General features: G+C 72.2%; 104 protein-coding genes and 1 pseudogene (1 of these 105 only partly in view). 51 read left to right on the forward strand and 54 right to left on the reverse strand.

What is annotated here, in order from left to right; translation table 11 throughout:
• Positions 1–275: 275 nt before the first annotated feature.
• From ACWD0F_RS36105 to ACWD0F_RS36140, 8 genes are all read right to left on the reverse strand, one after another.
• Positions 276–1154: a hypothetical protein gene (locus ACWD0F_RS36105; protein ID WP_449884064.1), complete on the reverse strand. Its 879-nt coding sequence runs from the start codon at positions 1152–1154 to the stop codon at positions 276–278.
• 496 nt (positions 1155–1650) lie between these two features.
• The gene (locus ACWD0F_RS36110) at positions 1651–2115 is read right to left on the reverse strand and encodes a DsbA family oxidoreductase (RefSeq protein ID WP_449884067.1); all 465 of its coding nucleotides are present in this window, start codon (positions 2113–2115) and stop codon (positions 1651–1653) included.
• A gap of 195 nt (positions 2116–2310) precedes the next feature.
• A complete protein-coding gene (locus tag ACWD0F_RS36115) occupies positions 2311–2754 on the reverse strand; it encodes a GNAT family N-acetyltransferase (RefSeq protein WP_449884069.1) in 444 nt (147 codons plus the stop codon).
• 69 nt (positions 2755–2823) lie between these two features.
• The gene (locus ACWD0F_RS36120) at positions 2824–3372 is read right to left on the reverse strand and encodes a chromate transporter (RefSeq protein ID WP_449884433.1); all 549 of its coding nucleotides are present in this window, start codon (positions 3370–3372) and stop codon (positions 2824–2826) included.
• 19 nt (positions 3373–3391) lie between these two features.
• Positions 3392–3787: a VOC family protein gene (locus tag ACWD0F_RS36125; RefSeq protein ID WP_449884072.1), complete on the reverse strand. Its 396-nt coding sequence runs from the start codon at positions 3785–3787 to the stop codon at positions 3392–3394.
• A complete protein-coding gene (locus ACWD0F_RS36130; RefSeq protein ID WP_449884074.1) occupies positions 3784–4650 on the reverse strand; it encodes an arsenate reductase/protein-tyrosine-phosphatase family protein in 867 nt (288 codons plus the stop codon). Before ACWD0F_RS36130 ends, ACWD0F_RS36125 begins: the two co-directional genes overlap by 4 nt.
• 74 nt (positions 4651–4724) lie before the next feature.
• Positions 4725–5381 carry a response regulator gene (locus ACWD0F_RS36135; protein ID WP_449884077.1) on the reverse strand — a complete coding sequence of 219 codons (657 nt, stop codon included), beginning with the start codon at positions 5379–5381 and terminating at the stop codon, positions 4725–4727.
• The gene (locus ACWD0F_RS36140; RefSeq protein ID WP_449884080.1) at positions 5378–6505 is read right to left on the reverse strand and encodes a sensor histidine kinase; all 1128 of its coding nucleotides are present in this window, start codon (positions 6503–6505) and stop codon (positions 5378–5380) included. The genes ACWD0F_RS36135 and ACWD0F_RS36140 overlap by 4 nt, the downstream gene beginning before the upstream one ends.
• Positions 6506–6720: 215 nt before the next feature.
• Here ACWD0F_RS36140 and ACWD0F_RS36145 point away from each other — a divergent pair, with 215 nt between their 5' ends.
• Positions 6721–7143 (forward strand): DUF6223 family protein, encoded by a 423-nt coding sequence (locus tag ACWD0F_RS36145; protein WP_449884083.1) that lies wholly within the window; start codon positions 6721–6723, stop codon positions 7141–7143.
• A gap of 86 nt (positions 7144–7229) precedes the next feature.
• On the opposite strand, the gene ACWD0F_RS36150 is transcribed toward ACWD0F_RS36145, so the two are convergent.
• The 4 genes from ACWD0F_RS36150 to ACWD0F_RS36165 form a co-directional block, all read right to left on the reverse strand.
• Positions 7230–8654, reverse strand: a complete 1425-nt coding sequence (locus ACWD0F_RS36150; protein ID WP_449884086.1) for an arabinose isomerase — start codon at positions 8652–8654, stop codon at positions 7230–7232.
• A gap of 13 nt (positions 8655–8667) precedes the next feature.
• Positions 8668–9525 (reverse strand): discoidin domain-containing protein, encoded by an 858-nt coding sequence (locus tag ACWD0F_RS36155; protein WP_449884088.1) that lies wholly within the window; start codon positions 9523–9525, stop codon positions 8668–8670.
• 12 nt (positions 9526–9537) lie between these two features.
• Positions 9538–11106, reverse strand: coding sequence for an alkaline phosphatase D family protein (locus tag ACWD0F_RS36160; RefSeq protein WP_449884091.1), 1569 nt, complete (start codon positions 11104–11106; stop codon positions 9538–9540).
• A 94-nt stretch (positions 11107–11200) separates the two neighbouring features.
• Positions 11201–11986, reverse strand: coding sequence for a DeoR/GlpR family DNA-binding transcription regulator (locus ACWD0F_RS36165; RefSeq protein WP_449884093.1), 786 nt, complete (start codon positions 11984–11986; stop codon positions 11201–11203).
• A gap of 303 nt (positions 11987–12289) precedes the next feature.
• Between ACWD0F_RS36165 and ACWD0F_RS36170 the strand changes: the two genes are divergently transcribed.
• From ACWD0F_RS36170 to ACWD0F_RS36185, 4 genes are read left to right on the forward strand one after another with little or no spacing between them, the layout of a single operon-like run.
• Positions 12290–13597, forward strand: coding sequence for an extracellular solute-binding protein (locus ACWD0F_RS36170; protein ID WP_449884095.1), 1308 nt, complete (start codon positions 12290–12292; stop codon positions 13595–13597).
• Entirely contained in the window at positions 13594–14505 is a 912-nt protein-coding gene (locus tag ACWD0F_RS36175) for a carbohydrate ABC transporter permease (protein WP_449884098.1), read from the forward strand. The genes ACWD0F_RS36170 and ACWD0F_RS36175 overlap by 4 nt, the downstream gene beginning before the upstream one ends.
• Positions 14502–15314, forward strand: coding sequence for a carbohydrate ABC transporter permease (locus ACWD0F_RS36180; RefSeq protein WP_449884101.1), 813 nt, complete (start codon positions 14502–14504; stop codon positions 15312–15314). Before ACWD0F_RS36175 ends, ACWD0F_RS36180 begins: the two co-directional genes overlap by 4 nt.
• A complete protein-coding gene (locus ACWD0F_RS36185; protein ID WP_449884104.1) occupies positions 15311–18733 on the forward strand; it encodes a hypothetical protein in 3423 nt (1140 codons plus the stop codon). Before ACWD0F_RS36180 ends, ACWD0F_RS36185 begins: the two co-directional genes overlap by 4 nt.
• Here ACWD0F_RS36185 and ACWD0F_RS36190 read toward each other — a convergent pair.
• A complete protein-coding gene (locus tag ACWD0F_RS36190; protein ID WP_449884106.1) occupies positions 18718–19083 on the reverse strand; it encodes a winged helix-turn-helix transcriptional regulator in 366 nt (121 codons plus the stop codon). The two genes, ACWD0F_RS36185 and ACWD0F_RS36190, sit on opposite strands and share 16 nt — an antisense overlap.
• Positions 19084–19204: 121 nt before the next feature.
• Between ACWD0F_RS36190 and ACWD0F_RS36195 the strand changes: the two genes are divergently transcribed.
• Genes ACWD0F_RS36195 through ACWD0F_RS36205 form a run of 3 tightly spaced genes read left to right on the forward strand, consistent with a single transcriptional unit; the run spans position 19205 to position 21314 of the window.
• Complete coding sequence (locus tag ACWD0F_RS36195; protein ID WP_449884109.1) at positions 19205–20023, forward strand: NAD(P)H-binding protein; 819 nt, start codon at positions 19205–19207, stop codon at positions 20021–20023.
• The gene (locus ACWD0F_RS36200; RefSeq protein ID WP_449884111.1) at positions 20020–20433 is read left to right on the forward strand and encodes a pyridoxamine 5'-phosphate oxidase family protein; all 414 of its coding nucleotides are present in this window, start codon (positions 20020–20022) and stop codon (positions 20431–20433) included. The genes ACWD0F_RS36195 and ACWD0F_RS36200 overlap by 4 nt, the downstream gene beginning before the upstream one ends.
• Positions 20434–20444: 11 nt before the next feature.
• The gene (locus ACWD0F_RS36205) at positions 20445–21314 is read left to right on the forward strand and encodes a haloalkane dehalogenase (protein ID WP_449884114.1); all 870 of its coding nucleotides are present in this window, start codon (positions 20445–20447) and stop codon (positions 21312–21314) included.
• Between the two features lie 51 nt (positions 21315–21365).
• Here ACWD0F_RS36205 and ACWD0F_RS36210 read toward each other — a convergent pair whose 3' ends face one another.
• The gene (locus ACWD0F_RS36210; protein ID WP_449884117.1) at positions 21366–22436 is read right to left on the reverse strand and encodes a Zn-dependent alcohol dehydrogenase; all 1071 of its coding nucleotides are present in this window, start codon (positions 22434–22436) and stop codon (positions 21366–21368) included.
• Between the two features lie 15 nt (positions 22437–22451).
• Positions 22452–23873 carry an aldehyde dehydrogenase family protein gene (locus tag ACWD0F_RS36215; RefSeq protein WP_449884120.1) on the reverse strand — a complete coding sequence of 474 codons (1422 nt, stop codon included), beginning with the start codon at positions 23871–23873 and terminating at the stop codon, positions 22452–22454.
• A 171-nt stretch (positions 23874–24044) separates the two neighbouring features.
• On the opposite strand from ACWD0F_RS36215, the gene ACWD0F_RS36220 reads away from it, so the two are divergent.
• The gene (locus ACWD0F_RS36220) at positions 24045–24698 is read left to right on the forward strand and encodes a PHP-associated domain-containing protein (RefSeq protein ID WP_449884123.1); all 654 of its coding nucleotides are present in this window, start codon (positions 24045–24047) and stop codon (positions 24696–24698) included.
• Here the strand turns inward: ACWD0F_RS36220 and ACWD0F_RS36225 are convergent.
• Both ACWD0F_RS36225 and ACWD0F_RS36230 read right to left on the reverse strand, forming a co-directional pair.
• The gene (locus ACWD0F_RS36225) at positions 24695–25912 is read right to left on the reverse strand and encodes a cytochrome P450 family protein (protein ID WP_449884126.1); all 1218 of its coding nucleotides are present in this window, start codon (positions 25910–25912) and stop codon (positions 24695–24697) included. The two genes, ACWD0F_RS36220 and ACWD0F_RS36225, sit on opposite strands and share 4 nt — an antisense overlap.
• A 22-nt stretch (positions 25913–25934) precedes the next feature.
• A complete protein-coding gene (locus ACWD0F_RS36230; RefSeq protein ID WP_449884129.1) occupies positions 25935–26624 on the reverse strand; it encodes a TetR/AcrR family transcriptional regulator in 690 nt (229 codons plus the stop codon).
• A gap of 147 nt (positions 26625–26771) precedes the next feature.
• Between ACWD0F_RS36230 and ACWD0F_RS36235 the strand changes: the two genes are divergently transcribed.
• Positions 26772–27233 (forward strand): MarR family winged helix-turn-helix transcriptional regulator, encoded by a 462-nt coding sequence (locus ACWD0F_RS36235; protein ID WP_449884131.1) that lies wholly within the window; start codon positions 26772–26774, stop codon positions 27231–27233.
• A gap of 246 nt (positions 27234–27479) precedes the next feature.
• Here ACWD0F_RS36235 and ACWD0F_RS36240 read toward each other — a convergent pair whose 3' ends face one another.
• From ACWD0F_RS36240 to ACWD0F_RS36270, 7 genes are all read right to left on the reverse strand, one after another.
• Positions 27480–28136: a MarC family protein gene (locus tag ACWD0F_RS36240; RefSeq protein WP_449884134.1), complete on the reverse strand. Its 657-nt coding sequence runs from the start codon at positions 28134–28136 to the stop codon at positions 27480–27482.
• Positions 28137–28265: 129 nt separating this feature from the next.
• Positions 28266–29561 (reverse strand): threonine/serine ThrE exporter family protein, encoded by a 1296-nt coding sequence (locus ACWD0F_RS36245; protein WP_449884137.1) that lies wholly within the window; start codon positions 29559–29561, stop codon positions 28266–28268.
• A gap of 21 nt (positions 29562–29582) precedes the next feature.
• Positions 29583–30842, reverse strand: coding sequence for an arginine deiminase (locus ACWD0F_RS36250; RefSeq protein ID WP_449884140.1), 1260 nt, complete (start codon positions 30840–30842; stop codon positions 29583–29585).
• A 95-nt stretch (positions 30843–30937) separates the two neighbouring features.
• Positions 30938–31729 carry a hypothetical protein gene (locus tag ACWD0F_RS36255; RefSeq protein WP_449884142.1) on the reverse strand — a complete coding sequence of 264 codons (792 nt, stop codon included), beginning with the start codon at positions 31727–31729 and terminating at the stop codon, positions 30938–30940.
• A 90-nt stretch (positions 31730–31819) separates the two neighbouring features.
• Positions 31820–32632: a dihydropteroate synthase gene (gene folP / locus ACWD0F_RS36260; RefSeq protein WP_449884436.1), complete on the reverse strand. Its 813-nt coding sequence runs from the start codon at positions 32630–32632 to the stop codon at positions 31820–31822.
• Positions 32633–32897: 265 nt separating this feature from the next.
• Entirely contained in the window at positions 32898–34343 is a 1446-nt protein-coding gene (locus ACWD0F_RS36265) for an MFS transporter (protein WP_449884145.1), read from the reverse strand.
• Positions 34344–34486: 143 nt separating this feature from the next.
• Positions 34487–35524, reverse strand: a complete 1038-nt coding sequence (locus tag ACWD0F_RS36270; RefSeq protein ID WP_449884148.1) for a MarR family transcriptional regulator — start codon at positions 35522–35524, stop codon at positions 34487–34489.
• Between the two features lie 398 nt (positions 35525–35922).
• On the opposite strand from ACWD0F_RS36270, the gene ACWD0F_RS36275 reads away from it, so the two are divergent.
• From ACWD0F_RS36275 to ACWD0F_RS36285, 3 genes are all read left to right on the forward strand, one after another.
• Positions 35923–37392, forward strand: a complete 1470-nt coding sequence (locus ACWD0F_RS36275; protein WP_449884150.1) for an SDR family oxidoreductase — start codon at positions 35923–35925, stop codon at positions 37390–37392.
• Positions 37393–37443: 51 nt separating this feature from the next.
• The gene (locus tag ACWD0F_RS36280) at positions 37444–37854 is read left to right on the forward strand and encodes a hypothetical protein (RefSeq protein ID WP_449884153.1); all 411 of its coding nucleotides are present in this window, start codon (positions 37444–37446) and stop codon (positions 37852–37854) included.
• 410 nt (positions 37855–38264) lie between these two features.
• A complete protein-coding gene (locus tag ACWD0F_RS36285) occupies positions 38265–39284 on the forward strand; it encodes an amino acid--tRNA ligase-related protein (RefSeq protein ID WP_449884156.1) in 1020 nt (339 codons plus the stop codon).
• Between the two features lie 23 nt (positions 39285–39307).
• On the opposite strand, the gene ACWD0F_RS36290 is transcribed toward ACWD0F_RS36285, so the two are convergent.
• On the reverse strand, positions 39308–39709 hold the full coding sequence (locus ACWD0F_RS36290; protein ID WP_449884158.1) for a nuclear transport factor 2 family protein: 402 nt from the start codon (positions 39707–39709) through the stop codon (positions 39308–39310).
• Positions 39710–39973: 264 nt separating this feature from the next.
• Here ACWD0F_RS36290 and ACWD0F_RS36295 point away from each other — a divergent pair.
• From ACWD0F_RS36295 to ACWD0F_RS36320, 6 genes and pseudogenes are all read left to right on the forward strand, one after another.
• Positions 39974–40126, forward strand: a pseudogene (locus ACWD0F_RS36295) (SbtR family transcriptional regulator); the annotation flags it as partial.
• A gap of 280 nt (positions 40127–40406) precedes the next feature.
• Positions 40407–41270 carry a shikimate dehydrogenase gene (locus ACWD0F_RS36300; RefSeq protein WP_449884160.1) on the forward strand — a complete coding sequence of 288 codons (864 nt, stop codon included), beginning with the start codon at positions 40407–40409 and terminating at the stop codon, positions 41268–41270.
• A gap of 9 nt (positions 41271–41279) precedes the next feature.
• Entirely contained in the window at positions 41280–43034 is a 1755-nt protein-coding gene (locus ACWD0F_RS36305; protein WP_449884163.1) for a bifunctional sugar phosphate isomerase/epimerase/4-hydroxyphenylpyruvate dioxygenase family protein, read from the forward strand.
• Between the two features lie 9 nt (positions 43035–43043).
• Positions 43044–43688, forward strand: a complete 645-nt coding sequence (locus tag ACWD0F_RS36310) for a TetR family transcriptional regulator (protein WP_449884167.1) — start codon at positions 43044–43046, stop codon at positions 43686–43688.
• Positions 43689–43797: 109 nt separating this feature from the next.
• Entirely contained in the window at positions 43798–45105 is a 1308-nt protein-coding gene (locus ACWD0F_RS36315) for an MFS transporter (protein WP_449884170.1), read from the forward strand.
• Positions 45102–45878: an N-acyl homoserine lactonase family protein gene (locus tag ACWD0F_RS36320; RefSeq protein ID WP_449884173.1), complete on the forward strand. Its 777-nt coding sequence runs from the start codon at positions 45102–45104 to the stop codon at positions 45876–45878. The genes ACWD0F_RS36315 and ACWD0F_RS36320 overlap by 4 nt, the downstream gene beginning before the upstream one ends.
• Here the strand turns inward: ACWD0F_RS36320 and ACWD0F_RS36325 are convergent.
• Positions 45875–47947 carry an outer membrane protein assembly factor BamB family protein gene (locus ACWD0F_RS36325; RefSeq protein WP_449884176.1) on the reverse strand — a complete coding sequence of 691 codons (2073 nt, stop codon included), beginning with the start codon at positions 47945–47947 and terminating at the stop codon, positions 45875–45877. The two genes, ACWD0F_RS36320 and ACWD0F_RS36325, sit on opposite strands and share 4 nt — an antisense overlap.
• 212 nt (positions 47948–48159) lie before the next feature.
• On the opposite strand from ACWD0F_RS36325, the gene ACWD0F_RS36330 reads away from it, so the two are divergent.
• The 3 genes from ACWD0F_RS36330 (at position 48160) to ACWD0F_RS36340 (ending at position 50175) form a co-directional block, all read left to right on the forward strand.
• Complete coding sequence (locus ACWD0F_RS36330) at positions 48160–48603, forward strand: DUF2637 domain-containing protein (RefSeq protein WP_449884179.1); 444 nt, start codon at positions 48160–48162, stop codon at positions 48601–48603.
• A gap of 365 nt (positions 48604–48968) precedes the next feature.
• The gene (locus tag ACWD0F_RS36335; RefSeq protein ID WP_449884181.1) at positions 48969–49565 is read left to right on the forward strand and encodes a DUF6230 family protein; all 597 of its coding nucleotides are present in this window, start codon (positions 48969–48971) and stop codon (positions 49563–49565) included.
• Between the two features lie 64 nt (positions 49566–49629).
• Entirely contained in the window at positions 49630–50175 is a 546-nt protein-coding gene (locus tag ACWD0F_RS36340) for a DUF6114 domain-containing protein (protein ID WP_449884184.1), read from the forward strand.
• Between the two features lie 156 nt (positions 50176–50331).
• On the opposite strand, the gene ACWD0F_RS36345 is transcribed toward ACWD0F_RS36340, so the two are convergent.
• Positions 50332–52128, reverse strand: a complete 1797-nt coding sequence (locus tag ACWD0F_RS36345) for an alkyl/aryl-sulfatase (RefSeq protein WP_449884186.1) — start codon at positions 52126–52128, stop codon at positions 50332–50334.
• An 843-nt stretch (positions 52129–52971) separates the two neighbouring features.
• On the opposite strand from ACWD0F_RS36345, the gene ACWD0F_RS36350 reads away from it, so the two are divergent.
• Both ACWD0F_RS36350 and ACWD0F_RS36355 read left to right on the forward strand, forming a co-directional pair.
• On the forward strand, positions 52972–54597 hold the full coding sequence (locus tag ACWD0F_RS36350) for a SulP family inorganic anion transporter (RefSeq protein WP_449884189.1): 1626 nt from the start codon (positions 52972–52974) through the stop codon (positions 54595–54597).
• A complete protein-coding gene (locus ACWD0F_RS36355; RefSeq protein ID WP_449884191.1) occupies positions 54590–55264 on the forward strand; it encodes a GAP family protein in 675 nt (224 codons plus the stop codon). Before ACWD0F_RS36350 ends, ACWD0F_RS36355 begins: the two co-directional genes overlap by 8 nt.
• Before the next feature lie 254 nt (positions 55265–55518).
• Here ACWD0F_RS36355 and ACWD0F_RS36360 read toward each other — a convergent pair whose 3' ends face one another.
• From ACWD0F_RS36360 to ACWD0F_RS36385, 6 genes are all read right to left on the reverse strand, one after another.
• Positions 55519–56220, reverse strand: coding sequence for an ABC transporter ATP-binding protein (locus tag ACWD0F_RS36360; protein WP_449884193.1), 702 nt, complete (start codon positions 56218–56220; stop codon positions 55519–55521).
• Positions 56217–58001, reverse strand: a complete 1785-nt coding sequence (locus tag ACWD0F_RS36365) for a branched-chain amino acid ABC transporter ATP-binding protein/permease (RefSeq protein ID WP_449884196.1) — start codon at positions 57999–58001, stop codon at positions 56217–56219. The genes ACWD0F_RS36360 and ACWD0F_RS36365 overlap by 4 nt, the downstream gene beginning before the upstream one ends.
• Complete coding sequence (locus ACWD0F_RS36370) at positions 57998–58867, reverse strand: branched-chain amino acid ABC transporter permease (RefSeq protein WP_449884199.1); 870 nt, start codon at positions 58865–58867, stop codon at positions 57998–58000. The genes ACWD0F_RS36365 and ACWD0F_RS36370 overlap by 4 nt, the downstream gene beginning before the upstream one ends.
• A 1-nt stretch (position 58868) precedes the next feature.
• Positions 58869–60011 carry an ABC transporter substrate-binding protein gene (locus ACWD0F_RS36375; protein WP_449884202.1) on the reverse strand — a complete coding sequence of 381 codons (1143 nt, stop codon included), beginning with the start codon at positions 60009–60011 and terminating at the stop codon, positions 58869–58871.
• A gap of 99 nt (positions 60012–60110) precedes the next feature.
• Positions 60111–61826, reverse strand: a complete 1716-nt coding sequence (locus ACWD0F_RS36380; RefSeq protein WP_449884204.1) for a thiamine pyrophosphate-binding protein — start codon at positions 61824–61826, stop codon at positions 60111–60113.
• Positions 61823–63271: an aldehyde dehydrogenase family protein gene (locus tag ACWD0F_RS36385; RefSeq protein ID WP_449884207.1), complete on the reverse strand. Its 1449-nt coding sequence runs from the start codon at positions 63269–63271 to the stop codon at positions 61823–61825. Before ACWD0F_RS36385 ends, ACWD0F_RS36380 begins: the two co-directional genes overlap by 4 nt.
• Positions 63272–63513: 242 nt before the next feature.
• Between ACWD0F_RS36385 and ACWD0F_RS36390 the strand changes: the two genes are divergently transcribed.
• The 7 genes from ACWD0F_RS36390 (at position 63514) to ACWD0F_RS36420 (ending at position 70805) form a co-directional block, all read left to right on the forward strand.
• Positions 63514–64269, forward strand: coding sequence for an IclR family transcriptional regulator (locus ACWD0F_RS36390; RefSeq protein ID WP_449884210.1), 756 nt, complete (start codon positions 63514–63516; stop codon positions 64267–64269).
• Between the two features lie 15 nt (positions 64270–64284).
• Positions 64285–65442 carry a CaiB/BaiF CoA transferase family protein gene (locus tag ACWD0F_RS36395; protein WP_449884214.1) on the forward strand — a complete coding sequence of 386 codons (1158 nt, stop codon included), beginning with the start codon at positions 64285–64287 and terminating at the stop codon, positions 65440–65442.
• The gene (locus ACWD0F_RS36400) at positions 65439–66179 is read left to right on the forward strand and encodes a citryl-CoA lyase (RefSeq protein ID WP_449884217.1); all 741 of its coding nucleotides are present in this window, start codon (positions 65439–65441) and stop codon (positions 66177–66179) included. The genes ACWD0F_RS36395 and ACWD0F_RS36400 overlap by 4 nt, the downstream gene beginning before the upstream one ends.
• A 159-nt stretch (positions 66180–66338) precedes the next feature.
• Positions 66339–67289, forward strand: a complete 951-nt coding sequence (locus ACWD0F_RS36405; protein WP_449884220.1) for a ThuA domain-containing protein — start codon at positions 66339–66341, stop codon at positions 67287–67289.
• Positions 67290–67345: 56 nt separating this feature from the next.
• The gene (locus tag ACWD0F_RS36410; RefSeq protein WP_449884223.1) at positions 67346–68116 is read left to right on the forward strand and encodes a carotenoid biosynthesis protein; all 771 of its coding nucleotides are present in this window, start codon (positions 67346–67348) and stop codon (positions 68114–68116) included.
• Positions 68104–69558 carry a phytoene desaturase family protein gene (locus ACWD0F_RS36415; RefSeq protein ID WP_449884226.1) on the forward strand — a complete coding sequence of 485 codons (1455 nt, stop codon included), beginning with the start codon at positions 68104–68106 and terminating at the stop codon, positions 69556–69558. Before ACWD0F_RS36410 ends, ACWD0F_RS36415 begins: the two co-directional genes overlap by 13 nt.
• Positions 69555–70805: a glycosyltransferase gene (locus ACWD0F_RS36420; protein ID WP_449884229.1), complete on the forward strand. Its 1251-nt coding sequence runs from the start codon at positions 69555–69557 to the stop codon at positions 70803–70805. The genes ACWD0F_RS36415 and ACWD0F_RS36420 overlap by 4 nt, the downstream gene beginning before the upstream one ends.
• Here the strand turns inward: ACWD0F_RS36420 and ACWD0F_RS36425 are convergent.
• A complete protein-coding gene (locus ACWD0F_RS36425; protein ID WP_449884232.1) occupies positions 70756–71370 on the reverse strand; it encodes a glycerol-3-phosphate acyltransferase in 615 nt (204 codons plus the stop codon). The two genes, ACWD0F_RS36420 and ACWD0F_RS36425, sit on opposite strands and share 50 nt — an antisense overlap.
• 22 nt (positions 71371–71392) lie before the next feature.
• On the opposite strand from ACWD0F_RS36425, the gene ACWD0F_RS36430 reads away from it, so the two are divergent.
• Positions 71393–72031 carry a spheroidene monooxygenase gene (locus ACWD0F_RS36430; protein WP_449884235.1) on the forward strand — a complete coding sequence of 213 codons (639 nt, stop codon included), beginning with the start codon at positions 71393–71395 and terminating at the stop codon, positions 72029–72031.
• Between the two features lie 8 nt (positions 72032–72039).
• Here ACWD0F_RS36430 and plsX read toward each other — a convergent pair whose 3' ends face one another.
• The 4 genes from plsX to ACWD0F_RS36450 form a co-directional block, all read right to left on the reverse strand.
• Complete coding sequence (gene plsX, locus ACWD0F_RS36435; RefSeq protein WP_449884238.1) at positions 72040–73095, reverse strand: phosphate acyltransferase PlsX; 1056 nt, start codon at positions 73093–73095, stop codon at positions 72040–72042.
• Entirely contained in the window at positions 73092–73991 is a 900-nt protein-coding gene (locus tag ACWD0F_RS36440; protein ID WP_449884241.1) for a phytoene/squalene synthase family protein, read from the reverse strand. The genes plsX and ACWD0F_RS36440 overlap by 4 nt, the downstream gene beginning before the upstream one ends.
• A complete protein-coding gene (locus tag ACWD0F_RS36445; RefSeq protein ID WP_449884244.1) occupies positions 73988–75454 on the reverse strand; it encodes a phytoene desaturase family protein in 1467 nt (488 codons plus the stop codon). The genes ACWD0F_RS36440 and ACWD0F_RS36445 overlap by 4 nt, the downstream gene beginning before the upstream one ends.
• A 76-nt stretch (positions 75455–75530) precedes the next feature.
• The gene (locus ACWD0F_RS36450) at positions 75531–76589 is read right to left on the reverse strand and encodes a polyprenyl synthetase family protein (protein ID WP_449884247.1); all 1059 of its coding nucleotides are present in this window, start codon (positions 76587–76589) and stop codon (positions 75531–75533) included.
• Between the two features lie 138 nt (positions 76590–76727).
• On the opposite strand from ACWD0F_RS36450, the gene ACWD0F_RS36455 reads away from it, so the two are divergent.
• The 4 genes from ACWD0F_RS36455 (at position 76728) to ACWD0F_RS36470 (ending at position 80606) form a co-directional block, all read left to right on the forward strand.
• Positions 76728–77699 carry a MerR family transcriptional regulator gene (locus ACWD0F_RS36455; protein WP_449884251.1) on the forward strand — a complete coding sequence of 324 codons (972 nt, stop codon included), beginning with the start codon at positions 76728–76730 and terminating at the stop codon, positions 77697–77699.
• Between the two features lie 93 nt (positions 77700–77792).
• Positions 77793–78320, forward strand: a complete 528-nt coding sequence (locus ACWD0F_RS36460) for an RNA polymerase sigma factor (protein WP_449884254.1) — start codon at positions 77793–77795, stop codon at positions 78318–78320.
• Positions 78321–78401: 81 nt separating this feature from the next.
• The gene (locus tag ACWD0F_RS36465) at positions 78402–79850 is read left to right on the forward strand and encodes a hypothetical protein (protein WP_449884257.1); all 1449 of its coding nucleotides are present in this window, start codon (positions 78402–78404) and stop codon (positions 79848–79850) included.
• 144 nt (positions 79851–79994) lie between these two features.
• Positions 79995–80606, forward strand: a complete 612-nt coding sequence (locus tag ACWD0F_RS36470; protein WP_449884260.1) for a class I SAM-dependent methyltransferase — start codon at positions 79995–79997, stop codon at positions 80604–80606.
• 93 nt (positions 80607–80699) lie between these two features.
• Here ACWD0F_RS36470 and ACWD0F_RS36475 read toward each other — a convergent pair whose 3' ends face one another.
• Genes ACWD0F_RS36475 through ACWD0F_RS36490 form a run of 4 tightly spaced genes read right to left on the reverse strand, consistent with a single transcriptional unit; the run spans position 80700 to position 86335 of the window.
• Positions 80700–83270: a family 78 glycoside hydrolase catalytic domain gene (locus ACWD0F_RS36475; protein WP_449884263.1), complete on the reverse strand. Its 2571-nt coding sequence runs from the start codon at positions 83268–83270 to the stop codon at positions 80700–80702.
• A gap of 13 nt (positions 83271–83283) precedes the next feature.
• Entirely contained in the window at positions 83284–84111 is an 828-nt protein-coding gene (locus tag ACWD0F_RS36480; protein WP_449884267.1) for a carbohydrate ABC transporter permease, read from the reverse strand.
• A complete protein-coding gene (locus ACWD0F_RS36485; RefSeq protein WP_449884270.1) occupies positions 84108–85040 on the reverse strand; it encodes a carbohydrate ABC transporter permease in 933 nt (310 codons plus the stop codon). The genes ACWD0F_RS36480 and ACWD0F_RS36485 overlap by 4 nt, the downstream gene beginning before the upstream one ends.
• Positions 85034–86335: an ABC transporter substrate-binding protein gene (locus ACWD0F_RS36490; protein ID WP_449884273.1), complete on the reverse strand. Its 1302-nt coding sequence runs from the start codon at positions 86333–86335 to the stop codon at positions 85034–85036. The genes ACWD0F_RS36485 and ACWD0F_RS36490 overlap by 7 nt, the downstream gene beginning before the upstream one ends.
• A 214-nt stretch (positions 86336–86549) precedes the next feature.
• Here ACWD0F_RS36490 and ACWD0F_RS36495 point away from each other — a divergent pair, with 214 nt between their 5' ends.
• The gene (locus ACWD0F_RS36495) at positions 86550–87644 is read left to right on the forward strand and encodes a LacI family DNA-binding transcriptional regulator (RefSeq protein WP_449884276.1); all 1095 of its coding nucleotides are present in this window, start codon (positions 86550–86552) and stop codon (positions 87642–87644) included.
• On the opposite strand, the gene sigJ is transcribed toward ACWD0F_RS36495, so the two are convergent.
• On the reverse strand, positions 87641–88522 hold the full coding sequence (gene sigJ, locus ACWD0F_RS36500) for an RNA polymerase sigma factor SigJ (RefSeq protein ID WP_449884438.1): 882 nt from the start codon (positions 88520–88522) through the stop codon (positions 87641–87643). The two genes, ACWD0F_RS36495 and sigJ, sit on opposite strands and share 4 nt — an antisense overlap.
• A gap of 203 nt (positions 88523–88725) precedes the next feature.
• Here sigJ and ACWD0F_RS36505 point away from each other — a divergent pair, with 203 nt between their 5' ends.
• A complete protein-coding gene (locus tag ACWD0F_RS36505) occupies positions 88726–89253 on the forward strand; it encodes a hypothetical protein (RefSeq protein ID WP_449884279.1) in 528 nt (175 codons plus the stop codon).
• 295 nt (positions 89254–89548) lie between these two features.
• Here ACWD0F_RS36505 and ACWD0F_RS36510 read toward each other — a convergent pair whose 3' ends face one another.
• Genes ACWD0F_RS36510 through ACWD0F_RS36520 form a run of 3 tightly spaced genes read right to left on the reverse strand, consistent with a single transcriptional unit; the run spans position 89549 to position 92128 of the window.
• Positions 89549–90697 carry an NAD(P)/FAD-dependent oxidoreductase gene (locus ACWD0F_RS36510; RefSeq protein ID WP_449884282.1) on the reverse strand — a complete coding sequence of 383 codons (1149 nt, stop codon included), beginning with the start codon at positions 90695–90697 and terminating at the stop codon, positions 89549–89551.
• Positions 90694–90894 (reverse strand): ferredoxin, encoded by a 201-nt coding sequence (locus ACWD0F_RS36515; RefSeq protein ID WP_449884285.1) that lies wholly within the window; start codon positions 90892–90894, stop codon positions 90694–90696. The genes ACWD0F_RS36510 and ACWD0F_RS36515 overlap by 4 nt, the downstream gene beginning before the upstream one ends.
• A 34-nt stretch (positions 90895–90928) precedes the next feature.
• A complete protein-coding gene (locus tag ACWD0F_RS36520) occupies positions 90929–92128 on the reverse strand; it encodes a cytochrome P450 (protein WP_449884288.1) in 1200 nt (399 codons plus the stop codon).
• A gap of 144 nt (positions 92129–92272) precedes the next feature.
• Here ACWD0F_RS36520 and ACWD0F_RS36525 point away from each other — a divergent pair, with 144 nt between their 5' ends.
• Positions 92273–92827 carry a TetR/AcrR family transcriptional regulator gene (locus tag ACWD0F_RS36525; RefSeq protein ID WP_449884291.1) on the forward strand — a complete coding sequence of 185 codons (555 nt, stop codon included), beginning with the start codon at positions 92273–92275 and terminating at the stop codon, positions 92825–92827.
• Between the two features lie 73 nt (positions 92828–92900).
• Here the strand turns inward: ACWD0F_RS36525 and ACWD0F_RS36530 are convergent, their stop codons facing one another.
• Genes ACWD0F_RS36530 through ACWD0F_RS36540 form a run of 3 tightly spaced genes read right to left on the reverse strand, consistent with a single transcriptional unit; the run spans position 92901 to position 95059 of the window.
• Positions 92901–93095, reverse strand: a complete 195-nt coding sequence (locus ACWD0F_RS36530; RefSeq protein ID WP_449884294.1) for a ferredoxin — start codon at positions 93093–93095, stop codon at positions 92901–92903.
• Positions 93096–93122: 27 nt separating this feature from the next.
• Positions 93123–94337 carry a cytochrome P450 gene (locus tag ACWD0F_RS36535; protein ID WP_449884297.1) on the reverse strand — a complete coding sequence of 405 codons (1215 nt, stop codon included), beginning with the start codon at positions 94335–94337 and terminating at the stop codon, positions 93123–93125.
• Positions 94334–95059: a TetR/AcrR family transcriptional regulator gene (locus tag ACWD0F_RS36540; protein WP_449884300.1), complete on the reverse strand. Its 726-nt coding sequence runs from the start codon at positions 95057–95059 to the stop codon at positions 94334–94336. Before ACWD0F_RS36540 ends, ACWD0F_RS36535 begins: the two co-directional genes overlap by 4 nt.
• A 286-nt stretch (positions 95060–95345) precedes the next feature.
• Here ACWD0F_RS36540 and ACWD0F_RS36545 point away from each other — a divergent pair, with 286 nt between their 5' ends.
• Both ACWD0F_RS36545 and ACWD0F_RS36550 read left to right on the forward strand, forming a co-directional pair.
• On the forward strand, positions 95346–95978 hold the full coding sequence (locus ACWD0F_RS36545; protein ID WP_449884303.1) for an RNA polymerase sigma factor: 633 nt from the start codon (positions 95346–95348) through the stop codon (positions 95976–95978).
• A 77-nt stretch (positions 95979–96055) separates the two neighbouring features.
• Positions 96056–96295, forward strand: coding sequence for an anti-sigma factor family protein (locus ACWD0F_RS36550; protein WP_449884306.1), 240 nt, complete (start codon positions 96056–96058; stop codon positions 96293–96295).
• A 58-nt stretch (positions 96296–96353) separates the two neighbouring features.
• Here the strand turns inward: ACWD0F_RS36550 and ACWD0F_RS36555 are convergent, their stop codons facing one another.
• Positions 96354–96560, reverse strand: coding sequence for an anti-sigma factor family protein (locus ACWD0F_RS36555; protein WP_449884309.1), 207 nt, complete (start codon positions 96558–96560; stop codon positions 96354–96356).
• Between the two features lie 143 nt (positions 96561–96703).
• Between ACWD0F_RS36555 and egtA the strand changes: the two genes are divergently transcribed.
• From egtA to egtE, 5 genes are all read left to right on the forward strand, one after another.
• Positions 96704–98005, forward strand: coding sequence for an ergothioneine biosynthesis glutamate--cysteine ligase EgtA (gene egtA / locus ACWD0F_RS36560; protein ID WP_449884312.1), 1302 nt, complete (start codon positions 96704–96706; stop codon positions 98003–98005).
• Positions 98002–99294: an ergothioneine biosynthesis protein EgtB gene (gene egtB, locus ACWD0F_RS36565; RefSeq protein WP_449884315.1), complete on the forward strand. Its 1293-nt coding sequence runs from the start codon at positions 98002–98004 to the stop codon at positions 99292–99294. Before egtA ends, egtB begins: the two co-directional genes overlap by 4 nt.
• Position 99295: 1 nt before the next feature.
• Positions 99296–100003, forward strand: a complete 708-nt coding sequence (egtC, locus tag ACWD0F_RS36570) for an ergothioneine biosynthesis protein EgtC (protein WP_449884318.1) — start codon at positions 99296–99298, stop codon at positions 100001–100003.
• 19 nt (positions 100004–100022) lie between these two features.
• Positions 100023–101003 carry an L-histidine N(alpha)-methyltransferase gene (gene egtD, locus ACWD0F_RS36575; RefSeq protein WP_449884321.1) on the forward strand — a complete coding sequence of 327 codons (981 nt, stop codon included), beginning with the start codon at positions 100023–100025 and terminating at the stop codon, positions 101001–101003.
• Between the two features lie 131 nt (positions 101004–101134).
• Positions 101135–102406, forward strand: coding sequence for an ergothioneine biosynthesis PLP-dependent enzyme EgtE (gene egtE / locus ACWD0F_RS36580; protein ID WP_449884324.1), 1272 nt, complete (start codon positions 101135–101137; stop codon positions 102404–102406).
• A gap of 81 nt (positions 102407–102487) precedes the next feature.
• Here egtE and ACWD0F_RS36585 read toward each other — a convergent pair whose 3' ends face one another.
• Positions 102488–102766, reverse strand: a complete 279-nt coding sequence (locus ACWD0F_RS36585) for a hypothetical protein (protein WP_449884327.1) — start codon at positions 102764–102766, stop codon at positions 102488–102490.
• 219 nt (positions 102767–102985) lie between these two features.
• Between ACWD0F_RS36585 and ACWD0F_RS36590 the strand changes: the two genes are divergently transcribed.
• Both ACWD0F_RS36590 and ACWD0F_RS36595 read left to right on the forward strand, forming a co-directional pair.
• Positions 102986–104767, forward strand: coding sequence for a cytochrome c oxidase assembly protein (locus ACWD0F_RS36590; protein ID WP_449884330.1), 1782 nt, complete (start codon positions 102986–102988; stop codon positions 104765–104767).
• Positions 104768–104834: 67 nt separating this feature from the next.
• Positions 104835–105653 (forward strand): NAD-dependent epimerase/dehydratase family protein, encoded by an 819-nt coding sequence (locus ACWD0F_RS36595; protein WP_449884333.1) that lies wholly within the window; start codon positions 104835–104837, stop codon positions 105651–105653.
• A gap of 62 nt (positions 105654–105715) precedes the next feature.
• Here the strand turns inward: ACWD0F_RS36595 and ACWD0F_RS36600 are convergent, their stop codons facing one another.
• Positions 105716–107137 carry an FAD-dependent oxidoreductase gene (locus tag ACWD0F_RS36600; protein ID WP_449884441.1) on the reverse strand — a complete coding sequence of 474 codons (1422 nt, stop codon included), beginning with the start codon at positions 107135–107137 and terminating at the stop codon, positions 105716–105718.
• Positions 107138–107194: 57 nt separating this feature from the next.
• Positions 107195–108805 (reverse strand): FAD-binding oxidoreductase, encoded by a 1611-nt coding sequence (locus tag ACWD0F_RS36605; protein ID WP_449884336.1) that lies wholly within the window; start codon positions 108803–108805, stop codon positions 107195–107197.
• A 205-nt stretch (positions 108806–109010) separates the two neighbouring features.
• Between ACWD0F_RS36605 and ACWD0F_RS36610 the strand changes: the two genes are divergently transcribed.
• Positions 109011–110051, forward strand: coding sequence for a lytic polysaccharide monooxygenase auxiliary activity family 9 protein (locus tag ACWD0F_RS36610; RefSeq protein ID WP_449884339.1), 1041 nt, complete (start codon positions 109011–109013; stop codon positions 110049–110051).
• A gap of 67 nt (positions 110052–110118) precedes the next feature.
• On the opposite strand, the gene ACWD0F_RS36615 is transcribed toward ACWD0F_RS36610, so the two are convergent.
• The gene (locus ACWD0F_RS36615) at positions 110119–110370 is read right to left on the reverse strand and encodes a LysR family transcriptional regulator (protein ID WP_449884342.1); all 252 of its coding nucleotides are present in this window, start codon (positions 110368–110370) and stop codon (positions 110119–110121) included.
• A 261-nt stretch (positions 110371–110631) separates the two neighbouring features.
• Here ACWD0F_RS36615 and ACWD0F_RS36620 point away from each other — a divergent pair, with 261 nt between their 5' ends.
• Both ACWD0F_RS36620 and ACWD0F_RS36625 read left to right on the forward strand, forming a co-directional pair.
• Positions 110632–110991 (forward strand): hypothetical protein, encoded by a 360-nt coding sequence (locus tag ACWD0F_RS36620; RefSeq protein WP_449884345.1) that lies wholly within the window; start codon positions 110632–110634, stop codon positions 110989–110991.
• Between the two features lie 83 nt (positions 110992–111074).
• Positions 111075–111849 carry the 5' portion of a Tm-1-like ATP-binding domain-containing protein gene (locus tag ACWD0F_RS36625; protein WP_449884348.1) on the forward strand. 467 nt of this gene lie beyond the right edge of the window, so 775 of the gene's 1242 nt are visible here — the first part of the coding sequence; the start codon lies at positions 111075–111077; its stop codon lies beyond the right edge, outside the window.

Here is a 111849-nt window from a genome sequence, read left to right on the forward strand (position 1 = left end):
ACCCAGGATCTACCCCGACAGACCCAGGTGGCCCTGGGTCGTCCCAGGCATGCCCAGGCACACCTACTTCAGGGAAGTGCGGCTGGAGTACTAATCACACCGGGTGCCGCCGGACAGTGGCCGGACACCGAACGCCCGGCCCGGGGACAAGGTCACCCTCCGGATCACCGACCCGCCGGCAGGCCGGCCGCGCGAGTCCGGCGGCCCGGTGCGGCGTTGAGACGGATGCGGGCGGGTAATGGAGCCGTCCAGGGTCCCGGCGGCACCGGCCGCCGCTAGGACGTCGGCGGCCGGGGCGTCGCGCCTGACATGCGACGTTCGAGCGCGCAGAGCAGGCCGGCGGGATGGCGCGGCCAGCTCGGTCCTGCCGCGCAGAGACCGCTCTGCCCGGCTTGGGGGTCGCGGGCGGCCGGTGAGACGGCGGGTTGCGCCCCGTGCGACGAGGGGGACACGCCTGTTTCCTCCGGGGTCGCCTTGGGGGACGGAGTCGCGGAGCTCTCAGGCGCGCCCGTTTCAGCCGATGTCGGCGTCGGGGTGGGGGTCGGCGGGGGAGTGGTCCTGGCAGCCGGTGAGCCTGCGGGCGTGGGTGAGGCGGCCTGGCCGGACGGCGCCGTTCCGACGGCCGGCCGCCGGAAGGGCGCCTGCGCCGCGGCGGGCTCGACGTGCCTGTCCTTCCTGGCCCGCGTCTTCTCTGGCGCGGCCCGCTTCAGGCTCCTGCCCGTGACCTGGTCGGCCACGGTCTGGTCGACGATCACCTGGTAGGTCAGGATGCCGCTCATGCTGACGGTGAACGCCAGCGCGGCGGCCACACTCAGCTTGGCCCACGGCAGCCCCCGCCGGAACGGCCGCGCCGGTGCGCCGGCCGGCATCCTGGGCCCTGCGTCGGCTGCGCCCGGACGGCCGCGCCGGGCGATGGTCGTGTGCTGCTTCACCTTGGCGCTGGTGCGCCTGAGGTAGTGCGTGTAGATGTCGGTGGCCACCGTGGTGGCGAAGCTCATCACGGCGGCGCCGATCACCGTGCCCGCCACACCGAGGTAGGAGGCCGCGACCGCGGCGGTGATCGCGGCGAGCGCGCTCCCCGCGATCTGCGGCACGCTCAGCGTCAGTCTCCGCGGCGCACCGCGCGTCTTCCGGATCCGGTCCCTCTTGGTCATGGTGGTGGCGCATGGCTTTCTTGTGCATGGGCGCGCGGGCGCCGTCGGTGTGTCGTTGGGCTGCGGCCTGCGGCGGAGCAGGCGATCGGGCTGCGATCTGCTGAGCAGAGATCGGGTACGGCCTGCTGAGCAGGGATCGGACGGCCTGCGGGGCAGGTGATGGGTCGTGAACGGATGCCGGTCGTGGCAGAACACGCTCACGACAGATGGGCGGTGTGGGTGGTGGCGCAGAGGGGAGCACCACTGTCGCGCGCCGGAGCCGAGGGAGCCAATGCGACACACGGCACCATGTCGGACCGTGACGCCACCCTTGCCCTTTAATGGCGACTTCCCGGGCGTGTCGCGCGCCCGGTTGAGATGACAGAGCAGGGCGTGCACGGCCGGTGACATGGTCGTTGTCCATAGCTGGCGGGCATGGCGGCCATGGTCGGGACAGGCCGGTGGATGGTGTCACCTCTGCGGACTCACCCGGTGATGCTGCTCGTTCTGCGACGACCTATCCTCCGGCGATCGCCGAGTCCCGCCACCCCTGACGGAGCGGGTCGGTGAACACTTCGACCGGCTGGGCGCCGGCCACGGCGAAGCGCCCCCCGAAGGCGAAGGTGGGCACGCCGCTGACGCCGAGCTCGCGGGCCAGGTCCTCGTCGGCGCGTACGGCGTCGGCGCAGGCGGTGCCCTTCAGCATCGACAGGACCTCGTCGGAGTCCAGGCCGTTCTCGCCGGCGATGCGCGCCAGCGCCGCAAGGTCGGAGAGGATCACGCCCTCGGCGGTGTAGGCGTGCATCAGCGCCTCGCGCACCTGCTCACCCCGGCCGTTGCGCTCGGCGTGGTGCATCAGGCGGTGGGCGTCGAAGCTGTTCACCGGGCGGGCCAGGTCCAGCCGGTAGGTCAGGCCCGACTCGGCGGCGAGGTCGCTCACCTGGCCGATGCGCTGTCTGGACTGCTCGGCGGTGCCGCCCACGTTGCGGCGGTGGCGCTCAGGCAGGGTCAGGTCCGCCTCGGTTCCTCACCGTACGGCTGACCGCCGCGCAGCAGGCCGGGGACATCGCCCCCGATCGTGACCCGCGTACCTGAGTCGCCGGCCTGCTGGCGCTCGCCAACGGCCTGACCTCCAGCGTCCTCGGCCGGCAGCGCAGCCACGAGGCCGCCACCAAGATCATCTAATATCGCCTGGATCGCCTGTTCGGGCCGGAAGCGGCTTGACCCAGCGGGACCACTGCGGTTGAGGGGCGTAGCCGGCGGCCTTCCAGGCCGAGTGGGCGAGTGTGTTGTCGTGCAGGACCATGGCATCGGCCCGGAAGGCGCCGAAGCCGGTGAAGCGGGCCTCTGCCTTCGCCAGCAGCGCGGTGGCGATACCCTTGCGGCGATGGGACGGGTTGACGGCAAGGCGGTACAGGTGGGCTCGCCAGCCGTCCCAGCCGACGATGACGGTCCCCGTGATCTCGCCGCCGCACTCCGCTATCAGCAAGGCCTCGGGGTCGCGGTCCAACAGCGCGGCTATCGCGCCGGTCGAGTCGTGCCGGTCGGTGCCCTCGGCGGCCAGCCGCCAGAACTCCAGCACAGCGTCCACGTCATCCCGGGTGCCGATTCTGATCTTCATCGCGGATCCCTGCATGGACAACGAATCTACTACGCAGGGCCATGTGGACCGTCTCCCACCTTGCCGGGTTCAGGTGAGCAGGCTGTGGAGCAGTCCGCCGGCGGTGAGCCAGGCGTTGTTGATCCTGGTCCTCCACAGCAGTCCCAGGGCGATGACGGCGATGGCCGTGGTCAGCGGGGTCGGGGAAGACGGGGGAGCCGCCGAGCATGAGCAGCAGGGCGCCGAGCGCCCTCGCAGGCCGGCGCCCTGGCGCGGCGGGCGGCGCAGCAGGCCGGACAGGGCATGGGCGATGATCGCGATCACCACCGGGACGATGCCGTACAGCAGGCCCTCGGCCGCGGGCGTGCTGCCGTAGGTGACGTACGCCCACGCCGGCGCGGTGACGATGAGTGCGGCCGGGAGGATGAAGCACACCCCGGCGGCCAGCAGACCGCGCCGGCGGGCGCGGTCGAAGCCCAGGTGGATGGCCAGTTCGGTGGAGTTGGGGCCGGGGATCAGGTTGGTGGCGCCCATCAGGTCAAGGAAGCGGGCGTCGCCGACCCAGCCGCGGCGGCGTACCAGCTCGTCGTACTCTCCTGCCCTCCTGACACGCGGCCTCGGTCCGGAAAGGGGCCGCAGATCCCCGGGGGCTACCTGATCAGGTCCGGGCCGGAGCGTGCGCGGGCTCGAACAGCTCGATGAGGTTGCCGGCGGGGTCGGTGAGCAGGATCTGGCGTCCGCCGGGACCGGCGACCACGTCGCTGGAGAAGGACGACAGCCCGGCGCTGCGGAGCCGGTGGATCTCCGCGTCGAGGTCACCGACGATGAGGTGGATGCGGTTGCGCCCGGCGGTGGTGCCCTGAGGGGTGGCGCGGGCGCCGGAGCTGGCCGGTCCGGACAGCAGCAGCCGCAGCGGCCCGCGGATCACGTCGGCGAAGGCGGGCGCGGCGTTGACGCGCAGGGTGAAGCCGAGATGGGTGGTGTAGAAGTCGACGGCGGCGGCCACGTCGTCGACGAGATAGCGGACGCCGGCGAGCTGGTCGGGTGTGGTCATGGCGGGACCTCCTGTGGCGTGAGGACAGGCAGCAGGTAGCGGATGCGGGTGTCGATCTCTTCCACGGTGCGGGCGAAGGCGGGGTGGCCGCCCCCCTCGGTGTGGCCGGCCGGGTCGGGGATGCTCCAGTGCAGACGCCGGGGATGGCCGGCGAAGTCGGGGCGGACCTCGCGTACCTTGTCGCACAGGCTGATCACGTAGTCGAACCGGCGGCCGGCCACGGCGTCCAGGTGCCGCGGACGGCGGCCCGCCAGGTCGATGCCGTAGCGCTCGCGCAGGATCCGTACGGCCTGCGGATGGAGCTCCTGCCGGGGGTGACTGCCTGCGCTGGTCACCTCGACGTGGCCGCCGCCGCGCCGGCGGAGCAAAGCCTCGGCGATCGGTGAGCGGGCGCTGTTGCCCGTGCAGGTGAACAACACGACGGGCCCCCGCCCGGACGCCGGTGTGAACGGCGGCGGCGGCGGAAGGGCCGGGTCGAGGTGGGGTGCGGGATGCGGGGCCGGGTCGGAGTGGGGTGTGGGGTGCGGGGCCGGGTCGGGGCGGAACGCGGGGTGCGGGGCGGCCGGGTCGGGGCGGAGTGCGGGGTGCAGGGCGGCGCCGGCGGCGGCCAGTGCGTGGGCGCAGCCTTCCAGGTCCAGGTGGTAGTAGCTGTCGCGGGCGTCGAAGGTACTGCGGCGCGCGGTGACCAGCCCGCCGCTCCGCAGCAGCCGCAGGTGGTAGGAGACGAGGTTCTGCGGCTGGCCGACCAGTGCCACCAGCTCCCGAACGCGATAGTCGCTCGCGGCCAGCTCGGTCAGCAGCCGCCACCGCAAGGGGTGGGCGGCCAGTCGCAGGAAGGCCGGGGCGACGGCAGCCGAGGACACAACGCGATAATACATCAAATAGGTTTGATGTATTAGCCTTCGGCGATGGACCAACCGGGAACGTCAAGGGGATGTCAGGAGCCGCCCGGGGTCACCAGGCCGGATTCGTAGGCGAGGACCACGAGCTGGGCGCGGTCGCGGGCGCCGAGCTTGGCCATGGCCCGGTTGACGTGGGTTTTCGCGGTCAACGGGCTGATCACCATGCGGCCGGCGATCTGGTCGTTGGACAGGCCGTGCGCGACCAGGGCGACGGCCTCGCGTTCGCGGTGGGTCAGCTCTCTCAGCCCGGTGCCGGTGGTGAGCGGCTGAGTGACGTACCGGTTGATCAACCTGCGGGTGATGGACGGGGCGAGCAGCGCGTCACCGCGCGCGGCCACCCGTACGGCGTGCAGGAAGTCTTCGGGCACGATGTCTTTGACGAGGAAGCCGGCCGCGCCGGCGCGCAGCGCGTTGAAGACGTATTCGTCCATGCCGTAGTTGGTCAGGATGACGACGTGCACCCCGGCCAGGGCCGGGTCCGCGGCGATGCGCCGGGTGACCTCGATGCCGTCCACGACCGGCATCTGGATGTCGATGAGAGCGACGTCGGGCAGATGCTGCCTGGCCAGAGCCAGGCCCCGCAGCCCGTCGCCGGCCTCGGCCACCACCTCGATGTCGTCTTCGAGGTCGAGCAGCGCGCGGAATCCGCTGCGCAGGAGCGGCTGGTCGTCGACCAGCAGGACCCGGATCACGGCGTCCGGTCCACCGGGAGTTCGGCCTCGACGGTGAAGCCGCCCTCGCCGCGCGGCTCCGCGCGCAGGCGACCGCCGAGGGCGGTGACGCGTTCGCGCATCCCGAGCAGCCCGACGCCGGGCACCGGGACGGTGTCCGGTACGGCCGTGCCGTCGTCATCGACGCGTATCACGAGGGCGCCGGGACGGTAGGCGATCAGGACCGACGCGGTCGTGGCGGCGGCGTGCCGGGCGATGTTGGTGAGCGACTCCTGAACGATCCGGTAGACGGTCCGGCTCACCGCGGCCGGCACGTCGTGCCGTTGCCCCTCGAACGTCAGCGTCGCGTCCAGACCGATGGCACTGGCCCGGTCCACCAGCTCCGCGACGTGGTCGAGCCCACGCGGCGGGGCCGGGTCGTCATCGCGCAGCGCCTCCAGGGTCGCGCGTAACTCCCGGGTCGCCTCACGTCCGGCCTCCTGGATCGCCAGCAGGGCCTCCGGCACCTGTTCGCCACGCCTGCGGGCCACGTGCACGGCGACCTCGGCCTGCACCTTGATGATCGAGATCTGGTGGGTGAGCGAATCGTGCAGCTCCCGCGCGATCCGCAGCCGCTCCTCGTCGGCGCGGCGCCGCGCGCTCTCCTCGCGGGTGCGCTCGGCTTCCGCCGCCCGCCGCTCGGCCTGCCGCAGCGCCTCACCCGCCGCGCCGGCCGCGATCAGCCAGGCCAGCTCAAGGGCGCCGCGGGCCTGCGCGAACGCCTCGCCCGTGTCGTGCAGGCCCGAGGCCAGGGCCGCGAAAGGGAGCGCGGCCAGCATGATCACGCTCACCGCCACCGTGATGACGCGGTGTCCCGCCCGTACGGCGGCGTACACCGCGAACAGGTACGCGACGGCGGGCACGTCCGAACCGGCCGCCTGATACCCCACCGCGCACAGCCCGGTGACGGCCAGGACGGGAACCGGAGCCCGGCGGCGCGCGGCCAGCACCAGGCCGCCGGCCGTCAGCAGCGCGAGGGCGAACAGGTCGAGGTAGGTGGCGGACCGTTGCCCGGACAGCCCGGTGGTCAGCAGCGCCGCCGCCACGCCGACGGCTATCGCCCAGTCGGTGACACCGGCCCGGAGACCGAACCGTCGTGTCCTCATGCGCGCACCCTAACCGGATGTTCGCGCGGGCGACTCCTGCGCACGGATGAGCGGCCGGCTACCGCACCCGCGGTACCCGCCCGGATTCTGCGGCATGCGCGGTAGCCGGGTGCGGCGGCGATGGCAGTGCGAATTGCCCGCGTCCGCCGGACGACCGAGGGTGGGTCCGGCGGACAGGATGAGGCGATGTCCCGTCGTAGGAGAAGGAGCACCTCATGTCCGTCCGCCCCCTGCTCGCCGCTGCGGCTGCCGCCCTGATCGTGGTCTCCGGGCTCGCCGCGCCGGCGGCCGCGCACGTCCTGGCCGAGCCGGACCCCGTCAGCGCCTACGGCTTGACCGCCGGGCGTCTCTGGTCCGTGGTGGCCGCGCTGCTGGGGCTGGCCGGCGCGGTCGTCGGCGGGCTGGCCCTGGCCCGCTCCGCCGGCCGCATCGGCGCCGGCACCGGAAGGAGAGGAGCCGTCGTGGCCCTGGTGTCGGGGCTGGCCGGCGCGGTCGTCGGCGGGCTGGTCGTGGCCGCCGCCGAGGGTGGCCCCGGCACCGGCTACGGCATAGTCGGAGGCTATGTGGCCCTGGTGATCGGGCTGATCGCCATGGTCATCGGCGGGCTGGTCCTGGCCCGATCCCGCCGCACCGGCTGACCCGGACGCGGACCGAGCGCCTGGCGGAAGGCGCGGCGCGAACGCCGCGACCATCCTCGGCGGCGGCCACGCCGGAGCCAGGGGCGCTAGGGCTGGACGTGCGTGACCTCCACGCCCAGCAGGTCGGCGGTCGCGCGCAGGTCGGCCGCGCGGTGGCCGGTGCCGAGCGCCCAGTGGTGCGAGATGCCGGTGGCGCTCCAGGCGTCGGTCCACTCGCCCGGGTCGCAGCCGAAGTCCACCCGCGAGGTGGTGTTGCCGATCCGCAGCAGCGGCCCCTCCACGACCTCGCCCTCCGACACGACGAACCCGTACCGGCCGTCACGCGCCTGCCGCAGCCCGAACGCCGTGACCGGGCCCCGCTTGACGTCGAACTCGACCGACACCCCCCACCCGCGCTTGCCGTGATAGACGCCGAGCCCGCGCAGCAGCGGCTTGCGCGCGCTGATGGCGAGGTGGGCGGGGCCGTCGTGGCCCATCTCGACGTGGCCGCGGCGGAAGTCGAGCGCCTGCAACTCGGTGAAGGAACCGCCCGCGCCGAGGCGGTCCATGACGAGCATGGCCAGGCTGGTGCGCAGCTCGTACTCGCCGGCGGCCGGGATGCCGCGGGCGGTGAGCAGGGACGCGCCGAGGATCATGCCCGCGCCGAGCCGCTCGTGGATCTCGCCGTCCAGCCCGCGATGGTAGTACGCGAGGCTGTCCAGCTCGAACTCCTCGACCAGCCGGTCCAGGCCGGCCGACACGCGGGCCGCCCAGGCCAGGTCCTCCTCGTTGACCGTGTCGGCCAGCTCGAACACCTCGCGCGCCAGCTCGACCCGCTCGGCGGCCTCGGCGTCGGTGACCTTCTCCACGCGCACCCGCAGGTCGTCGAACTCCAGCACCTCCACGTGGCCGCCGAAGTTCGCGCTGACCAGCGTGAGGTCGGTGGCCACGTCCAGCATGCCGGGATAGAGGTGGCCCATCAGGCCGTGCCGGCCCCGGCGCAGGGCGGCGCGCACGCCCGCCGCCCGCACCCAGCCGCCGATCTTCCGCCACGCCCGCTCGTCCTCCAGGTAGCCCGAGACCGAGCGGAACGGGATGCCGAGGCGGGTGAACGTGTTGGCCATCTCCGGCAGCGGGCACGCGCCGCAGTAGGCCAGCCACTGGCCGGTGTCGAAGGTGGCGTGGTCCATCGACTCCGTCGGCTGCAGGTTGATCAGCAACACGGGTGCGCCGCTGCGCTGCGCGATCGGCGCGAGCATGGTCGCCGTCATGTACGTCGTCAGGAACCCGACGATCAGATCACAACCGGCGGCCCGCAACTTCTCGGCCGCCGCGGCGCCCTCCTGGGCGTCGGAGATGAATCCGACGTCCACGATCTCCGCGTCGAGCCCTCGCATCCGCTCGGACACCCGGTCGGCTGAGCGCTGGAGCTGGGGGAGCAGGCCGGGGAACTGCGGCCAGTACGCCCCGAGCCCGCCGGCGACCAGCCCCACCTTGACCCGGGGCGGCGTGATGCGAGTGAGCGTGCTCAATTGCTTTTCCCTTCTATGAGCGGACTTCGACCTCGATGATGCGGGTGTAGTCGTTGGCGCCGTTCGAGGCCAGCGCGACGATGCGGACGGCGTCCGCGGTGACCGGCGCGAAGTCCGAGCGGACGTTGCCCGCGGTGTTGCCGCGCACCTGCGCGACCGTTTGCCACTGGCCGCCCACCTGCGCCTGGACGTCCCAGTCGCGCAGCCCGGCCGACGAGGCGGGATAGCGCTCGGTGTCCATGGTGTACAGGTCCACCCGCGACACCTGCTTGGCCTCGCCCAGCGCGACGGCCACGGTGTCCGGCCAGGTCTTGGAGGTGGCGTCGTTCCAGCCGTTGCCGCCGGCCCAGCCGTTGGAGGAGCGGTCGCCGTCGGCGATGCTGCAGGCCGGGTAGTTGGCGTTGACGTGCTGGGAGGAGGCGGTGACCGGGCGGCGCAGCGCGAGGTTGCCGCCGTTGTCGAGCCGGTCGACGGACACGACGTCGACCGGCACGGCCAGCGTCGCGGCGGGGGTGCGCAGGCGCAGGCCGTACTCGCCTTCCGCGGTGCCGGGTGGCACGGCGACCAGCAGTTTCGCGCCGAGCCGGTAGCCGGGCGGCAGGTAGCTGGACACCATCGGGCGGGAGGCGGTCAGCGGCTGGTCGACCTCCACCTGCATGGTGGCGTACTGGGCCTTCCCGGTGTCGTTGCGCATGCCGACGATGATCTTGGCGGGGCAGGCGGGGTCCACCCCGAGCGGGGCGACGAGCCGGTCGGCGCCGGCCACCGGGACGGGCGCGCCCTTGGCGGGCGCCGCCGAGGCGGGGTTCCAGGCGGCGGCGGTGGTGGTGAGCGTGGCGGCGAGGGCGAGCGCTGCGGTGAGATGACGCATGATCATGCCTTCCTAGAGCGCGTGCAGGCCGGGGGCGCCGTCGAGGGTGACCAGACTGGCCCTGGTGGAGACCGGCGCGCCGGGCCGGTCCACGTAGGGGACGACCTTGAAGTCGGCCCGCCACTGGCTCCTGGTGATCTCGCAGGAGACGTAGCCGCGCTGGTAGCTGGAGAACTTCAGGTGCGGGTTGGTCGCGTCGCTGCCGCCGGGCGGCACCCCCGTGTTGGGGTTGCCGTTGCCGCCGCTGCTGACGGAGGTGCCGACGAGCTCGACGCCGATCGTGGGCGAGGCCGGGTCGTCGAAGTTCGTCTTCAGCTCGCCGGCCAGGTTGTAGTGGATGTCGCCGGTCAGCACCACCGGGTTGCTCACCTCGCGCTCGACCATGCCGTTCAGCAGGCGGTCCTTGGCGGCCTTGTAGCCGTCCCAGAGGTCCATGCTGAGCCGCTGCGCGGGGCCGGGATCGTAGTCGAGCTGGATCATGGCGACCTGCTGGGCGAGCACGTTCCACTTGGCGCGGGACGCGCCCAGGCCGTCGAGCAGCCACTTCTCCTGCTCGGCGCCGAGCATCTGCCGGGCGGGATCGAGGCGGTCGGCGCAGTCCACCTGCTGGCCGTCGCCGCAGACCTGGTCGTCGCGGTACTGCCGGGCGTCGAGCACGCTGAACTCGGCGAGGTCGCCGAAGGCGAACCTGCGGTAGATGCGCGCGTCCGGGCCTTCCACGGCCGGCACCCGGACGGGCATGTTCTCCCAGAAGGCGCGGAAGGCGTTGGCGCGGATGACCATGTAGTCCTGCTCGGTCACGTCGCCGCCCGGGCCGTACGAGCCCGCCCAGTTGTCCAGCACCTCGTGGTCGTCCCAGGTGACGATCCACGGCGCCCGGTGGTGCGCGGCCTGCAGGTCGGGGTCGCTCTTGTAGAGGCCGTACTGGATGCGGTAGCGGTCGAGGGTGTCGCACTGCACGCGGAACTGCTCGGGCACGGGCGTGTTGCGCAGGCCGCCCGTCGGCACGATGCCGTACTCGTAGATGTAGTCCCCGAGGTGGAAGACCACGTCGGGCTCCTCCTCGGCGAGGTGGCGGTAGGCGCTGTAGTAGCCCTCCTGCCACAGTGCGCAGGAGGCGAAGGCCATGCGCAGCGAGTCGGGGCTGCTGTCGAAGGCGGGCGCGGTCTTGGTGCGGCCGACCGGGCTGATCTGGCCGCCGGTGCGGAAGCGGTAGAAGTATTCGCGGCCCGGCCGCAGGCCCTTGGCGTCCACGTGGACGGAGTGGCCGTACTCGGGGGTGGCCCAGGCGGAGCCGTGCCGGGTGCGCCGGGTGAACGCCTCGTCCTCGGCGATCTCCCAGTCAACCTTGATCTTGTTGTACGGCAGTCCGCCGAGCGGCTCCAGCGGCGCGACCGCCAGCCGCGTCCATAAAATCACCCGGTCGGGCAGCGGATCGCCGGAGGCGACGCCGAGCTGGAAGGGGTAGTCGCCTTTCACACTGGCCTGGGCGGTCCGCGGATCAGCCAGGCCGGTGGTGAAGGCCAAGGTGAGCGCGGCGCTGCCGAACCCGAGGAAGGATCGGCGCGTGGGAGGGTGCATGCTGCGTCCTCAGCTTGGGGGCGAGAGCCCTCACTTTGTAGCAAGCGGACGAGCTTCTTAACAAGATGGAAGTTACAAATAACGCAAATCCGCGTTACAACTGGGCGACCTGAACGTTGTCATGGTGGTCGCGGAGCCGCTGCAGCAGATCGGCCGGGGCGTTGGCGTCCACCACGATCACGTCGAAGTCGTCGATCGGAGCCACCCGGTGCAGCGCCACCCTGGCCAGCTTGGAGCCGTCCACGGCCAGGATCCGCAGTGCTCCGGACCGTAACATCGCCCGCTTGACCAGCACGATCTCCTGCTCCTGATGAAAGGCGTAGGTGTCGGAGATGGCCGAGGTCGAGACCACGACCACGTCCGTGCTCACCGCCTCCACCGCGTCGACGCAGCCCAGCCCGAGGAAGGAGTCGTGGGTGGCGTGATATTCGCCGCCCAGGGCGATGAGCCTGATGTCGGAGCGGCCGGCCAGCAGCCTGATCGCCTCCAGGAAATTGGTCACCACGGTCATCGGGGCCATCTCGATCAGGTGCCTGGCCACGGCCAGCGCGGTCGTCGAGTCGTCGAGCATGACCGAGCTGCCCGGCTCGATCAGCCCCGCCACCGTGCGCGCGATGGCGTCCTTCTCCGCCGTGTGGGCCTTGAGCCGGTAGGCGATGTTGCTCTCCCACACGTTGCTGGCCTGGGCGGTGGCGCCGCCGCGGACCTTGCGCACCATGCCCTGACGCTCCAGCTCGTCGAGGTCGCGGTGGACGGTCATCACACTCACGCCGAAGCTCTCGGCGAGCTCGCTCACGGAGGCGGAGCCCTGGCGCACGATGTGCTCGGCCATGCCGTGCCATCGCGCCGACCTGCTGGTGGTGGGCTGGGGGGCGTTCACGCTGGGTCTCCACCCTTTCGCAGAGTTGGGCACCCTACTCTTGACACCCAACTTGGGGGACTCATACTCTCCCGACATCCATCAGTTTTAACAGGTGTGGCTGTTAATTTAACAATCTCGTCATTGGAGGTGGGGTATGGGATCCGTCCGGTCGCACGACCTGCGCCGCGCTCTTCGCCCTGCCCCGCTCGCCACCTCCCGGCCCGTGGAGCGCCTTCGCGGGCTCCCCGGCCGCTTTCGCAGCACCATCATTAAAACGTTCGCATTGATCTATCGGGGGATAGCCATCCTAGGAGAAACAGCATGACCGACCTGCTGCGCAACGCCAAAGTGAGCCGCGGCCAGTTCCTGCGGATGATGGGCGGCCTGGCCGTGGCCGCGGCCGCCACCGCCTGCTCCACCAGGCCCGAGACGACCGCCACCACGGGTGGCGGCGGCAAGGCCGCGACCGAGCTGAAGTTCATCGGCGTGGCCGACCAGAAGCTGCCGATGGACGAGCTGCTGGCCGCCTACCAGAAGGTCAAGCCCGCGGTGCGGATCAACGCGTCCTACGCGCCCACCGATCAGGTGCAGACCTCCGTGCGCACCCAGATCGGCGGCGGCAACGCCCCCGACCTGCACGTGGTGTACCCGGGCAACGGCAGCGCGATGTCCATGTCGCAGATCGCCAAGGCCGGGCTGCTGGCGGACCTGTCGGCCCAGCCCTGGGCGCAGACCATTCCCGAGGGGTTCAAGCCCGCCTACCAGCTCGACGGCAAGACGTACATGTACTCCGCCGGCTCGACGGTCATCGGCGCCATCTACAACAAGAAGGTCTTCGAGAAGGCGGGCATCGAGGCGCCGCCGACCACGTGGACCGAGTTCCTCGCGGTCTGCGACAAGCTGAAGAAGTCCGGCGTCGTGCCGATCGCCCTGGGCGCCCAGACGCCGTGGGTCACCCAGCTCATCACGTACGCGCTGGTGCCCTCGACCGTCTACGTCAAGGACCCGACCTTCGACGACAAGCAGCTCGCCGGGCAGACCAGCTTCGCCCAGTCCGGCTGGCGCCAGGCCATGGAGATGTACCTGGAGCTGCAGAAGCGCGGCTTCTTCAACGACAAGCCGAACGGCACCACGTTCGAGCAGCAGACCTCGATGGTGGCCACCGGCAAGGCCGCCATGGCCGTCCAGGTGTCGGCCGTCCTGCCGGACTTCCGCAAGGCCTCCTCCTCGCCCGACGACCTGTCGATGTTCCCCGTGCCCGGCGCCGACGACGCCGCCTCGGTGTGGATCCCGGCCGGTGTGGTCGTCGGGCTCGGCGCCGGCGCCAAGGGCAAGAACGCCGAGGAGGCCAAGGCGTTCGTCGAGTTCCTCGGCAAGCAGGAGAACATCAACTCCTGGGCCAAGGCCATCGCCGCCATCCCGCTCACGCAGGACGCCTCCTCCACGATCGACCCCGCCGTGCAGTCGTTCCTCCCGTTCACCAAGGACCGGGCGGTGCCGTTCATGGACCAGAAGTGGCCCAACGCCGAGGTGCAGCCCGTGCACCTCGCGGTGATCCAGGAGTTGCTGGCCGGCACGTCCACGATCGACGACGCGCTGAAGAAGATGGACGAGGCATACCAGAAGTGACCCCTCTGACCGTTTCCCGACGCCGGCCCGTCAGGGCCGGCCGGCGGCGTTTCAACGCCGTCACCCCGCCCTGGTTGTTCGCCGCGCCCGCGCTGGTGGTGTACGCGCTGGTGGTGCTCTATCCGGCCATCAGCGGCGTGTTCTACGCGTTCACCGACTGGAGCGGGATCGGCGAGGACATGTCCTTCGTGGGCCTGGCCAACTTCCGCACCCTGTTCGGCGACGACCAGGCCATGGGCTCGATCGGCAACACGCTGCTGCTCACCGTGGCGACCGTGGTCGTCCAGAACGGCGTCGGCCTGCTGCTGGCCCTCGGGGTGAACGCGAAGCTGAAGAGCCGGGCGCTGCTCCGCGTGGTCTTCTTCGCGCCGGTGGTGGTCAGCCCGGTCATGGTCGCGTTCCTGTGGAAGTACATCTACAACCCCGACCCGTCCTCGGGGCTGAACGGCCTGCTCGGCCTGGAGGTGGACTGGCTCGGCGACCCGTCGGTGGCGCTGTGGTCGATCGCCGGCATGGTCGTCTGGCAGTACGCCGGATACTCCATGGTCATCTTCCTGGCCGGGCTCGAAGGGGTGCCCAAGGAGCTGCACGAGGCCGCCATGATCGACGGCGCGGGCACCTGGCAGCGCTTCCGCTACGTCACCTGGCCGCTGCTCGCCCCCGCCGTCACCATCAACCTGATGCTCTCCACGATCGGCGGGCTCAAGCTCTTCGACCAGATCTTCGCCGCCACGAACGGCGGCCCCGGCTACGCCACGGAGACCCTGTCCACAGTGCTCTACAAGCAGGCGTTCGTGTTCGGCAAGTACGGCTACAGCACCGCCATCGCCCTGGTGCTCGCGCTCTTCGTGGCCGCCGTCTCCCTCGTCCAGGTCTACTACCTGCGCAGCCGGGAGGTGACCGCGTGAAGAAGACCTTCCTGCTGGAAATCGTCATGGTGGCGGTGGCGGTGGCGTTCCTGTTCCCCGTCTACACCCTGATCACGCTCTCGCTGAAGGACCCGGGGCAGATCAGCCAGTCGCCGCTGGCCCTGCCCAGTCCGCCCACGTTCGACAACTTCGGCAACGCCTGGACGGCCGCGGCGCTCGGCCCGTCCCTGATCAACAGCACGGTGATCACCGTGGTCAGCCTGGTCGCGCTGATCGCGCTCGGCTCGTTCGCCGCCTACTTCCTGGCCCGGGTGCAGACCCGCCTCGGCTACGGCCTGTACGTGCTGTTCCTGCTGGGCATCGTGCTGCCGTTCCAGCTCGGCATGATCCCGCTCTTCGAGCTGGTGACCGACCTCGGGCTGATCGGCACGCACGCCGGCATGATCCTCTTCTACACCGGCATCCAGCTCCCGTTCACCGTCTTCCTCTACACCGGCTTCATCCGGGCGCTGCCCCAGGACTACGCCAGCGCCGCCCAGATCGACGGCGCCTCGCATCTGATCGCCTTCACCCGCGTCGTCTTCCCGCTGCTGCGGCCCATCACCGGCACGGTGCTGATCCTCAACGCCGTCTTCATCTGGAACGACTTCTTCACCCCGCTGGTCTACCTCGGCGGCTCCGGCTTCGAGACCGTCCCGGTCAGCGTCTTCGCCTACGTCGGGCAGTACGTCTCCCAGCACGGCCTCGTCTTCGCCGGTCTGGTCCTGGGCGCGCTGCCGATCGTGCTGGTCTTCCTGGTGCTGCAGCGCTACGTCATCAAGGGCTTCGCGAGCGGGCTCAAGGGATGAACGTCCTCGACCTGCTCAAGGAGCCGCCCCCGGAGTACTCCCCGGCGGCCATCTGGTGGTGGAGCGGCGAGCCGCTGCGCCGGGACCGGCTGCGCTGGCAGATGGAACGCCTGGTCGCCGGCGGCGTGCGCAACCTCGTCATCCTGAACCTCGCGCCCTCGGGGCCGATGTACGGCGCCGACGCCGACGACCCGCCGTTCCTGTCCGAGGCGTGGTGGGAGCTGCTCGACGGCGTGTGCGCCGACGCCTTCGAGCTGGGCGCCCACCTGTGGTTCTACGACCAGCTCGGCTTCTCCGGCGCCGACCTGCAGGCGCGCCTGGTGGTGGAGCGGCCGGAGTTCGCCGGCCAGTGGCTGGCCGCCGACGGGACGCTCTCCTCGCGCGGCTTCGACTACCTGTCGGCCGAGGCGTGCGCGGTGCTGCTCGACCGGGTGCACGGCGAGTTCGAGCGGCGGGTGGGGCACTGGTTCGGCCGGGTGATCGCCGGGTCGTTCCAGGACGAGCTGCCCACCCTGCCCACCTGGTCCGCCCGCTTCGCCGAGGAGCACCTGGCCAGGCGCGGCGAGCCGTTCTCGCTGGAGGCGCCGGACTGGCAGGCGTACCAAAGGACCCGGGCCGAGCTGGCCGAGGAGGCGTTCTTCCGGCCGCTGGCGCGCTGGCACGAGCGGCACGGCCTGATCAACGGCTGCGACCAGCAGGACCCCGCCCGCGCCGGGCACCCGGTCGAAGGCGTGCAGCTCTACGCCGACTACGCGCGCACGCACCGCTGGTTCACCGCGCCGGGGTCGGACCATCACGGCGACGCCCGCCTGCACGCCTCGCTGGCCCACCTGTACGGCCGGCCGCGCACGTGGATCGAGGCCTTCCACTCCAGCGGCTGGGGCGGCACCCTGGAGGAGACCTTCGACTGGCTGCTGCCCTGGCTCCGCGCCGGGGCGACGCTCTACAACCCGCACGCCGTCTACTACACGACCAGGCGCGGCTGGTGGGAGTGGGCGCCGCCGTCCACGGACTGGCGCCAGCCGTACTGGCGGCACCACCGCGTCTTCGCCGACGCCGTCACCCGGCTGTGCGCCGTGCTCTCCCAGGGCCGCCACGCCTGCGACGTCGCCGTCCTGCTGCCCACCGCCACCGCCCAGGCGGGCACCGGCCTGGACGGGGTGGACGCGCGCGCCACGCGGGCGCAGGAGGTCTACCGCGAGATCGTCGGCGACATGGCGTGGTTCGCCACCGTGCCCGGCGCGCTCGACCGGCTCTGCCTGGACGCCGACGTGATCGACGACGACTCCGTGCGGCGCGCGGCCGTCGCGGACGGGCGGCTGACGGTCTCCACCGAGGCCTACCGCGCGATCATCCTGCCCGCCGTCACCGACGTCGACGAGGACGTGGCCGCCCGGCTCGGCGCGTTCGCCGCGGACGGCGGATTGCTCGTCGCCGTCGGCGCGGTCCCCGACGCGCTGCGCGGCCTGGCCCGCCACGTCGAATCCGCCGCCGGTCTCGGCGAGGCGCTGGCCGATCTGCCCCGGCGGGTCGAGGCGCCGGTGCCCGCGCTGGTGCGCGAGGCCGGGGACACCACGCTGCTCTTCCTGACCGCGGCCTCCCCCATGGCGAGCAGGATCGGCGTCGGGCGGCCCGAGGAGCGCGGCGTGGACCTCGGCTGGCTGGACGCCGACATCGACTTCGACCCCGCCAGGTACGCCCGCGACATGCGGATCACCGTCAGAGGCGTCTCCGGCACGCCACTGCTGGCCCGCCTCTTCGACGGCGGCGAGCCGCGGGCGTTGCCGCACACGCGTGACGGCGACACCGTCGAGGTCGTGGTGCCGTTCGACGACGGGCCGGCCGCGCTGCTGGTGTTCGACGGCACCCCGGCCGAGCCCGAGCCGCCGCGGCCCGCGTACCCCGCCGGGATCGACCTCGGGGACACGTGGGACGTCGAGCTGGTCCCCACCCTGGACGACACCTGGTCCGACTTCGGGAGCGTCGCGGACGTCGAATGCTGGACGTTGCGGACGCCGGACGGGGAGCCGGTGGACGTGACGTTCGGGCCGCGAGGAGAGCAGCGGGCCGGCGACGGCCCGTGGACGCCCTCGGTCTGGTCGGACTCCCGTGGCCTGCGCAAGGACCCGGTCCACCGCGACACGCTCGGGCCCAAGGGGCACGTGCCGGCCGAGTTCCTGGCGTTCGGCCGGATCCCGGCGGGCGGCGAGGCCCGCTTCCGCGCCCTGGTGACCGTGCCGCCCGGCCAGGACGCCTGGCTGGCCGTCGGAGCCGGGGCGGCGAAGACGGTGTGGCTCGACGGCGTCGAGCAGGCGCTCGACGACGCCGGTTACGCGGCCGTCGGCCGCGCGCCCGTCGCGCCCGGCGAGCACCTGCTCGAACTGCTGCTCGTGCCGGATGAGGAGCTCGACCTGCGGGCCTACGCCTGCCTGGTGGCCGACCCGGCCGACGGCGTCCGCCCCGAGTGGATCGCCGGGTCCCCGCTGGAGACCACCGTCCTCGCGGCGGAGCCGCATGAGCTGCTCCAGGTGGCCTCGACGGCCTCGTGCCGGGTGCTCGTCAACGGCGAGGAGGTGGGCAGGCAGGGCGGCTTCGACCCGTACGCCGAGGCGGACATCCCCCGGGTGCGCCGCTACGAGGTGGCCCCTCTGCTGCGCCCGGGCGAGAACACGATCAGGATCGAGACCGGCGGCTGGGTGCTGGTGGACGGCCTGGCCGTCTCCGGGCCCGGCTGGTCGCCCCGGCCCCAGGTGCGCCGCCGTCAGCACGGCGACCCGCCCGCCCTGTACCTGCGGCCCCGCCCGCATCCGCTGCCGGGGGCGGACTGGCTCGACGGCCGGCCGGTCGCGCTGCCCGCGACCTTCGCGGTGCCCGGCGCCCGCCCGCGGACCGAGCGTTTCCTGCTGGATCCGCCTCCCGGCGCAACCGGCATCGAGGTGCACGCGACCGGCTCCGCCGAGGTGCGCGCCGAGCTCGGGGAGGGCGGCGCCGAGGTGTGCGTGACGACGGTGCCGGGCGCGCAGGGGGGAGCGGCGTTCGCCGGGCCCGTCCGGTTCACCTGCGGGCCCGGCCGGATGCGGCTCGGGGACTGGGAGGAGCGCGGCCTGGCCGGCTACAGCGGCGGCGTGCGCTACCGCACCACCGTCACGGCCGGCGCCGGGCCGGGCCTGCTCGACCTGGGCCGGGTCAGGGGCACGGCGGAGGTGACGGTGAACGGGCGGGCGTGCGGCATCCGGGTGTGCTCACCGTACGCGTTCGACGTCGAGCTGGACGAGGGCGCCAACACGGTGGAGATCCTCGTGCTCGGGACGCTCGGGCCCTATCTCGACGAGGTCAGCCCGACGCACTTCGTCTTCCCCGGCCAGCGCCGCACCGGCCTGTTCGGCCCCGTCCTGCTGCGCGCTCAGACGTTGTCGTAGTGCTCCCTGGCCCGCTCGACCTTGCCGAGATTCGCCTGTGACCACAGCGCGAGCGTGGCGAACAGCGGCGCCAGGGTCAGCCCGAGCTCGCTGATCTCATACTCCACGCGGGGCGGCACCTCCGGATGGTAGGTGCGCACGACGAGGCCGTCGCGCTCCAGCTGCCGCAGCCGCTGGGTCAGCACCTTGGGCGTGATCGTCTGGATGCGGCGCTCCAGCTCCACGAAGCGCTGGCGGCCGAACTCGTTGAGCGTCCACAGGATCGGCGTCGTCCACCGGCTGAACACGATGTCGACGACCGGGGCGATCGGGCAGGCCAGCACGGAATCTGCGGGTGCGGTGTCGGTCAACGGGATCCCCTCGGGTAGTCACTTTCCCCTAGGTACCTACTATATCCACGGTGCTAGCTTCTTCGAGTGCAGGGAACGCGAACGGCGTGACCTGGTGAAACTCGATTATTGGAGCTATCTCGTGATTGTCGTGACTGGAGCCAGCGGAAACGTCGGAAGCTCGCTCGTGCGGGTGCTCGCCGAGGCGGGCGAGCGCGTGACGGGTGTGTCCCGGAGCCCGTGGGACGGCGCGCCCGCCGGGGTGCGGCACCGGCAGGCCGACCTGGGCGACGTGCGCAGCCTCGAACCCGTGCTCGAAGGCGCCGCCGCGCTGTTCCTGCTCGTGGCGGGAGACGACCCGCAGGGCGTGCTCGGCGCGGCCAAGGCGGCCGGTGTGCGCAAGGTGGTGCTGGTCTCCTCCGTCGGGGCGGGGACGCGCCCGGAGATGTACGCCCATCCCCGGCTGTTCGAGGAGGCCGTGCGCGGGTCGGAGCTGGAGTGGACGATCCTGCGCTCGGGCGGCCTCGACTCCAACGCCTTCCGCTGGGCGGGGTCGATCAGGGCCGAGGGCAGCGCCGCCGCGCCGTTCGCCGACGTCGCGCTGCCGACCGTGGACCCCGCCGACGTCGCCGACGTGGCGGCGGCCGTCCTGGTGGGGGAGGGGCACGGCGGCCGGACGTACGAGCTGACCGGGCCCGCGCCGGTCTCGCCGCGCGAGCAGGTGGGCGCCATCGCCGGCGCGCTCGGGACGCCGGTGCGGTTCGTGGAGCAGAGCCGGGCCGAGGCGCGGGCGCAGATGATGACCTTCATGCCGGAGCCGGTGGTGGACGCCACCCTCGGGGTGCTGGGCGAGCCGTCGCCGGGGGAGCTGCGGGTGAGCCCCGATGTCGAAGAGGTCCTCGGCCGCGCCCCGCGCACCTTCGCCGAGTGGGCGGCCCGCAACGCCCCCGCCTTCCGATGAGCCCCCGGCCGCCGCAGGCCAGGCGGCCGATGGCCGCCGCGCAGGCCGCGTTCCTGGTGGAGCCGCACGTCGCCACCCTCACCACGGTGCGGCCCGACGGCTCCCTGCACGTGGTGGCCGTGCGCTTCACCTGGGACGCCCGCGCGGGCCTGGCCCGCGTGCTGACCGTCGCCTCCTCCCGCAAGGCCCGCAACCTGGCCGGGCGCTCCGGCGCCCGCGCGGCCCTGTGCCAGGTGGACGGCTTCCGCTGGATCACCCTCGAAGGCACCGCCACGGTGCACGACGACCCGGCCAGGGTCGCCGAAGGCGCGCGCCGGTACGCCGGACGCTACTCATCCCCGCCGCCCGCCCCGCCGGGACGGGTCGTGATCGAGATCGACGTGGATCACGTCATGAGCCTCAACAACTGAAAGGCACGAGCATGCCCATCGAGCGGATCCTCGACTCCACGATGTCCTACCGGGAGAGCGGCACGGGAGTGCCCATGGTCTTCCTGCACGGCAACCCCACCTCCTCCCACCTGTGGCGCCACGTCATCCCGGCCGTGGGTGACGTCGCCCGCCGTCTGGCGCCCGACCTGATCGGCATGGGCGAGTCCGGCAAGCCCGACATCGCCTACTCCTTCGACGACCACGCCCGCTACCTCGACACCTGGTTCGACGCGCTCGGCCTGGACGACGTCGTCCTGGTCGGGCACGACTGGGGCGGCGCGCTCGCCTTCGACTGGGCCGCCCGTCACCCGGACCGGGTGCGCGGCATCGCCTTCACCGAGACGATCGTCAAGCCGATGACGTGGGAGGAGTTCCCCGAGGGCGGCCGGGAGCTCTTCCGCGCCATCAAGACCGAGGGCGTGGGCGAGTCGATGATGCTCGACGACAACCTCTTCCTGGAGGGCGGGTTCGCGGGATCGGTCGCCCTGCCGGTGGCGGACGGCGATCTCGACGTCTACCGCAAGCCGTACCCGACCAGGGAGAGCCGGCTGCCGCTGCTGCGGTGGGCGCGCATGATGCCCCTGGACGGGGAGCCCGCCGACGTGGTGGCCAGGGTCGAGGCGTACGACCGGTGGCTCGCCGCCAGCCCGGAGGTGCCCAAGCTGCTCATCACGTTCGAGCCGGGGCCGGGCGCGATGATGGGCGAGGACATGTACGCCTGGTGCGCGCGGACCATGGCCGCGCTGGAGATCGACCACCGGCCCGTGGCCGCCGGCCACCACGGGCCCGAGGACCGGCCCGAGGAGATCGCGGAGGCCGTCACCTCCTGGGCCGCCCGGCACGGCTTGCTGACGAGCTGACCGGCTTCCCCGGGACGGGGATGACGCGGGACGGATATGACGCGGGCCCCGCTAGAACGTGACCAGCGAGCGGATCACCTCGCCCGCTCCCATCGCCGCGAACGCGGTCCCGACCTCGTCCAGCGTGATCCGCCGGCTGATCAGCCCCTCCAGGTCGAGCCGCCCCGCCCGCCACAACCGCAGCAGCCGCCCGAAGTCGGTGCGCACGTCGCCGGAGCCGTACAGGCAGCCGAGCAGGCGCCGCTCCGTCGCGAACAGCTCGCCGGCGCTGAAGGAGACCAGGTCGTCGAAGCCGCCGGCGCCCACCACGACGGTCGTGCCACCGCGGCGGGTGGCCTGCCAGGCCTGTTTGATCGTCGCCGACCGGCCCACCACCTCGAAGGCGTAGTCGAACCCGCGTCCCTCGGTCAGCTCCCGCACCGCGTCGGACAGCCCGTCCGGCGTGGTCACGTGGGTGGCGCCGAACCCGCGCGCGATCTCCAGTTTCTCGGCGAAGGGATCGACGGCCAGCACGGGGGCGGCCGCGGCCAGCCTGGCGCCCTGGACGACGTTCAGCCCGACCCCGCCGCAGCCGATCACCAGGACCGACGACCCCGGCCGGACGCGGGCCGTGTTGACGACCGCGCCGACGCCCGTCAGCACCGCGCAGCCGAGCACCGCGGCCACCTCGAACGGCACGTCGTCGGGGACCGGGACCACGGCCCGCGCGTCCACCACGGTCTCCTCGGCGAAGCAGCCCACGCCGAGCGCGGCGTGCGCCGGTTCGCCGCCGACACTGAGCGGTGGCGGCCCGGCCGGGCGGACGCTGACGCACAGGTTCGGCTGGCCGCCCAGGCAGAAGAAGCAGTTCGCGCACGGCGGGATCCAGGAGAGGATCACGCGCGTGCCCGGTGGCGGGCCGGCCACGCCGGGGCCGAGCTCGGCCACCTCGCCCGCGCCCTCGTGCCCCGGCACCAGCGGCAGCTTCGCGGGCAGCGTGCCGTCGCACATGGACAGGTCGGAGTGGCACACCCCGGCGGCGCGCAGCCGCACGCGTATCTCTCCCGGGCCGGGCCGCCGCACCGCCAGCTCGTCGCTGACCTCCACGGGCTTGCCGACCTCACGCAGAATGACGCCTCTCATGGATCTTCCCCCGGTTCAGAGCTGCACGGACGTGGTGGTGAGGAACTCCTCCAGGCCGAAGCGGCCGTACTCGCGGCCGTACCCCGACTGCTTGAAGCCGCCGAACGGGGCCAGGTCGTTGTGCGCGCCGTCGTTGACGCGGATCTGCCCGGCCCGCAGGCGCCTGGCCACCCGGTGGGCGCGCTCCGGGTCCGCGGCCCGCACGCCCGCCGCCAGCCCGTACGGCGTGCCGTTGGCGATCCGGACCGCCTCGTCCTCCCCGGAGTAGGGCAGGATCACCAGGACCGGTCCGAAGATCTCCTCCTGCGCGATCCTGGACTCGGGCGTGACCCCGCTGAGCACGGTCGGCCGCACGTAGAAGCCGGTCGTCAGCCCGTCGGGCGCGTCGGGGCCGCCGGTGAGGGTCGTCGCCCCGTCGCCGGCCGCGGCCCGCAGCAGCTCGCGCACCCGCTCCCGCTGCGCGTCCGAGACCAGCGGCCCGAGCCGGGTGCCCGGGTCGCGCGGATCGCCCGGCTGGTACGCCCGCGCCTCCTCCGCCGCGATCCGCTCGGCGTCCGCCAGGCGCTCCCGGGGGACCAGCAGCCTGGTCAGCGCCGAGCAGGTCTGGCCGGAGTTCAGGAAGGACGCTCCCACGCCCTTGCGCACGGCGTCCTCGAACCGGTCGTCGTCCAGGTCGTCGAGCAGCACGTTCGGCGACTTGCCGCCCAGTTCGAGCGCGGTGCGCTTGACGCCCGCCGCGGCCAGCTCGGCGACCCGCCGCCCCGCGCGGGTGGACCCGGTGAACGACACCATGTCGACCAGCGGATGCGCGGCCAGCGCCTCCCCGGCCTCCGGCCCGGTGCCGGAGACCAGGTTGAACACCCCGCGCGGCAGCCCCGCCTCGTGCAGCACGTCGGCGAGCACGAACGCGTTCAGCGGCGTGACCTCGCTCGGCTTCAGCACCACCGTGCAGCCGGCGGTCAGCGCCGGGGCGACCTTGGCCGCGATCTGGTGCAGCGGATAGTTCCAGGGGGTGATCGCGCCGACGACGCCGATCGGGTCCCGGTACACGACCGAGCCGCCGATCCGCTCCTCGAACGCGATCCCGGCCGCCACCTCGGGCATCGAGGCGAACGTCCGGATCGGCGACCCCACCTGGATGAGCCGGGTCAGCGGCAGCGGCATGCCGAGCTCGTCCGCGATCGTGTCCGCCAGTTCTTCGGCCCGCGCCTTCAGTGCCCCGGCGACGGCCGCGCAGAGCGCGGCGCGCTCGGCGACGGGCGTGGCCGACCAGGCGGGCAGCGCGGCGGCCGCCGCCTCCACGGCCCGCGCCACGTCCTTGGCCCCGCTCCGCGGCACCTCGGCGAAGACCTCTTCGGAGGCGGGGTTCACCACCGGTATCGCCGGGCCGCCGCTCGCGGGCGTCCACTCGCCATCGACATAGATCCGGTGCGGCATTGACTCACCTCGGGGGTAGGAACATGATTCTAGATTCGGATTCTAAAAGAAATTAGATCATGTTCGCCGGAGGATTGTGAAGGCCGGACGGGCCGAGCTCGACGGGCCCGGCCGGCAGGGTGCAGACTGCCCGCACCGCGTCAGATCCGCCGGCCTGGGAGGTGCGCCGAGGTGACTCCGGACACGGCCCGGCCCGTCCGGCCCGGATGGGTGCGGGTCGACTGTCACGTGCACACCGTCGCCTCCGGCGACGCCGTCACGACGCTCGACGAGCTGGCCGAGCGGGTGGCGGCGCACCGGATCGACGTCGTGTGCCTCACCGACCACCACCACCTGGCGGGCACCGCGGACGAGCTCTCCCGCGCCGTCGGCGCCAGGGTCGTGCCCGGCGAGGAGATCCGGACCGGCTCCGGCGAGCTGATCGGCCTCTTCCTCACCGAACGGGTGCCGTACGTGCTGCGCGCGGGCGAGGTGGTCGAGCGGATCCGACGGCAGGGCGGGATCGTGTGCGCGCCGCATCCCTGCGACCCGCTCCGCAACGGGGTGGGCGCCGTCCTCGGCGACATGTGCGCGGCCGGGCAGATCGACGCGGTCGAGGTGTTCAACGCCAAGGTCGCCGACCAGGAGCACAACCGGGCGGCGCGGCGGATCGCGCGGGCGTACGGGCTGCCGGGGACGGTGGGCTCGGACGCGCACGACCCGGCGGGGGTCGGTGCCGCCTATCTGGAAATGCCGGACTTCGACGGTCCGGAGTCCTTCCTGCGGGCCCTCCACCAGGCCGAGCACTACGGCGAATACCGGCCCCACGCGCTCCGCTTCGCTTAGGACAGCCGGACGGGGAGCCTGGCCAGGCGCCAGGACATCGGCATGTACTGCCGCTCCGGCTCACCGGCCAGGGCGAGGCCGGGGAAACGGCGGAACAGCGCGCCGAACGCGATCTCCGCCTCGTTGCGCGCCAGCGCCGCGCCCAGGCAGTAGTGCAGCCCGTGCCCGAAGCCCACGTGCACCTCGCGCCGGGAGTCCTGCTCACGGGTCAGGTCGAGCCGATCGGCGTCGTCGAATCGGCGCGGGTCGTAGTTGGCGCTCACCAGGATGGCCATCACGCCCTCGCCCTTCCTGACCGTCTGCCCGTCGATCTCGACGTCCTCGGTCGCGTACCGCATCCGGGTGCCGTGCACCGGCCCGCACCAGCGCATCAGCTCGTGCACGGCGCGCGGCCAGAGCTCCGGCTCCTTCTTCACCAGGTCGAGCTGGTCGGGGTGGCTGAGCAGCGCCAGGGCGCCGTTGCCGATCAGGTGCGCGGTCGTCTCGTGCCCGGCCAGGATCAGGGTGAGGATCATGGTGATCAGCTCACTGTCGCTGAGCCGGTCGCCGTCCTCGTCGTGGGCCCGGATCAGCGCCGACAGCAGGTCGCCGCCCGGCTCCGCGCGCCGCCGTTCGATCAGGTCCTGGGACAGCTCGACCATGGTCCGCAGCGGGGTGTTCATCGCGCCGGGGGTGAGGGTCATCATGGTTCGCCCCTGCTCGCGCCAGCGGGGACGGTCCGCCTCGGGCACGCCGACCAGCTCGCAGATGACCGTGATCGGCAGCGGGTAGGCGAAGCTCTCGATCAGGTCGGTCTCGCCGTCCATCCGGTCGAGCAGCGACTCGGTGATCTCGGCCATGCGGGGGCGCAGGTCGAGCACCCGGCGGGCGGTGAACTCGCGGGAGACCAGGCGGCGCAGCCGGAGGTGGTCGGGGCCGTCCACGTCGAGGATGCTGTCCAGGATGTACGGGGCCAGCTCCGGCGCGACGCCCCTGGCCTCGATGAGCTGCTCGCGGATGTTGCCCACGTCCATCCCGGGCACGCTCGCCGGATTGTTGACGAACCGGGTGTCGCCGAGCATGTTCCGCACGTCCTCGTAGCGGGTGATCAGCCACAGCGGTGTGGCGTCAGCGGAGAAGGCGGCTCTGACCAGCGGCCCCTCCTCCCGGATCCGGGCGAAGCCGCCGAAGGGGTCCTGCATGAGGGCCGGGTCCATCAGGTTGACGGCGTTCATGATTTCTCCACTCAGGTGAGATTCAGGCGAGTTTCTGCCGGCTGATCTCCTCGATCAGCAGGTCGCGCAGGTGCCGGTAGAGGCCGAGCACCTGGGGCACGGCGCGGCCCGCGCGCGCGGCCGCGTCCGGGGTTTCGAAGGCCGCCCTGACGGTGTACGCCAGCAGGTCCGCTCTGGCCTCGCGCGACATCTCGGCCTCCGGCCGGTACGCGTCGGCGGCCAGGAATCCGGTGAGGATCGCGGTGAAGGCGTGCACGCGCTCATCGGCCGCCAGATCGTCGCGGACGATGCCGTGTTCGCGCAGGACCTCCAGGCAGTCGGAGATCGTCTGCGCGCGCGCCTTCATGAGCGGGCCCACGTGGTCGGCGCCGCTGCGGGTCAGCGCGCCGAGCGTCTCGGCGTCCCCGGTGACGATCACGTGGATGATCGGGTCCTCGTGCATCCACAGGTAGGCCAGCCTGGCCAGCTCGCTCGGGAGCACGTGCGCCGGATCGGCTTCGAACGCGGCCAGGAACCGCTCGGCCAGCCGCGCCTGCTCGCGCATCACCACGGTCAGGAACAACACTTCCTTGGTGGTGAAGTGCAGGTAGACCGTGCCCTTGCCGACCCCGGCGCGGCGCGCGACGTCCTCGATCGTCACCCGCCGGTATCCCCACGCGACCAGCAGCTCGCCGGCGGCGTCCAGGATGCGGCCGGCCCGCTCATCGATCATCCACAGCTCCTCCGTGACCGCTTGACCGGATTCGCTGATCCGGTCAACGAGTCAAAGCTACGCCTGCGCGGACCCGGGCGCGAGGGGTTTTGCATGGATAAATAGGTATTTTGACATACCTATGTTGTCATAGCTATTGTGGAGGTCATGCCCTCAGCCACCCCTGCGCCTCACCTGGTGTCACGACTCGGCGCTCTCCTTCCCCGCCTGCAGCGGGCCGTGGAGCGGCGGGTCCACCTCGGCTTCCCGCATCCCACGCTGCCCGAGGGGCAGCTCGCGCTGCTGCGGCTGGTGAAGGAGCGTCCGGGGATCACCGTGCGTGAGGCGGCCGGCGAGCTGCTGATGAAACCCAACAACGTCAGCGCGCTGGTGACGCAGCTCGCCGGCCAGGGGGAGCTGCGGCGGGTGCCCGACCCGGCGGACCGCCGGGTCGCCCACCTGCACACCACGGAGGAGGCCGACCGGCGCTTCGCGATCGCGGAGGCCCTGACCTCGAAGGTCCTCGGCGACGGCCTCAGCGGCCTGAGCGACGCGGAGGTCGCGGCCATCGGGCAGGCCCTGCCTGCCCTCGACGCCCTGCTCCGCAGGGTGCATCCCGCCGCCGGATGACGCGTCCGGCGGCTGTCAGCTCGTGAGAGCCGTACGCAAGAACAAGGAACCACCCCTTCATGACATCTCCCTCCGTGGACCGTCACCATGCTCCCTCCACGGACGGCGCGCCACCCGCGCGCGCCGCGGTGGTGGGCGTGCGACGGGGCCGGACACCGGTCGACGCGCCTGCCGGGCACTGACCCCACGCGGCCGGTCCGACGGGGCCGGGTTGACGCGCGGCCGCGATGGCGGGGTTGGGCAGGGTCAGCCTTGGAGGCGGTTGACGACGAGGTCGGTGAAGCCGTTCGCCAGGAGGATGACGGCGATGGCGGTGAGCAGGATGCCGGCGATGCGGTCGAGGAGCATGGCCGCCTTCAGCGATATGCGCCGTTGCACGTGACCGGAGGCGTACATGGTGATGCCCGTGACGAGGGCGAAACAGAGCGCGGCCACCGACAGGAACGCTTTGTCCTTCAGGGCGGGGGCTCCGGCGGAGGCGGCGACGGCGAAGGCGAAGGTGGTCCCGCCGACGGTGAGCGGAAAGGTCACCGGCGTGAACAGCACCGCTTTCACGTTCTCCGGCGTGGCCGCCGGCGGCTCTTCGCCGGCCGGTTCTTTGTCGAGTTCTTCGACGATGCCCGCCTTGCCCAGCATCAGGGGGATCGCGGCGAAGGCCAGCGCGATGCCTCCGGTGGCGGTGAGCGCGGCGGTGCTGATGCCGAGAAGCTCCAGGAGCGGCTCGCCGACCCAGAGCGCGAGGAGCACGAACACGAAGACATTGATCGCCAGGCCCACGGCCAGGCGCCGGACCTGCCCATGGTCGAAGGGCCGCACGATCGGCAGGTAGGAGGCGAGCGCCGCGACCGGACTGTAGAGGCCGAACAGGGCCAGGAACAGCAGCAGCGCCGGATGGCCGCTCATCGGATGCCCTCATGCCGGACGATGCCGTTCAGGTCCATCATGTCTCCTTGAACCTCCAGATCGGCACTTATCGTATTTACTCAGCTACCCACTGTGATCGACGGTGAACCATACGGAGCCGGCGGAAGATCAGTAACCCCTGGTACGGCGGGCGGCCGGGCGGATCCGGCGCGCCACATCGCTACTACGCAGAGCACGCAGCACGTCGATCCCCAGGATCACGCCCGCGCCGATGCCCACAGCCGCCGACAACGCCTCGACCAGAAAGCGTGCGCCGCCCTGCACGTCGCCCAGGCTCAGCTTCAGCATCCCGCGATACAGCACCGAGCCCGGCAGCAGCGGCCCGATCGCCGGGATCACGAACACCATCGGCGGCACCCGCACCCGGTGCGCGTACGCCGAGCCCAGCAGCCCGATCACCGCGGCGGACGCCGTCGTGGCCAGCACCGCCGGCAGCGCCAGCCAGGACAGGCAGACGTACACGCTCCAGATCGCGATGCCGCCGAGCGCCGCGGGCGGCACATGCCGGGGTGGCACCCGCAGCGCCACCGCGAACGTCAGCCCCAGCCCGAGCGCCCCGAGCAGTTGCGGCGCCGCCAGTGCCAGCGGCGCCGCGGGCGCGTCGTCCACGGTGATCGGCACCCCCGCCTTGACGGCGACGGCCAGCATGGTGCCGATCCCGGAGATGACCGCCGCCACGATGAAGACCACCTCCGACAGCCGGGCGGTGGCGGTGACGTACTCGCCCGCGATGCCGTCCTGCACGCAGGCGACCAGCGGCCGGCCGGGCAGCAGCGCGATCACCGAGCCCACGACGACCGCCGACGCCTGCACGGGCAGCTCCCGCCAGATCATGAACACCGCGGCCAACGTGCCGACGGACGACGCCACGGCCAGCTGGAAGAACTCCGCCACCCCACGCCTGGCCAGCCAGGCCCCGGCCCGGTCGCCGAGCACGGTCGCCACGAACGCGGCCAGCGCCACCACCGGGCCGCCGCCGCTCAACGTCGCCGCCGAGGTCGAGACCAGGGCGATCGCGATGACCACCACCCAGCCCGGATAGACCCGGGGCCGGCCGCTCAGCTCGCGCAGGCGCCGTTGCGCCGTGGCCAGCGGCAACTTCCGGCCGGTGATCTCGTCCACCAGCACGTGCAGCGTGATCAGCCGGTCGAAGTCGGGCTCGCGCCTGCGCACCCGCCGCTCGGCCGTGACCGGCAGGCGGCCGTCGTCCGGGACGAGGGACAATGTCAGCGCCGACAGGTTCACATCCGCCTCGATGCGGCGCAGGCCGTACGTCCGCGTGATCGCCAGCATCGCGGCCGTGACCCTTTCGGTCCCTTCTCCGTTGGCGAGCAGCAACTCTCCCACCCGCAGCGCCAGGCTCACGGCGCGGTTGGCGTCGGCGTCGGAGACGGTCTCGCTCATCTCCTCGACCGGCCGCTGTGCTCAGACGGCGTCACGTTCGACGGGACAGGTCATGCACCTGGCGCCACCGCGGCCCTTGCCCAGCTCGTAGCCCTCGATCTCCAGCACCTCGACGCCGTGCTCGCGCAGCTTGCGGTTGGTGAAGACGTTCTTGTGATAGCCGATCACCACTCCGGGGGCCAGCGCGAAGAAGTTGTTGCCCGAGTCCCACTGCTCGCGGGTCATCTGGTAGTCGTCGCCGCCGGTCGGGATGACCTCCAGGCGGGTCAGGCCGAGCGCGTTCTGCAACGCGCCGACGAAGCTCGCTTCGCGGTGCGCCTCCACCGTCCCCTCCTTGTCGCCGGGCCGCAGCGAATAGGTGGTGGCGGTGTCCAGGAACGGCGGGTAGGCCGTGGCCTTGTCGACGTCCAGGAACGTGAAGACCGTGTCCAGGTGCATGTAGGAGCGGCTCTTGGGCACATGGACCGCGATCATCCGCTCCGCCGCGCCCGCCGCGAACATCGACATCGCGATGTGCTCGATGGTGCGGGCGTTGGTGCGCTCGCTCATCCCGATCACCACCGTGCCGTTCCCGATGGGCATCATGTCGCCGCCTTCCATGGCGGCCATGCCGTAGGACTCCTCGTTGAAACGCTCGTCCTCGCCGGCGTACGGATACCAGTACGCGAACTCCTCGTGGGCGAACATCGGATGGTAGTGGTAGATGACCGACTGGTTGATCGTCTCCAGCAGGCGGGCGTGGTAGAGCATGGGGTTCAGCGAGACTCCGCCGTACAGCCAGGCCGACGGGTCACGCTGGTAGAGCGAGTTGGGCAGCGGCGGCAAGATGAACTCGCGCGGGCTCGCCGAGGCCGCGACCAGCGAGTGACCGTCCAGGTCGGCGACGCCGAACTCGTCCTTGGTCAGCCCGCCGATCAGGTGCGTGGCCAGCTTCTCGCCGCTCCAACCGGCCAGCGTCTCGCGGACGACGTCGACCATCGCCGGGCCGACGGTCAGGTGCGTGACGGTCTGCTCGATGGCGTGCTGCTTGGCCTCGAAGCCCGCGTCCAGCGCCTGGGCCAGCAACTGCTGGTGGTAGAGCACCTCGACACCGCGCTCGCGCATCACCGCGACGAAGGCGTCGTGCTCGAGTTGCGCCTGCTCGACCCAGAGAATGTCGTCGAACAGCAGCTCTTCCATGTTCTTGGGAGTGAGCCGGTGGAAGCTGAGCTCGGGCCTGTGCACGATGACCTTCCGCAGCGTGCCGACCTCGGAATGAACTCCCAGCATCTGTTCGGTCATCGCCTATCCCCTTTTTTCAGCGCAGAGCCGCATCATTCCTCTGGGGGCCGGCTTCAATCCGGGCTTGGCGAAGCTTTACCGCAACCAGGACAACCTCAAGGCTGCACCGCATGCGGGGGCTCCACGGAGGCCGTGTGTGACCCTGGCAGCCAGGTGATCACCCAGTAGGCGACGCCGAACGGGTCGTCCTCGTACAGGGTGCGCGGGTGCCAGCGGGTGTCGTCGCAGGCGCCGGCCATGACCTGCCAGGCGGGGCGGCCCGCGACCAGCAGGGCGTCGCAGGTGCCCGGGTCGAGGGCGCGCAGGCGGGGGAGGTTCGCGGTGCCGAGGGCCGTGGCGATCTCGGCGTCCAGCACGGCCGCCCGGGGGTCGACGTAGCCCGGTGCCTTCTCGCCGCGGCGGGCGCTGCCGTCCGCGATCACCAGCAGCCCGCTCCTGGCCGGCCCCCCGGCCAGCCGGCGCCCCAGCTCCAGGCACCGATCCGGCGCAGCATCGGCGGCGACCCCCTGCAGCCGCCATGGCACCACTGGCCCCGGCTCCTGCGGGCTCGCCGGCGCTGGGGGGCTCAGGTGCCGCGGGTCCTTCGGTGGCGTACGGCCGGTCAGCAGGGACCGGCCGACGGCGAGCGGGACGGGCAGCGCGTCTCGGGCGGGGCTGCGGTGGGGGGAAGGGGCGAGGCGGCCCGCGGGATCGGGGGCGTCCACGGGGTAGACGGCGGTGCGGGGCGCGGCGCCGACCACGACGAGCTCGTCGAGCTCCTGGTCCAGAAGGCACGCCACCGCGCGCGCCGCCGCCGCCCGGAGCTCGCCGACCTCGGCCACGAGGCGGCCGGTGAGACCGGGCAGCAACAGAGGCGTCTGCGGCACGCAGGCCACCGCCGCGATCATGCGGGTCCTCGAAGGGCGCGCCGGACGCGGGCGGCTGCCGCGATCACGACAGTTCTCGAAGGGCGCGCCGGACGCGGGCTGCCGCCGCGATCACGCGAGTCCTCGCAGGGCGCGCGCCGGGGGGCGGAGGCCGCGGAGCACCGCGATCATGTCGAGGGCCTGGCGCGTTTCGGCGACGTTGTGGGCGCGGAACACCCGCACCCCCTGCCAGGCGCACAGCGCCGTGGCCGCGAGCGTGCCCGCCAGCCGCTCGTCCACGGGCAACCCGAGCGACTCGCCCACGAAGTCCTTGTTCGACAACGACACCAGCACCGGCCACCCGGTCGCCACCAGCTCGCCGATCCGGCGGGTCACCTCCAGCGAGTGCCAGGTGTTCTTGCCGAAGTCGTGGGCCGGGTCGATGAGGATCCGCTCGCGCGGCACACCCAGGGACACCGCCCGCTCGGCCAGCGCCGTCGTGCGCGCGATCACGTCGGCGACCACGTCGTCGTACTCGACACGATGCGGCCGGGTTCGGGGCACCAGCCCGCCGGCGTGTGTGCAGACCAGCGCGGCGCCGTACTCGGCGGCGACCCCGGCCAGCAGCGGGTCGGCGCCGCCCCAGGAGTCGTTGAGCAGGTCGGCCCCGGCCTCGCACACCTCGCGGCCCACCTCGTGCCGCCAGGTGTCGACGCTGATGATCAGCCCGGGGTGGTGCTCGCGCACCTCGGCGACGAACGCCGCCGTGCGCTTGATCTCCTCGCGGACGTCCACGACGTCACCGGGCCCGGCCTTGACGCCGCCGATGTCGACGATGTCGGCGCCCGCGGCGACCACCTGGTCCACCCGCCGCAGTGCCTCCTGCCGGGCGAACGTCGCCCCCCGGTCGTAGAAGGAGTCGGGGGTGCGGTTGACGATCGCCATGACCAGCGGCGCCCCGTCGAACGCCCGCCCGCCCAAGACGAGAGGCGCCGGCGGGTCGTCCCGCGCGCCTGAAGCGGCAGGCGTCGGTAAGCCGTCCCGTCCGCCTAAGGCGACAGGCGCGGGCGGGCCGCCGCGCTCGCCGCCGGGGTTCACGTGTTCCGATCGCGCGGCCGGCCGGCGCCATGCGGGTTCGTCGGACGCCGCAGTCACGAATAGCACGATACTCCACCGCAACGGAAGCCAGGCTGATCTTGTGGCGCCGCCTTCACCGCTGCGACGCGGCGAGGCTGCCTCCAGGCGCGTCCTGCTCGGCCCGTCGGCCGGTCGAACCCGGCGGGAGGGCCGCCGTGACGGCCGCCGCGACGAGCGCCGCGCCGCAGGCGATCAGCATGCCGGTACGGAATCCGGCCTCGGACGGCAGCGTGTGCCCGCCCAGCCGGATGGTGAGCTGCGACAGGACGACGCCGACCACCGCAGCCGACACCGTGGTGCCGATGGACCGCATCAGCGTGTTGAAGCTGTTGGCCGCGGCCGTCTCCGACCGGGGCACCGCGTCCATGATCAGAGCGGGCATCGCGCCGTAGGCGAGGGCGACGCCGATGCCGCAGACGCAGGTGACGATCAGCAGGCCCCAGGTCGAGCCCAGCAGCGCCATCGAGGAGCCGTACCCGAGCGCCATCACCAGACTGCCCGCGATCAGCGTGACCTTGGGACCGCGGGCCGCCGACAGCCGGGCGCCCAGGGGCGAGACCGCCATCATCATCAGGCCGGAGGGGGCCATCCACAGGCCGGCGGCCAGCATCGACTGGCCCAGGCCGTATCCGGTGGCCGCGGGGAGCTGCAGGATCTGCGTCACGATGAGCGCCTGGGCGTACATGGAGAAGCCGACCACGATGGAGGCCAGATTGGTCAGCAGCACCTGGCGGCGTACGGTGATGCGCAGGTCCACCAGCGGCTCCCTGACGCGCAGCTCCCAGAAGCCCCAGGCGACGAGGACGACCACCGCGGTGACCAGCAGCCCGAGCGTGGTGCCGCTCGACCAGCCCCAGTCGCCGCCCTTGGACACGCCCAGCAGCAGGCACACCAGCGCGACGCCCAGACCGGCGGCGCCGGCGAAGTCCAGCCGCCCGGATCCCCGGCCGGGCGTGACCGGCACCAGCAGCCGGATCAGCGCCGCGACCAGCACGCTCAGCACGGCCGTGGCCCAGAAGAGCACCCGCCAGCTCGCGTACTCGGCGACCGCCGCCGCGATGGGCAGCCCGAGCGCGCCGCCGATGCCCATGGACGAGCTCATCAGCGCGATCGACGGCCCCAGCCGATCGGGCGGCAGCAGGTCACGCAGGGCGCTGATGCCGAGCGGGATCAGGCCCATCCCCATGCCCTGCAGCCCCCGTCCGATGATCATGGGAGTGAGAGAGCCGGCCAGCGCGCACACCACGCAGCCCAGGATCAGGGGCACCGAGCACACGAGCATCATGCGGCGTTTGCCGTACAGGTCGCCTAACCGGCCGGTGACGGGCGTGGTGACCGCGCCCGCCAGCAGGGTGGCGGTGATCACCCACGACGCGTTGGACGCGGTGGTGTGCAGCAGCATCGGCAGCTCGCCGATCAGCGGCACCACGAGGGTCTGCGTGAGCGAGGCGACGATGCCGGCCACCGCCATCACGGTGACGATCCCGCTGCGACGGGTGGTGGACGTGGATGCCCCCACGTGGTTCTCCTCTGCTTCGGCGCCAAGATCGATGTGCACCATACACATCATGTGTTACGTGCACCATTCAGGTAGAGGGCACATGTTCGATGGATACGGCGAGGACTTGGAGGTGTTCCGAGCCGGCTGCCGGTCGCGCGGCTCTAACGGTGGTGATCGAGGAGGTCGCCCCGGTCGTCGGAGCGCGGGGTCTGGTGGCGGATCAGACCGGCGCCCAGGGGGCTGATCCGGTGGATGACCATGTTGGTGTGGCGGGTGCTGATGATCAGGCCGGTGCGGTCCAGCACCTGGGCGTGCGCGCTGGCCGAGGAGAGTGAGGACCCGGTCGCGCGGGCGAGCTCGCTGGTGGTGCAGCCGTCGGTGGCGGCGATGTGGCGCAGGATGCGGGCCCTGGTGGCGCCGAGCAGGTCGGGCAGGGCGTCACTGGGGCCGGGACCGGGTGCCGGGGTACGGCGCGGGGCGGGGAAGATCAGGACGGGCGGCAGGGCGGGGTCGGCCAGGGCGACCGGGGTGTAGCGGCAGAAATAGGAGGGGATGAGGGTCAGGCCGCGGCCGTGCAGCTGGATCTCGTACCGGCCGTCGGCGTAGTCGATCTCCAGGACCGGGGGCCGCCAGCGCGTACGCGGGCCCAGGGCGGCGAGCATGGCCTCCACGCCGTGGTCGGTCAGCAGGCGGGCGAGGCGGGCACGTTCGCCTCCCAGCGCGTGTTCCATCCTGGTGCGGTGGGCGGCGAACGCGGTCTGGCAGTAACGGGCGGCCAGATCGGCCAGGCCGGCGATGGCCCGCCGGTCGCCGCGGGCGAGACCGTCGAGACTGCCGGGCAGGGGAGTGTGCCGGCGCAGCAGATCGACCTCGTGGCGTACGCGCGACGGCGGGGTGTCGGCCAGCGCGTCGATGCCGTTCTGCCGTCCGGTCTGGGCCTCGTGGGGGGTCAGGAAGTCGGGGAAGTAGGCCTTGATCGGCATCATCGGCGCCAGCGTCTGACGTACCGGCTGCAGCAGGCCCGACTCGGCCAGGTCGGCGCGGGCCTGCCGCCGCCAGCCGGCCAGGCCGGCGCCGCCGGGTCTCTGCAGGACGTGCAGGCTCATCGCCATTTCCCACAACTCGTCGACACGCGAGGCGATGCGGACGCGGGCCAGGTCCTCACCGGTGAAGACGATCCTCAAAGTTCCCCCGAGCATGCTGAGCATGGTGGACGGCGCGGATTACAGAACGATCAACGAGCGGTCGACGGCGCCGGTTGCGGAGCCTGTGACCTGGGTGTTCCGGCTCAGCCTGAAACAGGGTGACGGGAGCGGGCGTCCCGTTGTGAACTGGCCTGGACCGATCGCCGGCAACGGTGGGTCGTTCCCGCCTGCGGATTCCCGGGCCGTCTTCATCAAGGTCGGGAAGCCGCCCCGCGCAGGGGCCGGGGCCTGATGTGCGGGAACATGAGCGGCCCCGCCCCGGGTGCTGTCCGGGACGGGGTTCGCCGCTCAAAGGCAACGCGCTCACCTTCGGCGATCAATCTTTGTGTTGGATTCCGGTTGCCCGCGATTCCAGACGGAACGTCATAAGAGCGGCACCGGAAGGAGCGGACATGACACGTTGCCTGGTCACGGGGGCGACCGGCTACATCGGCGGACGGCTGGTCCCCGCGCTGCTGGCGGCCGGTCACGAGGTGCGTTGCATGGCCCGCGCGCCCGGCAGGCTGCGGGACCTGCCGTGGGTGGCGCGCACGGAGGTCGTCGAGGCGGACGCCACCGACGCCGGCCGGACGCGGGCCGCCCTTGAGGGCGTCGAGGTGGCCTACTACCTGATCCACACGATGGGCGCCTCCGGGCAGTTCGCCGCGAACGACCGCAGGGCCGCCGAGACGTTCGCGGCGGCGGCCGAGCAGGCGGGTGTGCGCCGTATCGTCTACCTGGGCGGTCTGGTCCCGGACGAGCGGCTCTCCCCGCATCTGCGGTCGCGGGCCGACGTGGGTGAGATCTTCCTGCGGTCGGGCGTCCCGGCGGTGGTGCTGCGCGCCGGGGTGATCATCGGCTCGGGCTCGGCCTCGTTCGAGATGTTGCGCCACCTGACCGAGCGGCTGCCGGTCATGACGACGCCGCGCTGGGTGCGCAGCCGCACGCAGCCCATCGCCGTACGCGACGTGCTGCGTTACCTCGCCGCCTGGGCGAGCGTGCCCGGCGAGGTGAACCGCGGCTTCGACATCGGCGGCCCCGACGTGCTCACCTACGGCGACATGATGCACGGCTACGCCTCCGTGGCCGGCCTGCCCGGCCGCGTGATCATCCCGGTGCGCGTGCTCACGCCGCGGTTGTCCAGCCTGTGGGTGGGCCTGGTCACCCCGGTTCCCTCCGGCATCGCGCGCCCGCTGGTCGAGTCGCTGCGCAACGAGGCCGTCTGCGGCGAGCACGACATCGCCCGCTACGTGCCCGACCCCGAGGACGGCCTGATCGGCTTCCGCGAGGCCGTGTCCCTGGCGCTGAAGAAGATCAAGGAGGCCGACGTCGCCACGCGCTGGTCCTCGGCGTCCACGCCCGGCGCGCCGAGCGATCCGCTGCCGACCGACCCCGGCTGGGCGGGCGGCAGCCTCTACGTCGACCGCCGCGCCATCCGGGTGGACGCCGGCCCCGAGGCGCTGTGGCGGGTCATCGAGGGGATCGGCGGCGCCAACGGCTGGTACTCCCTGCCGGGCGCCTGGTGGTTGCGCGGCCTGCTGGACCGGCTGGTCGGCGGCGTCGGCCTGCGCAGGGGGCGGCGCGACGCGAGCCGGCTGCGGGTCGGCGACGCCATCGACTTCTGGCGGGTGGAGGAGGTGCTGCCCGGCCGCCTGCTGCGGCTGCGCGCCGAGATGCGGCTTCCTGGACTGGCGTGGCTGGAGCTGAGCGTGGCCGAGTCCGGCGGGCACACCGTCTACCGCCAGCGGGCCATCTTCCATCCGCGCGGGCTGCTCGGCCACCTCTACTGGTGGGCGATCTCGCCGTTCCACGGCCTGATCTTCGGGAACATGCCGGTCAACGTGGCCGCGGCGGCGGCCCGGCAGACGTCTAAGTCTGGATAAAGCCTGATGGCGGGCGGTGTGCGGGCCGGGGCCCGGGGTAGCCGTGGCCTCGTGAGTCGTGACGGTGAATCGCAGCGGTTCGGCTTCGCCTTCGAGGACCGGTACCGCCCGCTGCTCGCCGTGCTGGGCATCCGCCCGGACACGTGTGAGCTGGTGCTGACCGATGAGTTGCTGCGGGTGCGCTTCGGGCCGTGGCTGGTGTTGTCGCCGCGCGGCAACGTGGCCGAAGCCGAGGTGTCCGGCCCGTACTCGCCGCTGAAGGCGATCGGGGTACGCATCTCGCCGGCCGATCGGGGGCTGACCTTCGGCAGCAGCACGGAGAAGGGCGTGTGCGTACGGTTCCGGCGGCCGGTGTCCGGCAGCGAACCCCTGGGCCTGCTGCGCCATCCCGCGCTGACGGTCACGGTGGACGACCCGGCCGGCCTGGCCGGGTCGCTGACAAGGGCGCCGGGCCAGTCGTAGTGCGTGGCCGGCGTCAGGCGGCCGGAGCTGGACCCGGAGACCGTCAACCGGCACGGTGGTGGTTGCGGCCTCGGCCATCCGGTCGCGGGCCAAGGGCGCGCGTCTCCTCGTCACCCTGCTCCGCGAGCCGCGCCGCCGGGGCGAAGATCGTTCACTAGGACGACCCGGCCCGGCGCGGTCGTGGCCGCCGCCCTGGAGGTCATGGGCAGGTGCGGTGAGCAGTGCGGACCCCTAGCCGCCCCCTGTTGAGTCCCGCTTCATTGACACTCCAGGAAGGCGCTCCCTAGCCTCGAAGCAGGACCTCCCCGCACTCCCGAACCGCCGTGAAGGTGCGGTTCTCATCAGGTCGAGGACGACCGCGGCCTGGGCGCCGCGGGCCTGTACGAGCCGACCACGAAGGAGCAGCGGATATGAGTGCGGTAGTCGTTGAACCGGCCGCGTCACTCGACGACAGATTCCTGCGCGTCGTCGACGACCCCTGGTACACGCTGCTCGTGGAGATCCAGGACCTCGTCACGAGAAGCACGGTCGACTTCTTCGGCGGCGCCGGCCTGCGCAACCTCCATGTGCCGATCACCACCCATTCCATCTCCAGCCCGATGGGCCCGGGCAGTGACTCCCTGCCGGTCGAGGTCGACCTGTTCGACGTGCGCACCCACCTCGCCGACTCGATGCGGTTCACCCTCGAATACGGGTGCCGGCTCAACCCGGCGGGCGCCTACTGCCTCATGCCGAGCTTCCGCGGCGAGCGGGCCGACGACTCCCACCTGTGCCAGTTCTTCCACAGCGAGGCCGAGATCCCCGGCGGGATCGACGACGCCATGGGCCTGGCCGAGCGCTACCTGAGGGTGATGACCGCGCGGATCTTCGACGAGGCCGGCGACGGGATCGCCCGGCTGCTCGGCGGCGACGTCAGCCACATCACCGGCCTCCTGGACTCCGGCGGCATCCCGCGGATCACCATGGACGAGGCCGTGGCCATGGTCGGCGCCGACGACGGTCACCTGGTCGAGCGCCGTGCGCCGGGTTTCCACGTGCTCACCAGGGCGGGCGAGCACATGCTGATGGACCGCTTCGGCGGCTTCTGCTGGGTCGTCGAGCCCGACCACCTGTCCGTCCCCTTCTACGAGGCCTACACCGGAGCCGACGGCCGCAAGGCGCGCGCCGCCGACCTGCTGTTCGGGCTGGGGGAGACGGTCGGCCTGGGCGAGCGGCACGCCGGGGCGGACGACGTGCGTGACGCCCTCGACCGCCACGGCGTCGACGCCCGGCCGTACGAGTGGTACATCCGGATGCGCGAACGGTTCCCGATGCGGACCTCCGGGTTCGGCCTCGGCGTCGAGCGCTACGTCTGCTGGCTGATGAAGCACGGCGACATCCGCGACTGCCAGCTCCTGGAGCGCTACAACGGCACCGTCACGGTCCCCTGACCGCCGCATCTCTCAGATCGCCGTCATCGACGCCAGAAGGCATCATGAGCGTGCTGGTCGGCCACGTATTCCCAGCGTTCTGTGACCAACCCTCGCTCGAAGCGGTAGACGTTGAAGTTGTCCATCCTGACACGCTCTCCGCGACGCTCCGCCGTCCAGCGGTGGAGGGTGATCGCATAGGAGTCGTTGGCCTCTACAGACAGCAGCCGGGTCTGAAAGGTGCCGCTCGTTTCCGCGAGCACGAGTCGGCCAAGCCTGATGATCGCGTCCTTGCCACGATGCTCACCTGCCACAATGCTGTCACCGCCAATGTGAAAAACGGCGTCGTCGGTGATCAGGCCGAGATAACCATGAAGATCGCCATCATCGCTCAGATCGTAGAGGCGGCGAGCGAGCACAGCGTTTGGGTGTAAATCTTGCCCCATGGGGCAACCATGCCACATCGACCTGACGAGATTGCCTACATCTTGGTCATGAACGCAGGATCCTGCCGATGACCTTCTGATCAAGCGGGCTTCTGGGCGGTGGCGTACTTCTCCGCGCCCTCCCGCCCCAGCCAGGTGCGGAAGTCCAGCAACCCGGGGTGCCGCCCACGGCCTGGCCGCCTCCCTCATGGCGGCGATGGGGACGGGGGAGGACTCATGGTGCCGTGACGCCGTCACCGCTTCCGCGTCCGCCTTGCTCGCCCGGGGCAGCAGAGGGGCGACATCCGCGCGGACGTCACGGTGCGGCAATCGCTGCAGTTCGTCAACGCCATCGCGCTGGCCACGGAGCCGGACGGGAATGAGCAAGCCGGCCGCCTCGTCGATCTCCTGCTCGACGGGCTACGGCCCGCCCGTTAAGGGACGGCTGAGGATCAAATCTGGGACAGAGCGCCAGAAAACAGATAGACATTGTAAAGGCGGCCGCCTGGTGCGCGCCCGAACGGCCGCCTTCGTCATAGCCTGCAGGCTGCTAGGGGCGTCAGCCGATCATGATGCTTTTGGCACCTTTCTGCCGCACGAGCAGGACCGGCCAGGTGGCCGGCCGTCCGTCCGAGGCGACCGCGGCTTGACCCCACCTCGTGGTGATCGGGAGAACTTCCGTCTAGCAAACGAACGTACTAGTTCGTACATTTAGACCATGCTGTCCCGCGAAACGATGACCTCGTTCCTGGTCGGGCTGATCGGCTCGGGCATCGGCCCGTCCTTCAGCCCGCCGCTGCACGAGCGCGAGGCCGCCCACCACGGCCTTTCCTACGTCTACCGGCTGCTCGACACCGACCGTCTGGGCGGCGATGTGGGGGAGCTGGTCCGCACGGCCCGCCGCTTCGGCTATGACGGGCTCAACATCACCCACCCCTGCAAGCAGGCCGTCATCCCGCATCTGGACGAGTTGTCGCCGGACGCCGCCACGCTCGGCGCGGTCAACACGGTCGTCTTCGACGGCAAGCGCGCCATCGGCCACAACACCGACTGGACGGGCTTCGCGGAGTCGTTCGCCCGCGGCCTGCCCGGCGCGCCCGTCCGGCGCGTCGTCCAGCTCGGCGCCGGCGGGGCGGGCGCCGCGGTCGCGCACGCGCTGCTCACCCTGGGCGCCGGCCGCATCACCATCGTCGACGCCGATCCGGACCGGGCCGCCGGCCTGGCCGCCGAGCTGGCCGGGCGCTTCGGCGCCGATCGGGCCCGCCCCGCCACCGGCGATCACCTGCCCGAGCTGCTGGCCCGTGCCGACGGGCTGGTCCACGCCACGCCCACCGGCATGGCGCATCATCCGGGGTTGCCGCTGCCCGCCGAGCTGCTGCACCCGGGCCTGTGGGTGGCCGACATCGTCTACCGGCCGGTCGAGACGGAGCTGCTGAAACAGGCCACCAAGGCAGGCTGCCGGGTGCTGGACGGGACCGGCATGGTGGTCTTCCAGGCGGTGCACTGCCTGCGCCTGTTCACCGGCCGCGAGCCTGACACCGAGCGGATGTTCGCCCATCTGGCCGAGCTGATCACCGACTGAGGAGGAGTCTTGCGCAAATCCATCGCCACCGTGTCGGTCAGCGGCACGCTGACGGAGAAGCTGGAGTCGATCGCCGCCGCCGGGTTCGACGGAGTGGAGATCTTCGACAACGACCTGATCGTCTGCCCGCTGCCCCCTGAGGAGATCCGGGCCCGTGCCGCCGATCTCGGGCTGGGCATCGACCTCTACCAGCCCTTCCGCGACTTCGAGGCGGTGCCCGCCGAGGCGCTGGCCCGGAATCTGCGCAGGGCCGAGCACAAGTTCCGCGTGATGGAGCGGCTCGGCGCGGACCTGCTGCTGGTCTGCTCGAACGTCTCGCCCGCCGCGATCGGCGACGACGAGCTGGCCGCCGAGCAGCTCCGGCTGCTGGCCGAGCGGGCCGCCGAGCACGGCGTCCGCATCGCGTACGAGGCGCTGGCCTGGGGCCGGCACGTCAACGAGTATCTGCACGCCTGGCGCATCGTGCGCATGGCCGACCATCCGAACCTGGGCACCTGCCTGGACAGCTTCCACATCCTCTCGCGCGGCTCGGACCCGATCGGCATCGAGGCCATTCCCGGCGAGAAGATCTTCTTCCTCCAGCTCGCCGACGCGCCGCTGCTGGCCATGGACGTGCTGCAGTGGAGCCGCCACTACCGCTGCTTCCCCGGCCAGGGCACCTTCGACCTCACCGGGCTGACCGAGCACGTGCTGAACGCCGGATACACCGGCCCGCTGTCGCTGGAGGTGTTCAACGACGTCTTCCGCCAGGCCGACGTGGAGCGCACCGCGGTGGACGGCATGCGCTCGCTCATCGCCCTGGAGCAGAACCTGGGCCATGTGGCGCACCCCGCCGTCCCCACCGGTTTCGCCTTCGCCGAACTGGCCGACACCGGCTCGCTGGGCGCGGTGCTGGGCGCGCTGGGCTTCGCCCGCGCGGGCGAACACCCCACCAAACCGGTCGAGCTGTGGGCGCAGGGCGGAGCCCGGCTACTGCTCAACACCACCGGCACCGACCCCGCGCTGATCGCCATCGGGCTGGAGAGCCCCGACCCCGGCGGCTCGGTCAAGCACGCCGAGTCGCTGCTGTCGCCCGTGCTGCCGCGCGAGCGCGCGCCGAAGGAGGCCCCGCTGGCGGCCGTCGCGGCCCCGGACGGCACCGAGATCTTCTTCTGCGACACGGCCTGGCTCGCCGACTTCGGCCCGATCGTGGCGGTGCCCGGCGCGATCACCCGCATCGACCACGTGGCGCTCACCCAGCCCTCGCACTACTTCGACGAGGCCGCGCTGTTCTACCGCACCGTCCTCGGGCTGCGCCCGCAGGAGAGCCTCGAACTGCCCGACCCCTACGGCCTGTTGCGCAGCAAGGCGATGTCCACGCCCCCGGGGCCCCCGGGGCCCCCGGGCTCCGGCGACGCCCAGGTGCGCATGGTGCTCAACGTCGCCCGGGTCGGCGCGGGCGACGTCCCCTGGCAGCACGTCGCGCTGGCCTGCGACGACGTTCTGGCCGTCGCCCGCAGGCTGCGGGAGGAGCAGCCGGAGCTGCTGCTGCCGATCCCGGCCAACTACTACGACGACCTGGAGGCCCGCCATCACGTCAGCCCCGAACTGCGGCGGCTGGGGGTGCTGTACGACCGGGACGAGCACGGCGAGTTCCTGCACCTGTACACCGTCACGGTGGGCCGCGTCTTCTTCGAGATCGTCCAGCGCGTCGGCGCCTATCAGGGATACGGAGCGGGAAACGCACCCATCCGGCTCGCGGTGCAACATTCCGGCGGTCACTAAGATGGGCGAATGACCTCTCAGCCTGCCGCCGCGGAACGTGTGCGAGACGCCGACCGCACCAAGGCGGAGATTCTCGAGGTCGCTCAGCAGGAGTTTGCGCGCAACGGCTACACCGGTGCGCGGGTGGACGAGATCGCCGCCCGCATGCGCACCACCAAGCGCATGATCTACTACTACTTCGGCAGCAAGGAGCGGCTCTACATCGCCGTCCTGGAGCAGGCCTACGCCCAGGTCCGCTCGATGGAGCGGCTGATCGACGTGCAGCACCTGGCGCCCGTCGAGGCCATCCGCACGCTGGCCGAGCTCACCTTCGACCACCATGACGCGCACCGCGACTTCATCAAGCTCGTCGCGATCGAGAACATCCACCAGGCCGAGCACATCCGCAAGTCGGAGGCGCTGGCCAACCTCGGCACGCCCGTGCTCGACCTCATCGCGGTCATCCTGGAGGCCGGCACGGCGAGCGGCGACTTCGTCGCCGAGGCCGACGCGGTCGACGTGCACATGCTGATCAGCTCGTTCTGCGTCTTCCGGGTGGCCAACCAGCACACCTTCGGCGCCCTGTTCGGGCGGGACATGACCGCGCCCGAGCACCGGTCCAGGCTCCGCCGGATGGTGGGGGACATGGTGGTGGGCTACCTGCGAGGGCGCTGACCAGCCCCGCGAGTGGTGATCCGGCCGGAACACCCTTGTAATGTACGAACCAGTGAGTTAGTTTCCTGCCACTGCGTTTTTCCCCCAATCGCAGCGTAAGGAGCATCTCGTGACGGAGCAGGGCAAACCTCGTAAAGCAGCCGTTGCCGCCTGGATCGGCAGCGCGCTGGAGTATTACGACTTCTTCATCTACGGCACCGCGGCCGCGCTGGTCTTCAACAAGATCTTCTTCCCGGCCGCCTCGCCCGCGACGGGCACGCTGCTCGCGCTGGCCACCTTCGGCGTGGGCTATCTCGCCAGGCCCGTCGGCGCCTTCGTGATGGGGCACATCGGTGACAGGTTCGGCCGCAAGCGGGTCCTGGTCACCACGTTGCTGCTGATGGGCGGCTCCACGTTCCTGGTCGGCTGCCTGCCCACCTACGACGAGGTCGGCGTGCTCGCGCCGGTGCTGCTCGTGCTGCTGCGCCTGCTCCAGGGTTTCTCCGTCTCCGGTGAGCAGGCGGGCGCCAACTCCATGACGCTCGAACACGCCCCCGAGGGCCGGCGCGCCTATTACACCAGCTTCACGCTGAACGGCACCCAGGCCGGCCAGATCATCGCCACCGCGATCTTCCTGCCGATCGCCGCCCTGCCCGAGGAGCAGCTCCTGAGCTGGGGCTGGCGGGTGCCGTTCTGGCTGAGCGTCGTGGTCGCCGTGGTCGGTGTGATCATCCGGCGTACGCTGGAGGAGACCCCCGCCTTCGAGCGCGAGGTCGCCACCAACTCGGTCGCCAAGATGCCGCTCGCGGTGCTCTTCCACGACCACTGGCGCGACGTGCTGCGCGTGGTCGTGGCCGCGGTCATCGCCTCGGTCAGCACGATCTTCACCGTGCACGCCCTGTCCTACGCGGTCAACACGATGCACCTGGAGCGGGGGCCCATGCTCTGGGTGGGCGTGCTGGCCAACGTCGCCGCGGTGATCACGATCCCGCTGTGGGGCCGGCTGTCGGACCGGGTCGGGCGCAAGCCGGTCTTCATCGGCGGCTCGCTCGGCTGCGCGGTGCTGATGTTCGCCTACCTGTGGTCGATCTCCGCCGGCAGCTTCGCCCTGATCTTCGTGGTGGGCATCCTGATGTTCGGCGTCGTGCACAGCGCCACCAGCGCGGTCTGGCCGTCGTTCTACGGCGAGATGTTCACCACCCGGGTACGCCTGTCCGGCATGGCGATCGGCACCCAGATCGGCTTCGCCATCGCCGGGTTCGCCCCCTCCGTCGCCACCGCCGTGGCCGGCACCGGCCAGGGGAGCTGGCTCGGCGTCTCGATCATCACGGCGGTGCTCTGCCTGGTCAACGTGGCCGCCGTGGCGACCGCCAGGGAGACCTACCGCGTCCCCACCGACCAGCTCGGCCTCAAGGGCGCCGGAACGGTGCGCGTGTGAGCGACTTCCGCGTCTACGCCCTCCGCTACGCCCGGCGCGACGCCCGCCGCGGCGAGCACTTCCACGGCTACGAGGCTGGCGGGGAGGGCTCCCACCCGACCTCCTACTACGTCTGGCTGGCCGTCTCCGACGAGCACACCGTCGTCGTCGACACCGGCATCAGCCGCGCGCGGGCCGCGCGGGCCGAGGGCATCGACTACCTGCGCTCGCCCGTGGAGGCCCTGGCGGGCCTGGGCGTCGAGGCCGCGTCCGTCGGCCACGTGGTGCTGACCCACCTGCACTACGACCACACCGGCACCGTCAGCGAGTTCCCCGAGGCGCGTTACGTCGTGCAGCGGGCCGAGCTCGACTACTGGACCGGCCCCTGGGCGGAGCGCATCGCCAGGGAGCGCTGGCTGCTGAACGACGACGACCTCGCCCACCTGCTGGCCGCCCGCGAGGACGGCCGGGTGACGGTGGCCGACGGCGACGCCGTCGTCGTTCCCGGCCTGAGCGTGCACCTGGTCGGCGGCCACACCGCGGGCATGCAGGTGGTGCGGGTCCGCACCGCCCGCGGCGACGTGGTGCTGGCCTCCGACGCCAGCCACTTCTACGAGAACATCGAGAGCGACCGCCCGTTCCCGATCCTGCACAGCATGACCGGCATGTACGGCGCCTTCGACCGCATCAAGGAGCTGGCCGGCGGCCCCCATCTGGTGGTCGCCGGCCACGACCCGCTGGTGCTGGAGCGTTTCCCGCTGCTGGAGCCCGACGTCGCGGTGATCGCCGGCTAGGCGGGCAGGACCTCGATCTTGCCGGTCGGGCGGGGGCTGAAGCTGTCGTTGAAGAAGTACTCGCCCGGCTTGGTGAAGGTGTACTGGAACGACTCGCCCGGCTTGAGCCGCACGTCGAACAGGCCCTCGAAGAACTGGGTGGCGCCGTGGACGTTGACGTTGTCCGCGGGGTTGACGAAGGTGACCGTGGTCCCCACCGGCACCCGCAGGTGGGTGGGCGCCATGCCGTTCACGGCCGTGGACTCCACGGTGCCCACCTGCCCGCCCTCGTAGGTGCGGGCCAGCACCACGGTGTTGCCGACCGCGCCGCCGTCCACGGGGCCGCCCGAGACCGGCCGCCGGATGACGGGCGGGGGCGGGGTGGCCGCCGGGGGGACGGAGCCGCCGAGTTTGAAGGCCCACAGGTGGTCGCCCCGGGCGGCGGAGTTGCCGTACGGGATGCTGGTGCCGCCCGCGTAGACGGCGACGTACTGCTCGCCGTCGATCTCGTAGGAGATCGGGCTGCTGCTGACGGCGGCGCCGGTCTGCCAGCGCCACAACTCGCGGCCGTCGCGGGCGTCGAGGCAGAGCAGGTGGCCGTCCGGCTGGCCGATGAAGAGCAGGTCCGTGGCGGTGGTGAGGATGCCGTTGCCGTGGGCCAGCGAGTACGGCAGGTTCCGCTTCCACCGGACCCGGTTGGTGCCGGGGTCCACGGCCACGACGCCGCCGGTCATGTACTCGCCGGGCGGGCGCAGCCCGTTGGCCGACTCGGTGAGGGAGTGGGCGGCGGCGACGTATCCGAAGCCCGTGTAGACCAGGCCGGTGTTGTGGCTGAAGGACTGGTGGTTCCAGTCGGCACCGCCGCCGTGGCCGGGGATGGTCAGGACGGGCACGTCCCAGTGCGGGGTGTACAGCGACCCGATCCGGTAGTTCGGGACGGCCCGGTGCGGCGCGCCGGGGATCTCGGTGCCGAGCGGCTGCCACAGCGGCGTCTGCTCGGTCCAGCCGCCCTGACGCGGGAAGGGCTGGGTCGGCCAGGTCTTCTGCCGGGGCTCCTGCGGCACGGGCCGCTCGTCGATGCCCAGCGGCGCGGAGCCGTCGGCCCGGTCGAGGATGTAGTACATGCCGGTCTTGCTGCCGTAGACGACGAGCTTGCGCAGGCGGCCGTGGACGCGGGCGTCGACCAGGACGGGCGCCATCACGTTGTCCATGTCCCAGATGTCGTGGTGGATGGACTGGAAGTGCCAGCGGTAGGCGCCGCTCTTCAGGTCCATGGCCACGATCGAGTTGGCGAACAGGTTCTGGCCGCCGCGCTCGGAGCCGTCCTGCGAGGAGCGCCCGCCCCGCGCGTTGCCGAACGTCCAGTAGACCAGCCCCAGGTCGGGGTCGATGGCGCAGTGCATCCACGGGGTCGCGCCCCCGTTCTGCCAGGAGTCGCCCTCCCAGGTGTCGTTGCCGAACTCGCCGGGCCCCGGCGTGCCCCAGAAGTGCCACACCAGGTCGCCGGTGCCGGCGTCGAAGGCCAGCGCCGAGCCGCGCGGGCCGTCGTTGGTGCCGCAGTAGAGCAGGCCGTCGTGGTAGATCACGGCGACCTTCTCCAGGTTGCCGTAGCCGTTGTGCTGCCGCTCCCAGATGACCTGGCCGGTGCGCTGGTCGAGGGCGATCAGCCAGTTGTCGTTGGCGCAGGTGTAGACGCGGCCGCCGCCGATGCCCACCCCGCGCCGGGTGACGGCGCCGCGGGTCTGCTCGTACTTCCACAGGGTCGCGCCGGTACGGCCGTCCACGGCGACGACGTTGCCCAGCGCCGACTCGATGTACAGGACGCCGTTCACGGCCACCGCGGTGCTCTGGCTGTTGCCCGCCATGAGCCCGCCCTCGATGTTGTTGACCCAGGCGGCTCGCAACCGCCTGATGTTGCCGCGGTGCAGGTCTCCCAGGCGGCTGTGGTTCTGGTTGGCCAGGTTGCCGCCGATCTTGGGGAAGTCCCTGTCGCCGCGGTGCGTGGTGGTGGTGGTGGCGGCGGCCGTTCCGGGCCGCGCCAGCACGGCGGCGGCAGCGGCGCCCAGGAGTAACTCTCGTCGACGGACCATGGCCATCTCCTCAAAAGTCCACTAGGTGGATGAATAGATCCGGCTGATGGACGCACGATAGATCGCGCCCAAAGGGCCGGTCAATATGGAGCGGAAGGTCCACCTAGTGGACGTGTCGGAAGAGGGGCACAGGCGATGCGTACATGCCGTTCAGCGCCTCCACCGCGCTTGTTCTCCCTGGTCGGGAGGGCTGAACAGCCGTAGAGCCGAATATGGGGTCGTGCGCCGCATCCAGCGCTCGACGATCACGGGGGTTCTTCTTCTCGCGGGGCATCGCGGCGGTCGTGTCGTTCCGCCACATGCACGAGCGCTGTCTCCGGCACGGCGAGGATCACCTGGCGGCGGTTCTCATCCCGCTCGCAGTTGACGGTGCGATCGTCGTCGCCTCGATGTCCGTCCTGCTGGCCAGCCGATGTGGTTCTCGCGGCGGTTTTCTGGCATGGACCATGTTGATGGCCGGCAGCCTGGCCAGCTTCCTTCGGGCCGGGTCATCGCTGAGCAGTTCGTGCCGCGGCGGCCGCCGACCTTGCCTTGTTTGCGGGCGGTCTCCCGGCCGTTCTTGGTCTTGCGGACTCCGGCCGCTGTGCAACGTCGGCGCTGCGTTCTCCATAGGCGCGCCGGGTGTGCGTGGAGCGGCCGGTGCTGGCCGGCGATGACCGGATCCATCCCGCCACCCTCCCGGATCCGCCAGGTTGCCAGATAACCGGGAAACGAAGCTCCCACGCCAGACGGCGGACGCCCAGCTCGCACCTGGACAACGACCGCCATCTTGCCGGATAACGCAGATCATCTTGAGAACTGATCGTGGCCTGCCCAGCTTGCGACCGGTGCCCGAGAGAGGCCCTTTCTGGTTATCGGCAAATTTGTCCAGACGCAGGCCATAAGCGCCGCTGCGTCCGGCGTGTAAGTCGACGAGCAGGGTGAACGTCCCGCATGCTCGGCGATAGACCGGACTGTGACCGTCTATGACTCACTGTAAGTTCGCTGGCTTGTCCGGGGCCGGCGTGAAGTGGAGCGCATCATGGCCGAGCAGGGACGCGTGCGATGGAAGCGCTTCGGCCTGATCCTCGTTCCTGTCGCGGTGATGACGTCGCTGCTGGTCGGGGCCACGGCTCAAGGAGTCATCGGCGCCACGTTCGTGGTGTCCGGCAGCAGCTTCAAACTGTTCGCCGCCGAGTTGCGCGGCCAGGGCTTCTCCCTGGCCAGCGACGTGGACCGGACCAGGAAGGACCGGCTCATCCCCGTCATTGTGGCGGGCATCCGGCGGGCCGCGATCACCGAGCTGTGCTCGAGCGCGCTGGTGAAGACACCCGTGGGCACGATCACGATCCGGCTCACCGGCGGCCGGGGCGGCAACGAGGTGATCATCGACGACCTGGTGATCGATGTGGCGGTGGGACAGACCGCCGCCTCCATTCGCGACCTTGAGCTGGGCCGTGACGCCAGCACCTTGGACGAGGTACCCGGTGGCAGGGGGCCGGCCGGCACCTTCGGCGGGCAGGCCAGAGCGGTCACCTTGCACAATGTCAGGCTGGGCGCGTGGGCCGTCACGGCCGCGACGTTCAGCCTGCCTGACCTCGGTCTCAACGTGATGCGCGGCGAGCACGAGTGCTACTGAGGCGGACCTGGCCCGGCCTGGCGGACGGCAGGCGGGCACTGCGCGAGACGAAGGGCGGAAAATCGTGAAGTCGTGGCGGCGTTCCCGGCCGTTCTGGGGCGGGCTGTTGATCGTGGTGGCGGGGATGGAGCTGCTGTCCATCCCGCTCGCGATCGACGCGCTGGCCGTGGCCGTCATGTTCGGCACGGTAGGAGCCGGTTACCTCCTCGCCCTCGTCTTGATCATCGCGGGGGTTCTGGTCTGGCTGCAGCCCGGCCAGCGGGTATTCCTCGGCCTGATCGCGGTGCTGTTGTCCCTGGCGTCCTTCGTCTACTCCAATCTGGGCGGTTTCCTGGTCGGCATGGTCTTGGGGCTGCTGGGGGGCATGCTGGCCGTGGCCTGGACCCCTGACAGCCGGCCCGCCAACCGCTTCGACACCCTTACTGTCGTGAGCGCGCTGAGGGCCGCCCGAAGGGTCGCTTCGCGCGTGCAGGTGCCGCGCTGGGCGACGGCCGCCGCGCTGGGGCGGCACTGCCGGCGGCTGGTGTCCGCACGGCGAGCCTGGGCTGGGACCGACGTGCCGCCGGCGTACGTGAGTTCCGTTGCGAAGCTGAAGGAGCCGACGGGATAAGGCGTGGTGGTGCTCGTCCAGTAGGTGAAGTGAGTCTGCGACATTGTCTCGCGTCCTCCCTGATCAAGGGGGGGGGTAAGTCAGTCACCCGCCGCGGGCTCGGCCAGGGGCCCGTGTCCTTGATACGTCAGGGCCTGCGAGCGCGGCCTGCTCGCCTCAGGGCGTCACGATGGCGAACGCGGGGTCCGGGTTCTCCAGGACCGACGTCAGGCGGCTCAGCGCGTTCATGTCGCCCTCGTGCTCGATGCCGTCGGCTGACTTGCTGGTGAGCAGGCCGAGCAGTTGCTGCTTGGTGAGCGTGAGCGTCAGGTCGACCGGCTGCTGTGGCGGGTCGGCCTGGTGGATGAGCGCGCCGTTGGACAGCGTGGTGCGGTGGCGCTGGTTCAGATCGGTCAGTCGCCAGTCGATGGCCAGGCTCTCGCTCCATGCCTTGGGGCCGTCGACGCGGATGGCCAGGGAGTCGAAGATCTGCTCAACCGCCAGGGCCTCGATCATTTCCGGCGAGGTCGTGTCGAGGTTGGCGGGGACGACGTCGCCGGTCAGCTCCAGCGCGCCGACCAGGTAGAAGTTGCGCCAGGTGCCGTTCTCGGCGCCGTGGCCGAGGCGGGTGTAGACCTCGGCGAGCATCGAGCGCGCCTGGCTGTCGTGCTCGTAGGCGAAGACGGCGTGGTTGAGCAGCGAGGCGGCGAAACGCAGGTCGCCGTCGTCGATGTAGCGGCGGGCGAAGGCGAGGACGCCGTCGCGTCCGCCCATGCACTCGATGTAGCGGCGCGCCTGTTCGATGGGCGGATGCTCCCACAGGTGGGCCGGGTTGCCGTCGAACCAGCCCAGGTAGCGCTGGTAGATGGCCTTGACGTTGTGGCTGACCGAGCCGTAGTAGCCGTGGGTGTGCCACGCCTGCTCCAGGGCGGGCGGCATCCGCATCGTCTCGGCGATCTCGGTGCCCGTCATGCCCTTGTTCATCATCCGCAGCGTCTGGTCGTGCATGTAGGCGTACATGTCGCGCTGCTGCGACAGGAAGGTGACGATGTTCCGGCTGCCCCAGGTGGGCCAGTGGTGTGAGGCGAAGACGACGTCGGCCTGGTCGGCGAACAGGGTGATCGCCTCGGTCAGGTAGCGCGACCAGATGCGGGTGTCGCGGACCAGCGCTCCGCGCAGGGTGAGGATGTTGTGCTGGTTGTGCGTGGCGTTCTCGGCCATGCACAGTGCCCGGCGGTCGGGGATGAGGAAGTTCATCTCCGCAGGGGCCTCGGTGTCGGGGGTGAGCTGGAAGATGATTCGTACGCCGTCGATCGTCTCCTCCTGCCCCGTGTGCGTGATGTCCTTGCTCGGCGGGATGAGGGAGATCGTCCCGGTCGAAGTGGTCATGCCCAGCCCGCAGCCGATCTGCCCTTCCGGCGAGCGGGACAGAGCCGGGCCGTACATGTAGGTGGCGCGGCGGTTCATCGCGGTGCCGGCGTAGACGTTCTCCGAGACCGCGTGTTCCAGGAACCCGGCGGGCGCCAGGATCGGCACGCCGCCGTCGGTGACGCCGCGCACCCCGCCGAAGTGGTCGGCGTGGGAGTGGGTGTAGATCACCGCGACGACCGGGCGGTCGCCTCGCTGGTCGCGGTAGAGCTTCAGCCCCGCCGCCGCGCACTCGACCGACAGCAGCGGGTCGATCACGATGACACCCGTCTCACCCTCGATCAGAGTCATGTTCGACAGGTCCAGGCCGCGTATCTGATAGATGCCGCCGCTCACCTCATACAGGCCCTGCTTGACGCACAGCTGCCCCTGCCGCCACAGGCTGGGATGCGCGCTGTCCGGGCACTCCTGCTCCAGGAATCGGTAGGAGTCGCTGTCCCACACGACGCGGCCGTCCGACTTCACCACTGCGGGGCTCAGCGCGGCTACGAAGCCGCGGTCGGCGGCCTCGAAGTCGGTGCGGTCATGAAAGGGAAGGTCTGCCATGGGACGGTGCTGCCCTCGCCCGTCTCCGATGAAGGCCAGGAGAGGTTCAAGAGTGACCATATCGGGTGAGTGATCGTCTCTTCCGCGGGCGGGGCCGGGCTCACCTGCCTTCCCTTCTCCCGGTGAGGAGCGGCGGCGAGCGCATGGCCGCTCAACGCGTTCACCCGCGTCACAGGAGTGATGGGCCTGTTCGTTCGCCAGGAGGTAGACCTGATCGTGCACGGTCATCAGGCCAGGGTGTCAGGCGCTTGAGTGTCGCCTGGCCGGCAGGGCGCGCAGCCGGTCCAGGAGGCTCCGCCGGTGCGGACGCGCCGATCGCACCGCTGGTGAATGTTCGGGGTGGTTGGCGCGGTGGGCGGCGCAGTTCGGTGCGCAGCACGTCGGCGCACGAGGTCGGCGCGGCGGATCCGCCACAGCCTGCGCAATGCCGCCACATCGATCAGCGGGCCGGGCAGACGCGCGGCGTAATGGCCGATCAGCAGCACGGCCGCAGCGACAGCGCCGCGAGCAGATCCGGGCGCAGCCACGCACGCTGGTAGCCGCGCAGCGCCGCCCAGCCGGGGACGGCGGACCAGCCCACCCGCAGCCTCCTCTCCTGTGGCCGATCCCTGGTTTGTAGCCAGGCAGGGGCCAGGGAAAGCCTGCGAGATCGTCAAGCATCATCCCAGGTCAAAGGGGTACGCCAGTCACAACTGGGGGGAGTGGTAGGGGTGGGGTTGCTGGGGAGCTGTTGCCTTTCGCCTTGTTCGTGGAGATCGGCCCGATCCCAGTCATCGCGGTGATTGTCGTGCAACCGGCCATCGGCGCGCTGCCGGCCAGCGCAGGGCTGGGCGGTCTGCTGCCGTGACCTGGTTCGCCGCGGGCATGCGCGGCCCGCTGAGCTGGCCCAGGGAGATCACCGCCGGTATCACCCTCGCCGCGCTGGCCATCCCGCTCAACATCGGCTACGCGCAGATCGCCGGGCTGCCGCCGATCGTCGGCCTGTACGCCGCGATCGTGCCGATGCTGGTGTTCGCGCTGCTGTGCTCCTCCCGTCAGCTCGTCGCCAGCCCCGACGCGCCCATCGCCGCGCTGATCGCTTCCCTGCTCATCGCGATCGCCGCCCGCCCCGGCAGCCCGCAGTACGCGGAGCTCGCTTACGCCCAAGCGCTCGTCTGCGCGGTCGTGTTCCTGCTGTTCTACACCTTCAAGCTGGGCTTCCTGGCCAACTTCCTGTCCGAGCCCGTCCTGGTCGGCTTCATCGCCGGGCTGGCCGTCGAGATCCTCACCAGCCAGATCAAGAAGATCCTCGGCATCCACACCACCGCTGAGCGGTTCTTCCCCGAACTCTGGGAGATCATCACCAAGATTCCGCAGGCTCACCTGTGGAGCATCATCGTCGGCGTCGCGACCATGCTGGTGATCGCCACGCTGCGCAGGCTCGCCCCCGCACTGCCGGGCCCGCTGATCGCACTCGTCCTCGCCACCGCGGTCGTGGCCTGGGCTGGGCTCGACCAGCGCGGCGTCTCGGTTCTCGGCCACGTCCCCTCCGGCCTGCCGCACCCGCACTGGCCGCAGGTCACGCTCAGCCAGTGGGCCGCCCTCATCCCCGGCGCCATCGCCATCTGCGCCGTCACCCTGGCCGACGGCCTGCTCACGGCCCGCCGCTACGCCGAACAACACGGCTACTCCCTCGACGCCAACACCGAACTGCGTGCCTTCGGCCTGGCCAACATCGCCGCCGGGCTCACCCAGTCGATGACCGTCGGCTCCAGCGCCTCGCGTACCGCCGCCATGGACGCCACCGGCTCCCGCTCCCAGGTCCCCAGCGCCGTCTGCGCGATCGTGGTCGCCGTCCTGGTCGCCTTCCTCTCCGGCGTGCTCGCCTACCTGCCCAACACCGCCCTGGCCGGCATCGTCGCCGTCGCGGTGGTCCGGCTCATCGACGTGCGCAAGCTGGCCGAACTATGGCGGCTGCGCCGCTCGGAGTTCTGGATCGCCGCCGTGTGCCTGCTCGGTGTCCCCGTGCTCGGCTCTCTCACCGCCGTCATCATCGCTTTCCTGCTCTCAGCGGTGGACGTCGTACGGCGTGCCTCCCGCCCCAGCACCGCCACCCTGCGACCCGGCGAACACGGCCGCTACGTCCAAGGCCCGGCGGGCTCGGCCGAGGGCCCGCTCACCGTCTACCGCTTCGAGGGCCAGCTCTTCTTCGCCAACGCCGACACCTTCAAAACCGAGATCGCCCACCTGGCCGACCAGGGCGCCCGGTGGATCATCCTGGACGCCGAAGCCATCACCGACGTCGACACCACCGGCGCTCAGGCTCTCCGCGAAACCGCCGACACGCTACACGAACGCGGCGTCACCTTCGCCCTCACCCGCGCCACCACCGCCCTGCGCCACCTGCTGGCGCACTACGGTCTCGATCTGATCTTCTACGACTCCAACGAGGCCGCAGCCGCCGCCTACCACGGAAGTGACCATGGGTAAGGCGTTCGCCGACATGCTGCCCTTCACCCTCGGGCTGATCGTCTCACCGTTCCCGGTCGTGGCCGTCATCGCCCTGCTGATCAGCGCGGACGGCCGCGCCAAAGCCCTGCTCTTCGAGGCCACCTGGCTGATCATAAGCTGGTTCGTCCTGCTCCTCCTCATCACCCTGCTGGGGAGCCTCGGCGCCACCGCACACGCCAAGCCCGCTTGGCCGGCCTGGCTCGCCCTGATCATCGGCCTGCTCCTGCTCCTGATGACCATCGCCGGCATCCGCAGGGCCGCCCGCCGCAAACAAGGCAAAGCCCCCGAGGTGCCTCGCTGGATCGCCGCCATGGACACGATGACCACCCCCAAGATCATCGGCGTGGCGGCCCTGCTCATCGTGGCCAACCCGGTCAACCTCGCCTCCCTGGCCGGCGGCGCCATCGCCGCCGCCCAACAGCCCCTCCCCTTCGGCCGGCAACTCATCCTGGCCGCCGCGTTCGTCGTCATCGGCAGCATCGGCGTCCTCGCCCCCTACGCCACCGCACTCAGCGGAGGCGGCCAGCAGCGCCTGCAGCGCATGCGCGGCTGGCTCATCCGGCACAACGGCGCCCTCACCCTGCTCTTGATCCTGGTTTTCGGCGTGCTGTTCCTCGCCAAGGGCCTGCGCGGCCTGCTCAGCTAAGGGCCGGGCCGTTGCGGAGCAGGCGCAGCTTGAGCGCGAACAAGGTGCGGGTCATGCCAGCCACTCCAGCGGGCGCACCGGATCGGCGCCCACCAGCTCGACGAACCGCTCGTTCAGCGTCGAGCCTGCGGCCACCTCCTCCACCGGCCCCTCGACGTACTGCCTGAGCACCTGCTCGACGGAGTGGGCCGAGACCGGGTCGATCGCCCGAGCTCAGCTTGGACGATCATGTACGAAAGCGTGTCCGAGGGCCGTCACAGACCCAGATAGATGCGGCGGACCTGGGGATCGTCGCGGAGCTGGGCCGAGGTGCCGGTCGCGGCGATCTCGCCGTTCTCCATGACCAGGCAGGTGGTGGTCACGTCGAAGGTGAGCTTGGCGTTCTGCTCGACGAGCAGGATCGCCAGGCCGTCGGCGTTGAGCTGTTTGAGCACCGCGGCGATCTCCGCGACGAGGATGGGCGACAGGCCCATGGACGGCTCGTCGAGGAGCATCATCTTGGGGCGGCACATGAGCGCGCGGCCGACGGCGAGCATCTGCTGCTGGCCGCCGGACAGCGCGCCGGCCAGCCGGTGGCGCATCTCGCCCAGCACCGGGAACAGGTCGAACACCTCGTCGATGGGCGTGCGTCTCCAGCTAGTGGTGTACGCGCCGAGCAGCAGGTTCTTCTCCACCGTGAGACCGGGGAAGATGTGCCTGCCCTCCGGGACGTAGCCCAGGCCGTGCCGCACGAGGGTGTGCGGCGCGGCCCGCAGCAGATCCTGCTCGCCGAAGCGGATCGCCGTGGCCTGCCGGGGGGCCAGCCCCATGACCGCCTTGAGGGTGGAGGTCTTGCCCGCGCCGTTGGCGCCGATGATGCCGAGCGACTGGCCGGGCTCGACGCTGAAGGACACGTCGTGGGCGGCCCGGACACCGCCGTAGTGCACCGACAGCCCCTCCACGGTGAGAGTGGTCATCGTGTCGCCTCCTCGGCGGCGGTCTCGGTGGGGGCGGCCATGGAGTCGCCGAGGTAGGCCTGCACGACGGCCGGGGCGATGGCGACCTCGGCGGGCGTGCCGTCGGCGATCACCTTGCCGCCGGCCAGCACGGTGACCTGGTCGCACAGTGACATGACCAGGCCCATGTTGTGCTCGATCACCACGACGGTGACGCCCGCGTCCCTGATGGAGCGGACGATGTCGCCGAGCTGGCGGACCTCCTCGCCGTTCAGCCCGGCGGCGGGCTCGTCGAGCAGGAGCAGCGTGGGGGACATGGCCAGGGCGCGGGCGATCTCGATGCGCCGCTGGATGCCGTACGGGAGCGAGCGCGGGGTGGCGCCGGCGAAGTCGGCCAGGCCGAAGCGGCCGATGATCTCATCCGCCCGGGCGTCGAGCGCCCGCGCGTAGCCGAACACCTTCCACGGCAGGGCGGCGTAGCGCCAGATCCAGGCGGTCCTGGTGCGGTCCAGGCCGACCAGGATGTTCTCGCGCACGTTCAGGTCCTCGAACAGGCGCAGGTTCTGGAAGGTGCGGGCGACGCCCCGATGGGAGAGCCGGTACGGCGGCGCCCCCGTCACGTCCCGCCCGCCCAGCAGCACCTTGCCCGCGCTCGGCGTGTAGAAGCCGCTGACGATGTTGAACAGCGTCGTCTTGCCCGAGCCGTTGGGCCCGACGACGCCCCTGATCTGGCCGGCGGGCACGGCGAGCGAGACGTCGTCCAGGGCGGTCAGGCCCTTGAACCGCATCGTCACGCCCTGGATGTCGAGGGTGTTCCCGCCGGGCGCGGCATCGTAGGGCCGGAAGGGGCCCAGCCGCACCGGCGAGCCGCCGCCGCGCTTCGTGAGCAGGGCGCGGAGCTGGCCGGGCAGCCCGGCCAGGCCCTGGGGGGCGAAGACCACCGCGAGCACGACGACGAGCCCGTAGCCGAGCTGGGCGTAGGTGGCGGCGTCGAGCAGCGCCTCCCTGGCCATGGCCAGGCCGATGGCGCCGATGACGCAGCCGATGATGCTGGCCCGGCCGCCGATGATCACCATGGCCAGGAGGAGGAACATGTTGGCGATGTTGAACGATTCGGGGGCGACGAAACGGATGAGCCCGGCGTACAGGACGCCGGCCAGGCCGCCGTACAGGCCGGACAGCACGAACGCCGTCATGCGCAGCAGCGGGATCTCAGCGCCGAGCGCGCCGGCGGCCAGGTCGTCGTCGCGCATGGCGCGCAGCCGGCGGCCGAGCGGGGAGTGCGTGACGAACAGCGCGAAGGCCAGGGCGACGGCGAAGACGACGAGTTCGACGTAGTAGAAGAGGTAGCCGCTGGACAGGTCGATGCCGAACAGCGGCGGGACGGGGATGTCGCTGATGCCCTCGGCGCGGCCGGCGATGGTGGAGTTGGTGACCCAGTTGGTGAAGGCCAGGGCCAGGCCGAGGGTGACGATGCCGAGATAGTGCGACTGCATGCGCAGGGCGGGGATGCCGACGAGCGCGCCGAAGACCACGGCGGCTGCGATCGCGAGCACGGCGGCGGTCCAGAAGCCGAAGCCCGCCTCGGTGGTGAGGATGGCGACGGTGTAGGCGCCGACCCCGAAGAAGGCGACCTGGGCCAGGTTGATCTGCCCGGCCACACCCATGGTCAGGCCGAGGCCGATGGCCAGGATGGCGAAGATGAGGGCCACGTCCACGACGTGCATGGAGTAGCCGCCGAGGCCGTAGGGCAGGAGCCAGGCCGCGACGACGGCGAGGGCGATGAGGGCAAGTCTTTTCACGCGCGGTTCACCGTTGCCTCTCCGAAGATGCCGGTGGGCCGGATCATGACCACGAGGGCGAAGACCAGGAAGGTGACGAGTTCGGAGTATTCCTGGAAGTTGCCGGCGGCGAAGGAGTCGAGCAGGCCGAAGGCCAGGCCGCCGACGATGGCGCCGGGCATGCTGCCGAAACCGCCGAGCATGGCGGCGGCGAAGCCCTTGATGCCCAGGGTGCCGCCCATGGTGGGGTTGACGTAGAGCATGGGGCCGATGAGGCTGCCCGCCAGGGCGGCCAGGCCGGCGCCGATGGCGAAGGCCATGGCGTTGCTGCGGCCGACGTGGATGCCGACCGCGGTGGCGGCCTGGTGGTCCATGGCGACGGCCTGCATGGCGGCGCCGCGTTTGGTGCGCTGCAGGAACAGCGCGAGCAGGCCGGTCGCCGCCGCCGCGATGGCGATGACGAGCAGGTTGTAGGTGGGGATGCGGACGCCGGCCAGGTCGATGGGCTCGGTGGCGACGGGGGAGGGCACGGCGTGCCCGGTGGCCCCCCAGATCAGCACGGCGCCGGCTTCCAGGACGGCGCCGAAGCCGATCGTGCCGATCAGCATCAGGGTGAAGTCCTTGTTCTCCAGCGGCCGCAGGAAACGCTCGATGACCAGGCCGATGAGGCCGGTGACCGCGATGGCCACGACGATCGCGACGGCGAAGGGGAGCTGGGTGGCCAGGTAGAACGTCGAGGCGGCGTACGCGCCGATCATCACGACGCTGCCGTGGGCGAAGTTGACCAGGCCCATGGTGCGGTAGACGATCGAGAAGCCCATCGCGACCAGCGCGTACACCGCTCCGAACGTGACCCCGCCGATCAGGGTCTGAAGGAAGACCTGCACGTCAGCTCGCGGCCTCGGGAACGACCTTGCCGTCCTTGACCAGGCCGATCTTCGTGGCGTGGATGCCGACCCCGTTGGCGTCGTAGTTGTAGTCGCCCAGCAGCCCGGCGCGCTTGACGCCGCGGATGGCGTCGGCCAGCTTCTGCCCGCCCTCGCCGCCGGTCTGCTTGAGCGCCTCGATCATGATGGAGGCGCCGTCGTAGGCCTTGGCCACGTGCATGCGGGCGTCCTCGTTGTAGGCGGCCTTGTACTTGGCGGCGAAGGCCTTGATGGCGTCGCTGGCGTCGTTGCTGAGGTAGGGGGAGCTGACGATCGAGCCGTCGGCGTTCTTGAGCCCGGCCGTGGTGGCGTACACGTCGGTGCCCATCGGGGCGCCGCCGGCGAAGAGCGCCTTCAGGCCCAGCTCGCGCGCCTGCTTGGCGATCAGCCCGGACTGCACCTCTTCGGCGCCGATGAACAGCACCTCCGGGTCCTGCTCGCGGATCTTGGCGAGGTTGGAGTTGAAGTCCTTCTGGTCGGGGGTGACGACCTCGTCGGCCACCGGGGTGACGTTCCTGGTCTTCAGCGAGGACAGGAACGCGTCGTGCTCGCCTGAGCCGTAGGCGCCGTTGTTGCTGATCAGGGCGACCTTCTTGTTGCCCTTGTCGTCGATGAGGTACTTGGCCAGCGTCTCGTCGAAGGTGACGCTCGTGGGCGCGTTCAGGAACAGGAACGGGCTCTTGAGCTCGGCGAGCTTGGGCGACTGGCCCGAGGTGATGTTCGGGATCTTGGCGTCCTTGAGGATCGGCGCCATGGCCAGCGTCACGGCGCTCTCGGCGGTGCCGAGCATGGCGACGTAGCCCTCACTGGCGATCTTCCTGGCCACGTTCGTGCCGACGGTCGGGTCGCCCTGGCTGTCGAACAGGTCGAGCTTGATCTGCCGGCCGTTGATGCCGCCCGCCTTGTTGACCTCTTCGATGGCGAGCTTGACGCCCTTGTGCTCCCACTGGCCGAGCGAGCTGAGCTGCCCGCTCTGCGCGTTGACATTCGCGATCTTGATGGGGCCGGTGGCGGTGGCTCCGGTCTCGGCCTGCTGGCCGGGAGGAGCGCAGGCGGCGAGTGCTATCAGGGCCGCGGTTGCGATGGAGACTTTCGTGAAACGCACGGTTCACCTCGTAGGGGGGTGGTGAGATTTAATTCACGAACTAGTACGTTCGTTATAACGTCAGGGAGTCGCTGAGGAAATATCGAACGCGCAACGGTTTCAGTCGGTGAAGACGCCCTGGTAGATGTCCTTGATGTTCCAGTGCCCGGGCGTCGGAACGGGCTCGTTGACCATCGGGACGTCGATGAGCGCCGGCCGGCGGCTCGCGACGGCGGCCCGCAGCGCGACGCCGAACTCCTCCGGCGCCCCGACGGTGTGCCCGTCCAGGCCGCAGGCGCGGGCCAGCGCGGCGAAGTCCGGGCTGTACGGGAGCCCGCCGGGGCCGGTGAAGTCGCAGCCGTGGCTCCGCCCGAAGTAGGTGGACTGCAGGTCGGAGATCGTGCCGTGCGACCTGTTGTTCATGACCACGAAGACGACGGGGGCGCCCTGCTCGACGGCCATCGGCAGCGCCGGGAGCTGAGCCCCCATGCCGCCGTCGCCGATGAGCGCGACCACGGTCGCCTCCGGCCGGGCGAGCTGGACGCCGACGGCGGCGGCCGGCCCGAACCCCATGGTGGAGGCGCCCCCCGGGGTGACGAAGCGGCCCTCGGGCGGCAGTTCGTAGCACTGCGCGACACCGTTCTTGTTCCAGCCCACGTCCGTCACCAGCACGGCGTCCGGCGGCAGCGCGTCGCGCAGGTCGGCGAGGATGCGTTCGGGCCGGAGCGGGAAGTCCGCGCTCAGCCCCCGGCGCCTGCTGGCGGCGAACAGCTCCGACCTGGCCGCGTGGATGCGCCCGCGCAGCTCGGGGCGCTCGGCCTGCGGATGGGACTTGACGGCGGCGGCCAGCGCCTTGACCGCGAGCCGCACGTCGGCGACCGCTCCGATCGCGGCCGGATAGTTCCGGCCGATCTCGGCCGGGTCGATGTCGACCTGGATCAGCATGCTGTCGGTGAAGTCCCAGGTGTAGCGGGGATCCCACGAGCTGGCGTCGGTCTCGGCGAACCGGGTGGCCAGGGCCAGCACCACGTCGGCCTCACGGGCGTAGGTGTTGGTGAGCTCCAGCCCCCAGAACCCGGTCATGCCCAGCACCAGCGGATGCGCGTCGGGCACGGTGCCCTTGGCCATCAGCGAGTGCGCGATGGGCACGTCCAGGTGCTCGGCCAGCGCGATCAGCGCGCCGGCGTCCTCGCGCAGCCCGCCGCCGACGTAGATCAGCGGCCGCTCGGCCGCGGCCAGCGCCGCGGCGATCAGCTCGGCGGTGGCGGGCGGCAGGTCCGGCGGCGCGGCCCGGCTGATCGGCGGGTAGGGCGCCGCCGGCCGGGAGAAGACGTCCATCGGCACATTGACCAGCACCGCTCCCGGCCGGCCCGTCGTGGCGGTGAAGAAGGCCCGCTCCGTCACCCGGCCCAGGTCCTCGGCCCGGTGCACGCTCCAGGCCCGTTTGACGAAGGGCCGGAAGATCGACGTCTGGTCGGCGTCGGCGTGCAGGTTGACCTCCTGGTGCGGATGCCGGCCGTGGTAGTAGGAGGGGATGTCGCCGGAGATCACCACCAGGGGCACCGAGTCGAGCGCCGCCGTCATCACCCCCGTGGCGGCGTTGGTCAGGCCCGGCCCGACGTGCACGAGCAGCACGCCCGGCCGGCCCGAGGCGCGGGCGTAGCCGTCGGCCGCGTGCGCCGCCGCCTGCTCGTGGCGGGCGATGACGAAGCGGATGCGGCTGTCGGCCAGCGCGTCCAGGACGGCGATGTTGGTGTGCCCGCAGGTGCCGAAGACGTACTCGACGCCCAGCTCCTCAAGCTGGGCGACCAGCGCGTGGGCGGCCGTGGTGGTCACTGTTCTCCCCAGATCGTCAGGCCGCGCAGCAGCAGGGTCTTGGTCACGGTGAAGTCCTCGATCATCCAGCGGGGCGACTCGCGGCCGATGCCGGAGTCCTTCACGCCCCCGAACGGGACGTGGTCGAGCCGGAAGTTGGAGGAGCCGTTCACGACCAGGCCGCCGACCTCCAGCTCGCGCCAGGCGGTGACGATGCGGCGCACGTCGTGGGTGAACAGCCCGGCCTGCAGCCCGTACGAGCTGCGGTTGCAGGTCTCGATCACCTCGTCGAAGCCGTCGTAGGGGAGCACCGCGACGAGCGCCCCGAAGACCTCCTCGCGCACCACCCGCGCGTGCGGCGGCGGCCCGGCCACCACGGTCGGCGCCATGACCGAGCCGGAGCGCTCGCCGCCGGTCGTGACCGTGGCGCCGTCGCGGACGGCCTCCGCGGTCCAGGTGACCACCCGCTCGGCGGCCGCGTCGTCGACCATCGAGCCGACGTCCGTGCCGGGGTCGAGCGGGTCGCCCACGGTCAGGCCCTTCACCTCGGCGGTCAGCGCGGCCACGAACTCCGCCAGCCGGGCGCGCTGGACGTACACGCGCTGGACGGAGATGCAGCTCTGGCCCGAGTTGCTGTAGCCGGTGCGCGCGCACACCCGGGCGGCCTCGGCCACGTCGGCGTCCTCGCACACGATGGTGGCCGCGTTGCCGCCGAGCTCCAGCAGCACGCGCTTGGGCCCGGCCGCGTGCGCCACCGCGTGCCCGGCGAGCACGCCGCCGGTGAAGCTGACCACGGCGATCTCCGGCGCGGCGCACAACCGGGCGCCGACGTCGCCGCCGCCGTGCAGCACCTGGACCGCCTCCATCGGCATCCCGGCGTCGAGCAGCAGCGCCACCAGGGCGGTGGACACGGCCGGGGCCTGCGGCGGCGGTTTGACGATCGTGGTGTTGCCCGCGGCGAAGGAGGCGGCGAGCTTGTGCGCCAGGAGGTTGGCCGGGGCGTTGAACGGCGTGATCGCCAGCACGGGGCCGGCGGGGGCGCGCTGGGTGAGCGCGGTGTTGCCGACGCCGCGCGCCCAGCCCGCCACCGGCAGGACCTCGCCGCCGATCGCCCGGGCCTCGGCCGCCGAGACGGCGAAGGTGTCGGCCACCCGTAACATCTCGCCGCGCCCGTCCTTGAGCGGCTTGCCGAGCTCCAGCGCCAGCAGCCGGGCGAACTCCTCGCCCCGGGCGGTGACCGCGGCGGCGGCGCGTTCCAGGATGGCGGCGCGGGTGGCGGGCGCCAGCCGCGCGACCGCCTTGGCCGAGCGCCGCGCGTAGCTCAGCGCGGCGCCGATGTCCTCGTCGGTCGCGGTACGGGCCCGGCTGACGGTCTGCCGGACGTAGGGGCCCATGCGGTCGGAGCTGGGGCCGTCGGTCACCCACTTTCCCGCGATCAGGCATCCCGCTTCGTGGACTGCGTTCATGGAGACTCCGTGAGAGATCCGCTGGACGGTTCTCGCGAACCGCACTATGGATTTTCTCAAGGTATGAGGGCGGCCGAGGTTCTGGCAAGAGGGTTGGCGATTCCGCACAGTGGTGCGTATGGACCGTGCAGCGGACTGGGTGTTACGGTAGGGCCGACCCCGCGACCTGCGGCGCGGCCGGTCGTGCCGACCACATGAGAGGGTGAGCGGCGAGTTCACCTTCGACGCAAAAGTGAGGACCCGTGTCTGCTGAAGACTCAGGTGGCGTGCGCAGCGTCCAGCGGGCGTTCGACATCCTGTCCCTCATCACCGAGGACCGCCGGACGCTGACGATCCGGGAGGTCGTCGACGAGACGGGCCTGGCCAAGACCACGGCGCTGCGCCTGCTGCAGACGCTGGAGCACCTGGGCCTGCTGTGGGCCACGCCGAAGGGCTACGCGGCGGGGCCGGCCCTGTGGCGCTGGGCGCACCTGGCGCGCACCGCGTGGGAGCTGCCGCCCGAGACCGTGCAGCTCATGCGGGAGCTGGGGGCCCGGCATCGGGAGACCGTCAACCTCTACGTGCTGCGTGACACCCACCGGATCTGCATCGCCCAGCAGGAGAGCCCGCAGCCGCTGCGCCACGTGGTGCGGGTCGGCGACGAGCTGCCCCTGTGGGCCGGCGCCTCCTCCAAGATCCTGCTCAAGGACGCGCCGGAGCGGCTGCTCGCGCGCGTCGCCCGCTCATCGCCGCACCGCGAGGAGCACCTGGCGCGGCTGCGGGAGTGGATCGCCCAGGCCGCCGGCGACGGTTACGCGGTCAGCCACGGCGAGCGCGAGCCCGGGTTGTCGGCGGTGGCCGTCCCCGTGACGGGCGCCTCCGGCGCGACCGTGGCGGCGCTCACGCTGAGCGGGCCCACGGTCCGCTTCGGCGACGACCGCGTCCAGGAGTTCGCCGCGGATCTGCGGGAGGCGGCCAAGCGCATGTCGGAGCGCGGGTTCGACCATCCACTGACCTGACCCTATGGAGCGTGAATGCAGCAGTTGCCACTGGACGGCGTCAAGGTCGTGGACCTGACCAACGTCCTGGCCGGGCCGTACTGCAGTTACCAGTTGATGTTGTTCGGCGCCGAGGTGGTCAAGGTGGAGATGCCCGGCGTCGGGGATCTCGCCCGGCGGCTCGGCCCGGACCCCGAGCTCAACAGGGACCGGATCGGCGCCTCCTTCCTGGCCCAGAACGCCGGCAAGAAGTCGGTCGAGCTCGATCTGAAGAGTCCCGAGGGCCGGCGGGCGTTCGAGACCATGGTGGCCGGCGCCGACGTCCTGCTGGAGAACTTCAGGGCCGGCGTGCTGGCCAGGCTCGGCTACGACTGGGACGCCCTGCGCGAGCTCAACCCCGGCCTGGTCTACTGCGCGATCTCGGGCTTCGGCCAGAGCGGGCCGATGAGCGGGGCCCCCGCCTACGACCAGATCGTCCAGGGCCTGTCCGGCATGATGAGCATCACCGGCACCCCCGACACCGCGCCGCTGCGCGTCGGCTTCCCCATCTGCGACACGATCGGCGGGCTGATGGCCGCCCTCGCCGTCTCCGCCGCCCTGGCCGGGCGGCAGCGCACCGGGACGGGCTGCTTCCTCGACCTGTCGATGCTGGAGGCGTCCCTGTCGGCGATGGGCTGGACGGTGTCGAACTACCTGGTCAGCGGCGTCGAACCGGAGCCCATGGGCGACCAGAACGCCACGGCCGCGCCGTCGGGCACGTTCGAGACCGCCGACGGGCCGCTGAACATCGCCGCCAACCAGCAGGCCCAGTTCGAGACGTTGTGCCGGGTCGTCGGGCGGCCCGACCTGCCGGCCGATCCGAGGTTCGCCGGGCGCGAGTCGCGCAAGGCGTACCGGCAGGCCCTCAACGACGAGCTCAACCAGGCGTTGCGGACCAAGACCGCGCTGGAGTGGGAGGAGCTGCTCTCCCGCGAGGGCGTGCCCGCCGCCCGCATCCTCACCGTGCCGCAGGCGCTCGCCCTCGACCAGCTCGGCCATCGCGGATTCCTGGCCGACGTGCCGTTCCCCGGCGGCGGCGAGCGGCGGGTGCCCGTCACCGGCAACGGCGTCATCGTGGACGGTGTCGCCCTGCGCCCGCGCGGCCCCGCGCCGCTGCTGGGCCAGCACAACGACGAGTTCGGGGTGGCGTCATGAGCGAGGTGGCCGACTGGTGGGGGACCGCCGTGTCGCGGATCGAGCCCGACCTCATCGAGCTGCGCGGCAGGCCCGTGCAGGAGCTGATCGGGCGGGTCGGGCTGGCCGAGATGATCTGGCTCATGCTCCGCGGCGACCTGCCGGACCCGCGCCGGGCGGCGCTGCTGGAGGCGGCGCTGGTGTCGTCGGTGGACCACGGGCCGCACGCGCCGTCGATCGCGGTCGCCCGCATGGCGATCACCTGCGGGGTGGGGCTCAACAACGCCGTCGCCACCGGCGTGAACCTGCTCGGCGACGTGCACGGGGGCGCGGGGGAGCAGTGCGTCGAGCTGCTCGGCGAGATCGCCCGGGAGGGCGACCCGGCGGCCGTGGTGGCCCGGTGGCGGGCTCGCGACAAGTACCTGCCGGGGTTCGGGCACCGCTTCCACCGCCGCGATCCCCGCCGCGACCCGCTGCTGGGGCTGGTCTCCGAGGCCGTGGCGGACGGCGTGGTCGCCGGGGCCCACCTCGCGGCCGCGCTGGCGGTGGAGGAGCTGATCGCCCCGGTCCCGATGAACATCGACGGCGCCACCGCCGTCGTCTACGCCGAGCTGGGCTTTCCCGCGCCGCTGGCCAGAGGGCTGTTCGTGCTCAGCCGCAGCGTCGGGATCCTCGCCCACGCCTGGGAGGAGGCCGGTCAGGGGCGGCGGAACAAGGGTCCGATCCCGCCGGCCATCCTGCCGACCTGGCTTCCCTAGCGGTCCGCTAGGTGGATCGCCAGATCCATGCAACGGACGCACCATAACCGCCGGCCGGCCGTGAAGCAAGAGCTTGTCCGGGTGCGGGCCGCTGGTTACGCTCAGACCTCATAGTGGACCATCCGATCCACGTGATGGATCGAAGCACGCGAGGTGCCCATGCGCGTCAGACGTTCCCCCCTCTCCATCGCGGCCATCGCCGGCGCCGCGGCGCTCCTGCTCACCGTCACCGCCCCCAGCTCCGCCGCCTCCCCGGAAGGCGCGCGGAACCTCGGCGACCCCGACTACGGCGTCTGCAGAGGCACCGACCCGCGCTGCTACCACGACTGGGGCAACTTCGACCCCGCCGAGGGCTACCGCCTGCTCGTCTACAGCCGCACCGCCGGACCCCGCCACGCCCACCTCGGCACCCCGCTCGGCCCCGGGCTCAACCCGCCGCTGGGCGACGACAACGTCGCCGTCAAGGCCCTGCTCAAGCTGGGCCAGGAGAACGGCTTCGCGGTCGACTACACCGAGGACGTCACCCAGCTCTCGTCGGCCGGGCGGCTGCTGCCGTACAACGCGGTGATGTTCCTCAGCACCACGCGCGACACCCTCGACGACGCCGCCCAGACCGCGCTGCGGCAGTACATCCGGGCCGGCGGCGGCTTCGCCGGCGTGCACAACGCCTTCGGCACCGAGTACAACTGGCCCTGGTACGAGGGCCTGCTCGGCAACGCCAACTTCTACGACCACAGCGCCAACCAGCCGGGCACCGTCGTCACCGTCGACCGGCGCGACGCCTCCACCCAGGGCCTGCCGCAGCGCTGGGCCTTCTCCGACGAGTGGTACAACCTCGTGCCCTATCCCACCCGCGTCCGCGTGCTGGCCGAGGTGGACGAGGACACCCTGCCCCGGGGCGTGCGCGGCAGCCTCGGCCACCCCGGCCACGGCGACCACCATCCGGTGAGCTGGTGCCAGTACTACGACGGCGGCAGGGCCTGGCTCACCACCCTCGGGCACGACGTCAAGGCGTGGACCGACGAGCCGATGGACGGCGACCAGCAGTTCGTCCAGCACCTGCTGGGCGGGGTCAAGTCGGTGCTGGGCATGGCGCCGTTCTGCCGCTGACCCAGCCCGCCGTGCCCGGATGCATCCGCTGAGGCCGAGCTTCCGAAAGACAGGGCGTGGGTGAGGCGCGAAGCGTACGGGTGCGGCCCGTGGCGGCCGTCCCGGCGCGGACGCTCGGGACGGCCGCCCTGGTGGCCATGGTGTGCTGCCAGGTCAGGTCCGGGCTCAGCCCGGACCCGGCCGCGTTCACCGGCCTGATCGTGGTGCTGCTCGCGGTCGCGGCGACGGGCTTCGCCGCCGCCGCGTGGGGGCCGGCCAGGGCGGCCGCCGGGTTCGGGGCGGCGGTGTCCGCCGGATACCTGGCCGAGCTGGCCGGCGTGCTGAGCGGGTTCCCGTTCGGCGACTACAGCTACACCGACGTGTTGTGGCCGCGGCTCGGCGGCGTGCCCGTCGTGGTGGCGCTGGCGTGGGGCGGCATGGGCCTGGCCGCGTACGGGGTGGCCGCCGCCGTCGCGCCGCAGGACGGGCGGGCCCGCGTGGTCGTGGGCGCGCTCGCGCTGACCGCGTGGGACCTGTTCCTCGACCCGCAGATGGTCAGGCTCGGCCTGTGGACGTGGGCCGAACAGGGCCCGTACCGGGGCATCCCGCTGAGCAACTACGCGGGCTGGCTGCTGGTCTCGGCGCTGGTCATGCTGCTCCTGCGGCGGATCGCCCATGACGCGCCGCGGGCCCGCGGCCTGGTGGCCGTCTACACCACGATGGCCGTCATGGAGACGGCCGGCTTCGCGGCGGTGTTCCAGCCGCCGGACCCGCTGGTCGCCGCGGCCGGCGGGATGTCGATGGGCGCGCTCGCCGCGCTGGCATGGGGGCGGTCATGGCAGAGGTGACGGTGATCGGCGGCGGCGTCGGCGGCATGGTGAGCGCGCTGCTGCTCGCCAGACAGGGCCACCAGGTGCGGCTGTACGAGCGGCTGCCGCGGCTCGGCGGCAAGCTGGCCGAGCACCGCCGCGACGGATTCACCTTCTCGCTCGGCCCGTCGCTGCTCACCATGCCCGGCCTCTTCCGCGAGCTGGGCCTCGACCGCGACCTCGTGCAGCCGGCCGAGCTGTGCCGTTACCGCTTCGCCGACGGCAGCACCCTCACCGCCCGCCGCGACCCTGAGCGCATGGCCGCCGAGGTCGAGCGGCTCGCCCCTGGACAGGGGGCGGCCTGGCGGGCCTTCTACGCGTGGGCCGACGGCTGCCTGCGGGCCGCCGGCCACACCTTCTTCGCCGGGCCGCTCGGCCGCCCGCCCCGCGAGGCCCGGCTGCGGGACCTGCTGGCCGTGGCCCCCGCCAGCAGCCTCGACGGCCTGGCCCGCCGCTTCTTCCGCGACCCCCGCCTGCGCCAGTACGTCGGCCGCTACGCCACCTACGCCGGGTCCAGCCCGTACCGCGCGCCCGCCGCGCTCGGCTGCGTCCCCGCCCTGGAGCACGGCCAGGGCGCCTGGTACGTGCCCGGCGGCCTGCCCCGCCTGGCCGACGATCTGGCGATCATGCTGAAGGCCGCCGGCGTGCTGGTGCACCTGTCCACGCCGGTCGCCGCCGTCCTTTCCGCCGGCGGCCGGATCACCGGCGTACGCCTGGCCGGCGGGGAGAGCGTGCCCGCCGACGTCGTGGTGGCCAACACCGACGCCGCCGAGCTCTACGGCCACCTGCTCCCGGACCGGCGGCGCTTCCGGCGCCTGGCCAGGCTGGGGTTGTCGTCCTCGGCGTTCCTGCTGCTGGCGGGCGTCGAAGGGCGGACCCCCGGGATGACGCACCACTCGGTGGTGTTCTCCGGCGACTACGAGCGCGAGTTCGCCGACATCTTCGACCGGCGCGAGCCGCCGCGCGACCCGACCGTGTACATCGGCTGCTCGGCGGTCGACGATCCCGCGCAGGCGCCCGCGGGGATGGAGAACTGGACGATGCTGGTGAACGTGCCCGCCCGCGATCCGGGACGGTGGCGGACGGGGGTGGCGGCGTACCGGGATCTGGTGCTGGAGCGGCTCGCCGCCCGCGGCCACGACCTCGCCGGCCGCCTGCGCTTCGTCGACGTCTTCACCCCGGCGGACCTGCGCGACCGGTACGGCGCGTGGGGCGGGGCCATCTACGGCAGCGCCTACCGAGGGCGGCTGGCGCCCTTCGCGCGGCCCGGCAACCGGGGGCCCCGTCGCGGGCTGTACCTGGTCGGCGGCACCGCCCATCCGGGCGGCGGGCTGCCGATGGTGACGCTGGGCGCCCGCATCGTCGCCGACCTCGTCCGCGCGGACTTCGGCGACCTCCGGTCGGACAGGGGATCGCGGTGAGCAGGCGCGTGGGCGATGCGCGGGCGCCGGCCGGGAGGGGACTCGCCGTCGCGCGGGTGGTTGCGGCGGGCGTCACGGTCGCGCAGGCGGTGGCGGCGGGCGTCGTCGTCGCACGGCTGGCGCGAGGCCGGCGACGGCTGCCCCGTCTGCGTCCCGTACGCGGGGCGCGGGGCACGATCTCGGTGGTGATCCCGGCCCGCGACGAGGCGGCCAGGATCACCCCCTGCCTGCGCGCCACGCTCGCGGACCCGGCCGTCACCGAGGTCATCGTGGTCGACGACGGCTCCGGCGACGCCACGGCCGAGATCGCCGCCGCCCTGGGCGCCACCGTCCTGACCGGCGAGCCCCTGCCGGCGGGCTGGGTCGGCAAGCAGTGGGCGCTGCACCAGGGCGTGGCCGCCGCTCGCGGGCAGGTGGTGGTCACGCTGGACGCCGACGCCCGCCCGGAGCCCGGCCTGTTCGGCGCGCTGGCCCAGGAGCTGACCGAGCACGACCTGGTGAGCGCCGCCCCCCGGTTCGCCTGCGACGGCGCTCTCGAACAGGCCCTGCACGCCTCGATGCTCGCCACGCTGGTCTACCGGTTCGGCCCCGTCGGCCCGCGGAACCCGCCGCCGCCGCACCGCGTCATCGCCAACGGTCAGTGCCTGGCCTTCCGGCGGGCGGCGATGGCCGAGGCCGGCGCCTTCGAGGCCGTACGCGGCAAGATGACCGACGACGTGGCGCTCGCCCGGTTCCTGGCGGCGCGCGGCTGGCGGGTGGGCTTCCTCGACGCGGGCGCGCTGCTGGAGGTCGACATGCACGACTCGACCGCCGAGTTGTGGCGGGAGTGGGGCCGGTCGCTGCCGCTGCGGGACGTGACCGGGGCGCGATGGCAGGCGGCCGACCTCGCCGTCATCTGGCTGACGGCGGCGCTTCCCGTCCTGCGCCTGGCCGCCGGCCGCCCGACCGGCCTGGACGCGGCTCTGCTCACCGTGCGGCTCCTGCTGGCCGGCGCCTTGCGGGGCAGCTACACCCGGCCTGGCGCCGGATTGTGGTGGTCGCCGCTCCTCGACCCCGCCGCCGCGCTCCGCCTCACCCAGGCCACGCTCCGCCCGGTCCGCACCTGGCGCGGCCGCACCTACCCGCCCAGGCCCGAGACGTCCGTCCCGTCCTCAACCGCGACGTCCGCCCCGTCCCGGCCCGCGACGACCGCGCCGGTCAGTGGCGGCGGGAGGCCAGGGCGGCCTGGCCGAAGCGCAGGCCGATGAGGCACATCAGCGCTCCCGTGGCCGCCACCAGCTCCACCGGGACGAAGAGAAGCTGCAGCGCCGGCACGCCGAACACGGCCACGCGGGCGCCGACGGCGAACGAGCGCAGCGCCAGGGCCACCGCCACCAGCACCATGACCGCGAGAACGAACGCGGGCGGGCAGATGACCGCGACCCCGCCCGCGAACGTCAGGATCGACCGCCCGCCCCTGAACGCCGCGAACACCGGCCAGGCGTGCCCCGCCATCGCCGCCGCCACCGCCAGGTACACCGGCACGACGCCGGCGCCGGTCACCACCCCGGCCCCGGTGGTGTGCGCACCACTGGCCAGCAGGGCGAACAGCCCGGCCAACGCGCCCTTCAGCAGGTCACCGGCGAACACCGGCGCGGCGGTCCGCCAGCCGAGCCGCTCCTTGACGTTCCAGAAGCCGGGATTGCGGTCGCCGACGGCACGCGGATCGAAGCCGTGCCCGCGTGCCAGCAGCACCGCCACCGGGATCGACCCGAGCAGGTAGCCGACGATGACCGACACCACCGCTACGACCATCGCTTCATTCCATCTCATCCGATACGACACCATGGACGCGATGCGCCACATGGCCTTCGACCGCCCGCTGCTGCGGGGCACCGCCGGGCTGACGTTCTGGCGGCTGCTCGGCACCGGGCGCGGGCGCTCGATGTCGCTGGGCGCGGACCTGCGCCGCTGGGCGCTGTTCGCCGTCTGGCGGCAGGAGGCGGACCTGGAGGCGTTCCTGCGGGACTCGCCCATCCCGGCCCGGTGGCGCGAGGAGGCGCACGAAGGCTGGCAGGTCCGCCTCGCCCCGCTCGCCTCGCGCGGAACGTGGTCGGGCCGCGCCCCCTTCGGCCGCCTGGCCGCCCGGCGCGCCGCCGCCGGCGGCCCCGTCGCCGTGCTCACCAGGGCGTCGATCAGGGCGCGCCGCCTGGTCGCGTTCTACCGGTCGGTGCCGCCGGTGGACCGGCTGCTGCGCCGGCAGGACGGCTGTCTCGCCTCGGTCGGGATGGGGGAGTGGCCGCTGGCCAGGCAGGCGACCTTCTCCCTGTGGCGGGACCAGGAGGCCATGCGCCGGTTCGCCTACGAGGACGACGCGCACCTGCGGGTGACCGCCCGGGTGCGTGAGCACGGCTGGTACGGCGAACAGCTCTTCACCCGCTTCACGCCCTACGCGAGCGAGGGCCGCTGGAACGGCGCCGACCCGCTCGCCTGACCGGCCCGTCACACCGGCTCCGCCGAGGCCACCTGAACCGGGGTCGCTGGACCCGGGGCTGCCTGAGCCGGGGTCGCTGGAGCTGGAGCCGCCTGAGCCGGGGTCGCTGGAACCAGGGCCGCCGTCACGGCGACTCCGGCGAGGGCGTGGGCGACGACGCAGGCTCTGGCGATGGTGTCGGAAGTGGAGGAGCCGTGCGCGATGATCACGGTGCCGCGCAGGCCCAGCAGCGCCGCGCCGCCGTGGGTCTGCGGGTCGTAGCGGCGTGCCACCCGGGCCAGCTCGCCCGGCTCGGCGATGCCGGCCTGGGCGACCATGGTGAGCGCGGTGCGTACGCAGCCCTCGACGTTCTTCAGCACCACGTTGCCGGTGAAGCCGTCGGTGACGATCACGTCCACGACGCCGGACAGCACGTCGTGCCCTTCGATGTTGCCGTGGAAGCGCAGCGGCAGCGCCGACAACAACTCCTCGGCCCTCCTGGCCAGGCGGTTGCCCTTGCCGGGCTCCGAGCCGATGGACAGCAGCCCGGCCACGGGGTCGGGCACGCCCAGCACGGCCCGCGCGTACCCCGCGCCCAGCAGCGCGAACTGCGCCATCATCTCCGGGGTCGGATCGGCCGTCGCGCCGGCGTCCACGAGCACGCTCGCGCCCCCGGCCAGGTTCGGCAGCGCCACGGCGAGCGCGGGACGCAGCACGCCTTCGGCGCGCCCGATCTCCCGTACGGCCTGCGACACCACGGCGCCGGTCGAGCCGGCCGAGACGAAGGCGGCGCCCGCCCGCCGCCGGATCAGGCCGCAGCCCACCGCCAGGCTGGTCCCGGGAACGCCCGTTCCGGCCGCGCCCCGCTCCGCCATGGGCACCACGCCCGGCGCGTGCACGATCGCGAGCTCGCCCTCGGCGCCGTGCCGCGCGAGCTCCGCGCCGATCGGCTGCTCGCGTCCGACCAGCACGACGGGCACGCCGTGCGTACGCCACGCGGCCACCGCGCCCGCCACCGTCTCGGCCGGGCCATGATCGCCGCCCATGACGTCGAGCACCACCGCACGGCGCCGTTCCCGGGTCACGGCAGTTCCACCCGGACCCGGCGTTCGACGCGGCCCGCCTCGGCGGAGGCCAGGAGGTGGCGGGCGAAGGCGGCGGCCTTGCGGCGGCGCGGGACCCGTACCCGCCGGGCCAGCACCTCGAAGTCGCCGCGCTCGATCTCCACGAGGATGCCGCCGTACAACTCGTACGCCGCCCGCACACACGGCCGCGACGAGGCGACGAGCAGCTCGATGCCGGGCGCGGCGGCACGGTAGTGGTCGCGGGCCCGCCCGGCCTCGAAGGCGAGCAGGTCGCGCACCGCCGGCCCGGTACGCCGGCGCCCCAGATCGGACGGCTCGACGCCGAACTTGGCCAGGTCCTCGGACGGCAGATACACCCGCCCCCTGGCATGATCCTCGGCCACGTCGCGCAGGAAGTTCGTGAGCTGGAACGCCAGCCCGAGCTGCCGGGCCGGCTCGCGCGCCGCCTGCTCCCGGCCGGGCCGCGGCTCCAGCACCGGCAGCATCATGGCGCCGACGACGGCGGCCGAGCCCTCCATGTAGCCGAGCAGGTCGTCGTAGGTGGCGTACGCGGTGACGGACAGGTCGGCGCGCATCGCCGCGAGGAAGGCGCCGACGTCGCCGTGGCCGATGCCGAAGGAGCGCACGGTGTGCAGGAACGCGGGCAGCACCGGATCCTCGACGGGCTCGCCCGCCAGGCCGCGGGCCGTCTTGGCGCAGAGATCGTCGAGCGCGGCCCGCCGGTCGGCCGTCATGGTGAAGGAGTCGACGATCTCGTCGGCGTAGCGGGCGAAACCGTACAGGGCGTGCACGTGCCGGCGCTTCCACGCCGGCAGGAGCAGCGTGGCCAGATAGTACGAGCGGCCGTAGCGGGAGTGCAGCCGGCGGCAGCGTTCGTAGCTCGCGGTGAGGGTCAACGGCTGTCCTTCAGTACGCGTTCGGCGGCGAGCCGACCGGAGATCAGCACCGGGGGAACCCCGACGCCTGGAGCGGTGTGCATGCCGGCGAAGTGCAGCCCGGGCACCCGCCGGGCGGCGCCGGACGGGCGCAGCCACGCCGTCTGGGTGAAACGGTGGTCCAGCGCGAAGGGGGTGCCCGCGCTGTGCCCGAGCGCGGCCCAGGCGGGCGGGTCCAGGACCAGGCGCGGCGCGCCCGACAGGTCGCCGTAGCCCAGCGCGGCCAGGCGGCCGAGCAGCCGCTCCTCCAGCCGGGGCCGCAGCGCCGTCCAGTCGTCGCCGTGCAGGTTGGGAGCCGGCTCCAGGACGCTGAGCGTGGCGTGGCCGGCGGGTGCGGCGTCGAGGTCGGAGGTGGGATGGGTGACGAGCAGGCTCGGGTCGGGCTGCGGCCGGCCCGCCTCCAGAGCGGCGAACGTGGTTCGCCAGTCACGGCCGAAATGCACCGTGTGGTGCGCCTGCCCGGCGAGCGGCCGGTCCAGGCCGGCGTGGACGACCAGGCAGGAAGGCGCGTACCGGGGCCGGCGCATCCGCCAGTCGGCGGCTCGTCCCGGCAGCAGCAGCCGCTGGGCCGCGAACCTGTCGCAGGCGACGATCACCTGGGCCGCGGGCAACCGTTCGCCGTCCGCCAGCAGCACGCCGGTGACGCCCGCCGCGTCGGTCTCGACCGTGCGGGCGCGGGTGCCGTACCTGAGCTGCGCGCCCAGCTTCTCCAGCAGGGTGGCCATCGCGGCCGGGATGGCGTGCATGCCGCCGCGCTCCGGGAAGTACACGCCGCCGACCGTGTCCATGTGCGCGATGACGGCGTAGATGCCCAGGGCGCGCTGCGGCGACAACCCCACGTACAGGGCCTGGAAGGTGTGCGCCATGATCAGCCGCTCGTCGGTGAGGTGGCGCGCCGCCAGGCGGTCCAGCCTGCGGAAGCCGCCGAGCGCCGCGATCCTGGCCAGGGCGCGTGGCCTGGCCAGCGCGCCCGCCCTGGTCATGTCCGCGTCGATGAACGCGGGCCACTCGGCGTCGAACAACTCGCCGAGCAGGCGCCGGTAGCGCAGGTAGCGGCCGGCCTCGGCGGGCCCGCAGAGCTCGCGTACCTGCTCGGCCATCGCCTCCCGCTCCGGCAGGACGTCCAGCCGCGACCCGTCGTGGAAGGTGAGCCGGTAGGCCGGGTCCAGGCGGCGCAGCGGCAGCCAGTGCCGCAACTCCTCCCCGGCGGCGCCGAAGATGCCGGCGAGCACGCCGGGCATGGTGAGCACGGACGGGCCGACGTCGAACCGGTACGGGCCGGTTCGGGCCGTGCCGCAACATCCGCCGGGTTCGTCCCTGGCCTCCACGATGACGACCTCCCGCCCGGCGGCGGCCAGGCGGATGGCCGCCGCCAGCCCGGCCAGACCGGCGCCGATCACGACGACAGCACCACGTCGCGGCATCAACTGCTCCTGTCGATCGTGAGAACGGGACGGCGCATCGAGTGCTCCTGCGGGGTCGCCGGGATGGGACGGCGCATCAACTGCTCCTGTCGGTTGCCAGGACGGCCAGCTCGGCCAGCGCGTCCCGGGCGTCGGCCGGGAGAGCCGGCGCACGTCCGAGCACCGTGACCGCCTCCTCCGTCAGGCGCGCGATGCGCTGCTCGCACGCCTCCAGCGCGCCGCAGGCGACGATCAGCTCGCGGGCGGCGCGTGCCTGCTCCTCGGTGCGGACGGAGTCCAGCAGGGCCGTCCCGCGCGGGCCCGACCGCTTGCGGGCGCTGGCCAGCAGGTAGCTCGCCTTGCCCTGGCGCAGGTCGGCGCCGGTGGGCTTGCCGATGCGGCCGGGGTCGCCGAAGACGCCGAGTACGTCGTCGCGGAGCTGGAACGCCTCCCCGAGCGGCAGCGCGTACGCGCTCAGCACCGCCCGCGTCTCCGGACGGCCACCCGCCACCGCGTGCCCCAGGTGCAGGGGCCGCTCGATGGTGTACTTCGCCGACTTGTAGACGGCGATGGCGGCGGCCCGCTCCACGTCCACGGTGCCGCTCGCCGTGGCGGCCAGGTCGAGCTGCTGCCCGCAGACCGCCTCCACCCGGAGCTTGGTGAGGACGTCGAGCGCGTCCGGCAGGTGCGGCCCGACGCCCAGCAGCGCGGCGTCGGCCCAGGCCAGCGCCAGCAGCGCGAGCAGGCTCGCCTGGGACTCGCCGTAGCGCCGGGCGCTCCCGTTCAGGCCGGCCCGCCGGTGCTCGTCGGCCAGCGCGACGTGCGCGGCGGCCCGGCCGCGCCGCGACGGCGCCTCGTCCATGACGTCGTCGAGCAGCAGCGCCGCCGCGTGCACGAGCTCGACCGCGCAGGCCGCGTGCAGCACCGCCTCCAGCTGCTCGCCGGTGCCGCCGGCCGCCTGGTGCCCCCAGTAGACGAACGCCGGCCGCAGCCGCTTCCCGCCGTGGCGGACGAACCCCGCCAGGTGGTGGCGCACCAGCTCGACGCCCCGCTCGCCCAGAAAGCCGAGCTCGGCGATCCGCTGGTCGAGCAGCTTGGCCAGGTGCTGGTCGACCAGCTCGCGCACCTGGCCGGTCTGCGAGGTCACGGTTGTCATGGACCCAGCTCCTTCGTCGCTACCTAGGTCTTCGCAGGCACCGCGCCACCGGTTGCATCCAGCGGTCCGCACATCGCGAAAGGATGGTCACAGGAGTCCCGGCAAGGGAGCACGACCGCGCGAGACGAGGGCACGCAGGTGAGCGAAGAAGACGCCGGGTACGGCATCGGAGCCGTCTCGCGGCAGCTCGGCGTGCCCGCACCCACGCTGCGTACCTGGAACCTGCGTTACGGCCTCGGCCCGAGCCGCCGCAGCCCCGGCGGTCACCGGCGCTACGACGCCGCCGACCTGCGCCGCCTGCGCGAGATGAAGCGGCTGATCGCCGAGGGCCTGCCGCCCGCGGAGGCGGCCCAGCGCGCGCTGACGACACCACGCGGACGCGAGCGCGACCCCTCCCGCGCGGACGCCGGAACCGCCCACGCGGACGCCGGAACGGCCCGCGCAGGCGCCGGATCGACCCGCGCAGGCGCCGGAACGGCCCGCGCGGACGCCGGCGCGTCCGGTGCGGCGCCGGGCACCGCGTCCGCGCTCATCCGGGCCGCGTTCATGCTCGACAGCCACGCCGTCTCCGCCCTCCTGGAGGGCGCCCTGGCGGCCCGCGGCGTCCAGTGGACGTGGGAGCGGCTCGTCCTGCCCGCCTTCGACGGCATCTGCCGGCGGCAGGACGACAGCGGCACGGGCATCGACGTCGAGCACCTGCTGTCCGACCGGATCCACGCGGCGCTGCACCGCCTGGCCCGCGACCCGGCGGCGGACGGCGCCCGCCCCGTGCTGCTGGCCTGCGCGGAAGAGGAGCAGCACACCCTGCCGGTGCACGCGCTGGCCGCCGGGCTGGGCGAGGAGGGCGTGCGGACGCGTGTGCTCGGCGCCCGCACCCCGTACACCGCGCTGGCCCACGCGATGCGCCGGCTGGGCCCGGTGGCGGTGTTCGTCTGGTCGCAGCAGGCGGCCACCGGCGACACCGCGCCCCTCGCGACGCTGCCCCGGCTGCGCCCGTCCTGCCAGGTGATCGTGGGCGGGCCGGGCTGGCGCGACGACCTCCCGGCGGGCGCCATCAGGGTCCGGACCTTCCGCGAGGCCATGTCCCAAATCAGGCGGACGATCGTTTGAAAGTGTCTTGCCCGCGATGACGTTGTGCCGCCCCGCGCCATCCGCTATGAATAAGTTTTGAGTAGATTTTTGGTCAAGGGGGCGGGACAGGCTATGCATGAGACTTCGACTGCCGGACACCGGGGAGCCGTCAGCGACGAGCAGGCCGTCAGCGACTGCTACCGCGCGCACGCCCCGGCGATCCGCTCCTACCTGCGGCGTTTCATCTCACCCCAGGACGTGGAAGACCTGCTGCAGGTCGTCTTCGCCGACGTCTGGCGCTCGCGCGAGCGCTACGACCCGGCCAGGAGCCAGGCCGCCTGGCTCTTCGTGATCGCGCACCGGCGCGCCGTCGACCACCTGCGCGTCCGCCGCCTGAGCACGGTGCCGCTGGACGCCGTGGCCGAGACGGCGACACCGCCCGGGCGCACCCCCGATGAGGAGCTGGCCGACCGCGACCGGATCCGCCGGGCGCTCGCCGAGCTGTCGCACGCGCAGCGCCAGGTCATCGAGCTGGCCTACTACGGAGAGCTGACCCAGCAGGAGATCGCCGAGCGGCTGCGGGTGCCTCTCGGCACCGTCAAGGCCCGCACCTCACGCGGCCTGCACAAGCTCTCCGCACTGCTGTCCTCCGCCGCTTGACCGGGCAACCGGAGTCGATGGTTCGGGCAAGTGTCGCCCGCCCACCCGCGCTCGCCGGGCGGCCCGCGCTAGGAAAGGCCGGTGGGAGCACTTACGCGGCCGCGCGCCGATCCGTGGCGGGCCCTGCTGATCCTGGTGGCCGCCGGTTACGGAATCGTCCAGCTCGTCGTGGTCACGCCCGGGATGGGCCTGGGGTGGGACGAGTCGATCTATGTCAGCCAGGTCGATCCGCGGGTGCCCGCGGCCGAGTTCATCGCGCCGCGCGCCCGTGGGATCACCTGGGTCGTCGCCCCGGTCGTGCTGGTCACCTCATCGACGGAGGCGCTGCGGGCCTACCTGGCGCTGCTGTCCGCGCTGGCCCTGTACGCGTCGTTCGGCACCTGGCTGAAGGTGCGCGCCGGGGCGGCGGTCCCGCTCGCCGCCGCGCTGTTCGGCTCCCTGTGGTCGTCGCTGTTCTACGGCGGCCAGGCGATGCCGAACATGTGGGTGGCGTTCGGCTCCGTCGCCGCCGTCGGCTGGTTCCTGCGCTGCGCGCGGCCGGACGCCGGGCGGGGGCCGCTGATCGGGCTGGCGCTGAGCGTGGCCGCGGTGGCGCTGCTGCGCCCGCCGGACAGCGTCTGGCTCGTCCTCCCGCTGGCCGTGGCGCTGGCCAGACCGGCGTGGCGGCGGCTCAGGACGGCGCTCGCCCTCGCCGCCGGCCTGACGGCGGGCTGGGCCGACTGGATCGCCGAGGGCTGGGCCCGCTTCGGCGGCCCGGTCGCCCGCTGGCAGGCGGCCGGCGCGGCGAACGAGACCGGCCTGCACTTCTCCCTGCCGGAGCACGTCCGGGCGCTCAACGGGCCGCTGCTGTGCCGGCCGCCCGCGCACTGCGGGGCCGTGCCGCTGCCCTGGCTGCTCTGGCTGAGCACGATCCCGATCCTCGTCCTGCTCGGCCTGTACGCCGCGCGCCGCTCGGAACGCCTGGCCGCTTCCGCGCTGCCGGCCGTCGTGGGCCTGGTGCTCTGCGTCCCTTACGTCTTCCTCGTCGGCTACGCCGCGCCCCGTTTCCTGCTGCCGGCGTACGGGCTGCTGGCGCTCCCGATCGCGCACGGTGTGCTCTGGTTGCTGCGGAGCCCGCGCGGGCGGCTGCCGCGCCTGGCCGTCTGCGGCCTCGTGACCGTGGGCGTGCTGGCGCAACTCGCGCTGCAGGGCCGCACCCTGGACAAGATCGCCGGCCGCCGGGTCGCCATGCGTCAGGCCGACGTCCGGATCGCCCAGGCGTTGCGCGCCGCGGACCTGCGCCCGCCCTGCCTGGTGTACGGCGAGCACGCGGCGATGATCGCCTACCGGGTGGGCTGCGAGTCGTACACGATCCTGCGCTGGCCGCGCGATCCGGCGACGCCCGCCCCCGTGCGCGCCGCCCAGAGCGCGGGCAAGCGGGTGGCCGCCGTCGACCGGGGCCGGTCGGCGGCGCCGTTCCTGCTGGGCTGGGAGCACAGGCCGGTGCCGGCGGCCCGGCCGGGCACCTGGCACGCCTACCTGCCGCGCTGACCGGCCGGCTCGGCCCTATCGTGGCCCCATGAGCGACGACGTCTTCGAACATCCCCTGCTGGCCGCGATCTACGACCCGCCGACCCCGACCGCGGCGACCTGGAGGTCTACGCGGCCATCGCCGCCGAGCTCGGCGCCCGCGACGTGCTGGACGTCGGGTGCGGCACGGGGACGTTCGCGGTCCTGCTGGCGGCGCGCGGCCTCGACGTGACGGGGGTGGATCCGGCCGGCGCCTCGCTCGACGTCGCCCGGGCCAAGCCGGGCGCCGAGCGGGTGCGCTGGATCCACGGGGACGCGACCGGCCTGCCCCCGATGCGGGCCGACCTGGCCACCATGACCGCCAACGTGGCCCAGGCGATCGTCGAGCCGCAGGACTGGGAGGGCACGCTGCGCGGCATCCATGACGCGCTGCGGCCCGGCGGGCACCTCGTGTTCGAGACCCGGGTGCCGGCGAGACGCGCCTGGCTGCACTGGAATCGCGAGGAGTCCCACCGGGTCGAGGAGGTCGACGGAGTCGGCGCGGTGGAGACGTGGTACGACCTGATCGACGTCAGCGGGCCGCTGGTGACGTTCCGGGGCACCTGGGTCTTCGCCGACGGGCAGGTGCTGACGTCGGACTCCACGCTGCGCTTCCGCGAGCGTGACGAGGTCGAGGCGGCGCTGGCCGCGCACGGGTACACGCTGCGCGAGGTCCGCGACGCCCCCGACCGGCCCGGCGGGGAGTTCGTGTTCCTCGCGCGGCGACCCGCGGAGTGAACCCGGCCCGGCCGGCGGAGTGGACCCGCAGCCCGGCCCGGCCGGCGGAGTGGACCCGGCGCCCGGCCCGGGAGGGCCGGGCTCCGGTCGGGGTCAGGCGTTCTGGACCGAGCAGTGGAAGACGTGCCGCCCGGCCCCCACCTGGACGGGCTGCCCGGGGTCGCTAGGCAGGTGGACGTCGGCCGTGGTGTTCGGCGGGACGAGCACGTGCAGGGTGAACTGGTCGCCGGTGCGCTCCCAGCTCACCTCCGCCTGGCCGTGCGGGGTGCGGTGGGTGGCACGGGCGTGGGTCAGCCCGCCGCCGGGCCGGGGACGGACGAGCAGGCGGCGGTAGCCGGGCTCGGCCGGGGCCAGGCCGGCGACGACACGGTGCAGGAAGTCGGCGACCGCGCCCAGGGCGTAGTGGTTGAAGGAGGTCATCTCGCCCGGGTTGACGCTGCCGTCGGGCAGCATGCTGTCCCAGCGCTCCCAGATCGTGGTGGCGCCCATCGACACCGCGTACAACCAGGACGGGCACTCGGTCTGCATCAGCAGCCGGTAGGCGTCGTCGCCGTACCCGGCGTCGGTGAGGGCGTCGCAGATCAGCGGGGTGCCGACGAAGCCGGTGCCGATGCGGTGGCCGTTCTCCCTGACCAGCTCGACCAGGCGGTCCTCGGCCGCGGCGCGGCGCGCGTCCTCCTCGATGAGGCCGAACCGCAGGGCGAGCGCGTAGGCCGTCTGGGCGTCGCTCGTCATCGTGCCGGTTTCCGGCACGTACGCCCCGACGAAGGCGGCCCGCACCCGTCCGGCGAGCTCACCGTAGTGCCGGGCGTCGTCCGCGTGGCCGAGCGCCTCGGCGGCGAGGCCGGTCAGCCGGGCGGAGTGCGCCAGGTAGGCGGTGGCCACGAGGGCCGTCTCGGTGAGGGCCTCGAAGGGGCGCTCCGGCGGGGCGGTGGGGTCGAGCCAGTCGCCGAACTGGAAGCCCTCCTCCCACAGGTGGTTGTCGCCGGCGAGCCCGGCGAGCTGGTCCACGTGTGCCTTCATGCTCGCGTACTGCTTGCGCAGAATGCCGGGGTCGCCGAACCGCTCGTACAGCGTCCACGGCACGACCACCGCGGCGTCCCCCCACGCGGCGGCCGGCGCGGCCTGGTACAGCAGCGGGATCCAGGGCACGTAGTGCGGCACCGAGCCCAGCTCGGCCTGCTCGGCGGCCAGGTCGGCGAGCCAGGAGCCGAGCGCGCCCGAGCAGTCGTACAGGAAGCTCGCGGTCGGCGCGAAGACCTGGATGTCACCGGTCCAGCCGAGCCGCTCGTCCCGCTGCGGGCAGTCGGTGGGCAGGTCGACGAAGTTGCCGCGCATGCTCCACACCACGTTCTCGTGCAGCCGGTTGAGCGCGGGATCTGAGCTCTCGAACCAGCCGGTGCGCTCCATGTCGGTGTGGCAGACCACCGCCTCGACCGCGTCCGGCCCCGGCTCGCCGGGCCAGCCGTCGATCTGCGCGTAGCGGAAGCCGTGCGTGGTGAAGCGGGGCTCCCACTCCTCCGGGCCGTCGCCGCGCAGCGTGTACTGGTCCAGGGCGGTGGCGTGGCGGAGCGGGCGGAGCGCCAGCGCGCCGCCTTCCAGCGCCTCGGCGTGCCGCAGCGTGACGGTGCGGCCCGCCGGTCCCTCGACGCGGATGCGCAGGCGGCCCACCAGGTTCTGGCCGAAGTCGAGGATCCACTCCCCGTCCGGTCCGGTCAGCGTCGCCACCGGCCGGACGGTCTCCACCCGCCGCACCGGCGGCCCGGTCGGCGCGACCAGCAGCGCCGGGTCGTGCTCCAGCAGGTCCGCGGCGGTCCAGGAGCCGTCGTCGAAACCGGGCTCCGACCAGCCGGCGGGCAGCAGGCGGGCGTCGTGCTTCTCGCCGTCGTACAGGCCGGCGGCGGTGACGGGACCGGGGGCGCAGCGCCAGCCCCCGTCCGTGGTGACCACGTCGGATGAGCCGTCGGCGTAGGTGATCTCCAGCTGGGCGATGAGCGCGAGGCGGTCGCCGTAGAGGCTGGTCTTGCCGCCTTCGAAGCCGATGCGGCCGCGGTACCAGCCGTCGGCGAGGGTGGCGCCGATGGTGTTGGCACCCTCGCGGAGCAGGGCGGTGACGTCGTGGGTGCGGTAGCGCAGCCGGTGGTGGTAGCTGGTCCAGCCGGGGGCGAGCACGTCGTCGCCGACGACCTGGCCGTTGAGCTCGGTCTCGTGCAGGCCGTGCGCGGTGACGTACAGGCGGGCTCGCTCGACGGGGCCGCGGAGGGTGAAGTCGCGGCGGACCAGGAACGCGGGGCCGTCGGGCGGGCCCAGCAGCTCACGCGGGGGACCGGCCGCGCCGGCCTGCCAGTCGGCGGGGCGCAGCAGGCCGGTCTCGGCCCAGGACCACTCGCTCCAGTCGCTGGCCGAGCCGTCGCGGCCGTGGACGCGCACGCGTGCGCCGCGCCGGTCGCGGGAGCCGAGCTCCGCGCCCGGCCACGGGACGAGCGCCGTGTCCGGGGACTCGACGCGGCCGGTGGCCGTGCCGTCGCTGAGCTCGATCTCGTACGCCTGCTGGGTCCATTCCGGGATGTCGGTGGTGACCATCCAGGACAGGCGGGGTGTGCTTTCGCCGATGCCGAGCGTGTCGCGGTGGTGCTCGAAAACAGGCGATGTGACGTGCGGCAAGATGCTCCTCGGATTATCCCTTGATGGCGCCGGCGGTCATGCCGGCGACGATTTTGCGGTTGAAGAAGATGAAGAGCAGCAGAGGTGGCACCGTGATCAGGACGATGTCCATGAACAGCAGGTTCCACTGGGTGTTGTACTGGCTCTGGAAGTTGTACAGGGTGACCTGCACGGTGGCGTTGTCGTCCCCCGGCAGAAGGTACAGCGGGTTGACGAAGTCGTTGAAGATGGCCACCGAGCTGACCAGGATGACCGTGATGGTGACCGGGCGCAGCAGCGGGAAGATCACCCGGAAGAACAGGCGCAGGCCGCCGCAGCCGTCGATCTGGGCGGCCTCGTCCAGCTCGCGCGGGATGGCCGCGATGAACGCCCGGAACAACAACATCGCGAACGACAGGTTGAACGCGGTCTCGGCCAGGATCATCCCCGGCAGGGTCTTGAACAGGCCGAGCGCCTGCAGCAGCCAGATGGTCGGCACGACCGCCGGCGGGATGATGAGCCCGGTCAGCACCAGGAAGTCGGCCGCCTTGGCGACCTTGCCGGGCCGGCGCTGCAGGACGAACGCCGCCATGGCGCCGAAGACGACGAGCAGGGTGACCGCGGCGACGGTGATGATCGTGCTGTTGACGTAGGCCCGCAGCAGCACGTAGTCGCGCGCCTCGATCACGGCCATGAAGTTCTCGACGATCGGCCAGTTCGCCGGCCAGGCGAAGTCGAGGTCGGTGGCCTGCGTCTGGTCCTTGACGGCGGTCAGCAGCATGAGGGCGAACGGGATCAGGAAGATCACGGTGGCCAGGACGAGCACGACCGTTTCCGCGCCGAACCGTCGGAGTGCTCTCATACGGCGACCTGCCTCTTGCCCAGGAAGTAGTTGAGCGGGACGACGATGGCGGTGACGACGAGGAAGAGCAGCACGTTCCCGGCGGTGGACAGGCCGAAGAAGCCGGCCTGGTACTGCTTGTAGATGATCGAGGCGATGGTGTCGCTGGTGAAGCCGGGGCCGCCTCTGGTCATCGTCCAGATCAGGTCGAACGAGCGCAGCCCGCCGACGAACGACAGGATGATCACCGAGTAGGTGGCCGGCCAGCTCAGTGGCAGGGTGATGTGCCGGAAGCGGTGCCAGGCTCCTCCGCCGTCCACCGCGACCGCCTGGTGGTACTCCTGCGGGATGGACAGGATGCCGGCGATGTAGATGACGGTGGCCAGGCCGACGCCCTTCCACACGTCCACCAGCGCCACCGACAACAGCGCGGTGGTGGCGTCGCCGAGCCAGTCGCCGCCGTCGACGCCGACCACGGCCAGGGCCTTGTTGACCAGGCCGGTGTCGGGTTTGAGCAGCACGCTGAAGGTGATGCCGACGGCGACGGTGGAGACCAGCGTGGGGAAGAAGACCACCGAGCGCAGGAAGCCGCGCAGCCGCAACTTCGAGGTGAGCAGCACGCCGAGCAGCAGCCCGAGCACGACCTTGAGGCCACTGGTGACGACGGCGTAGATCAGGGTGTTGCCGAAGCCGATGCTGAGGTTCTGCTCGGCCAGGAAGTCGCGGAAGTTGTCCAGGCCGACGAAGGTGCTGTCGAACAGGGTCCAGCGGGTCAGCGCGAAGTAGAACGCCATCACCGTGGGGATCAGGAAGATCACCAGGTAGACGATCGCGGCCGGCAGGTACAGCGCGTACGGATAGGCGCTGCGGGCCCTGGCCGGCCGCCGGGCCTGGTGACGCGGGGGAGAGCCGGGCCCCGTGCGGGACCCGGCGTGTTGCTGGGTCACCATCCGGCGAGCCCCAGTTGCTTGGCCTGCTTCTCCACGTCCTTGTCGTACTGCGCGGCGCCCTCGGCGGCGGGGGTCAGCCCGGAGCCGACGGCGACGGTGATCTGCTCCAGCGACGGACCCTTGACCGGCGAGAGGAACTCCAGCGCCGGCGCGCTCTTGCCCGCGTCGATGTAGACCTGCAGGTCCTTGGCCGCCTGGATGGCGTCGTCGGGCAGCTTCGAGCCCTCGATCCGGTACGGTCCCGTGGGCGGGACGGCCTTGGTCACCGCGTCGGCCGCGGCCGGCGTGGCGATGAAGGCCAGGAACTTCTTGGCCGCGTCCAGCTTCTCGGTGGTCTTGGCGATGTAGACGGCGGCGGGCTCCCAGATGGTGGCGCCGTCCTTGGCGGCGTCGGTGGCCGGGATGCCGAAGAAGCCGACGTCGGTGCCGGCCTGCGGCAGCGTGGCCATCACCGGCGGCAGGGCGGAGCTGAGCATCGCGTAGTGCGCGCCCTTGCCCTCCACCAGCATCTTGATGCCCTGGTCGTTGGTGGCGGAGCCGAAGCCCTCGTTCAGGTAGCCCTTGGCGTGCACCTCGGCCAGGTGCTGGAAGCCGGCGCTCGCCGCCGGGGTGGTGGCGAACTTGGCCTTGCCCGCGGTGTACTCCTGCGCGAAGGCCGGCACGGCGGTGTGCACGTTGAAGTAGTCGCCCAGCACGAACAACTGGGAGGTCCAGGTGTCCTTGAACGTGCTGATCACCGGGGCGATCTTCGCCGCCTTGATCTTCTCGTTGTTGGCCATGAACTCGGCCCACGTCTTGGGCACCTGCAGGCCCAGCTTCTCGTAGACCTTGCGGTTGTACAGGATGCCGCCGCCCGTGACCGTGCCGGCCGGGACGCCGTACGCCTTGCCGGCCTGCGTCACGACGGGCAGGAAGTCCTTCTGCACGTTGGCCAGCACGGGGTCGCCGGTGAGGTCGACCATGGACTGCGCCGGGTTGAGCGCCTGGAGCAGCGACCCCGAGTTGTACCAGAACACATCCGACATATCGCCCGTCGAGAGCCTGGTCTTGACGATGTTGTCGCCTTCGCTGCCTCCTGGCCGCGTCTCCGTCTCAATCTTGATCTTGGGGTTGGCCTGCATGAAGGCGTCGGTGAGCGCCTTGGCCGTGCTGACCGTTCCCTGGCTGTTGTCCACGAGGAAGGACAGGGTGACCGCGCCGTCGGCCGCGGGCTCAGAGCCCGAGCCGCAGGAGGTCAGGGTCGCCATCGTGAGAACGGCCAGGGCCGTCCCGAGCGTGCGGCGAGAGGTCTTCACAACGCCCCTCCGGGTTCGTTGAAACGTTTTAACAACCCCCGATGCGAGTTAACGTAGGCGTTACGCGCGGACCCGTCAAGAGTGAATCTGAGGAACGGTCCTCATTGTTATCCAACGCTCAGCCCCTCGATCGCCGTGGCAAATGCGGGAGACAATGGGTAACGTTACCCATGAAGGCTCCGCCCTGAGCTCTGTCGTCGCAGGAAGGGGCGCCATGGCCATGCGGGAGCGGCGGCACGTGACGATCGCCGACGTGGCCGGTCACGCGCAGGTCTCCACCACCGCCGTGTCCAAGGTGTTACGCGACGCCTACGGCGTGAGCGCCGCCATGCGCGCCAAGGTGCAGGCCGCCATCGACGAGCTCGGCTACCGGCCGCGGGCCGCCGCGCGGGCCATGCGCGGGCGCACGTTCACCATCGGCGTGCTGATGGCGCACATCAGGAACCCGTTCTTCCCCGACGTCGTCGAGGGCCTGTCCGCGCAGGTCGGGGCGGCCGGCTACCAGGTCATCATGGTGCAGAGCGGCGCCGCGCCGGGATCCGCGGCCGCCGTCACCCACGCCGCCGAACGCCGTGCCGTGCACGCGCTGGTCGACCGGCAGGTGGACGGCATCCTCATGATCGCCCCGCTGGGCTCCAGGGCGCAGATCGAGGAGACCGCCGAGGCCACTCCCACCGTCGTGCTCGGCCGCCACGAGCGGTCGGGGGTCTACGACTCGGTCCTGGACGACGACGAGGCCGGGACCGAGCTGGTCGTCGAGCATCTGATCGCGCTCGGCCACCGCCGCATCGCCCACATCGGGCACCGGGACCACAGCCGGGCCCGACCCGGCGACCTGCTGCACACGATCAGGCTGGAGACCTACAAACGGGTGATGCGCGAGCACGGGCTGGCCGGTGAGATCGCCGTCGCGCTCACCTCCTACACCGAGGAGGGCGGCTACCGGGGCACCCGCGAGCTGCTGGCCCGCACGCCCCGCCCCACCGCCATCTTCGCCGGGGCGGACCTGGCCGCGCTGGGCGCGCTGTCCGCGCTGCACGAGGACGGCCTGTCCGTTCCCGCCGACGTGTCCGTGGCCGGCTACGACAACACCCGGCCGGCCGCGCTCGCCCACCTCTCGCTGACCAGCGTCAACCAGAACGGCGCCATGATGGGCCGGACGGCGGGCCGGCTGCTGCTCGAACGCGTCCAGGGCCGCACCGCCTCGGTCCGCTTCGCCGTCACCCCGGCCCTGATGCCGCGCCGCTCGACGGCGGGCCCTGGCCCGCCGGCCGCCTGCGGCCTGCGACCGGCGTGGCCGGTGGACTAACCCGCCGTCCACGGCCGGAGCTTGTCGGGGTTGCGTACCGCCCAGACCCGCTTGATCCGGTCGCCGACGACGTCGAACGCCACCACCATCACGGTGACGCCGTCCCGCTGAGCCACCAGACCGGGCTGACCGTTGACCGAACGCTCCAGCAGCGTCAGGCCGGGCACCCGGCCGGCGATGTCGAGGGTGTGGCGGGCGACCCGCTCGCTGCCCTCGATCGGGCGGAACACGGCGCTGACCTGGCCGCCGCCGTCCGCGACCGCCGTGACGCCGGGGTCGAGGAGGCCGATGAGGGCGTCGATGTCCTTGGCCTCCCACGCCTGCTTGAAGTCCCTGACGACGCCGGCCCGCTGGGCCGCCGGAGTCGCGGGAGCCCGCGCGGCGCCGGCGCGGCGGCGGGCCGAGGCGGCCAGCTGGCGGCAGGCCGCCGGGGTGCGGCCGACGATGCCGGCCACTTCGGCGAAGGGGAAGCGGAAGACGTCGTGCAGGATGAACGCGACGCGTTCGGCCGGGGTCATCGATTCGAGGACGACGAGGAAGGCCATGCCGACCGACTCGTCGAGGGTGACGCGGTCGGCCGGGTCGGCCGCGCCGCCGGACGGCCCGCCCAGCCACTCGGCCCGGTCGGGCAGCGGCTCGGGGACCCATTCGCCCACGTAGCGCTCCCGCCGGGCCCGTGCGGAGCCCAGCAGGTCGAAGCAGATGCGGCCGGCGACCGTCGTCAGCCAGGCGCCGGGGGAGGCGATGGCGTCCTGCTGCTGCCGGGACATCGCGTACCAGCGGGCATAGGTCTCCTGGACGACATCCTCGGCGTCGGCCAGGGAGCCCAGCAGCCGGTAGGCGAGATTGATGAGCTGACGCCGCTCGCTCGTGATCACGCTCAAGCCTGGATCGGATGCGGTGGTCATGGTGCCGGCTGCTCCCTCGGGTCGCCTCTGCCCTCGCCCGTTGAGCGAGACATCGTACCGAAATGTGAGGTTTGCCGCGCCGCCTCACATTTCCAGCGGTTGCGTCGTCGGACTACTGAGACCCCATACGGCACGCCGATCGTCGCCGTCTCGCAGTCGTCAAGGAGTCACCCGTGTTCTTGCGTATCGCGATCATCCTGCAGACCGTGGCCCTCTTCGCCGCGCCGGTCACCGCCGGGCTGTTGTTGTCCTCGCCCGGCGGGCGGACCTGGCACAGCGTGGCGGCGTACGGGGTGTTCACCGTGGCGCTGGTGCACCTGGCCACGGCGATCCTGACGTGGCGGCCAGGCGGTGGCTCGCCCAGGCCCATCTGGTACGCGACCGGGTTCCTGGCGCTCACGCTGGCACAGATAGCGCTGGGCATCGCGGGGGCCAAGACCCTGCACGTCCCTCTGGGCGTGCTGATGTTCGGCCTGAGCCTCCTTCAGCTCGGCCGGGTCTTCGCCGGCCGCCGCGCGGATGCGGCCGCCACGGATCGCAGGGACGGCGACGTTCACCCGGCCACGGCCGGCGGCACGCCGGCCCCTGGTGATGGTTCGAAGAAGGAAGGAAGCGACTCAAGACTGCGATGGCGGCGGGCGGGAACCGGTGCGGAGGATCAACGGAACCTTTCTCGTTCGCACGCAGGTGTCGGTCGATGAAGCGTTGTGTTCTGTTGAGGACCGTGGCGCACTGAGCGGCTGTGATCTTGCCCTGGTGGAGGGCATCAGCAAGCTCGTCGAGGTCCAGGACGTGGTAGCGATCAGCGCCGGGTGGCACCGAAGCGACCCATCGGCGATGTCTCCTGGGTGGACTACTCGCCTTCAGCGCCAGGTCCTTGTCTCCTCGGCCAGCCCGTTGAGGGACTCGGCCGGGTGCTCGACCTCCTCCGGCCACGGTGGCGTGAGGTCGGTGGGACGGGCCGGCCTCGATGGCGAGTCCGGACGCGCTGACGCCTCAGAGGAGGGCTTGGCGGTGCAGGCGGGCGGCCTTGGCCATGTTCCAGCCGAGCACCCCGGTCACCTTGCCGCCCAGGTGGTAGCGGGCCACGAACCGGTTCTGCCCGGGGTCGCCCTCCACGATCTCCGCCTCTGCGTACGGGGACGGGAAGCCATGGGCCTGGATCTTGACGTCGTACTGGTCGGTCCAGAAGTACGGGATCGGCGTGTAGGCACGGTCCTCGCCCAGAATGTTGCCGGCCACGACCTGGGCCTGCTCCACGGCGTTCGTCCGGTTCTCCAGGCGCAGCCTGCGGCCGAGCCCCTCGTGCTGCCAGGAGGCGATGTCGCCGACGGCGTAGACGCCGTCGGCGGCCCGCAGCCGCGCGTCGCACTCGACGCCGTCGCCCACGCTCAGCCCGCTGCCAGCCAGCCAGCCGGTGGCCGGCCGGGAGCCGATGGCGACCACGACGGCGTCGGCGGGCAGCAGCTCGCCGGAGGCCACCCGCACCCCCGAGACGCGACCGCCGTCGGCGACCAGCTCCTGGACCGCCGTGCCCAGCCGCAGGCGCACGCCGCGCGCCGTGTGCAGGTCGCTGAGCAGCGTGGCCACCGGATCGCCGAGCTGGTCGGCCAGGACGGCGCGGCCCAGGCCGACGAGGGTGACGTCGAGGCCCATGCCGCGCGCGGTGGCAACCACCTCCCCGCCCAGCACGCCCTCGCCCACGACCACGAGCCGAGGGCCTTGAAGCAGGTGGGCGCGGAGCGCCAGCGCGTCGTCCATGGTGCGCAGCACGTGCACGCCCGCCAGCCCGTCCTGGCCGGGCAGCCGGGCCGGGGTCAGCCCGGTGGCCAGCACGACGCTCTGCCCGCGCAGCGTCCGCCCCGAGGCGGTCACCACCTCGCGCGCGGCGGCGTCCAGCCGGACCGCCGGGTCGCCGAGCACGAACTCGGCGTCCAGCTTGGCCAGCTCGGCCTCGGGCCGCAGGTGGGCCCGTTCGCTCTCCCAGAGGCCCGACAGCACCTGCTTCGACAGCGGCGGCCGGTCATAGGGCGGATGCGCCTCGGCGCCCAGGAGGATCAGCCGGCCCTGGTGACCCTTGCGGCGCAGCGCCTCCGCGACGGCCAGCCCGCCGGCGGAGGCGCCCACGATCAGGACGTCGGTCAAGACCGCTCGTCCAGGACGATCGCGGCGGCCGGGCAGACGCTGGCGGCCTCACGGACGGTCACGTGCAGGGACTCGGCGGGGGAGGGGTCGAGCAGGATCACGATCCCGTCGTCCTCGCCCTGGTCGAACACGTCGGGCGCGAGCAGCACGCACTGCCCGGCCCCGCAGCACTTGTCCGCGTCAACGGTGATGTTCATGGTGGTCGTGCTTCCTTTCTTCTACGGGCGCGTGTTACCAGCGCACGGGGACCTGCTCCAGGCCGCCGACGATGAGCCCCTCGCGGCGGGCGAGGGCGTCGGCGGGCACGGCCAGCTCCAGCGTGGGGAGCCGGTCGAGCAGCACCTTGAGCACGGTCTGCAGCTCGGTGCGGGCCAGCGACTGCCCCAGGCAGGCGTACGGCCCGGCGCCGAAGATCAGGTGCGGGTTGGGGGAGCGGGTCAGGTCCATGTCGCCGGCGTCCTCGAACGCGTCCTCGTCCCGGTTGGCGGCGGACAGGCTGCACACGACCGTGGTGCCCTTGGCCAGCGTGGTGCCGGCGACGTCCACCTCCTCGCTGATGTAGCGGGGGATGCCGAAACCGAAGTTGGCGTCGTAGCGCAGGCATTCCTCCACCGCCGGGCGGATCAAGGCCCGGTCGGCGAGGAGTTGCTCCCACCGGGTGCGGTCGGCCAGCAGCATGGCCACCATCTTGCCGATCATGTTGGCGGTGGTCTCATGGCCGGCGACCAGCAGCCCCTTGGCGGTCATCAGCGTGACCTCTTCGGTGACGCGCCCGTCGAGCGCGCCGATGAGCGAGATGAGCTCGCTGATGAGGTCGTCGCCCGGCTCGTCGCGCTTTGCGGCGACGTGCGCGCGCATGTAGGCGGCGAACTCGGCCTGGGCGGCGTCGATCTCCGCCTGCGTGTACTTCGTCAGGCTGAGCAGCGTGTCGGACCAGTAGGAGAACTTGTCACGGTCGGACTCCGGCACCCCCAGCAGCTCACAGATCACCCACACCGGCAGCGGGAAGCCCAGGCTGCCGGTGAGGTCGGCGGACGAGCCCTGCTTGGTCATCTCATCGACCAGGCGTTCGGCCTCCGCCTCGATGCCGGGCTGCAGGGCGTTGACGCGCTTGGCGGTGAACGCCTTGCCGATCAGCTTGCGCCACTCCCGGTGGGCGTCGCCCTTGACGGCGGTGCCCTCGCTGCCGAACACGCCGCCGGACTCGTTGGAGGTGATGTTGGCCGCGTCGTCGGCGGCGAGGTGATGGGTGAAACGGGGGTCGGACAGCAGTTGCTTCACGTCGGCGTACCGGGTGAGCAGCAGCGCCTCATCGCCGCTGGCCAGCCGGATCGGCGCCACGGGGCAGCCCTGACGCAGCTCGGCCCACTCCTGCGGGGGCTCAAGGGCGCTGGGGGCGGGGAAGGGGTAGTGCGGTGCCTGGTCGCTCACGTGGCAAGTCCTTTCGATCGGCGGCGATCGTCCGTCTGACCGGACAACATTGTCCGGTTGTCACCGTATCCGCTTGACACGGATCCTGTCGAGGAGTCAAGGATCAAATCCGGACAAGTGTGTCCGGTTGGTATCGTGGCGCCCATGCCTGACCTGCGCCGGACGAACAGAGGACCCAGTGCCGCGGCCGAGAACCGCGCCGCGTTGATCGCGGCGGCCCGCGAGGTGTTCGCCACGGCCGGATACGACGCGCCGCTCAGCATGGTCGCCCGCGTGGCCGGCGTCGGCCAGGGCAGCCTCTACCGGCACTTTCCCGACCGCCTCAGCCTGGCCCTGGCCGTGTTCGAAGACAGCGTCGCCGCGCTGGAGGCGCTGGCCGCCGAGCCCGGCGCCACGCTCGACGACGTGCTGGCCCTGGTGACCGAGCAGACCATCGGCTCGACCGCGTTCATCGACATGGTGAGCGTGTCTCCGGCCGACCCGCGCATGGACGCGGTGCGCGAGCGGATGGCCCACTTGCTGGCGGGCGTGCTCGCCGAGGCCAGGAAGGCCGGACGGGTCCGGGCCGACCTCACCACCGAGGACCTGGTGCTGGCCGTCGGCATGCTGGCCGGCGTCCTGTCCAAGCGGCCGGCGCCCGCCCGGCGGGTCGCCGCCGCGCGGATGTGGGCACTGCTGCGCAAGGGCATCGACGCCTGACGCCTGACGCCTGACGCCTGACGCCGCTCACGGCTGACCCCCGCTCGCTGCGGGCCTGGTCGAGGGGCCGGGCTCACTCCTCAAGCTGGATGGCCAGTGCCGGGCACACCGCCGCGGCCTGCCGTACGTCGGCGGCCAGCGCCGCGGACGGGGTGGGGTCGAGCAGCACCGCGATGCCGTCCTCGTCACGCTGATCGAACACGTCCATCGCGGCCGTCACGCACTGCCCGGAAGCAACGCATTTGTCCTGGTCGAGAATGACCTTCATGAAATCCTCCGTTGGTGTGCTGGTGGGTCACCACGTGACGGGGAGCTGGTAAACCCCGTACACGGACCCGTCGTGCTTGAACGGGATCTCCGACAGATCCGCCGCCAGCCGCAGACCGGGAATGCGCCGGTAGAGGGTGCTGTAGACGACCTGCAGCTCCATGCGGGCCAGCGGCTGCCCCAGGCACTGGTGCACCCCGAACCCGAAGGCCACGTGGTGACGGGCGTCGCGCCGCAGGTCGAGGCGGTCGGGGTCGGGGAAGGCGGCGGAGTCGCGGTTGCCGACGTCGTTGGCCATGATCAGCCCATCACCGGCTCTGATGACCTCGCCGGCGATCTCGATGTCCGCCAGCGCGACCCGGCGGCGGCCGTTGTGCGTGATGTTCAGGTAGCGCAGCAGCTCCTCCACCGCCCCCGCGACCAGTTTCGGATCGTCCGCCTGGCGCAGCAGGGCGAGCTGGCCGGGGTGCTCCAGCAGGGCGAGCGTGCCGAGCGCGATCATGTTCGCGGTGGTCTCGTGACCGGCGATCAGCAGCAGCACGCCCATCGGCGCCGCCTCCCGCCGGGACAGCTCACCGGCCTTGACCCGCTCGGCCAGCCGGGACAGCAGGTCGTCGCCGGGGTGGGCGAGCTTCTCGCCCACCAGGCCGTCCAGATAGCCGGCCAGCGCGCCGAAGGCGGCGGTGCGCTGCTCGGGCGTGGCGTCCCGGTTGATGATGGTCTTGCTGTTGGCCTGGAAGAAGTCGTGGTCGGCGTACGGCACCCCGAGCAGCTCGCAGATCACCAGGGAGGGCACCGGCAGGGCGAACGCCTCGACCAGGTCCACCGGGTTCGGGCCGGCCAGCAGATCGTCGATGAGGTCGTCCACGATCTTCTGCACGGCCGGCCGCATGGCCTCCACCCGCTTGATCGTGAACGGCGCCGTCACCATCCGGCGCAGCCGGGCGTGCTCGGGGTCGTCCATCAGGATGAAGCTGATGGGGGAGCCGTCGGCCGGGACCGCGGTCTGGCCCGGGTATCCCGGGCGGGTGATGTCGGAGCTGACCCTCGGGTCGGCCAGCAGGGCCCGCTGCTCGGCGTAGCGGGTCACCAGCCACGGCGTGCTGCCGTCCCACAACCGCACCTTCGTGAGCGGGCCCGCGTCCTGCCGGGCCCGCAGCGCCGGCGGCGGGTCGAACGGGCACCCCGCCGCCCTGGCCATCGGGAACTCCGGCACCTCAGCGGGGTCGAACGTAACCGTCATGGACTGGTCTCCTTCCGATTGGACGTGCCGTCCTCGGCCGCGGGGACGGTGGTGAACGGGGCCAGCCACAACCCGGCGATGCCGTCGATCAGGCCGGTGGCGGCGTCGTGCCAGGTGGCGCGGGGAGTGGGGGTGCCCTCGGCGAGCGCTCGCTCGCGGCCGGCGCAGACGTGGACCATGAGCTGGCTGGCCATGTCGTCGCGCTCGGCCCGCACCTCGGTCGGGAGCGCGGGCAGGCAGCGGTTGAGCCCGTCGAGGATGCGGTGGAGCGAGGGAGAGGTGAGCGCCTCGTCCTTCATGATCTCGCGGAGCGCGGGGTCGGTCATCACCTGGGCGCCGAACCGGGCGTACCAGGTGGGGCTGCCGAGGGCCGCCAAATGCTCGGTGAACGGGCGTACCAGGCAGGCCACCCAGTCGCGCACCTCCATGGAGTCGCCGGTCTCGGCCACCATCCGCGCGCGTATCCGCTCGATCAGCGCGGCGTGCTTGCGCACGATCGCGCGGACGAGGTCGGCCTTGGCGCCGAAGTGGTAGCCGACCGCGGCGTTGTTGCCCTGCCCCGCGGCCTCGCTGACCTGACGGTTGGAGACGGCGAACACGCCGTGCTCGGCGAACAGCCGCTCGGCGGCCGTCAGGAGCTGCTCCCGCGTCGCGCTCACCTGCTCGGCCCGTGCGCTCTTGGCGGCCGGCCTCACCACCCGGCGTCCGTCGCGCTGGCTCACCGCGGCCCCCTCCTCCGGTCTGACAACCGTGTCAGAGGTTAGTTAACCGACTGAGTTGGCGTAAGTCAAGCGACTGCTTTAAAAGCTAAGGCGCGACGCCTCTCGCGCGACTCCCTTGGGTGCCAATTTCCGACAATCCTCACAACTCGCCCAGCTACTGGGGAGTAAGAGTGTCGGTGGCGGACATTAGCCTTGTGGATGCCGTCCCGGGCGCGGGCCGGGATCCGGGATTCGGCTCGGCCTGATGTGGTGGACGTCCCAGCGTTCGACCGGAGGGGAAACGATCGTGGGGTCTTTCGCGGGCGGAGGGTTGCCGCCGGACGACGTCGTCCTGCCGGCGCTGCGCGCCGGCGACGAGGCGATGTTCGCGGCGCTGCTCGACTCCTGGTCCGGGGGCATGCTGCGGGTGGCCAGGTCCTACGTGTCCACCGACCACTCGGCGGAGGAGGTCGTCCAGGACACCTGGCTGGCGGTGATCGGCGGGATCGACGCCTTCGAGGGCCGTTCCTCGATCAAGACCTGGGTCTACCGCATCCTGATCAACGCCGCGAAGAAGCGCGGCGTGCGCGAGAGCCGCACGCTCCCGTGGAGCGCCTTGGAGCTGGACGGCGGCCCGTCCGCGGCCGACGGCCTCGTGCCGCTGGGCGGCTGGAAGGAGCTGGCCGCGGCGTGGCCGACACCCGAGGTCGTGGCGCTGACCTCGGAGGTGCGCGGGCTGATCGCCGAGGCTCTGGGCAGGCTGCCACCCCGGCAGCGCATCGTGATCACCCTGCGTGACGTGGAAGGATGCGCCTCCGACGAGGTGTGCGAGATCCTGGGGATCTCCGCGGCCAACCAGCGGGTTCTGCTGCATCGTGCCCGCATGGCGGTGCGGGGCCGGCTCGCCGGCTACTTCGAGTCGGTGAGACAACCAGAATAGCCGGCGGGCTGCTTCTGGTCCGTTCAGCCGTCACAATAAGTGAAACGGTTCATCTCGGAGGATAAGGGCGGTACGTCGTGAAGCGGTTCACCTGCGACGAACTGGTAGAACTACTCACCGCCTACCTTGAAGACGCCCTCGATGAGCCGGCCCGTGAGGGCGTCCACGCGCATGTGGCCTGCTGTGAGGGGTGCGGGCGCTACCTCGACCAGTTCCGCGCCACCATCGGCGTGCTCGCCGATCCGCCCGCCGAGAAGCTCTCCGCCGACGTTCGCGACCGGCTCATGACCGCCTTCCGCGAGCGCCGGAGGCCGTGAGGGGGGTCGTGGCGGAGAGGCCGTGACGCGGCGGGGCGCTCATGGCGGTCATGAGTGGTCACGGGTCGCGGAAGCTCTCGCGTAGCTCGATGAGGACCGGCTCGGGGATGACGCCCTCACGCAGGCGGCCGAGCACCGCGATCGTCGCCCGCACCTGCGCCAGCCGGCCCGAGCACACCGGGCACCCGCTCAGATGGTTCGCCACCCCCCGCCTTCCCGTGGCGGAAAGTGCCTTTTCGAGATAGTCCGTGAGCAGCTCGAGCACCTCATCGCACCCGAACTCGCCCGCTCCGATCGGCCGCCCCATATGACCTAGTTCCGGTCAGGCCCCATCCGTTACACAGAAAATCTGTAACGCTCGCGCGGCTCGCGGGTCTATAGACCCATGCGCCACGCGAAAGGCAGACGATGATCGGCCTGACCGCCGAGGGCACGCCGCTGCGTGACACCTCGGCGGTGGAGGAGTACGCGCGCCAGTGCTTCCGCCCCTCCGCCGGCGACCAGGTGGGCGTGGAGCTGGAGTTCCTGGTCTTCGACAGCGCCGCCGTGGCCGCGCAGGTCCCGGTGGCCAGGATCGAGCGGGCGCTGCCCGTGGCGCTGCCGGGAGGCAGCCGGGTGACGTTCGAGCCGGGCGGCCAGCTCGAACTGTCCGGTCCCGCCGGCCCGCTGCCGGACGCGCTCTCCGGCGCGGCAGCCGACGTGGCCGCCGTCCGCGACGGCCTGCGCGCGGCCGGGCTCGCGCTGGGCGGGGTGGGCCTCGATCCGGTGCGCCCGGCCCGCCGCCAGCTCCACCTGCCCCGCTACGAGGCGATGGCCGCATATTTGGGCCTGCCGTACGGAGCGCTGATGATGTGCTCGACCGCGTCCATCCAGGTCAACCTGGACCTCGGCGAACGGCCGGCGGAGCGGTGGGAGCGGGCGCACGCGTTCGGCCCGGTGCTGACGGCGGCCTTCGCCAACTCGCCGCTGAGCGGCGGCCGGCCGTGCGGCTGGATGTCGGGCCGCCAGGCCGTCTGGGACCATCTCGACGCCACCAGGACCGCGCTCGTGCCCGCCTCGGGCGACCCCGCCGCCGACTGGGCCGAATATCTGCTGGACGCCCGGCTCATGCTGGTGCGCGAGGACGAGGAACGCTTCCGGACGGTTCGCGACGGGTCCACGTTCCGCGACTGGCTGGAGGGCGGCAGCCCGGGACGCGGTGCCGGGCTGGAAGGCGGTGGGCGTCGTCCCACGGTTGAGGATCTGGCCTATCACGCCACGACGTTGTTCCCCCCGGTGCGGCCCAGGGGCTGGCTGGAGATCCGCTACCTCGACGCCCAGCAGCCGGCGCACTGGCCGGTCTGCGTGGCGGTGACCTGCGCCCTCATCACCGACGACCGGGCCGCCGACGCCGCCATGGCCGCGGTGGAGCCGTACCGCGACCTGTGGCAGGAAGCGGCGCGGTGCGGGCTGGCCGACCCCCGCCTGCGCCGGGCCGCCGAGGTGTGCTTCCGCGCCACGCTGGAGGCGCTGCCCCGCCTGGGCGCGAGCCCCGGCCTGGCCGGTGAGGTGGCCGCGTTCGCCGACCACCATGTGACGCCGGGCCGCTCCCCGGCGGCCGGACTGATCGATGTGACGACGGGCGGCTCCCCGGCGGCCGGACCGATCGATGTGACGACGGGACCGCGCGTCCCGGCCTGGCTCGACGACGACGACGAAGGACGGCAATGAACGACACGAAGGAACGCATCGCGGCCGGCCTCATCGCCGTGCGCGACCGGTCGCTCGCCTATACCGAGGCCGAGGACGACCTGCTGCTGCGCCAGCACTCGCCGCTGATGTCGCCGCTGGTGTGGGACCTGGCCCACGTGGGCAACTACGAGGAGTTGTGGGTGCTGCGCGAGGCCGGGGGCATCACGCCGCTGCGTCCCGAGATCGACGACATCTACGACGCCTTCAAGACCCCCCGTAAGGACCGCCCCAGCCTGCCCATCCTGAGCCCGGCGGAGGCCCGCCGCTACATCGAGGGCGTGCGCGGGCGGGTGCTCGACGTCCTCGACTCGATCGACCTGGACGGCCCGTCCCCGCTGCACCGCGACGGGTTCGTGTTCGGCCTGGTGATCCAGCACGAGCACCAGCACGACGAGACGATGCTGGCCACGCTGCAACTGTCCGGGCAGCCCGGCCTCGTCCGCGAGGGCGACCTGCCGCCGGGCCGCGCCGAGGGCCCCGAAGAGGTGCACGTGCCGGCGGGCGCCTTCCAGATGGGCACCACCACCCTCCCGTGGGCCTACGACAACGAGCGTCCCGCCCATCAGGTGGACGTGCCCGGATACTGGATCGACCGCCTGCCCGTCGGCAACCGCGCCTACGCGGCGTTCGTCGAGGACGGCGGCTACGACGATCCGCGCTGGTGGACCGCCGAGGGCCGGCAGTGGCGTCAGCGCAGCGGCGTCTCGGCCCCCCTCTTCTGGACCAGGGACGGCGACTCCTGGGCGCGCACCCGCTTCGGCCGCGTCGAGCCCGTCCCGATGGACGAGCCGGTGCAGCACGTGAGCTGGTACGAGGCCGACGCCTACGCCCGCTGGGCCGGCAAGCGGCTGCCCACCGAGGCCGAATGGGAGAAGGCCTGCGGCTGGGACCCCCAGGCCGGCCGGGCCCGCCGCTACCCGTGGGGCGAGGAGGACCCCGGCCCCGGCCGGGCGAACCTCGGCCACCTCTCCGCCCACCCCGCGCCGCTGGGCGCCTACCCGGCGGGGGCCAGCGCGTACGGGGCCGAGCAGATGGTGGGCGACGTGTGGGAGTGGACGTCCTCCTGGTTCCAGCCTTATCCCGGCTTCCGGAGCTTCCCGTACAAGGAGTACAGCGAGGTGTTCTTCGGTCACGAGTACCGCGTCCTGCGCGGCGGCTCGTGGGCGGCCGACCCGGCGGCGGTGCGGACCACGTTCAGGAACTGGGACTATCCGATCCGCAGGCAGATCTTCACCGGGTTCCGCTGCGCGCGATCGGAGCTGGTCTGAGGTGTGCAGGCACGCCGCCTGGCTGGGCGCGGCCCGCTCGCTCAGCTCGCTCATCCAGGAGCCGGAGCACGGGCTGCTCAAACAGTCCTACGCGCCCCGCCGCCAGCGGCAGGGGATGATGAACGCCGACGGCTACGGCATGGGCTGGTACGACCCCGCCCGTCCCGAGCCCGTACGGTATCGCCGGGCCGTGCCCATGTGGGCCGACGCCAACCTGCCCGCGCTCGCCGCGGTCGCCCGCTCGACCTGCCTGCTGGCGGCCGTGCGCTCGGCCACCGCGGGCATGCCGATCGAGGAGAGCGCCACCGCGCCGTTCCTCGACGGGCACCGGCTGCTCAGCCACAACGGCCGCGTCGAGCGGGACGCCGTCCGGCCTCTCGCCGACGGGGCCGAGAGCGCGTGCGACGCCGCCTGGGTGGCCGCCGCCGTGTTCCAGCGCGCCCGCGCCGGGCTCGGCCTGCCCGAGGCGCTGGCCGAGGTGGTCGTCCACGCCGGCGCGAAGGATCCCGTCGCCCGCCTGAACCTGCTCGCCTGCGACGGCGAGTCACTCGCCGCCACCGTCTGGGGCGACACCCTCTTCTACCACCGACATCCCGACGGCGTGCTCGTGGCCAGCGAACCGCTCGACGACCTGCCCGGATGGCAGGCCGTTCCCGAGCGGAGCCTGCTGACCGTCACCCCCGGCGACGTGCGCGTCCAGCCATTGTGATCTCACCTCAGGAGGCCCCGTGCCTGTCAGCCAGTCGACCGTGCGCCTGATCAACCATCTCGACCGTGACTACCTGCGCCAGGAGCTGGAGAACGATGTCCGGGCCGGCTTGACGTCATCGCCCAAGTGGCTGCCGCCCAAGTGGTTCTACGACGCCGCAGGCAGCGAGTTGTTCTCCCGGATCACCCGGTTGCCCGAGTACTACCCGACCCGGCGGGAGCTCGCCATCCTGCGGGTCAGGGCCACCGACATCGCGGCCGCCGGCTGGGCCGACACGCTGGTCGAGCTCGGCTCGGGCACCAGCGAGAAGACCGTGCTGCTGCTGGACGCGCTCGCCGCGGCGGGCACGTTGCGCACGTACATGCCGGTCGACGTGGACGCGGTCACCCTGGAGACGGCGGCGCAGCGGCTCGCCGGACGCTACCCCAGGCTCGCCGTGCAGGCCGTGTGCGCCGACTTCGAGCGGCACCTGGCCCTGCTGCCGCGTACCGGGCGGCGGATGGTGGCCTTCCTCGGCGGCACCATCGGCAACCTCGAACCGGTCGCCAGAGGGATGTTCCTGAAGGAGCTGCGGGCCACGCTCCGGCCGGGGGACACGTTCCTGCTCGGGGCCGACCTGGTCAAGGACACCGGGCGGCTGGTGGCGGCCTACGACGACGGGGCCGGGGTGACGGCCGCCTTCAACCGGAACGTGCTGCGGGTGATCAACCGCGAGCTGGACGCGGACTTCGAGCCGGAGGCGTTCGAGCACGTGGCGGTGTACGACGAGCGCCACGACTGGGTCGAGATGCGGCTGCGGGCCACCCGCGACATGCGGGTGCGGGTCGGCGGGCTCGGGCTGGTGGTGGACTTCGCGGCGGGGGAGGAGATGCGTACCGAGATCAGCGCCAAGTTCCGGCCGGAGGGGTTGCGGGAGGAGCTGGAGGGCGCGGGGTTCGCCGTACGCCGCGACTACACCGACCCCGACGGCGACTTCACCCTGATCCTGGCCCAGGTGTGAACGACGGTCCCGGCCCGGGTGTGCGCGACGGTGCTGGCCGGGGTGTGAGCGACGGTCCCGAGTCGGGTGTTCGTGACGGTCCCGGGTCGGGTGCGGGTGACGGGAGCGTCGGGCCGGGCGGGGGTGTCCGGATGAGGCGATCCGCGCGGGTCGCCCGGAGCTGGCGGGCGGCGCGCGGCGTGATGCCGGCCGGGCATCTCGACGCGGCCGGCTGCAACGTGCCCAGCGACCGGGTCCTGGACGCCGTCGTCGGGCACCTGCGGCGCGAACGCGAGCGCGGCGGCTACGCGGCCGTCCCGGATCTCACCGCGCCACGATCGGCCCTGGCCGCGCTCGCCGGCGCGGGCCCCGGGGACGTCGCCTTCCTGGAGAGCGGAACGGCGGCGATGGCGGCCCTGCTCGGCGGCTGGCGCCTGCCCCCGGGCAGCCGCGTCGGCCTCGCGCGCACCGAGTACGGCAGCACCCTGATGCTCCTGCGCCGCCTGGCCGCCGACCGCGACTGGAAGCTCGTCGAGCTGCCGGTGGACGGCGACGCCCGCCTCGACCTGGACGGCCTGCGGGCCAGGCTGGCGGCGGGGCTGGACCTCGTGATCGTCTCTCACATCGCCTCCCACCGCGGGGTCGTGCAACCGGCGGCGGAGATCGGAGCGCTGTGCCGCGCTGGCGGCGTCCCGCTGGTGCTGGACGTCTGCCAGTCACTCGGGCACGTGGAGGTACGGGGGACGGGCGCGAGCGCGTACGTGGGCACCTCGCGCAAGTGGCTGGCCGGCCCGCGCGGCGTCGGCTTCCTGATCGTGCCCGCACCCACCTCCGCCATGGACGCCGCGGCCCCCGCCCTCGGCGGCCACCGGTGGCCCGAGGCTGCGCCCCCCGCTCCCACCGCCGCCGGATTCGTCTCGCTGGATGCCGGATGCGTCCCGCAGGACGCCGGACCCGTCCCGCAGGACACCGGGCCGTTCCCGGTGGATGACGGACTCGTCCCGCCGGACGACGGGCCGGTGCCGGTGCCCGGCGCGGCCCGGTACGAGAGCGCGGAGGCGGCGGTCGCGGCCCGGGCCGGGCTCGGCGTGGCCGTCCTGGAGCATCACGAGCTCGGCCCGTCCGAGGTCCACGCCCACCTGGCCGACCTCGGCAGCACGGCACGCGATCTGCTCGACGGGGCCGGCGGCTGGCGCGTGGCCGAGCCACTGGACGAGCCGTCCGCGCTCGTCACGCTCAGGCCACCACCGGGAGACACGGCCGAACACGCCGCCGCGCGGGCGGCCGCGGCGTCCCTGCTGGTCAGCGTCGTACCGACCGGCCGGGCACCCCTGGACCTGCGCGAACCCGTGCTGCGCGTCTCCCCGCCCCCCGGCACCCCCGTGGAGACGCTGCACGCCCTGGCCCGCACCCTCGCTTCCTGACCCCCGCACACCTCGGACCGCGGCCCACACCCCCTCGCGCGGCGCACGTCACCAGCACATCACCAGCACATCACCAGCACATCACCAGGGGGCCACCGGAGAACGCCGAGGCCGGAACACCAGTGGCCGGCCGAGCGGCGCGACCGGCGACAACACCGCGGCCATCGGCGGCGGCGTGCCCGGAGGCGGCACAGGGGCGACCGGACGCGGGGCGACCGGACGCGGAGCGGCAGGGCGCGGGGCCCGGGGGATCGGGCGCGGGCCCGGCGTGAGCGGGCGGGCCGGCTGCGGCGGCGGGCCGGTGGGTTGTCCGGCCGGGCCGGCGATCAGGTTCCGTGCGTTCAGGTTCCGTGCGTTCACGCCCACGGGGCTCCTTCCGACATGTCCACGTCTCCTTCCGATCTCGTTCGATGCCACGAGGTACGCAACTTCGAGCGATGAGGTTCGCCCTTCAGCCCACCAATTCCGGCGAAAATGAACCATCGCGACAACACCGGCGTATCCCCGTACATGCGAAGCGGGACGGCGCCGGCGAAACCCTTCGATCCCCGGCACGCCACAAGAGCACGAACCTATGCCGTGGCCGCCCTCGCCGCGGGCGTGCTGGCCCTGCTGGCGGCCCTGAGGTTCGGCGGCGGCATCGTGGAGACGCAGATCCCCGGCCTGCCCAGCGCGGGCCCGCTCACCGACTGGGGCCTGCCGCTGTCGCGGTTCTGCCTCGACGTGTGCGGGGTCGCCTGCGTGGGAACGCTGCTGGCCGCGCTCCTCGCGCCCGCCGCCTCGCCCGAGTCGGCGGCCTGCACCCGCGCGGCCGGCTGGTGGGCGCTGGGCCTGGCGGCCTGCGCCGCGATGAGCTACCTGCTGACCGTGTCCAGCATGATCCCGATGCCGCTCACGCACCTGCTGGCCGTGCCCGACCTGGTGGGCTTCGGCACGTCGGTTCCGCAGACGCAGGCGCTGCTGGCGGTACTGATCATCGCCACGGCGCTGGTGCCGCTCACGCTCCTGCCCCGCGTGCCGGGCTGGATCCGGCTGGCACTGGCCGCGTTCGCGCTCCTGCCGCCCGCGTACGTGGGCCACGCCGCCTCCGCCGGCGAGCACGACGTGGCGATCTCCGCCCTGATGTCGCACCTGCTGGCCGTGTCCGTCTGGGTCGGCGGGCTGGCCGCCGTGCTCGTTCACTTCCGCCGCTCCCAGCACCTGGCGGTGGTGCTGCCGAGGTTCAGCGCGGTCGCGCTGTGGTGCTTCGCGGCGGTGACGCTGTCGGGCGTCGTGGGCGCGTGGGTGCGGCTGAACACGCCCGCCGACCTCTGGGAGACCTCGTACGGCCTGCTCCTGGTGGCCAAGACCGTCGCCCTCGCCGTCCTGGCCTGGTGCGGCTGGAACCACCGCCGCCGTACGGTCCAGGGCGTCGCCCGGCGGAGCGTGCGCCACACCTTCGTCCGGCTGGCGGCGGGCGAGGTGATCGTCATGGCCGTCGCGATGGGCCTGGCCGTCGGCCTGTCCCGCACGCCGCCGCCCGGCGGCCACGGAGGGTCGCCGCCGGCCCCGTTCAGCCTGGGCGGCCTGATCACCGAGGTCCGCCTGGACACGACGATCCTGCTGCTCCTGGCGCCGCCCGCGATCGGCTACCTGCTCTGGGCGCGCCGGCGGCCCTCCTGGCCGGCGGCCCGCACGATCGCCTGGTACGCCGGTCTGGCGCTGGCCGCGCTCGTCCTGCTCGGCGGCGTCGCCAGTTACGCCCGCGCCATGCCGTCCGTACACGCTCTGCAGCACGTCGTGCTCTCCGTCATCGTCCCCGTCCTGCTCTGCCTGGGCGCCCCCGCGACCCTCGCCGCCCGCCGCCCCGGCGCCGCCACCCGCTCGGGGAGCGTCGTCACTCATCCGGCCTTCCTGCTGGCCGTCAGCACCCTGCCGGGCCTTCTGCTGTACGGCACGGACTGGCTGGCCTGGTCCCTGTCCGGCTGGGCCCCCCACCTGCTCACCGCGCTGCTCTTCCTCGGCGCCGGCCTGCTGGTGTTCTGGGTGGTGACGGGTGTGGACCCGCTGCCCCGCCCGCTCCCGGCGCCCGCCCGCGCCTGGCTCCTGGCCGCCGTCACGGTGGTCCAGCTCGGCGTCGGCGCCGCCCTCCTGTTCGGCCCGCAGGTGGCCGCCGACTGGTACGCCACGGCGGTCCCGGCCACCGACGTCCTGGCCGATCAGCGCCTGGCCGGAGCCATCCACCTGATCCTGCCGCTGCCACCGCTCGCCGTGCTCGCCATCCGCCTGACCGCGCCGAGTCGCCGAACCCCCGCCATGTTGCGGACCGGCCGGGCCGCACAGACGACGATTCCGCAGCGCGTGGTACGTCCGGGCTCCTGAGCGCATTGCCCTCGGACAGTACGTTCGCCAGAATGGAACAGAGTTTCCCAACGCGGAGGTCGAGTGGGTGCGGTACACGGTCATCGGGTGCGGGCACGTCGGTCTGGAGCTCGCCCGGCGCTGGACGGAGGCCGGGCACGAGGTCACCGGCACCACCACCACCCCCGCCCGCGTTCCCGAGCTGCGCAAAGCCTGCACCGAGGTCGCGGTCCTGCGCGGTGCGGACCGTGCGGCGGTGGCGCGGGCCGTCGAAGGCGCCGACGCCGTGGCGCTGACCGTGAGCCCCCGCCTCGGCAAAGCCTTCGACGCCGCGTCGCGGGTCACCGAGTATGCCGACACGCTCGTCGCCACCGCCCGCACCGCCGTCTCGGTGCACCCGCGCGTCGTCTTCACCAGCTCAGGCTCTGTGTACGGCAGCGGCACCGGCCCGCTGATCGACGAGACGACCCCCGCAACCGACGACCCGGACGCCTCCCCGCGCTCCTTCGTGGCCGCCGAGCAGGCGGTGCTGGCCACGCCCGGCGGCGCGGTGCTGCGCATTCCCGACGTGTACGGCCATCCTGACGACCTCGACTACCCCGCGCGGGTGCGGTTCGCGCACGAGCGGCTGGGCGGCAGCGTGCCGTTCGCGGCCGGCGCGCTGCTGTACCGCATCGACTACCGGGACGCGGCCGCCGCCCTGGACTTCCTGGTGACCGAGCGGCTGACCGGCGTGTTCAACGCCTACCCCGACGCCGTGACGCCGCCGGCGAACGCCGCGGTCTTCGCCGCGATCTGCGCCGCCGAAGGGCTGCCCGAGCTGACCTACCGGGCCGAGATCCGCCTGCCCGAGGCCCAGGTCAGCTCAGCCAAACTGCGCGGGCTCGGCTTCCGCTTCACCCGCTGAAGCCGGTCGGTCAGCCGCGCCCGGCTCACGGGCCGGTCAGCCGCGCCCGGCTCACGGGCCGGTCAGCCGCGCCCGGCTACCGGCGCGGCCAGCGCCCGCCCTGCCAGCCTGCCGAACGCCAGCGCGGGAGTCAGGCACATGCCTGAGCAGAACGCGTTGCCGTTGACCGCCGCGGAGCCGATCACCTCGCCCACGGCGTACAACCCGGGCAGAACGCTCCCGTCGGCCCGCCGTACCCGCAGGTGGTCGTCGACGTCCACGCCGGCGAACGTGATGAGCGTGACAGGACGGTTCTCGATCGCGTAGAAGGGCGGCTCGGCGATCGGCGCGGGCAGGTGCCGCCGGCCGAGGTCCTCGTCCAGGCCGCGCGCCACCGCCTCGTTGTACCGCCGCACCTGCGCGCGCAGCCCGTCCGCCGAGATGCCGGCGAGCGCGCCCAGCTCGGCCAGGGTCGCGGCCCGGTGCAGGCCGCGCCGCCGCCCGCAGGCACGCGCCAGCTCCGCCGGGCTCCACCCGTGCACCATGGGCCGCGACTCGCGCAGCGCCCTCGCGTCGAACACCATCCAGAACGTCATCCGCTCGACGCCGGTGAGGGCCCGCTCCTTGCGGTCGATGCTGGGCTCGTCCTCGGCGATCCAGCGCCGTCCGCGCCGGTCGACGTAGATCTCCCACGGCGGCCGCTCCTGCGCCACGAGTTGTGGCCGGTGCAGCCAGTCCACGCGCGGGTCGCCGTCGACGTGCGGCGGCAGCCCGCCGAACGTCGGGATGTAGCTCCCCGCCCCCTGCAGTCCCGCACCGGCCCGACGCGCCATCAGCAGCCCCTCGCCCGTCGAGGTCGGCGCGGCCGAGGTGGTCAGCGGCACTCCCTCAAGCTCGGCGAACAACTCGGGCGCGAAGCCGAACCCGCCGGTCGCCAGGACCACGGCCGGCGCGCGCCACGTGCGCCCGTCGCCGGTGCTGACGCCCACCACGCTCCCGCGCTCCACCAGCAGGTCCGCGACGGCCGTCCGGCACCGCACCTCGACCGCCCCGCCGTCCGTGTACGGCTCCAGCAGCCGCCGCAACGCCGCCAGCACGGCGGGCCCGCCCGGTGTCCCGGCGGCGTGCACGGTGCGCGGGATCGTGTACGGCTCGTGCCCGTACACGATGCGCGGCGTGCCCGGGTCGGGCGTGAAGCCCGCCTCGAACAGCCACTCCAGCACCGCGGGCTGCTCGGCCAGCGACAGGCGGGTGAGGTCGTCGCGCCCGGTTCCCCGGTTGATGCGCACGATGTCGGCGTAGTGCCGGTCGGGGTCGTCGTCGATGCCCCGCGCGCGCTGCGCCGAGAAGCCGCCCGCCGACAGGTGCCCGCCCGAGTAGGGCAGCGCGCCGCCGATGTCGCCGGCCTTCTCCAGCACCAGCACCCGCGCGCCGGCGCCCGCCGCGGTGATGGCGCAGGCCAGCCCGCCGGGCCCGGCTCCGGCCACGATCACGTCCCACGCCATCGTCACCCCCAGATGGATACACTGTTTCCATCTAAGCGCCGCCGGTCAAGAGCCGGCTCAGGACCCCGGCCGGACCGACAACGCGTGATGGAACACGTTCCGCGGGTCCCAGCGCGCCTTCACCCGCTGCAACCGTCCGTAGTTGGCGCCGTAGTAGATCGTGGACCACGGCACCCCTGACGTGTTCCAGCGCGGGTCGGAGTGGTCGATGTCCGGGTAGTTGATGTAGGCGCCGCCGCAGTTGCCCCCGGGCACCGGCACCCCGCCCGTTCCCGCGAACGTCCGCTGGTGGAACCGCCGCACCCACTCCAGTTGCGCCGCCCCGTCCTGCCCCTCGTCCCAGCTTGCCAGATGGATCACCTTCAGTATCGACTCGCGTTCCACCGTCGCGGTCGCCTCCGGCCGGACCGTGTTCACCTGCCCCCCGTACGAGAGCAGCCAGAGCAACCCCGCCGACGACGCCTCCCCGGCGGTCCCCAGATGGTCGTACGCGACGTCCGCCTGCTCATCGGTGAACCTTTTCCGCAGATAAGCCGACTTGCCCTTGTACCGTCCCGACTCCGACGCCGCGCCGAGCGACAACGTGCGCACCGCCTCGTACCAGGCGAGACGCTGGAACGGCGGGACGAACGCCTCGGGGGTGACCCCCTCGCTCACGGCGGCGAAGTGGTCGCGCAGGAGCTGCTCGGCATTCGGCACGGTGGCGTCGATCTGCGTGGGGAGCACGATGCCGCCGGGATCGGCGCCGGCCTGGCGGCCCGGGACGAGCAGGGAGCCGAACAGCGAGGCGTACGGGCCGCCCGGGGCGCTGTTGCGCTCGTGCCACTCGCCGTGATTGCGCAGCAGCCGCCTGAACGACTCCTTCGTCATGCCGTTCCACGACCAGATGGCCACGCCGGACAGGACGGCGGCGGGCGGCCGGGGGAGCAGCCGGGACGGGTCGCCGCCCCGCGCGTCCGGGTCGCGCATCCAGTAGCGGGTCACGATGCCGAAGTTCCCGCCGCCGCCACCCGTGTGGGCCCACCACAGGTCGTGGTTCGGATCGGCCGGGTCCCGGGTCGCCACCACGGCGCGGGCCCGCCCGGAACGGTCGGCGACGACGACCTCCACCGCCTCCAGGTAGTCCACGGTGAGGCCGTGGCGGCGGGAGAGCGGGCCGTACCCGCCGCCCGCGATGTGCCCTCCGGCGGCCACACCCCCGCACTGGCCGCCGGGAATGGTCACGCCCCACCCCAGGTAGAGCTTGCGATACGCCTGCATCAGTGTGGCGCCGGCCTCGATGACGAACGCGCCCCGCCGGTCGTCGAAGTACACCTCCGACATCTCACACAGGTCGATCACCACCTGCGCGCCGTCGCCGACGAAGTTCTCGTAGCAGTGGCCGCCGCTGCGCACCGTGACCCGGCGGCCGGCGCGGACGGCTTCGGTGACGGCCGCGACGACCTGATCCGTGGAGCCCGGTACGTGGAAGTAGTCGGGTTCTGCACGGAAACGCAGGTTCGTCCGGCGGACGGCCAGGTCCGCGTAACGCGGATCGGCCGGCCGCACGACGACCGGACCGAAAGCCGGGCCGCTCGCCGCCGCCGCCGGTGTGACCCCTGACGCCAGCACCGCGCCACCCAGTGCCGCCGTGCCGCCGATCAACCCCCGCCGTGTGACCTCGCCCATGATCAACCCCTGATGTCCTTGAAGGAATTGTTTCCGACACTAAAAGCAGGGCCTGCCCGGGAGAATGCATCCAGGCGCACACCAGGGGTGCACGTAGCTACACCCGTTCTGCGGCGGAATTGACGCGACCCGATGAGCGGAGCTGAACCTGGGCGGGCGGCAGACCGTACCTCGCAGTAGGGCCAGAGGCGAGGAGGGCTGTCACGTGCGGCACCGGATCGGAAGCGCGCGCGCAGGGCTGCTCCCGTCGATGGTCGTGGCCGCCGGGCTGCTGCCACCGACCCTCCTGCTGACTGCCGGGACGGCGAGCGCGGTCGAGAGCCCGCTCGGCTGGCCGGCGGTGAGTGCGCATGGTGCGCTCGAAAGCCCGCTCAGCCGCGCGGCGGCCTGCGGCGCCGAGAGCCCGCTGAAGAACGTGCCGGCGGCCTGCCGCGCCGCGGCGGCGGTGAACGGCAGCGCCATGCCCGCAGACTGGGACAACCTCCGGGTGCCGGACGTCGCAGGACGCGACCGCGAGCTGATCCCGGACGGCAAGCTGTGCAGCGGCGGCCTTCCCGCCTTCAAGGGCCTCGACCTCGCCCGCGCCGACTGGCCGACCACGACCCTGAAGCCGGGCGCCCGCTTCGCCTTCCGCTATCGCGGCACCATCCCGCACCGGGGCACCTTCCGGCTGTACGTCACGGCCGGCGGCTACGATCCGGCCAAGCCGCTCAAGTGGTCCGACCTGGGAGGCAAGCCCTTCCTCAAGGCCACCGACCCCAAGCTCGCGGACGGCACGTACGTCATCAAGGGCCGCCTGCCCACCGGCAGAACCGGCCGCCACCTGATCTACACCGTCTGGCAGAACTCCGACACCCCCGACACCTACTACTCCTGCTCGGACGTCATCTTCACCGCCGCCTCCACCGACGACCCGGCGAACGCCCCCAACGACGATCAGCCGAGCACCGCCGGCGACGATCAGGCGAGCGCTTCGAACGAGCAGGCAGGCACTTCGAGCAGCGACGAGCAGGCCGGCGCTGCGAGCGACGAGCAGGCGGCCGTTCCCGACGGCGGTGCGGCGGGTGACGGGGAACCGGGCGGCTACGACGACGGCGCCACCGACGCCCAGCCCCGATCCGCGACCCTGTGGGTGGCCGGCTCCAGCAGCCGCATCTGGATGATCGGCGCGGCTGCCGTGCTCGGCGCCGGCGCCGGCGTGACGATCGTCCTGATCCTGCGGACGGCCCGCCGCCGCTACCGCTAGACAGATCCCGCCCCGCCCCTGCCTTGCCCGCCCCCGCCTTGCCCGCTTCGCGCACCTTCGCCATCGGTCAAAGCCCGCTGGCCGCCAGATCGTCGATGTCGGCCAGGATCGCCCGGGCCCGCCGGACGAACTGCTCGCCCGCCGGCGTCAACGCCACCCGCCGGCTCGTCCGCGCGAACAGCGGCCGGCCGAGCTCCCGCTCCAGGCGCCTGATGCGCCGGCCGAAAGGCTGCGCGGAGATGTGGTGCCGCCTGGCCGCCCGCCCGAAGTGCAACTCCTCCGCGAGCGTCACCGCATAACGCAACGCTTGGATGTCCATCGATACCCCCCCGTATCGGTGCCGTCCCTTCCCCCACGGACATATCGCGCGTGCGGGGACGCCGGATGACGCCGATGGCGGCCGGCATTTCCCGGACATCATGTTAATTTCGGTTCCGTTCAGCGGTTGTTCTCGCCCTTTCGGTCTATTAATTTTTTAGTCGGGACAACTCGACAAGGCCGGTCAGGAAACGCGGAAAAGCCGCGAATTCGCATATTCAGCGACGGCCGGCCGGACAATCGCTCGCGAAGGGAAATCGCCATGCGCAAATTAGTCAGAAACCTGCTGGTGGCCGTGCCCATGACCCTCGCCCTGCTCCTCACCGCCGGGGCCGGCGCTCCGGCCTCGGCCGCCACGGATCCCCTGACCTTCGACTTCGCCGACTGTGACCGGATCCCGTCACTCATCGTCTGCACGGTCACCTTTCACGGCGGCGTGGATCCGACGACCATCCGGTGGTACAAAGACGGCGTGCTCAAGCCGCAGTTCAACGACAAGCGCCTGCTCAGAATCGGCTGCACGGTGGGTAAGAACGTGACCATCGAGGTGGTGGTGACCGACGCCACGGGCGAGTGGTTCAAGTTCACCACCTGGGGCACGTGCTCCCGGATAGCGGACTGAACTCACGCCATTGGAGAGGTCTCGTCATCGCCCGACGGGGGAGTGTAATGGGGAGGTCATCTAGCAGAGAGGTGTGGCATCACATGCCGTCCGTCGTACTGATCGGCACTCTCGACACCAAGGGCGAGGAATACGCGTGGCTGCGCAACCGGCTGGTGGAGCTGGGCAGCGACGTGATCGTGGTCGACGCGGGAGTCGGCGAGCACGAGGAGAGCCTGCTCGCCGACGTGCCCGCCGAGCGGGTCGCCCAGGCGGCGGGGGCCGGGCTGGGGGCGCTGCGGGCCGATGGCGACCGCGGCGCGGCCGTGGCCGCCATGGGCGAGGGCGCCGCGGCGATCCTGGCGGAGCTGCACACCGCGGGGAAGGTCGACGCCGTGCTGGCGGTGGGCGGCAGCGGGGGCTCCTCGATCGCCGCGCGCGCCGTCCGTGACCTGCCGGTCGGCCTGCCCAAACTGATCGTCTCCACGATGGCCGCCGGCGACGTCTCGCCGTACGTGGGGGTCAAGGACGTCACGCTCATGTACAGCGTGGTCGACATCGCGGGCGTCAACCGCCTCACCCGCGCCGTCCTCGGCAACGCGGCCGCCGCGGCGGCCGGCATGGCCAGAGCCGCCCAGCTCGCCAAGGCGGTGCAGACGACGGGCGGGCAGGACCGGCCGCTGATCGGCGCGTCGATGTTCGGCGTCACCACCCCGGCCGTGGACGCCGCCCGCGAGCGGCTGGACGAGCTCGGCTACGAGGTGCTCGTCTTCCACGCGACCGGGTCGGGCGGCCGGGCGCTCGAAGGGCTCGCCGGCGGGAACATGCTGGCGGGCGTGCTCGACCTGACCACCACCGAGCTGGCCGACGACCTCGTGG

It is taken from the genome of Nonomuraea sp. NPDC002799, from assembly GCF_053592075.1.

Excerpts from the sequence above, each read along its gene's own strand:
- ACWD0F_RS36105 (WP_449884064.1), bottom strand. The coding sequence starts at position 1,154 with ATGACCAAGAGGGACCGGATCCGGAAGACGCGCGGTGCGCCGCGGAGA.
- ACWD0F_RS36115 (WP_449884069.1), bottom strand. The coding sequence starts at position 2,754 with ATGAAGATCAGAATCGGCACCCGGGATGACGTGGACGCTGTGCTGGAG.
- ACWD0F_RS36125 (WP_449884072.1), bottom strand. The coding sequence starts at position 3,787 with ATGACCACACCCGACCAGCTCGCCGGCGTCCGCTATCTCGTCGACGAC.
- ACWD0F_RS36140 (WP_449884080.1), bottom strand. The coding sequence starts at position 6,505 with ATGAGGACACGACGGTTCGGTCTCCGGGCCGGTGTCACCGACTGGGCG.
- ACWD0F_RS36145 (WP_449884083.1), top strand. The coding sequence starts at position 6,721 with ATGTCCGTCCGCCCCCTGCTCGCCGCTGCGGCTGCCGCCCTGATCGTG.
- ACWD0F_RS36155 (WP_449884088.1), bottom strand. The coding sequence starts at position 9,525 with ATGCGTCATCTCACCGCAGCGCTCGCCCTCGCCGCCACGCTCACCACC.
- ACWD0F_RS36160 (WP_449884091.1), bottom strand. The coding sequence starts at position 11,106 with ATGCACCCTCCCACGCGCCGATCCTTCCTCGGGTTCGGCAGCGCCGCG.
- ACWD0F_RS36170 (WP_449884095.1), top strand. The coding sequence starts at position 12,290 with ATGACCGACCTGCTGCGCAACGCCAAAGTGAGCCGCGGCCAGTTCCTG.
- ACWD0F_RS36185 (WP_449884104.1), top strand. The coding sequence starts at position 15,311 with ATGAACGTCCTCGACCTGCTCAAGGAGCCGCCCCCGGAGTACTCCCCG.
- ACWD0F_RS36200 (WP_449884111.1), top strand. The coding sequence starts at position 20,020 with ATGAGCCCCCGGCCGCCGCAGGCCAGGCGGCCGATGGCCGCCGCGCAG.
- ACWD0F_RS36205 (WP_449884114.1), top strand. The coding sequence starts at position 20,445 with ATGCCCATCGAGCGGATCCTCGACTCCACGATGTCCTACCGGGAGAGC.
- ACWD0F_RS36210 (WP_449884117.1), bottom strand. The coding sequence starts at position 22,436 with ATGAGAGGCGTCATTCTGCGTGAGGTCGGCAAGCCCGTGGAGGTCAGC.
- ACWD0F_RS36215 (WP_449884120.1), bottom strand. The coding sequence starts at position 23,873 with ATGCCGCACCGGATCTATGTCGATGGCGAGTGGACGCCCGCGAGCGGC.
- ACWD0F_RS36225 (WP_449884126.1), bottom strand. The coding sequence starts at position 25,912 with ATGAACGCCGTCAACCTGATGGACCCGGCCCTCATGCAGGACCCCTTC.
- ACWD0F_RS36230 (WP_449884129.1), bottom strand. The coding sequence starts at position 26,624 with ATGATCGATGAGCGGGCCGGCCGCATCCTGGACGCCGCCGGCGAGCTG.
- ACWD0F_RS36235 (WP_449884131.1), top strand. The coding sequence starts at position 26,772 with ATGCCCTCAGCCACCCCTGCGCCTCACCTGGTGTCACGACTCGGCGCT.
- ACWD0F_RS36240 (WP_449884134.1), bottom strand. The coding sequence starts at position 28,136 with ATGAGCGGCCATCCGGCGCTGCTGCTGTTCCTGGCCCTGTTCGGCCTC.
- ACWD0F_RS36245 (WP_449884137.1), bottom strand. The coding sequence starts at position 29,561 with ATGAGCGAGACCGTCTCCGACGCCGACGCCAACCGCGCCGTGAGCCTG.
- ACWD0F_RS36250 (WP_449884140.1), bottom strand. The coding sequence starts at position 30,842 with ATGACCGAACAGATGCTGGGAGTTCATTCCGAGGTCGGCACGCTGCGG.
- ACWD0F_RS36255 (WP_449884142.1), bottom strand. The coding sequence starts at position 31,729 with ATGATCGCGGCGGTGGCCTGCGTGCCGCAGACGCCTCTGTTGCTGCCC.
- folP (WP_449884436.1), bottom strand. The coding sequence starts at position 32,632 with ATGGCGATCGTCAACCGCACCCCCGACTCCTTCTACGACCGGGGGGCG.
- ACWD0F_RS36270 (WP_449884148.1), bottom strand. The coding sequence starts at position 35,524 with ATGCTCGGGGGAACTTTGAGGATCGTCTTCACCGGTGAGGACCTGGCC.
- ACWD0F_RS36275 (WP_449884150.1), top strand. The coding sequence starts at position 35,923 with ATGACACGTTGCCTGGTCACGGGGGCGACCGGCTACATCGGCGGACGG.
- ACWD0F_RS36285 (WP_449884156.1), top strand. The coding sequence starts at position 38,265 with ATGAGTGCGGTAGTCGTTGAACCGGCCGCGTCACTCGACGACAGATTC.
- ACWD0F_RS36290 (WP_449884158.1), bottom strand. The coding sequence starts at position 39,709 with ATGGGGCAAGATTTACACCCAAACGCTGTGCTCGCTCGCCGCCTCTAC.
- ACWD0F_RS36300 (WP_449884160.1), top strand. The coding sequence starts at position 40,407 with ATGCTGTCCCGCGAAACGATGACCTCGTTCCTGGTCGGGCTGATCGGC.
- ACWD0F_RS36310 (WP_449884167.1), top strand. The coding sequence starts at position 43,044 with ATGACCTCTCAGCCTGCCGCCGCGGAACGTGTGCGAGACGCCGACCGC.
- ACWD0F_RS36325 (WP_449884176.1), bottom strand. The coding sequence starts at position 47,947 with ATGGTCCGTCGACGAGAGTTACTCCTGGGCGCCGCTGCCGCCGCCGTG.
- ACWD0F_RS36330 (WP_449884179.1), top strand. The coding sequence starts at position 48,160 with ATGGGGTCGTGCGCCGCATCCAGCGCTCGACGATCACGGGGGTTCTTC.
- ACWD0F_RS36335 (WP_449884181.1), top strand. The coding sequence starts at position 48,969 with ATGGCCGAGCAGGGACGCGTGCGATGGAAGCGCTTCGGCCTGATCCTC.
- ACWD0F_RS36345 (WP_449884186.1), bottom strand. The coding sequence starts at position 52,128 with ATGGCAGACCTTCCCTTTCATGACCGCACCGACTTCGAGGCCGCCGAC.
- ACWD0F_RS36355 (WP_449884191.1), top strand. The coding sequence starts at position 54,590 with ATGGGTAAGGCGTTCGCCGACATGCTGCCCTTCACCCTCGGGCTGATC.
- ACWD0F_RS36360 (WP_449884193.1), bottom strand. The coding sequence starts at position 56,220 with ATGACCACTCTCACCGTGGAGGGGCTGTCGGTGCACTACGGCGGTGTC.
- ACWD0F_RS36385 (WP_449884207.1), bottom strand. The coding sequence starts at position 63,271 with ATGAACGCAGTCCACGAAGCGGGATGCCTGATCGCGGGAAAGTGGGTG.
- ACWD0F_RS36395 (WP_449884214.1), top strand. The coding sequence starts at position 64,285 with ATGCAGCAGTTGCCACTGGACGGCGTCAAGGTCGTGGACCTGACCAAC.
- ACWD0F_RS36400 (WP_449884217.1), top strand. The coding sequence starts at position 65,439 with ATGAGCGAGGTGGCCGACTGGTGGGGGACCGCCGTGTCGCGGATCGAG.
- ACWD0F_RS36405 (WP_449884220.1), top strand. The coding sequence starts at position 66,339 with ATGCGCGTCAGACGTTCCCCCCTCTCCATCGCGGCCATCGCCGGCGCC.
- ACWD0F_RS36415 (WP_449884226.1), top strand. The coding sequence starts at position 68,104 with ATGGCAGAGGTGACGGTGATCGGCGGCGGCGTCGGCGGCATGGTGAGC.
- ACWD0F_RS36425 (WP_449884232.1), bottom strand. The coding sequence starts at position 71,370 with ATGAGATGGAATGAAGCGATGGTCGTAGCGGTGGTGTCGGTCATCGTC.
- ACWD0F_RS36430 (WP_449884235.1), top strand. The coding sequence starts at position 71,393 with ATGCGCCACATGGCCTTCGACCGCCCGCTGCTGCGGGGCACCGCCGGG.
- ACWD0F_RS36445 (WP_449884244.1), bottom strand. The coding sequence starts at position 75,454 with ATGCCGCGACGTGGTGCTGTCGTCGTGATCGGCGCCGGTCTGGCCGGG.
- ACWD0F_RS36450 (WP_449884247.1), bottom strand. The coding sequence starts at position 76,589 with ATGACAACCGTGACCTCGCAGACCGGCCAGGTGCGCGAGCTGGTCGAC.
- ACWD0F_RS36460 (WP_449884254.1), top strand. The coding sequence starts at position 77,793 with ATGCATGAGACTTCGACTGCCGGACACCGGGGAGCCGTCAGCGACGAG.
- ACWD0F_RS36480 (WP_449884267.1), bottom strand. The coding sequence starts at position 84,111 with ATGAGAGCACTCCGACGGTTCGGCGCGGAAACGGTCGTGCTCGTCCTG.
- ACWD0F_RS36485 (WP_449884270.1), bottom strand. The coding sequence starts at position 85,040 with ATGGTGACCCAGCAACACGCCGGGTCCCGCACGGGGCCCGGCTCTCCC.
- ACWD0F_RS36495 (WP_449884276.1), top strand. The coding sequence starts at position 86,550 with ATGGCCATGCGGGAGCGGCGGCACGTGACGATCGCCGACGTGGCCGGT.
- ACWD0F_RS36515 (WP_449884285.1), bottom strand. The coding sequence starts at position 90,894 with ATGAACATCACCGTTGACGCGGACAAGTGCTGCGGGGCCGGGCAGTGC.
- ACWD0F_RS36525 (WP_449884291.1), top strand. The coding sequence starts at position 92,273 with ATGCCTGACCTGCGCCGGACGAACAGAGGACCCAGTGCCGCGGCCGAG.
- ACWD0F_RS36530 (WP_449884294.1), bottom strand. The coding sequence starts at position 93,095 with ATGAAGGTCATTCTCGACCAGGACAAATGCGTTGCTTCCGGGCAGTGC.
- ACWD0F_RS36535 (WP_449884297.1), bottom strand. The coding sequence starts at position 94,337 with ATGACGGTTACGTTCGACCCCGCTGAGGTGCCGGAGTTCCCGATGGCC.
- egtA (WP_449884312.1), top strand. The coding sequence starts at position 96,704 with ATGATCGGCCTGACCGCCGAGGGCACGCCGCTGCGTGACACCTCGGCG.
- egtB (WP_449884315.1), top strand. The coding sequence starts at position 98,002 with ATGAACGACACGAAGGAACGCATCGCGGCCGGCCTCATCGCCGTGCGC.
- egtE (WP_449884324.1), top strand. The coding sequence starts at position 101,135 with ATGAGGCGATCCGCGCGGGTCGCCCGGAGCTGGCGGGCGGCGCGCGGC.
- ACWD0F_RS36600 (WP_449884441.1), bottom strand. The coding sequence starts at position 107,137 with ATGGCGTGGGACGTGATCGTGGCCGGAGCCGGGCCCGGCGGGCTGGCC.
- ACWD0F_RS36605 (WP_449884336.1), bottom strand. The coding sequence starts at position 108,805 with ATGGGCGAGGTCACACGGCGGGGGTTGATCGGCGGCACGGCGGCACTG.
- ACWD0F_RS36615 (WP_449884342.1), bottom strand. The coding sequence starts at position 110,370 with ATGGACATCCAAGCGTTGCGTTATGCGGTGACGCTCGCGGAGGAGTTG.
- ACWD0F_RS36620 (WP_449884345.1), top strand. The coding sequence starts at position 110,632 with ATGCGCAAATTAGTCAGAAACCTGCTGGTGGCCGTGCCCATGACCCTC.